109 protein-coding genes, 1 tRNA gene and 1 pseudogene (1 of these 111 running past the window's edge) are annotated in these 115,343 nt (G+C 46.0%); 71 read left to right on the top strand and 40 right to left on the bottom strand.

All coding sequences use genetic code 11. The features are described from left to right. The 6 genes and pseudogenes from FTU55_RS01130 to sohB all read left to right on the top strand — a co-directional run. Positions 1-211: pseudogene (locus FTU55_RS01130) on the top strand (IS4 family transposase); the annotation flags it as partial. Positions 212-806: 595 nt separating this feature from the next. Beyond that, on the top strand, positions 807-1,832 hold the full coding sequence (locus FTU55_RS01135) for a substrate-binding domain-containing protein (RefSeq protein WP_005176746.1): 1,026 nt from the start codon (positions 807-809) through the stop codon (positions 1,830-1,832). 101 nt (positions 1,833-1,933) lie between these two features. After that, complete coding sequence (pstC, locus tag FTU55_RS01140; protein ID WP_005176748.1) at positions 1,934-3,313, top strand: phosphate ABC transporter permease subunit PstC; 1,380 nt, start codon at positions 1,934-1,936, stop codon at positions 3,311-3,313. After that, positions 3,313-4,707: a phosphate ABC transporter permease PstA gene (gene pstA / locus FTU55_RS01145; protein WP_160241466.1), complete on the top strand. Its 1,395-nt coding sequence runs from the start codon at positions 3,313-3,315 to the stop codon at positions 4,705-4,707. Before pstC ends, pstA begins: the two co-directional genes overlap by 1 nt. A 13-nt stretch (positions 4,708-4,720) precedes the next feature. Then, entirely contained in the window at positions 4,721-5,650 is a 930-nt protein-coding gene (pstB, locus tag FTU55_RS01150) for a phosphate ABC transporter ATP-binding protein PstB (RefSeq protein WP_218949077.1), read from the top strand. A gap of 397 nt (positions 5,651-6,047) precedes the next feature. Next, positions 6,048-7,010: a protease SohB gene (sohB, locus tag FTU55_RS01155; protein ID WP_005176756.1), complete on the top strand. Its 963-nt coding sequence runs from the start codon at positions 6,048-6,050 to the stop codon at positions 7,008-7,010. 31 nt (positions 7,011-7,041) lie between these two features. Here sohB and FTU55_RS01160 read toward each other — a convergent pair whose 3' ends face one another. The 5 genes from FTU55_RS01160 to FTU55_RS01180 all read right to left on the bottom strand — a co-directional run bounded on the left by FTU55_RS01160 (position 7,042) and on the right by FTU55_RS01180 (position 11,639). Continuing rightward, entirely contained in the window at positions 7,042-7,680 is a 639-nt protein-coding gene (locus FTU55_RS01160; RefSeq protein WP_180045901.1) for a DUF2238 domain-containing protein, read from the bottom strand. 150 nt (positions 7,681-7,830) lie between these two features. Beyond that, positions 7,831-9,219, bottom strand: a complete 1,389-nt coding sequence (gene purB, locus FTU55_RS01165) for an adenylosuccinate lyase (RefSeq protein ID WP_005176761.1) — start codon at positions 9,217-9,219, stop codon at positions 7,831-7,833. Between the two features lie 50 nt (positions 9,220-9,269). Then, complete coding sequence (hflD, locus tag FTU55_RS01170; RefSeq protein WP_005176767.1) at positions 9,270-10,001, bottom strand: high frequency lysogenization protein HflD; 732 nt, start codon at positions 9,999-10,001, stop codon at positions 9,270-9,272. A 14-nt stretch (positions 10,002-10,015) separates the two neighbouring features. Next, positions 10,016-11,149 carry a tRNA 2-thiouridine(34) synthase MnmA gene (gene mnmA / locus FTU55_RS01175; RefSeq protein WP_180045903.1) on the bottom strand — a complete coding sequence of 378 codons (1,134 nt, stop codon included), beginning with the start codon at positions 11,147-11,149 and terminating at the stop codon, positions 10,016-10,018. A gap of 4 nt (positions 11,150-11,153) precedes the next feature. Next, complete coding sequence (locus tag FTU55_RS01180; protein WP_005176771.1) at positions 11,154-11,639, bottom strand: NUDIX hydrolase; 486 nt, start codon at positions 11,637-11,639, stop codon at positions 11,154-11,156. Between the two features lie 373 nt (positions 11,640-12,012). On the opposite strand from FTU55_RS01180, the gene FTU55_RS01185 reads away from it, so the two are divergent. Continuing rightward, positions 12,013-12,378: a hypothetical protein gene (locus FTU55_RS01185; RefSeq protein ID WP_180045905.1), complete on the top strand. Its 366-nt coding sequence runs from the start codon at positions 12,013-12,015 to the stop codon at positions 12,376-12,378. Between the two features lie 14 nt (positions 12,379-12,392). Here FTU55_RS01185 and FTU55_RS01190 read toward each other — a convergent pair whose 3' ends face one another. The 5 genes from FTU55_RS01190 to FTU55_RS01210 form a co-directional block, all read right to left on the bottom strand. Further along, a complete protein-coding gene (locus FTU55_RS01190; RefSeq protein ID WP_139229551.1) occupies positions 12,393-13,436 on the bottom strand; it encodes a hypothetical protein in 1,044 nt (347 codons plus the stop codon). A 147-nt stretch (positions 13,437-13,583) separates the two neighbouring features. Then, a complete protein-coding gene (locus FTU55_RS01195) occupies positions 13,584-14,114 on the bottom strand; it encodes a gamma carbonic anhydrase family protein (RefSeq protein WP_016658409.1) in 531 nt (176 codons plus the stop codon). 106 nt (positions 14,115-14,220) lie between these two features. Beyond that, the gene (dacC, locus tag FTU55_RS01200; RefSeq protein WP_005176801.1) at positions 14,221-15,369 is read right to left on the bottom strand and encodes a D-alanyl-D-alanine carboxypeptidase PBP5/6; all 1,149 of its coding nucleotides are present in this window, start codon (positions 15,367-15,369) and stop codon (positions 14,221-14,223) included. A 117-nt stretch (positions 15,370-15,486) separates the two neighbouring features. Then, positions 15,487-15,882, bottom strand: coding sequence for an MCR_0457 family protein (locus tag FTU55_RS01205; RefSeq protein WP_163145941.1), 396 nt, complete (start codon positions 15,880-15,882; stop codon positions 15,487-15,489). Between the two features lie 197 nt (positions 15,883-16,079). Continuing rightward, positions 16,080-16,451, bottom strand: coding sequence for an MCR_0457 family protein (locus tag FTU55_RS01210; protein ID WP_152342262.1), 372 nt, complete (start codon positions 16,449-16,451; stop codon positions 16,080-16,082). Between the two features lie 110 nt (positions 16,452-16,561). Here FTU55_RS01210 and surE point away from each other — a divergent pair, with 110 nt between their 5' ends. The 3 genes from surE (at position 16,562) to FTU55_RS01225 (ending at position 19,308) form a co-directional block, all read left to right on the top strand. Further along, complete coding sequence (gene surE / locus FTU55_RS01215) at positions 16,562-17,338, top strand: 5'/3'-nucleotidase SurE (protein ID WP_075174788.1); 777 nt, start codon at positions 16,562-16,564, stop codon at positions 17,336-17,338. Positions 17,339-17,448: 110 nt separating this feature from the next. Continuing rightward, the gene (locus tag FTU55_RS01220; RefSeq protein WP_016658404.1) at positions 17,449-18,285 is read left to right on the top strand and encodes a peptidoglycan DD-metalloendopeptidase family protein; all 837 of its coding nucleotides are present in this window, start codon (positions 17,449-17,451) and stop codon (positions 18,283-18,285) included. 93 nt (positions 18,286-18,378) lie between these two features. Beyond that, positions 18,379-19,308, top strand: a complete 930-nt coding sequence (locus FTU55_RS01225) for a LysR family transcriptional regulator (RefSeq protein WP_005176807.1) — start codon at positions 18,379-18,381, stop codon at positions 19,306-19,308. A gap of 82 nt (positions 19,309-19,390) precedes the next feature. Here the strand turns inward: FTU55_RS01225 and FTU55_RS01230 are convergent, their stop codons facing one another. Next, positions 19,391-20,602 carry an aspartate aminotransferase family protein gene (locus tag FTU55_RS01230; protein ID WP_168396445.1) on the bottom strand — a complete coding sequence of 404 codons (1,212 nt, stop codon included), beginning with the start codon at positions 20,600-20,602 and terminating at the stop codon, positions 19,391-19,393. A 160-nt stretch (positions 20,603-20,762) separates the two neighbouring features. Between FTU55_RS01230 and grxD the strand changes: the two genes are divergently transcribed. Beyond that, positions 20,763-21,104: a Grx4 family monothiol glutaredoxin gene (gene grxD / locus FTU55_RS01235; RefSeq protein WP_005176812.1), complete on the top strand. Its 342-nt coding sequence runs from the start codon at positions 20,763-20,765 to the stop codon at positions 21,102-21,104. A gap of 55 nt (positions 21,105-21,159) precedes the next feature. Here grxD and FTU55_RS01240 read toward each other — a convergent pair whose 3' ends face one another. Then, positions 21,160-23,772: a Lon protease family protein gene (locus FTU55_RS01240; RefSeq protein WP_171527097.1), complete on the bottom strand. Its 2,613-nt coding sequence runs from the start codon at positions 23,770-23,772 to the stop codon at positions 21,160-21,162. 202 nt (positions 23,773-23,974) lie between these two features. On the opposite strand from FTU55_RS01240, the gene FTU55_RS01245 reads away from it, so the two are divergent. From FTU55_RS01245 to rpmE, 4 genes are all read left to right on the top strand, one after another. After that, positions 23,975-26,131: an MFS transporter gene (locus tag FTU55_RS01245; RefSeq protein WP_180045907.1), complete on the top strand. Its 2,157-nt coding sequence runs from the start codon at positions 23,975-23,977 to the stop codon at positions 26,129-26,131. Position 26,132: 1 nt separating this feature from the next. Then, positions 26,133-26,534, top strand: a complete 402-nt coding sequence (gene gloA / locus FTU55_RS01250; protein WP_005176820.1) for a lactoylglutathione lyase — start codon at positions 26,133-26,135, stop codon at positions 26,532-26,534. A gap of 156 nt (positions 26,535-26,690) precedes the next feature. Further along, positions 26,691-27,671, top strand: coding sequence for a bile acid:sodium symporter family protein (locus FTU55_RS01255; RefSeq protein WP_168408385.1), 981 nt, complete (start codon positions 26,691-26,693; stop codon positions 27,669-27,671). 206 nt (positions 27,672-27,877) lie between these two features. Next, the gene (rpmE, locus tag FTU55_RS01260) at positions 27,878-28,105 is read left to right on the top strand and encodes a 50S ribosomal protein L31 (RefSeq protein WP_005176824.1); all 228 of its coding nucleotides are present in this window, start codon (positions 27,878-27,880) and stop codon (positions 28,103-28,105) included. Positions 28,106-28,176: 71 nt separating this feature from the next. Here the strand turns inward: rpmE and FTU55_RS01265 are convergent, their stop codons facing one another. The 3 genes from FTU55_RS01265 to epmB are packed head-to-tail and all read right to left on the bottom strand — an operon-like array spanning position 28,177 to position 33,058. Next, on the bottom strand, positions 28,177-30,294 hold the full coding sequence (locus FTU55_RS01265) for an EAL domain-containing protein (RefSeq protein ID WP_180045909.1): 2,118 nt from the start codon (positions 30,292-30,294) through the stop codon (positions 28,177-28,179). After that, complete coding sequence (locus FTU55_RS01270) at positions 30,276-32,021, bottom strand: GTPase (protein ID WP_075174779.1); 1,746 nt, start codon at positions 32,019-32,021, stop codon at positions 30,276-30,278. The genes FTU55_RS01265 and FTU55_RS01270 overlap by 19 nt, the downstream gene beginning before the upstream one ends. A gap of 20 nt (positions 32,022-32,041) precedes the next feature. Next, positions 32,042-33,058, bottom strand: coding sequence for an EF-P beta-lysylation protein EpmB (epmB, locus tag FTU55_RS01275; protein ID WP_180045911.1), 1,017 nt, complete (start codon positions 33,056-33,058; stop codon positions 32,042-32,044). Positions 33,059-33,435: 377 nt separating this feature from the next. Here epmB and efp point away from each other — a divergent pair, with 377 nt between their 5' ends. From efp to rnhB, 15 genes are all read left to right on the top strand, one after another. Next, a complete protein-coding gene (gene efp, locus FTU55_RS01280; protein WP_180045913.1) occupies positions 33,436-34,005 on the top strand; it encodes an elongation factor P in 570 nt (189 codons plus the stop codon). 180 nt (positions 34,006-34,185) lie between these two features. Beyond that, the gene (locus FTU55_RS01285) at positions 34,186-36,285 is read left to right on the top strand and encodes a carbon starvation CstA family protein (RefSeq protein ID WP_180045915.1); all 2,100 of its coding nucleotides are present in this window, start codon (positions 34,186-34,188) and stop codon (positions 36,283-36,285) included. 11 nt (positions 36,286-36,296) lie between these two features. After that, the gene (locus FTU55_RS01290; protein ID WP_005176838.1) at positions 36,297-36,596 is read left to right on the top strand and encodes a YbdD/YjiX family protein; all 300 of its coding nucleotides are present in this window, start codon (positions 36,297-36,299) and stop codon (positions 36,594-36,596) included. Positions 36,597-36,681: 85 nt separating this feature from the next. Beyond that, positions 36,682-37,644: an AAA family ATPase gene (locus FTU55_RS01295; protein ID WP_373685936.1), complete on the top strand. Its 963-nt coding sequence runs from the start codon at positions 36,682-36,684 to the stop codon at positions 37,642-37,644. A gap of 2 nt (positions 37,645-37,646) precedes the next feature. Continuing rightward, positions 37,647-38,558, top strand: coding sequence for a DUF58 domain-containing protein (locus FTU55_RS01300; RefSeq protein ID WP_005176842.1), 912 nt, complete (start codon positions 37,647-37,649; stop codon positions 38,556-38,558). A 2-nt stretch (positions 38,559-38,560) separates the two neighbouring features. Continuing rightward, positions 38,561-40,570: a DUF3488 and transglutaminase-like domain-containing protein gene (locus FTU55_RS01305; protein WP_180045919.1), complete on the top strand. Its 2,010-nt coding sequence runs from the start codon at positions 38,561-38,563 to the stop codon at positions 40,568-40,570. A 31-nt stretch (positions 40,571-40,601) separates the two neighbouring features. Continuing rightward, positions 40,602-40,678: transfer RNA gene (locus tag FTU55_RS01310), tRNA-Val, on the top strand. Positions 40,679-40,886: 208 nt separating this feature from the next. Continuing rightward, positions 40,887-41,315, top strand: coding sequence for an I78 family peptidase inhibitor (locus tag FTU55_RS01315; protein ID WP_005176977.1), 429 nt, complete (start codon positions 40,887-40,889; stop codon positions 41,313-41,315). A gap of 208 nt (positions 41,316-41,523) precedes the next feature. Beyond that, entirely contained in the window at positions 41,524-41,760 is a 237-nt protein-coding gene (locus tag FTU55_RS01320) for a hypothetical protein (protein ID WP_180045921.1), read from the top strand. A gap of 344 nt (positions 41,761-42,104) precedes the next feature. Beyond that, positions 42,105-43,427 carry an NCS2 family permease gene (locus FTU55_RS01325; protein ID WP_180045923.1) on the top strand — a complete coding sequence of 441 codons (1,323 nt, stop codon included), beginning with the start codon at positions 42,105-42,107 and terminating at the stop codon, positions 43,425-43,427. Positions 43,428-43,494: 67 nt separating this feature from the next. Further along, positions 43,495-44,493: an adenosine deaminase gene (locus FTU55_RS01330; protein ID WP_168395104.1), complete on the top strand. Its 999-nt coding sequence runs from the start codon at positions 43,495-43,497 to the stop codon at positions 44,491-44,493. Between the two features lie 145 nt (positions 44,494-44,638). Beyond that, positions 44,639-45,397 (top strand): mannosyl-3-phosphoglycerate phosphatase, encoded by a 759-nt coding sequence (locus FTU55_RS01335; RefSeq protein WP_180045925.1) that lies wholly within the window; start codon positions 44,639-44,641, stop codon positions 45,395-45,397. Positions 45,398-45,410: 13 nt separating this feature from the next. Further along, entirely contained in the window at positions 45,411-46,622 is a 1,212-nt protein-coding gene (locus FTU55_RS01340; protein WP_180045927.1) for a glycosyl transferase, read from the top strand. A gap of 102 nt (positions 46,623-46,724) precedes the next feature. Further along, a complete protein-coding gene (locus FTU55_RS01345; protein WP_180045929.1) occupies positions 46,725-47,102 on the top strand; it encodes a hypothetical protein in 378 nt (125 codons plus the stop codon). Between the two features lie 61 nt (positions 47,103-47,163). Then, complete coding sequence (gene rnhB, locus FTU55_RS01350) at positions 47,164-47,742, top strand: ribonuclease HII (RefSeq protein WP_168381858.1); 579 nt, start codon at positions 47,164-47,166, stop codon at positions 47,740-47,742. A 65-nt stretch (positions 47,743-47,807) separates the two neighbouring features. On the opposite strand, the gene csrA is transcribed toward rnhB, so the two are convergent. The 3 genes from csrA to alaS form a co-directional block, all read right to left on the bottom strand. Beyond that, positions 47,808-48,062 carry a carbon storage regulator CsrA gene (csrA, locus tag FTU55_RS01355; RefSeq protein ID WP_016658388.1) on the bottom strand — a complete coding sequence of 85 codons (255 nt, stop codon included), beginning with the start codon at positions 48,060-48,062 and terminating at the stop codon, positions 47,808-47,810. A 244-nt stretch (positions 48,063-48,306) separates the two neighbouring features. Further along, on the bottom strand, positions 48,307-49,587 hold the full coding sequence (locus FTU55_RS01360; RefSeq protein WP_163142276.1) for an aspartate kinase: 1,281 nt from the start codon (positions 49,585-49,587) through the stop codon (positions 48,307-48,309). Between the two features lie 60 nt (positions 49,588-49,647). After that, positions 49,648-52,341 (bottom strand): alanine--tRNA ligase, encoded by a 2,694-nt coding sequence (alaS, locus tag FTU55_RS01365; protein WP_180045931.1) that lies wholly within the window; start codon positions 52,339-52,341, stop codon positions 49,648-49,650. Positions 52,342-52,746: 405 nt separating this feature from the next. Here alaS and FTU55_RS01370 point away from each other — a divergent pair, with 405 nt between their 5' ends. The 7 genes from FTU55_RS01370 to FTU55_RS01400 all read left to right on the top strand — a co-directional run bounded on the left by FTU55_RS01370 (position 52,747) and on the right by FTU55_RS01400 (position 59,397). Then, positions 52,747-53,781, top strand: coding sequence for a type I glyceraldehyde-3-phosphate dehydrogenase (locus FTU55_RS01370; protein ID WP_075166664.1), 1,035 nt, complete (start codon positions 52,747-52,749; stop codon positions 53,779-53,781). Positions 53,782-53,943: 162 nt separating this feature from the next. Next, on the top strand, positions 53,944-54,258 hold the full coding sequence (locus tag FTU55_RS01375; RefSeq protein WP_005177014.1) for a hypothetical protein: 315 nt from the start codon (positions 53,944-53,946) through the stop codon (positions 54,256-54,258). A 317-nt stretch (positions 54,259-54,575) separates the two neighbouring features. Further along, positions 54,576-55,742 (top strand): ATP phosphoribosyltransferase regulatory subunit, encoded by a 1,167-nt coding sequence (locus FTU55_RS01380; protein WP_180045933.1) that lies wholly within the window; start codon positions 54,576-54,578, stop codon positions 55,740-55,742. Positions 55,743-55,813: 71 nt separating this feature from the next. Continuing rightward, complete coding sequence (locus tag FTU55_RS01385; protein ID WP_005177019.1) at positions 55,814-57,133, top strand: adenylosuccinate synthase; 1,320 nt, start codon at positions 55,814-55,816, stop codon at positions 57,131-57,133. 136 nt (positions 57,134-57,269) lie between these two features. Continuing rightward, entirely contained in the window at positions 57,270-58,055 is a 786-nt protein-coding gene (locus FTU55_RS01390; protein WP_180045935.1) for a M48 family metallopeptidase, read from the top strand. 88 nt (positions 58,056-58,143) lie between these two features. Then, positions 58,144-58,452: a hypothetical protein gene (locus FTU55_RS01395; RefSeq protein WP_005177024.1), complete on the top strand. Its 309-nt coding sequence runs from the start codon at positions 58,144-58,146 to the stop codon at positions 58,450-58,452. A 162-nt stretch (positions 58,453-58,614) separates the two neighbouring features. After that, a complete protein-coding gene (locus FTU55_RS01400) occupies positions 58,615-59,397 on the top strand; it encodes a M48 family metallopeptidase (RefSeq protein WP_005177027.1) in 783 nt (260 codons plus the stop codon). A gap of 88 nt (positions 59,398-59,485) precedes the next feature. On the opposite strand, the gene FTU55_RS01405 is transcribed toward FTU55_RS01400, so the two are convergent. Both FTU55_RS01405 and crp read right to left on the bottom strand, forming a co-directional pair. After that, on the bottom strand, positions 59,486-60,535 hold the full coding sequence (locus FTU55_RS01405) for an NADP(H)-dependent aldo-keto reductase (RefSeq protein ID WP_180045936.1): 1,050 nt from the start codon (positions 60,533-60,535) through the stop codon (positions 59,486-59,488). A 171-nt stretch (positions 60,536-60,706) separates the two neighbouring features. Then, the gene (gene crp, locus FTU55_RS01410) at positions 60,707-61,411 is read right to left on the bottom strand and encodes a cAMP-activated global transcriptional regulator CRP (protein ID WP_168398835.1); all 705 of its coding nucleotides are present in this window, start codon (positions 61,409-61,411) and stop codon (positions 60,707-60,709) included. 147 nt (positions 61,412-61,558) lie between these two features. Here crp and FTU55_RS01415 point away from each other — a divergent pair, with 147 nt between their 5' ends. Then, on the top strand, positions 61,559-61,981 hold the full coding sequence (locus FTU55_RS01415; RefSeq protein WP_180045938.1) for an OsmC family protein: 423 nt from the start codon (positions 61,559-61,561) through the stop codon (positions 61,979-61,981). Between the two features lie 324 nt (positions 61,982-62,305). After that, on the top strand, positions 62,306-64,885 hold the full coding sequence (gene clpB / locus FTU55_RS01420) for an ATP-dependent chaperone ClpB (protein WP_005177034.1): 2,580 nt from the start codon (positions 62,306-62,308) through the stop codon (positions 64,883-64,885). A 251-nt stretch (positions 64,886-65,136) separates the two neighbouring features. Here the strand turns inward: clpB and rlmKL are convergent, their stop codons facing one another. Further along, positions 65,137-67,341 (bottom strand): bifunctional 23S rRNA (guanine(2069)-N(7))-methyltransferase RlmK/23S rRNA (guanine(2445)-N(2))-methyltransferase RlmL, encoded by a 2,205-nt coding sequence (gene rlmKL, locus FTU55_RS01425; RefSeq protein WP_180045940.1) that lies wholly within the window; start codon positions 67,339-67,341, stop codon positions 65,137-65,139. 215 nt (positions 67,342-67,556) lie between these two features. Here rlmKL and FTU55_RS01430 point away from each other — a divergent pair, with 215 nt between their 5' ends. The 4 genes from FTU55_RS01430 (at position 67,557) to FTU55_RS01445 (ending at position 72,001) form a co-directional block, all read left to right on the top strand. Continuing rightward, positions 67,557-67,898 carry a hypothetical protein gene (locus FTU55_RS01430; protein ID WP_180045942.1) on the top strand — a complete coding sequence of 114 codons (342 nt, stop codon included), beginning with the start codon at positions 67,557-67,559 and terminating at the stop codon, positions 67,896-67,898. A gap of 237 nt (positions 67,899-68,135) precedes the next feature. Next, positions 68,136-69,152, top strand: a complete 1,017-nt coding sequence (locus tag FTU55_RS01435; RefSeq protein ID WP_152342319.1) for an aspartate carbamoyltransferase catalytic subunit — start codon at positions 68,136-68,138, stop codon at positions 69,150-69,152. 10 nt (positions 69,153-69,162) lie between these two features. Continuing rightward, the gene (locus tag FTU55_RS01440; protein WP_075174772.1) at positions 69,163-70,398 is read left to right on the top strand and encodes a dihydroorotase; all 1,236 of its coding nucleotides are present in this window, start codon (positions 69,163-69,165) and stop codon (positions 70,396-70,398) included. A 148-nt stretch (positions 70,399-70,546) separates the two neighbouring features. Beyond that, complete coding sequence (locus FTU55_RS01445; RefSeq protein ID WP_104471861.1) at positions 70,547-72,001, top strand: OmpA family protein; 1,455 nt, start codon at positions 70,547-70,549, stop codon at positions 71,999-72,001. A gap of 120 nt (positions 72,002-72,121) precedes the next feature. Here the strand turns inward: FTU55_RS01445 and FTU55_RS01450 are convergent, their stop codons facing one another. The 7 genes from FTU55_RS01450 to FTU55_RS01480 all read right to left on the bottom strand — a co-directional run bounded on the left by FTU55_RS01450 (position 72,122) and on the right by FTU55_RS01480 (position 80,094). Next, the gene (locus tag FTU55_RS01450) at positions 72,122-72,760 is read right to left on the bottom strand and encodes a CoA transferase subunit B (RefSeq protein ID WP_005177056.1); all 639 of its coding nucleotides are present in this window, start codon (positions 72,758-72,760) and stop codon (positions 72,122-72,124) included. Between the two features lie 3 nt (positions 72,761-72,763). Further along, a complete protein-coding gene (locus tag FTU55_RS01455; RefSeq protein ID WP_160241444.1) occupies positions 72,764-73,468 on the bottom strand; it encodes a CoA transferase subunit A in 705 nt (234 codons plus the stop codon). 96 nt (positions 73,469-73,564) lie between these two features. Beyond that, positions 73,565-74,467, bottom strand: coding sequence for a hydroxymethylglutaryl-CoA lyase (locus tag FTU55_RS01460; protein ID WP_016658374.1), 903 nt, complete (start codon positions 74,465-74,467; stop codon positions 73,565-73,567). Further along, the gene (locus FTU55_RS01465) at positions 74,464-76,458 is read right to left on the bottom strand and encodes an acetyl/propionyl/methylcrotonyl-CoA carboxylase subunit alpha (RefSeq protein ID WP_180045944.1); all 1,995 of its coding nucleotides are present in this window, start codon (positions 76,456-76,458) and stop codon (positions 74,464-74,466) included. The genes FTU55_RS01460 and FTU55_RS01465 overlap by 4 nt, the downstream gene beginning before the upstream one ends. 20 nt (positions 76,459-76,478) lie before the next feature. After that, complete coding sequence (locus tag FTU55_RS01470) at positions 76,479-77,273, bottom strand: enoyl-CoA hydratase/isomerase family protein (RefSeq protein WP_152342323.1); 795 nt, start codon at positions 77,271-77,273, stop codon at positions 76,479-76,481. A gap of 12 nt (positions 77,274-77,285) precedes the next feature. Then, positions 77,286-78,887: a carboxyl transferase domain-containing protein gene (locus tag FTU55_RS01475; RefSeq protein ID WP_180045946.1), complete on the bottom strand. Its 1,602-nt coding sequence runs from the start codon at positions 78,885-78,887 to the stop codon at positions 77,286-77,288. A 34-nt stretch (positions 78,888-78,921) separates the two neighbouring features. After that, entirely contained in the window at positions 78,922-80,094 is a 1,173-nt protein-coding gene (locus FTU55_RS01480) for an isovaleryl-CoA dehydrogenase (protein ID WP_005177068.1), read from the bottom strand. Between the two features lie 147 nt (positions 80,095-80,241). Here FTU55_RS01480 and FTU55_RS01485 point away from each other — a divergent pair, with 147 nt between their 5' ends. The 5 genes from FTU55_RS01485 to FTU55_RS01505 all read left to right on the top strand — a co-directional run bounded on the left by FTU55_RS01485 (position 80,242) and on the right by FTU55_RS01505 (position 85,234). Next, positions 80,242-80,871 carry a TetR/AcrR family transcriptional regulator gene (locus FTU55_RS01485; protein WP_005177074.1) on the top strand — a complete coding sequence of 210 codons (630 nt, stop codon included), beginning with the start codon at positions 80,242-80,244 and terminating at the stop codon, positions 80,869-80,871. A gap of 102 nt (positions 80,872-80,973) precedes the next feature. Continuing rightward, complete coding sequence (locus FTU55_RS01490; RefSeq protein WP_104488771.1) at positions 80,974-82,662, top strand: AMP-binding protein; 1,689 nt, start codon at positions 80,974-80,976, stop codon at positions 82,660-82,662. A gap of 178 nt (positions 82,663-82,840) precedes the next feature. Further along, on the top strand, positions 82,841-83,512 hold the full coding sequence (locus FTU55_RS01495) for a class I SAM-dependent methyltransferase (RefSeq protein WP_180045948.1): 672 nt from the start codon (positions 82,841-82,843) through the stop codon (positions 83,510-83,512). A 63-nt stretch (positions 83,513-83,575) separates the two neighbouring features. Then, entirely contained in the window at positions 83,576-84,373 is a 798-nt protein-coding gene (locus tag FTU55_RS01500) for a thioesterase family protein (RefSeq protein ID WP_180045950.1), read from the top strand. A gap of 84 nt (positions 84,374-84,457) precedes the next feature. Further along, positions 84,458-85,234: a Rossmann-like and DUF2520 domain-containing protein gene (locus FTU55_RS01505; protein ID WP_180046020.1), complete on the top strand. Its 777-nt coding sequence runs from the start codon at positions 84,458-84,460 to the stop codon at positions 85,232-85,234. 156 nt (positions 85,235-85,390) lie between these two features. Here the strand turns inward: FTU55_RS01505 and trmB are convergent, their stop codons facing one another. After that, positions 85,391-86,107, bottom strand: coding sequence for a tRNA (guanosine(46)-N7)-methyltransferase TrmB (gene trmB / locus FTU55_RS01510; protein ID WP_180045952.1), 717 nt, complete (start codon positions 86,105-86,107; stop codon positions 85,391-85,393). 220 nt (positions 86,108-86,327) lie between these two features. On the opposite strand from trmB, the gene FTU55_RS01515 reads away from it, so the two are divergent. Further along, complete coding sequence (locus tag FTU55_RS01515) at positions 86,328-88,736, top strand: ExeM/NucH family extracellular endonuclease (RefSeq protein WP_180046022.1); 2,409 nt, start codon at positions 86,328-86,330, stop codon at positions 88,734-88,736. A gap of 72 nt (positions 88,737-88,808) precedes the next feature. Here FTU55_RS01515 and FTU55_RS01520 read toward each other — a convergent pair whose 3' ends face one another. Continuing rightward, positions 88,809-90,254, bottom strand: coding sequence for a SulP family inorganic anion transporter (locus FTU55_RS01520; RefSeq protein ID WP_005177090.1), 1,446 nt, complete (start codon positions 90,252-90,254; stop codon positions 88,809-88,811). A gap of 218 nt (positions 90,255-90,472) precedes the next feature. Between FTU55_RS01520 and FTU55_RS01525 the strand changes: the two genes are divergently transcribed. Continuing rightward, the gene (locus FTU55_RS01525) at positions 90,473-91,084 is read left to right on the top strand and encodes a glutathione binding-like protein (protein ID WP_005177091.1); all 612 of its coding nucleotides are present in this window, start codon (positions 90,473-90,475) and stop codon (positions 91,082-91,084) included. 119 nt (positions 91,085-91,203) lie between these two features. Here FTU55_RS01525 and FTU55_RS01530 read toward each other — a convergent pair whose 3' ends face one another. The 5 genes from FTU55_RS01530 to FTU55_RS01550 form a co-directional block, all read right to left on the bottom strand. Beyond that, on the bottom strand, positions 91,204-91,989 hold the full coding sequence (locus FTU55_RS01530) for a thiazole synthase (protein ID WP_152342325.1): 786 nt from the start codon (positions 91,987-91,989) through the stop codon (positions 91,204-91,206). Between the two features lie 12 nt (positions 91,990-92,001). Further along, the gene (thiS, locus tag FTU55_RS01535; protein WP_005177095.1) at positions 92,002-92,199 is read right to left on the bottom strand and encodes a sulfur carrier protein ThiS; all 198 of its coding nucleotides are present in this window, start codon (positions 92,197-92,199) and stop codon (positions 92,002-92,004) included. A gap of 32 nt (positions 92,200-92,231) precedes the next feature. Continuing rightward, positions 92,232-92,597, bottom strand: coding sequence for a DUF423 domain-containing protein (locus tag FTU55_RS01540; protein WP_180045954.1), 366 nt, complete (start codon positions 92,595-92,597; stop codon positions 92,232-92,234). 221 nt (positions 92,598-92,818) lie between these two features. Beyond that, on the bottom strand, positions 92,819-93,688 hold the full coding sequence (rpoH, locus tag FTU55_RS01545; RefSeq protein WP_005177101.1) for an RNA polymerase sigma factor RpoH: 870 nt from the start codon (positions 93,686-93,688) through the stop codon (positions 92,819-92,821). 136 nt (positions 93,689-93,824) lie between these two features. Continuing rightward, a complete protein-coding gene (locus FTU55_RS01550; protein ID WP_016658363.1) occupies positions 93,825-94,061 on the bottom strand; it encodes a sulfurtransferase TusA family protein in 237 nt (78 codons plus the stop codon). Positions 94,062-94,446: 385 nt separating this feature from the next. Here FTU55_RS01550 and FTU55_RS01555 point away from each other — a divergent pair, with 385 nt between their 5' ends. Beyond that, positions 94,447-94,659: a cold-shock protein gene (locus FTU55_RS01555; RefSeq protein ID WP_005177104.1), complete on the top strand. Its 213-nt coding sequence runs from the start codon at positions 94,447-94,449 to the stop codon at positions 94,657-94,659. Positions 94,660-94,754: 95 nt separating this feature from the next. After that, positions 94,755-95,906, top strand: coding sequence for an ATP-dependent RNA helicase RhlB (gene rhlB, locus FTU55_RS01560; protein WP_005177106.1), 1,152 nt, complete (start codon positions 94,755-94,757; stop codon positions 95,904-95,906). A gap of 110 nt (positions 95,907-96,016) precedes the next feature. Here rhlB and FTU55_RS01565 read toward each other — a convergent pair whose 3' ends face one another. Then, a complete protein-coding gene (locus FTU55_RS01565) occupies positions 96,017-96,397 on the bottom strand; it encodes a hypothetical protein (RefSeq protein ID WP_104488774.1) in 381 nt (126 codons plus the stop codon). Positions 96,398-96,621: 224 nt separating this feature from the next. Here FTU55_RS01565 and FTU55_RS01570 point away from each other — a divergent pair, with 224 nt between their 5' ends. The 14 genes from FTU55_RS01570 (at position 96,622) to FTU55_RS01635 (ending at position 109,842) form a co-directional block, all read left to right on the top strand. Next, positions 96,622-97,197 (top strand): nitroreductase family protein, encoded by a 576-nt coding sequence (locus FTU55_RS01570; RefSeq protein ID WP_104471847.1) that lies wholly within the window; start codon positions 96,622-96,624, stop codon positions 97,195-97,197. 30 nt (positions 97,198-97,227) lie between these two features. After that, positions 97,228-98,301 carry an NAD(P)H-dependent glycerol-3-phosphate dehydrogenase gene (locus tag FTU55_RS01575; protein ID WP_016658361.1) on the top strand — a complete coding sequence of 358 codons (1,074 nt, stop codon included), beginning with the start codon at positions 97,228-97,230 and terminating at the stop codon, positions 98,299-98,301. 84 nt (positions 98,302-98,385) lie between these two features. Further along, positions 98,386-98,841 (top strand): phosphohistidine phosphatase SixA, encoded by a 456-nt coding sequence (sixA, locus tag FTU55_RS01580; RefSeq protein ID WP_180045956.1) that lies wholly within the window; start codon positions 98,386-98,388, stop codon positions 98,839-98,841. Between the two features lie 33 nt (positions 98,842-98,874). Further along, the gene (gene gspL / locus FTU55_RS01585) at positions 98,875-100,014 is read left to right on the top strand and encodes a type II secretion system protein GspL (protein WP_180045958.1); all 1,140 of its coding nucleotides are present in this window, start codon (positions 98,875-98,877) and stop codon (positions 100,012-100,014) included. After that, a complete protein-coding gene (gspM, locus tag FTU55_RS01590; RefSeq protein ID WP_075175184.1) occupies positions 100,014-100,493 on the top strand; it encodes a type II secretion system protein GspM in 480 nt (159 codons plus the stop codon). Before gspL ends, gspM begins: the two co-directional genes overlap by 1 nt. A gap of 90 nt (positions 100,494-100,583) precedes the next feature. After that, positions 100,584-101,585 (top strand): quinone-dependent dihydroorotate dehydrogenase, encoded by a 1,002-nt coding sequence (locus FTU55_RS01595; protein ID WP_016658357.1) that lies wholly within the window; start codon positions 100,584-100,586, stop codon positions 101,583-101,585. Positions 101,586-101,589: 4 nt separating this feature from the next. Continuing rightward, positions 101,590-102,165 carry a CvpA family protein gene (locus FTU55_RS01600; RefSeq protein ID WP_016658356.1) on the top strand — a complete coding sequence of 192 codons (576 nt, stop codon included), beginning with the start codon at positions 101,590-101,592 and terminating at the stop codon, positions 102,163-102,165. 24 nt (positions 102,166-102,189) lie between these two features. Continuing rightward, positions 102,190-103,728 carry an amidophosphoribosyltransferase gene (gene purF, locus FTU55_RS01605; RefSeq protein WP_180036627.1) on the top strand — a complete coding sequence of 513 codons (1,539 nt, stop codon included), beginning with the start codon at positions 102,190-102,192 and terminating at the stop codon, positions 103,726-103,728. Positions 103,729-103,818: 90 nt separating this feature from the next. Further along, positions 103,819-105,708, top strand: coding sequence for a M48 family metallopeptidase (locus tag FTU55_RS01610; protein WP_180045960.1), 1,890 nt, complete (start codon positions 103,819-103,821; stop codon positions 105,706-105,708). 136 nt (positions 105,709-105,844) lie between these two features. Further along, positions 105,845-106,516 carry a hypothetical protein gene (locus FTU55_RS01615; protein ID WP_160243376.1) on the top strand — a complete coding sequence of 224 codons (672 nt, stop codon included), beginning with the start codon at positions 105,845-105,847 and terminating at the stop codon, positions 106,514-106,516. Next, positions 106,513-107,481 (top strand): D-glycerate dehydrogenase, encoded by a 969-nt coding sequence (locus tag FTU55_RS01620; RefSeq protein ID WP_127801154.1) that lies wholly within the window; start codon positions 106,513-106,515, stop codon positions 107,479-107,481. The genes FTU55_RS01615 and FTU55_RS01620 overlap by 4 nt, the downstream gene beginning before the upstream one ends. Positions 107,482-107,563: 82 nt before the next feature. Then, positions 107,564-109,003 carry a M48 family metalloprotease gene (locus tag FTU55_RS01625; RefSeq protein ID WP_005177138.1) on the top strand — a complete coding sequence of 480 codons (1,440 nt, stop codon included), beginning with the start codon at positions 107,564-107,566 and terminating at the stop codon, positions 109,001-109,003. Positions 109,004-109,041: 38 nt separating this feature from the next. Further along, on the top strand, positions 109,042-109,437 hold the full coding sequence (locus FTU55_RS01630) for a GFA family protein (protein WP_180045962.1): 396 nt from the start codon (positions 109,042-109,044) through the stop codon (positions 109,435-109,437). 48 nt (positions 109,438-109,485) lie between these two features. After that, positions 109,486-109,842, top strand: coding sequence for a hypothetical protein (locus tag FTU55_RS01635; protein ID WP_171502426.1), 357 nt, complete (start codon positions 109,486-109,488; stop codon positions 109,840-109,842). 117 nt (positions 109,843-109,959) lie between these two features. On the opposite strand, the gene FTU55_RS01640 is transcribed toward FTU55_RS01635, so the two are convergent. Continuing rightward, positions 109,960-110,406 (bottom strand): GatB/YqeY domain-containing protein, encoded by a 447-nt coding sequence (locus FTU55_RS01640; RefSeq protein ID WP_005177146.1) that lies wholly within the window; start codon positions 110,404-110,406, stop codon positions 109,960-109,962. A gap of 33 nt (positions 110,407-110,439) precedes the next feature. Next, complete coding sequence (gene rpsU, locus FTU55_RS01645; protein ID WP_001136722.1) at positions 110,440-110,655, bottom strand: 30S ribosomal protein S21; 216 nt, start codon at positions 110,653-110,655, stop codon at positions 110,440-110,442. Between the two features lie 147 nt (positions 110,656-110,802). On the opposite strand from rpsU, the gene tsaD reads away from it, so the two are divergent. Next, entirely contained in the window at positions 110,803-111,819 is a 1,017-nt protein-coding gene (gene tsaD, locus FTU55_RS01650; RefSeq protein ID WP_160241428.1) for a tRNA (adenosine(37)-N6)-threonylcarbamoyltransferase complex transferase subunit TsaD, read from the top strand. 336 nt (positions 111,820-112,155) lie between these two features. After that, on the top strand, positions 112,156-112,470 hold the full coding sequence (locus FTU55_RS01655; RefSeq protein ID WP_141667071.1) for a hypothetical protein: 315 nt from the start codon (positions 112,156-112,158) through the stop codon (positions 112,468-112,470). A gap of 39 nt (positions 112,471-112,509) precedes the next feature. Here FTU55_RS01655 and FTU55_RS01660 read toward each other — a convergent pair whose 3' ends face one another. Then, the gene (locus FTU55_RS01660) at positions 112,510-113,049 is read right to left on the bottom strand and encodes a hypothetical protein (protein WP_074382963.1); all 540 of its coding nucleotides are present in this window, start codon (positions 113,047-113,049) and stop codon (positions 112,510-112,512) included. Positions 113,050-113,185: 136 nt separating this feature from the next. On the opposite strand from FTU55_RS01660, the gene FTU55_RS01665 reads away from it, so the two are divergent. From FTU55_RS01665 to FTU55_RS15075, 3 genes are all read left to right on the top strand, one after another. Beyond that, a complete protein-coding gene (locus FTU55_RS01665) occupies positions 113,186-113,884 on the top strand; it encodes a hypothetical protein (RefSeq protein ID WP_141667070.1) in 699 nt (232 codons plus the stop codon). A gap of 166 nt (positions 113,885-114,050) precedes the next feature. After that, a complete protein-coding gene (locus FTU55_RS01670) occupies positions 114,051-114,188 on the top strand; it encodes a hypothetical protein (RefSeq protein WP_157797501.1) in 138 nt (45 codons plus the stop codon). Between the two features lie 6 nt (positions 114,189-114,194). Beyond that, positions 114,195-114,329 carry a hypothetical protein gene (locus FTU55_RS15075; protein WP_257222781.1) on the top strand — a complete coding sequence of 45 codons (135 nt, stop codon included), beginning with the start codon at positions 114,195-114,197 and terminating at the stop codon, positions 114,327-114,329. Between the two features lie 389 nt (positions 114,330-114,718). Here FTU55_RS15075 and FTU55_RS01675 read toward each other — a convergent pair whose 3' ends face one another. Next, positions 114,719-115,343, bottom strand: partial view of an ATP-binding protein gene (locus tag FTU55_RS01675; RefSeq protein ID WP_168405100.1) — the 3' portion only. The gene runs 254 nt beyond the window's last position; the window shows 625 of its 879 coding nt (coding positions 255-879); the start codon falls outside the window, past its right edge; it ends in the stop codon at positions 114,719-114,721.

A 115,343-nucleotide genomic window follows, 5' to 3' on the forward strand; every position in this document is an offset into this window, starting at 1 on the left:
GAACGCAATTCAGACACAAATCTGGATTGCGATGATCGCCTATTTATTGGTGAGTTTCGCTCGACATTTAGGAAAAACAGGTTGGACAGTTCAACGTTTACTCAGAATAATTCAAGTGAATTTGTTTGAAAGAAGAACTTTAAAAGCTTTATTTTCACCCGATAAAATACCCATAAAACAAGAGGAAGCTCAAATGAGCTTCCTCTTGTGAAAAATTGTGGGACAGCAATGGCCTATAGGGCCTCTTTTTTTTATCTCGGGTCATTGAATTGAAAAAAATGAAGATGAATGTCATGTATCTGTTAACAAGCCAAACGGGCCAAAAGAAGGGGATAGAAGTGAATAAAGTGGCTGAGTACAGTGAAGTGATCAATTGGCTGATAACGTGTGTTTCAGGCAACAGATGAATATATTAAGTTTAAGAAAAACAATCAATTTCGCTTTTTATAGAATATTGGGTGGTGGTCATCAACCAGAGAGAATTATGACAATTGTAAGAAAGCGAACCGGTGCTGGATTGGCATTTTGTCATATTTTTACAGCGCTTTCATATTTTTTTAGACATCTTTCGAAATTTTAATAAGGTAGTTAAATGTTATTAAAATCATTATCTTAAGTTAATATTTTGGTATAAAGCAGGCTTTTAGAAATTATAAAAACAAGCTGCAAAATAAAACATCATTAAAGTGTCATAAAGGTGTAACTTTATTGTCATATTTTAAACTCACAATGCACATAACGAAATAAGTACAAAACTTAATAAAAAGTGGCGTACTCCGAATTTGCATAAATTGAGAGAGAACAGAATGCGCTTTACCAATATCGCACTTGCATTAGCACTATCTGGGGCAGCTGTAGCAACAACTGCGAACGCAGCTCGTGACACCATCCAAATCGCTGGTTCTTCTACAGTATTGCCATACGCAAGTATTGTAGCAGAAGAGTTCGGTAACACATTCCCACAATTCAAAGCGCCTGTTGTTGGTTCTGGCGGTTCTTCAGGTGGTTTGAAACAGTTCTGTAACGGTGTGGGCGATAACACAATTGATATCGCAAACTCATCTCGTCAAATTAAAGATTCAGAAATCGCTGCATGTAAAAAAGCAGGCGTGAACCAGATCTTAGAAGTTAAAATTGGTTATGACGGTATCGTATTCGCGTCAAACTCAAACAAAGCTGCTTATAAATTAAAACCTTACCATGTATTTGCTGCTTTGGCTGCTGAGCTTCCATCGAAAGGTAAAATGGTTGCTAACCCATATACACGTTGGAACCAGATTGACAAATCACTTCCAAATGAACCAATTACTCTGGTAATTCCAGCATCTAACCACGGTACACGTGAAGTGTTCCAGGAGAAAATGGTTGATGCAGGTTGTGAAGCTTATGCAGCAATCAAAGCATTAGACAAAGATGCGAAGAAAAAAGCATGTACAACTTTCCGTAAAGATGGCCGTGTGATTGAAATCGCTGGTGACTACACTGAAACACTGGCACGTTTAAGAACTTCTCCAAGTGCAGTGGGTGTATTCGGTCTAGGTTTCTATGACCAAAACCGTGACAAGCTACGTGTTGCAACTGTAAACAACGTTGCGCCATCTGAGCAAACAATCCTGAACGGTTCTTACCCTGTTTCACGTCCATTGTTCTTCTACGTGAAAGGTGAGCACCTGAAATCAATCAAAGGCTTACAACAGTACACAGAATTCTTCTTAAGCAAGAAAGTATCTGGTAAAGGTTCTAAGTTAGACAAAGCAGGTCTGATCTCTTTATCTGACAAAGAACGTGCGCAAATCCTGGCGAACTTCAAAGCAGGTAAAGCAGTTAAATAATTGTGGTTAAAACAGCTGATGGCAGGGTTTCCTGCCATCAGCTTTTTGCGAAGAGAAATGTTTTTTCAAATAATGAAAATTGAAAAAACGGTGGAGAATACATGAATCTGCTACTCATAGGTGTGTTACTGGCAATTATTGCCATAGCCTATCAAATCGGGTTAAGCAAAAGCCGTAACCTAGCAGGTAAGGGAAATAATTCTGCAATGTTGCACTCACGCCCTGGTTATTATGGTGCGTTGGTGGCGTTGTGGTGTGCGATCCCTGCTTTTTTAATTTTGATTGTTTGGAATCTGGTTGAACCAACCATTTTGGAACAGGTGGTACTGAGTCATGTACCGGCAGATGTTGCTGCCAACCTGAATGCAGCCAGCACCAGCGTTCTGGTAGACCGTGTGCAAGCACTGGCTTCTGGCTTTGGTGTAACCGATACACCAGCCGCCTATGAACTGGCAGCTGCTGAACAATTAGCAAAATTTGAAACCATTGGTTCTTATATCAAACTGGCCGTTGTGATTTGTGCAGCGTTAATTGGTTTGCTATGGGCGAAAAAACGTGTCTCTCAACAGTACCGTGCCCGTAACCAGGTTGAAAAGATCATTAACATTTCTTTAGCCCTCTGTTCTGGTGTGGCCATTCTGACCACCGTTGGTATCGTGATGTCGATGTTCGGGGAAGCCATGCGCTTCTTTAGCTTCGTCAGCCCAATGGACTTCTTCTTTGGTACCCAGTGGAACCCAGGTTTTAGTACCACCGGTAGTGCCGATGGTGAATATGGCCTGTTACCACTGTTATGGGGAACCTTGCTGGTCAGTGCGATTGCATTGCTGGTTGCAGTACCTATTGGTCTGATGATTGCCATTTACCTGGCAGAGTATGCATCTCCGAAATTCCGTTCTTGGGCAAAACCAACCATTGAAGTGTTGGCCGGTATTCCGACCATTGTATATGGTGTATTTGCCTTAATGATTATTGGTCCATTCCTGAAAAGTGCCGGTGCACTGCTGGGTATTGATATCAATGCCACCAGTGCTTTAACTGCCGGTCTGGTAATGGGCATCATGATCATTCCATTTGTATCGTCTTTATCTGATGACATCATTACCCAGGTACCACGTGCTCTACGTGATGGTTCGTTGGGTCTGGGTGCGACTAAGTCGGAAACCATTCGTAAAGTGGTGATGCCGGCTGCCTTGCCAGGGATTATCGGTGCCTTCTTGCTGGCTGCATCTCGTGCAATTGGTGAAACCATGATTGTGGTTCTGGCCGCAGGTAACAGTCCGTTGTTACATGCCAACCCGCTAGAAGCGGTTGCAACCGTGACCATGACGATTGTTAACCAGTTAACCGGTGATACCGACTTCGCAAGTCCGCAGGCATTGGTGGCGTTCGCATTAGGTTTAACCCTGTTTGTTATTACCCTGTGTTTGAACATTGTGGCACTTTACATCGTGCGTAAATATCGTGAGCAATACGACTAATGAGTACTTCAAATACTACTTCAATGGATCAACAACCGCTTGATCCACGGGCGGCCGCTGAATTACGCGCACAACGTAAACAGAAAATTGAAAGCTCGTTAGCAAAACGCCATCGTAAAGAAAGCACTTTCCGTATGTTTGGTCTGGCCTCGGTACTGGCAGGTTTATTCTTTGTCGTGTTACTGTTCGGCAGTATTCTGGCCAAAGGTTTACCGGCATTCTGGCAAAGCAGTATGGCAGTGCCAGTCTACTTTGACCCAAGCATTATTAATGTGGGCGCCCAGCCAAAACAGCAGGCAGGTGAATCTCCGGCACAATTTAATGACCGTATGATTGCCTGGCAGACTGAAATGGGGATGGTTGATTGGGATGCACTTATCGTTAACGGTATTGTGGCTAAAGATGCGGCGCTTGAAGCCAAGCGTGATGATTTAGGCTACATGTACACCAGTTCTGAAACCTATCGCTTACGTGATATGGTACTGGCAGATCCATCGCTGATTGGTCAAACCAAAGAAGTGAAAATTCTGGCCGATGCCAATGTAGATGTATGGCTTGCGGGCAATATTGACCGTGACCTGCCGGCAGAACAGCAGCAGCTAAGCCCGGAAATCCGTCAGCTGGCAGATGATCTGAAAGCCCAAGGTATTATAGAAAATACTTTCAATACCAACATCTTTGTCAGCCCGGACTCGCGTAGTTCGCCTGCAACTTCTGGTTTGGCTGGTGCCTTCATGGGTTCATTGTTCATGATGCTGATCGTGATCTTTATCTCGATTCCAATTGGTGTGGCATCTGCAATTTACCTGGAAGAATTTGCACCAAAAAATGTCATTACTGATATTATTGAAGTGAACATTAACAACCTGGCCGCAGTTCCATCGATTGTATTTGGTCTGTTGGGCGCTGCCATCTTCATTGGCTGGATGCATTTACCGTTATCTGCGCCACTGGTGGGTGGTCTAGTTCTAAGTTTAATGACTTTACCGACCGTAATTATTACCACACGTGCTTCACTAAAAGCGGTGCCGCCATCTATTCGTCAGGCTGCATTGGGCTTGGGTGCATCACGTCTACAAACCGTATTCCATCATGTATTGCCACTGGCATTACCAGGGATTTTAACCGGTGCGATTATTGGTGTTGCACAAGCATTGGGTGAAACCGCACCACTTCTATTAATTGGTATGAGTGCCTTCGTTGCGAGCGTACCGGCATCTCCATTTGATCAATCTACCGCATTACCGGTACAAATTTTCCTATGGCAGGGCAATGAATTGCGTAACTTCTTTGAAGGACGTACCGCTGCCGCCATTATCGTACTTCTTGCACTCATGATCGGCCTGAACAGTCTGGCGATCTGGTTACGTAAGAAATTTGAAGTACGTTGGTAATTGAGGGCAAAATATGACTACTGTATTAAGCACAGACAAACCGAATTCCTTAGAACAGGATAAAGCAGTGAATCCAGAGCAAACACAATTTACGTCAACCGAAGGCGAAGAACACAAACAGCCTGCAACTTCGTTTGTGTCTCAGTTTGATACCCAGGCGGCGAGCAAAAAAGAAGCCAAATCGAACAATGTCAAACTCAGCACCTCCGATGTTCATGTGTTCTATGGTGAATCTGAAGCAATTAAAGGCATTGACCTGAACATTTATGAAAATGAAGTCATTGCCTTCATTGGTCCATCAGGTTGTGGTAAATCGACTTTCCTTCGTACCTTAAACCGGATGAATGACACCATTGATTCATGCCGCGTTACCGGTAAAGTCATGCTGGATAATCAGGATATTTATGATCCGAACCTGGACGTGGTGTTGCTACGTGCTCAGGTGGGTATGGTGTTCCAGAAGCCAAACCCGTTCCCGAAATCAATTTTTGAAAACGTGGCTTACGGCCCGAAACTGCACGGTTTGGCGCGTGACAAATACGATCTTGAAGAAATTGTTGAAAACAGCCTGCGTAAAGCTGGTCTGTGGGATGAAGTCAAAGACCGTTTAAGCCAGCCAGGTACTGGTCTGTCAGGTGGTCAGCAGCAACGTTTATGTATCGCGCGTACCATTGCGGTTTCACCAGAAGTGATTCTGATGGATGAACCATGTTCTGCACTGGACCCGATTGCAACTGCAAAAGTTGAAGAACTGATTTCTGAGCTGTCTACCCAGTACACCATTGCGATTGTTACGCACTCGATGCAACAGGCAGCGCGTGTATCAGACCGTACCGCATATTTCCACCTGGGTGATCTGATTGAAGTGAACTCGACTGAAAAAGTCTTTACTCAACCAGACCATCAATTAACGGAAGCGTACATTACAGGTCGTTTTGGTTAATTGCCAACCGCTGTATATCAAAAAACCGCAAATCAATATTTGCGGTTTTTTTATGGCTCTGGTTGAGGGGTAGGGGGAGGGGCATAGCGGATCTGGTGGATTATCCATCTATCAACACGCTTAAAACAAAGCTCAAAATAGATTTCAGTTTGAAGGGCTGAATCCGGAGCAGATCATTCCATCTGCTATCCAGTTGGTGGTTTTAATGTTGAGCTTTCCCAGCTTTTAAAAATCCCGTCCTGTTCAACAGGGCTGTATTTTTTAGTTGTTGCAAAAATGACACTACGGTTAACACGGAAGTGGATTAAATTAAGCAAATAAATGCGCTAATATTGAATTCTCAATATCCGCCCTCATCTAAAGCTTAGCCAAAATAAAATTGAGAACAGATTTTTATATGTTATTTCATTCCCCAAAACTACCTGCCGAAATTCGTATCCGTCATTTAAATGCGCGTATTAACGAACAACGAAAAAAAATAGCGCAGACTACGGCCTCCAAACTGGAGCTGTTGCAATTTAGCCAGCAATTGTCCAAAGAGGCACGCCTGCGTAAAAAGAATAACCAGAAAATTTATGTACTCGATTTTAAAGGGGATATGGCCGCCTCTGCGGTAGAGAATCTGCGTGAAGAAATTACCTTAATTCTGGCCACAGCCAAAGCTGGACGTGACCGCGTGGTGGTACGTTTGGAAAGTCCGGGCGGGATGGTACATGGTTATGGTTTAGCCGCTGCACAACTGGTACGTCTGCGTGATGCTGGTTTTCATCTGACCATCTGTGTTGATAAGGTCGCAGCCAGCGGTGGCTATATGATGGCTTGTATCGCCAATGAAATTATCTCTGCACCGTTTGCCATTGTCGGTTCAATTGGCGTGGTGGCACAGGTGCCAAACTTTAACCGCCTGCTAAAACAGCATAATATAGATTTTGAACTGTATACGGCTGGTCAATACAAACGCACCGTGACCATGTTTGGTGAAAATACCGAAGAAGGCAAGGCCAAGTTTGAAGAAGAGTTGCAACAAACTCACAGCCTGTTCAAGCACTTTGTTGAAAAGTACCGTCCGCAGCTCAATGTAGAAAAAGTCGCTACAGGTGAACACTGGTATGGTCAGGATGCTTCCGATCTGAACCTGGTCGATAAACTGCAAACCTCAGATGAATACCTGTTAGGGTTATTGCCACAGCATGATGTTTATGTCATTGAAACCCGTCGCAAGCCAACCTTGGGTGAAAAACTCGGCCTACAAGCCGCACAGGTGGCCGATTCTCTGGTGCCTGCGGTCATTAACAAGGTGATGGATACTTTAAGCAAAGCCAGTGCCAATCTGGTGCAAATGCGCGATCCTAAGCTCTAATCCAATTTTGTCCTGAAACATGAAAAAGCACTCAATCGAGTGCTTTTTTTCTGTCTTTGTATAAGCTCCAGCTTCCTGCCAGAATCGCGCCGAGCGTAGCCAGGAGCATATCTTTATGTGCATCCCAGACGTCGCCTTGCTGACCGTTATAATTTTCAGCCGCTTCCGGGGAGAGGGTTACCGCGAGTAACCATTCCAGCCATTCGTAAATCAAACTGCTGCTCATGACCCATTGCACGACCAGCAGAAAGATCATCCAGTCTTTGGCGTTAGGAAAGCTCAGCCGATGTAAGCGGAAAAACAGCGGGTAGAGCAGCACCCCATAGGCAAAATGCACAAAGCGATCATACATATTGCGTTCCCAGCCCAGCCACTGGTTTAAATCAAAGCCGAAGTAATGCAGCAGCCAGTCGTTATAGGGCACATAAGAATAGAGGTAATGTGCGCCTAAAATATGAATCAACAGAAAGATAAGATAGAAAACAAAACTCGAAAAGCTTAGACCGACTTTTTTGAAGAGCAGTAGCAGCACAATTAGCATGATGACCGTTCCAACCTGATGCAGCACATAGGCTGAAAATTCCATCGGGTTGATACTGGCAAGCAGCATGGTCAGGCCTAACAGGACCAGCATCAGCCAATGTTTGGCTTGTAATTGGTAGTCGATCATTCTGGTTATAGGATTGGGATTTGTAATTATCATAATAAAAAAGCGAAACCGGAGCTTCGCTTTTTGATGCTGAGTTTTTCAAAATTACACCCTCTTTATGTTGCTTCCAGAGGAAGAAAGAAGATGTTGTGAAAAACTCAAATCATTTCATTAGATTTTAGCAATCAAATCTTTAATTTGTTTTGCCTGTTCAGCGGCATTACCGGTGTAAGACGCAGGGGTCATTTCAGCTAAACGTGCACGATCCGCAGCCGGAACAGCTTCGAGTTCGTTACCGTTGACGAAGCTCACCATCATGTCGCGAGTCATCGCTTGACCACGAGTCAGCGCTTTTAATTTTTCGTATGGTTTTTCAACGTTGTAACGACGCATAACCGTTTGAATCGGTTCAGCCAATACTTCTTGTGCATTGTCCAGGTCTTCCAGAATACGGTCAGCATTCAGTTCTAGTTTACCAATACCTTTTAAGCAGGCTTCAAATGCGATCAAGCTCTGTGCAAAACCAACACCCATGTTACGAAGTACAGTTGAGTCGGTTAAGTCACGCTGCCAGCGAGAAATTGGAAGTTTTTCGCCCAGGTGCGCAAGAACAGCATTGGCAATACCCAGGTTACCTTCAGAGTTTTCGAAGTCAATCGGGTTGACTTTGTGCGGCATGGTTGAAGAACCGACTTCGCCTTCTTTCAGTTTTTGTTTGAAGAAGCCCAGCGAGATATAACCCCAAACGTCACGGTTAAAGTCGATTAAGATGGTGTTGAAACGACGCAGCGCATCAAACAGTTCCGCCATATAGTCATGCGGTTCAATTTGCGTGGTGTACGGGTTGAAAGTTAAACCTAAAGATTCAACAAATGCTTGTGAATGTGCAGGCCAGTTGATGTCTGGATAGGCAGACAGGTGAGCGTTGTAGTTACCCACTGCACCGTTGATTTTACCCAGCAGTTCAACATTGTTGAATTGCTTGATTTGACGCGCTAAACGGTACGCCACGTTGGCCATTTCTTTACCCAAAGTGGTTGGGCTAGCTGTTTGACCGTGTGTACGAGACAGCATGGGTTGATCAGCATGTTTTTCAGCCAGCGCCACAATTGAGTCAATGATTTGCTGCATAGATGCAACCAGTACATCACGGCCGTTTTTCAGCATTAACGCGTGTGACAGGTTGTTGATGTCTTCAGAAGTACAAGCAAAGTGAATGAATTCACCGGCATTTTTCAGCTCGTCGATGTTGGCGATTTTTTCTTTCAGGAAATATTCAACCGCTTTAACGTCGTGGTTAGTGGTACGTTCAATCTCTTTAATGCGGTTCGCATCTTCTTCAGAGAAATTTGCCACAATCGCATCTAAGGCCGCATTGGTTTCTGCAGAAAAAGCTGGGACTTCAGTAATTTCCGGACGGTTCGCAAGCGCTTGTAACCAACGCACTTCAACAGTCACACGAGCATGGATTAAACCAAACTCAGAAAGGAAAGGACGAAGAGCATCACATTTGCTCGCATAACGTCCATCTAATGGAGAAAGTGCAGTTAAAGCGTTCATAACGATTCCTTAAACTTTGGAACTAAACCTAAAACAAATGTCCGTACAGATCAGACCACCTGATACTGTAAACGGGCAAGATCCTGAATATCTTGAAGCAGTTTGCGTTTGCTAAAAATCATCGCCCATGAGCTGCCACCGAGTTGACGCCACAAATGTGCCATTTGCAGGCCGGTAAATAGCGAGGCACGAATACGGTTGGTATGGGCAGAATCTTTAAAGGCCTCGGCATTGCCACGCACCATAATCCGCGGATTAATCTGTCCAGCAGTATCAACATAGGTTTGGGCAAGATTGGCGAGAATACTTGGATGTAAATAGTTATTATCAAAAAAGGACAGCTGTTTTAAGATTTTTTGCTGGGATTGCTCAATAATTTCAACAAATTGCGGATTACTATAGACTTTCTTTTCCAGTTGCAGCAGCGCCATGGCATAGGACATCGGCAACTTGGCATTGGACATTTTCGGTAATCTGGATTTGGGTGAGGTGGTAAACGGATGGGTAATGCTATTTTCGAGGGTTTTTAAACCAAGGGAGATATCGGCCAGCTGACTAAAAAAGTCTAAGGTTTGGCCACTCTGATTATTACTTGGACGGATATTCAGGCTGGCCTGAATCAGGCGCTCCAGATAAAAGTTACCGCTATCGCCAATACTTTGTCGGCCAGTCAGTGCGGTCATATGGGTCAGCTGCGTGGCCTGAAACACAGCAGCGAGGGCCAAAGCACGATTCTGGCGAACATTCAGAGTTCGAGGCTGTTGAAACGGTAACTCTGTCATGCCGAAACAATCCTTTAAACAAAATCCGGGTGAGGGGCATTGGTATGATGGATCACGCCACCCCCTAAGCACACTTCACCTGCGTAGAACACCACGCTTTGACCTGGTGTTACTGCACGTTGTGGCTGATCAAATTCAACACGTACACCATTTGGTGTTTCTGGATCTTTAAATAATACGCAGTCTTGGTCAGGTTGGCGATAGCGGGTTTTTGCCGTGCAGCGGAAACCGGTGTCAGGAATATCCTGTTCACCTGCGACCCAATCAATGGATTCGCTCCACAGAATCGTGCTTTGCATCAGTGGATGATCATGACCTTGACCAACCACCAGACGATTGCCGGCTACATCTTTATGCAGTACAAACCACGCACCTTCAGCTGCACCTTTCATGCCGCCAATACCAATACCACCGCGTTGACCGAGCGTATAGTACATTAAGCCGTGATGTTCACCAACCTCTTTGCCATCTTCCAGCACGATTTTTCCGGGTTGTGCGGGTAAATATTGTTTTAAGAAGTCATTAAAGCGGCGTTCACCAATAAAACAGATACCGGTGGAGTCTTTTTTCTTTGCAGTCGCCAAGCCCAATTCTTCTGCAATTTTACGTACTTGTGGCTTTTCAATTTCACCGACAGGGAACAGGGTCTTGTTAATTTCACGACCATGCACCGCGTGCAGGAAGTAAGTCTGATCTTTGTTGTTGTCGACACCACGCAATAAAGGTGCATATTGATCACCTTTAGAGTTGGTCATGGTTTCACCACGACGGCAGTAGTGACCCGTTGCAATAAAATCAGCACCCAGGTTAATGGCATGATCTAAAAACGCACGGAATTTGATTTCTTTATTGCACAGAATGTCCGGGTTAGGGGTACGGCCAGCGGCGTATTCTGCCAGGAAATGCTCGAAAACCCGATCCCAGTATTCCATGGCAAAGTTGGCAGTGTGCAGTTTGATGCCAATTTTATCGCATACGGCCTGGGCATCGGCCAGATCTTCCATGGCTGTACAGTATTCCGTGCCATCATCTTCTTCCCAGTTTTTCATGAACAATCCTTCAATCTGATAACCTTGTTGAAGGAGGAGTGCTGCAGAAACAGAAGAATCTACACCACCTGACATACCGACGATGACACGTTGTTGCATAGGATTAGGCATCCACACTATGAATTAAGGGAGAATTTTGGTGCTCGTAAATGAGCGATAAAGGATATTTTTGTCCGGTCTGAGCATCCTGTACGGCTTTAATCACCAAAGGACTGCGGGCGCGGGCCGATTCAAGCAGTTCATCCGGGCTCATCCAGACGGCACGGACAATACCAGTGTCTAGCTGTGCATCTGCATGATGGTGAATGGCTTCGGCCAGAAAGCAGAAACGGTAATAGGTACGATCTGGAAACATGGGCGGGGTATAGGTATAAATGCCCAGTAAAGCCTGAATACGTACATCGTATCCGGTTTCTTCCAGGGTTTCGCGAACCGCTGCTTCAATAATGGTTTCACCGGCTTCTACATGACCTGCAGGCTGGTTAAAGACAGTATGTGTAACGCCTTCAGTCTGTTCTTCTACGAACAGAAATTTACCGTCTTTTTCAACAACGGTGGCAACAGTCACATGCGCAGTCCAAGCGGTCATAAAAAAGCACCATGGGGTAAAACGCATATTCTACAAAATTTAGGGGGATGTGGCTATGAGGGAAGGGGATTTCTTTGGAGAAGATGATTTTTGAGTTTGAGTAAAAAATTGTGTGAAACAAGGACTTAATAATGAGCGTGGAACATGAGAAATCCATAAAGAAGTCCAAATCAGGTGATTTTGACTTCTTAGTATGAGCTAATATGCTGATTTAAAAAGAGAAGTAAAAATAATTTCGTATAAGGTGTATTATGTTAATTTTAGATTTTTTAAAAACTAATTACTAAGACAATAGCCAAAGTTTTCTCAAAATAGCTCAGGATATGATAATAGATAAAAATTTAATCATATTAGGTTTTATATGGATATAGTTTTGAGCATTCTTGTAGGAATAATTAGTGGAATTATTAGCGGAATCTATACAGGGATCATTTGCTCTAGATATGCGATCATAGAAGAAATCAAAAGAGAGTGTCTTAGAGTTCTTAGAAGTATTGAATATTATGATGAAACCTATATTAGGGGAATGACGTCTCAAGATATTCAACCTATTTTTTTAGCATCCTCTGAACTTTTGAGTATGGGACAAAAGGATGCGGGCATAACTATTAGAAATATTTTTATGCAGCTATCTGATGAGATCCATCAGAAAAAGTTGACACCTAATTTAGTTGATTCATTTCAATTGCAAATAAAATTATTGAAAATCAATAAGATTAGACTATTAAAACTTTGGTAAAAATTGTTAATATTTCAATATAAAATATCTGTCACATGAGAGGTCTTGTAAATTTCATGTAATCTTTTTATGGCCGAGGAATCCAATAGAGATTTTTTATAATGCCAGCCCAATTTATTATTTTTACCATAAGATACAGAATTATAAATTTTCAATTCTGAAGGTATATCTTCTGTTTTATATAAATCATGATTAACTGAATAAAAAATAAAAAATGAATTTTTACTTGGTTTTTGTCGATTCCAAAAGTTACTATTTATATCAAAACTTAATAAAATATCCTTTAATAACTTACCATTTAATAAATAACTTTTTTTGTTAAATTTATCTTCAGATTTAATATTATTAATATCCATATATGAATATCCACATAAAGGATTCTTATTATTTATTTCAGTTATATATATTTTTTTATTTTTGCTTTTAAAAATTAAACATGGTAATTGTTTAATATAAAAAACTGAACCCTGAACTCTCTTTCTTTCCACAAAATCCTTAGCTGATTGAAAATTTGTATGCATACACCCAACAGTGTATTTTTGTATCCATGTACTATGCCATGCATTTCTTCCATTAAAAACGAAATATAAAATGCCTGTCTCAACCATTTCAACAACGTCATTAGCCCCCAAATCGTTTAATTCAATTCGGTTAAGCTCTCCTCCTTGCTGAGTCATTGAAAAAAGTGTTTTGACACTTGAATTTAAATATCTTTCTAAATCACCTATTTTTAAATAGACCTCTATTGTTTTGGGATCTTGAGTAGCTCTCAGACTATTCTCAAGAATTTGAGAAACATCAGTATAAAAATTATAATTTCCAATTTCTAAAATATTGTTAATTACAACTAGTTGTTTCTCTGAATCACCTAATATATATAATGTCTTTTTTTGTTCTGTATCAAAAACTCTAACTATTTTATCTTCTTGCCACCAAACATAAATATAATTATTTAATTTATAGCGATTACGATTATTACTTCCTTGGTATACTTTATTATGTATATAGCCTACCAAATTATTTAATCTTTTATAAACAAATTCATGAAGTACTAACAAAATATCCCTCACATTAAATAATGTATTTTCTAATATAAAACAAAATTATTGAAAATGAATAACTACTTTCTATCTATATTTTAATAGAAATTCGCTTTTCAATCTTCTAATTTATTTAACATAAAACCTCTTATGCGAAATCCAATTTTACTTATAATTCCCCGACACCTTCACATAATTCTGCGCTGAATACGGCAAAAACGCTTTTTCTTTATCGGTTAGCGGGCGTACTTTTTGTACCGGACTGCCAACATATAAATAACCGCTTTCTAAACGCTTGCGTGGTGGTACTAAAGAACCCGCGCCAATCATCACATCATCTTCAACAATCACATCATCCAGAATAATGGTGTTAATTCCGACCAGAACACGGTTACCAATTGTGCAGCCATGCAAGGTCACATGATGGCCAATGGTAACATCTTCACCAATAATTAGCGGTGAGCCATCCGGTTTATCGGCATTTTTATGGCTGACATGCAGCATGGCATGATCCTGTACATTCGAGTTGTTGCCAATACGAATAGAATTAACATCCCCGCGAATTACGGCAAACGGCCAAACCGAGACATTTTCGCCTAATACCACATCACCAATGACCACACCCATCGGGTCGATATAACAGGAATCATCAATCTGTGGATGGGTATCTAAATAAGGACGAATGTTCTGGCTCATGGTGATCTGCTCGTAAAAGTGGAATGATCAAGACAATAGTATAAAAGAAAAAGCACCCATTCGCTGAATGAGTGCCTTCACTTAAGTCTAAAGTTGTGCCTTAAACTTAGAACAGGTTGCTAAAGAACTGCTTGATATGGTCAATGAGGCGTGAGAAGAAACCAGCTTCTTCAACCGCGTTTAAAGCCACCAGTGGTTTTTCAGCAATTACTTTACCATCTAAGCTTGCGACATATTTACCAATGACTTGGCCTTTTTGTAGCGGCGCAGTCAATTTCGGCTGAACCACCAATTGCGTTTTAATTTCATTGGCTTTGCCTTTAGGCATGGTCACATTAAAGTTTTCAGCCAGACCAATTTGTACTTCATCCGACTGACCAAACCAGACTTTAGATTTGGCCAGGACCTGATTTGCAGGCTGTACATTTTTGGTTTCAAAGTTGGCATAACCCCAAGCCAGCAATTCACGTGTTTGTGTCGCACGTTCCTGCATGGTTGGCGCACCAAAAATCACAGAAATCAGACGCGTTGGGCCACGTTTTGCAGAAGTCGTTAAACAGTAGCCGGCTTCATTGGTATGACCGGTTTTTAAACCATCAACACTTGGGTCTGTATAGAGCAGGGCATTACGGTTGCCTTGACGGATGCCATTAAAGGTAAATTCTTTTTCTGAATAAATTGGATAGTATTTAGAACTATCTTTAATGATGTGCTGGGCCAAGGTTGCCATATCTTTGGCAGTTGAATAATGGCCGTCTGCTGGCATACCAGTCGAGTTAATAAACTGGGTGTTGGTCATGCCAATTTTTTTAGCTTCTTCGTTCATCATGTGCGCGAAGGTGCCTTCATTACCGGCAATGTGTTCCGCCATGGCTTTAGAAGCATCATTACCCGACTGAACAATAATTCCACGCAGCATTTCAAGTACAGTTGCAGTGCCATTCAGCGGAACATACATACATGATTCTGTGCTACTACCACGACACCATGCAGATTCGTTCATACGAACTTTTTCATCTTCCGTGAGCTCGCCCTTCAATAGTTTTTGTTCAATGATGAAACTGGTCATCATTTTGGTCATTGAGGCCGGGGCAAGTTTTTCATTTTCATTTTTCGATGCAAGAATTTGCCCTGTTTCATAATCCATTAAAACATAAGATTTATTGTTGAGTTCTGGCGGATTGGATAAAACAGTTGCTGCATAAGAAAAGCTTGGTAGGAGGAGTAAGGCAGCAAGGGCGCTTTTTCGAGTCATTCTAGGTGTTCCAATACTTGATATATGCACAAAAGAGGCTAGCATTTTAGGATAAAGCAAAGCCGACTTCTATGGGAGAAATCGGCTTATTGGAAAAAGTATTGTAACCAAATAGTTTTATTTGCTGTACGCGGTCAATTCCTGGCAAATGGCTTTATTTTTCTGGCTTCCAGCTTTTTTGGCATCGGCCTGTGCTTCAACCAGCATCGGTTTAAAACTTTTTTGCTTGCTTAGGGCTTGTAAAGCGGCAACCGGATCTTTTTCTGCCGGCATATATTCTTTGGCCAGTTTGGCATAGCCCTGGTTAAATTTGGCCTGGTCTTTGTCCTGAATTAACGCTGGGCACACTTCAGATAATACATAAATGGCTGCCAGTTCCTGCTGGGTGACTTTTTGAAGTGGCGTGACTTCAATATTTTCATTCTGTGCCAGTGCGGTTTGCCCCAAACCCAAAGTAATGGCGATACCAGCCAGAAGTTGCAAAGATTTCGTTTTTAATTGGGAAATGTACATAAAAAAATAGACCTGAAACTTAAAAATACCACATGCCCATAAGCTTAATGATTTTTGACAGAATGAAAAGAAAAGAAGTGTATCTGAGCAGGCTGACACACACTCAAAATTAAAAATCCAAATCAGAAATGCAATAAAAAAGAGCAATCAACCTATGCTGATTACTCTTGATATAAAGATGGTGCGTCAGCGCAAACTTACAGTTCGATTGTAGCAGCATCCTGACAAACAGTTTTCTGTTCATCTGCCGTGGTTTCTTTGGCGGCATCACGTGCTTCAATCAGAATATTCTTATATTCAGCATCGGCCTGTAGTGCGCTGTAGCTTAAAGTCTGACCTTTTAAGTCTGCCAGGTAAGTTTCAATTAAGGCCTGAATATTGTTATCCAGTTTGGCGTTTTTGCCAATAATGGCCGGACAAACCTCAGCCATCACCTGAGCGGCAGCAATGTCTTCTTTTACAATGGTATTGGCTTCTTCTACCGTCAAGCCTTCAGCATTGACCGCTTGAGAGAGAATTACCGCAAAACCAAGCCCCAGTAAACGACGTACAGATAAGCGACGAATCATGTTATACACACTTTTTATTGATGGAAGTTCGACACTAAATATATATACTTCTCATTATATTTCAATGAAATGTGCTGACCGGTCATTTATTTAATTTGAAGAGTAAATTTGTGAATATCTTAATTGCCAATGATGATGGCGTTTTTGCGCCAGGGATCCAGGCGCTTGCACACGCATTAAAACCTTTGGGCCGTGTGGTAATTGTCGCGCCAGAAAGTGAGCGTAGCGGGTTTTCCAGTGCCTTGACCTTAGATCGTCCTTTACGTCCAATTCCGATTGCTGAAGATATCTGGGCGGTGAATGGCACTCCGGCAGACTGTGTCTATTTATCTATGAATGGCCTGTTTGATTTTGAATTTGATCTGGTGGTGAGCGGGATTAACAGCGGCGCCAATCTGGGTGATGATGTACTGTATTCAGGTACCGTTGGTGCTGCTTTTGAAGGGCGTTTAATGACGCAGCCGGCCATAGCTGTATCACTGGCTGGCCCTAATGTCCGAGCTTATCAGCATCCGGCCGATTATGCAGTTGCCGCGCAGTGGGTGCATGATTTTATTGCCAACGGCTTGCCAACCTTGCCGCCACGCCACATTTTGAATATTAATATTCCAGATGTGGCGGAATTAAAAGGCGCAAAAATTACCTATCAGGGCCGTCGTAGTCAATCTAAACCGATTACCAGCCATGTCGATCCGCGCGGTCGTCAGGTGTACTGGATTGGACTGGCCGGAGAAGCCGTTGCAGACCCGCGTAAAGATGTGGGTGAAATCCAGTCGGATTTCTTTGCTGTGGCCAATGGCTATGTCAGCATCACCCCAATTCAGATGGATGCGACCAATTACGATATTCTGGGGCATCTGCATGACAGCTTGAGTCCAGCCCTGTAAAGAATGTTATAACTTTGTGAAAAAGTACCGTCTGAAACTCTTTTTCGGTGCTTTTTTGTTAATCTTAGCGCAGTTCAATAATTACATTTAAGATGTAGAGAGGAAGATTAATGCCTTTGGTGTCACACGGTCGTTTATTTGCAGCACCGACAACATTGTTGAAAACTTTATTTGTATCTACAGCCGTTATTTCTACGCTCATCATCAGTGGCTGTGCGTCTAAACCTCAAGTACATAATTCTGCACGTTATGCGGCTGCGCCAAATTTCTATACCGTACGCTCAGGTGATACTTTAAGCGGCATTGCAGCACGTTATGGTTTAAGTTATCTCAGTATTGCGGAAATGAACGATATTGCCGCGCCGTACCGGATTTATGTGGGCCAGTCAATTCGTCTGAAAAGTGGCAGTGCGCCGCGTACCACCACAACGCGTCCGGTAACGCAGCCAGCACCAATCCAGCGTCAGACCATTGCTATTCCAAAAACTACGCCAGCACCGACCGCACCGGTGACCACGACGACCACAACCACACCACGAACCACTACTCCGGCGCCGACAGTGAGTTCTACCGTAGGTTCTTTACGCTGGGTGAAACCATCCAATGGTGCAGTAATTGAAAACTTCAATTTAGCGTCGAATGTGAAAGGGATTCGTTATGGCGGCAATGTGGGTGATCCGGTCTTTGCAGCTGCAGACGGGCAGGTGGTGTATGCCGCAGATGGCCTGAAAGAATACGGTAACCTGGTGTTAATTAAGCATATTAATGGCTATATCACCGCTTATGCACACAACAGTAAACTTAACGTGAATAGTGGACAAAATGTAGCAGCAGGGCAGAAAATTGCCGAAATGGGCTCATCGGGCACCACCCGCACCATGCTGGAATTCCAGGTCCGCCTTGATGGCAAGCCGATCAACCCGACTAATGTTTTACCAATAAATTAATTTTTTTAAGTGCAAAACGTAAATTTCACCGTATAATACAATGAGTTGCTTTTATCAAAGGTAGGAGCATCTCATAAGTTCAGAGGGAAATTTATGTTAGATCAACTTCGAGCAATGGGTGTATTTGCTTGTGTTGTTGAAAAAAGCTCGTTTAGTGGCGCTGCGCGTGAACTCGGTATCACCACAAGTGCTGTAAGTCAGCAAATTCGTTCTTTGGAAAATGAAATGGAAGTAACGCTGTTACACCGTTCCACCCGAAAACTGAGTTTGACTGAAGCTGGACAAGCTTTTTTCCACAGCTGTCAGGAAATGCTCGCCGCTGCGGAGCGTGGTAAAATACGCATTAATGAATTACGCGATGACCTGGTAGGTGATTTGCGTATCGCAACCACCCCGGAACTGGGTGCGAATCATGTCATTCCGGCATTGTCGCACTGGATGTCAGCCCATCGTGGCCTAGCCATACATGTCGAAGCGGACAATCAGTTTATTGACCTGATTGAAGGTCGGATAGATATTGCTTTGCGCATGAGTTCAAAAATTGAAGATAGTCAGCTGAATGTAGTGCCACTGGCGCGCGTTGAGCAGGTTCTGGTGGCATCACCAAGTTATCTGAACCAGACCACACCGGTGTCACGTCCTGAAGATTTAAAAAATCATGACCTGATTCCAGTAAATTTGATGAAAAATTATGCCAGTTTTTCATTTCATCACGCCAGTACGGGTGAAGTGGTCGGACTGGACATGAGCTCTCGCCTCACCACAAATAATGTTCTGATTGCCAAATCATTATGTTTACAAGGGCACGGAATCGCGAGACTTTTATATCTAGATGTACAAAAAGATTTAATTAACGGTTCTTTGGTCGAAGTATTACCTGAATGGAAATTGCCGACCTTTACATTGTATGCGATTACGCCAAAACGTGAGCAGCAGCCAATGAAAGTGCATCGTTGTCTGGATGCTTTAAAACAGTATTTTTGTCAGTTACCTGGCGGCAGAATTTACCAGGAAGCCTCATAAAATATAACAATTCAGAAATTAAAAAAGCCGCATCATGCGGCTTTTTTATGCAGATAGAGATCTGTTGAGATCAACACGCGGCTTAAGCCAGGAACGTTTTGATCATTTTCACCAGACGTTCAACCAGCTGATCGGCCTGTTCCTGGCTAATGTTCAAGGTTGGCAGTAAACGCACCACGGAGCCGGCGGTCACATTGACAATCAGTTTGTATTCATCACGGGCAATATCCACCAGTTCTGCGCAGGCTTTAGGTAATTCAATCCCGATCATCAGGCCAAAACCACGCACGCTAACATTCTGGTCAGCCAGCTGGTTGCGTAGCTGCTCAACAATATAGCTACCCATTTTTGCGGCATTCTCGACCAGATTTTCTTTCTGGATAATATCAATCACGGTGTAGACCACACGTGACCCCAGGGCAGTACCGCTATAAGTCGAACCGTGGTTACCCGCAGTCAAAACACCGACACCACGACCTTGAGTCATCACGGCACCAATCGGGAAGCCATTGCCCAGACCTTTAGCTGTGGTCAGTACATCCGGCACAATATTGGTGTGCTGATAAGCAAAATATTTACCGGTACGGCCATTACCTGTTTGTACTTCATCCAGCATCATTAACCAGTTGTGCTGATTACAGATCTGACGGATTTCTTCTAGGTAGCTAAAGCCTTGCGGTGCAGTGTTGACACCACCTTCACCCTGAATCGGTTCAACCAGAATAGCCACGATATCCGGATGGTTAATTGCAGCTTCTTCAATGGCTTCAATATCACCAAACGGTACACGAATAAAACCTTCAACCAATGGACCAAAGCCTTGTTGAACTTTTTTGTTACCCGTTGCAGATAGGGTTGCCAGCGTACGGCCATGGAAAGATTTGTCAGCTACAATAATTTTTGGTGACGCAATACCTTGCATATGACCGAATTTACGCGCAATTTTGATAGCGCCTTCGTTCGATTCTGCACCACTGTTGGAGAAGAAAACTTCTTCCATGCCAGCGACTTCAGCCAGTTTCTGTGCAGCAGCAGTTTGCCAAGGCACTTCAAAAAGGTTGCTGGTATGAATCAGGGTTGCAGCTTGTTCCGCAATTGCTTCAGCAATCACTGGATGAGCATGACCCAAACCGCAAACGGCGATCCCAGTTAAGGCATCTAAATACTCTGTACCATCTTCGGTATAAAGATATGCACCTCGTCCTCGGACAAAGCTGATCGGTTGACGACCAAAGACTGGCATCAAATGTGAAGGTTGATCAGTTTGTACCGGAGCGAGGGTAATATTGTTCATGACTAACTCTTTACTGTTAGGTGGAAAGAAAAACTTATATAAGCAAAAACTTGGTCAGATTTAAAGGGTAATTGTAAATAAAAATGGATTTATTACTTTAGACGTACTGTTTTTCTCTGTTTTGGGTATAATGCGAGACAGATTAGTTGAGGATTTATCAATGACTGAACAAGCACGCGATACCGAAGCGTTAATTCGTGACCAAATTGCTAAACATGCAGTTCTTCTTTACATGAAAGGCACACCGCAATTCCCACAATGTGGTTTCTCAGCTCGTGCAGTAGAAGCGCTCAGTCAAATTGGTCGTCCATTTGCCTATGTGAATATTCTTGAAAACCAGGATATTCGTGCAACTTTGCCGAAAATTGCCAACTGGCCAACTTTCCCGCAATTGTGGATCAATGGCGAGTTAATTGGCGGTAGCGATATTATGCTGGATATGTTCCAAAAAGGTGAGTTACAGCCTTTGGTTGAACAGTACAGCCCAGCGCCTGAAGCTTAATTCAGTCGTATAAAAAAGCGCCTTTCGGCGCTTTTTTGCTTTTTTAGACCGGCCATTATGAGCCAGTCTGGTTACGGGCATCTTCTACCGGAATAGCCTCAATTGCTGCTTCAGCAGGCTGATCTTTTTTCTTGGCCTTTTTTTCTTTCTTGGCTTTTTTCTTTTTCTTTGGCTCTTCCTCTTCAATTTCTGCGCCATCTTCAATGGCTTGCCAGTATTCAAGCTGTGCCATCACCATGTCATAAATCGAGCCTTTGCTATAACGGCCTTTTTTGTCCAGTTTACCGACCGGACGCGCCATCAGAATTTCTAGCGCCTGATCAATCACATCAATGGCATGAATATGGAATTCGCCTTTTTGCACCGCTTCAATCACATCTTTACGCAGCATGAGATGCTGCATGTTTTGACGCGGAATAATCACGCCTTGCTTGCCGGTTAAACCTTGTAATTTACAGGCATCATAGAAGCCTTCAATTTTGGCATTGACGCCACCAACAGGTTGCACCTGACCCAGCTGGTTCATGGAACCGGTAATGGCCCAGGACTGATCAATCGGTAACTGGCTGATTGCTGAAATCAGGGCAGACAGTTCCGCAACGGTGGCGCTATCACCATCGACCTGACCATAGCTCTGCTCAAAGGCCAGTGCGGCAGAGAAGTGTAGAATCTGTTCGCGGCCAAAATGGGCTTTCAGGAAGCTGGACATTAACAGCACGCCTTTGGCATGCAGCGAGCCACCCAATTCAACACTGCGTTCAATATCCAGAATATCGCCGCCGCCCTGATAGACCGATGCCGTCAGGCGTGAAGGCAGACCAAACTCGACATCGGCATAATGAATCACGGACAGGGCATTGATCTGACCCAGACGATGACCTTTGGTTTCAATCAGCTGGGTGCCGCGCGACAGGTCCTGCCAGTACAGTTCACGCAAATAGCCTAAGCGATATTTACGATGATCCAGCGCCATGTTGATATGTTCTTCTGACACCATCTTTTTGTCGGCTTGTACCGCATGATGATGTGATTCCCGAATCAGATCACCCAGCGTCAGGGCATGTAAGGACAGCGAGCTTTGGTCCTCGGCCAGACGACTCGAGTCGGTTAACAGCGCGGCCAGGGCAGAGCGGTCAAAGGGCAGTAGTTTATCAGCCTGAACATAATCAGCTATCAGCTGCATATAAGCCTGCTCATTGGTGTCATTACGTTGTAATGTATCGGTGAAGTCGGCACGGATTTTAAAGACGCTGCCCAGCTCCGGTTCGACTTCCAGAATTTCATAATAGATTTCCGGCTCGGCCAGTAGAATGACCTTTAAGGTCAGGGGAATTGATTCCGGTTCAATCGAAATACTGCCGGTTAAAGTCAGCATATGTTCCAGTGAGGACAGTTTTAGCTGGCCCGATTTCAAGGCACGTTTCAGCCCTTGCCAGGCATAAGGCTGTTCCAGTAACTGTTCGGCTTCCAGAATTAAAAAACCGCCATTGGCACGATGTAAGGCACCGGAACGGATTAAGGTGAAGTCAGTGGTGATGGTGCCGTTCTGGGTCATCTGTTCCACATGACCGAGCAGGTTGTAGTGGGTCGGGAAATCTTCAAAGATTACCGGCGCACCCGAATTCGGCTTATGCGTAACAACAATATTGGCCTGATAACGTGCTGGCACCCGGCTAAACACCGCCGGAGTGAAGTCATCTTCTTCCTGTTCCAGCACCATTTCAACATTGTTGATAATGTCTTCGGCATAGTATTTCAGATAGTCTTCAAGCCCTTCAACCTCTGAAAATTTATTCAGTAATAAATCAATCCGCGGCATCACCACCTGTTTGGCAATGTCACGATTCAGGACCTGAACCCGATCTCGTGCATCATCTTCTAGATCACCCAGATGCAGACCCAGACGTTCCAGTTTTTTATCCATATAGCGCATATTGGCGGCAATTTCGGCGCGCTCTTTGCTGCTTAAGGCATTGACATCTTCCTGGGTCATTTCCTGCAGCTGGTCATCTTTAAACTGCACCGGAATAAAGCAGTGCTCGTCATTGCGCGAGACCAGTTTTAAATCCAGGGTTTCACCTTCTTTGGTCAGTTCAATGAGGGCCTGTTGCTGTTCATCACCGGTTTGCTGGCGAATCTGTTCAATGCGGTTGTGATAGGTTTCGGCGCTAAAACGGCGTTCCAGCTGCTTTAAAATGGTCTGCCAGCTCTGATGCAGCTGGGTCTGGAATTTCGGTGCCTGACCGGCCGGCAGTCGCAGGGCAATGGGCTGGCGCGGGTTTTTAAAATTATTGACATACACCCAGTCATTTGGCGTGGCCATGGTTTTGGCATGTTGCTGCAGTAAACGCCGGATCATGGTGCGTTTGCCCAGTCCTGCCGTACCGACCGCAAAAATGTTATAGCCGGAATACGGCAAGGCAATGCCGGCTTCTACTGAAGCGCGGGCACGATCCTGACCCAGAAAATTATTTAAAGGCTTAATCCGTTTGGTGGAGGCCGGAATTTTTTCCAGATCCGGAATATGGGTCAGCTGTTCCGGGCTTAAGCGGGTGTTATTAAGTGTCGTTTGAATTTCGGCTTGTTCGAAGGCTGAGGTAAGAGTTTGTTCTGGTTGTAAAACTAATGTTTGTTGTTCGGTAATTGAAGCAGATAAAGAAGAGGTCATGTGCTCGTGTCTTTGCGTCACTGTGAAATCCAAAACGAAATTATTGCAATAGAGATTTAAGGTATACAGGTTTAATAGAAAATTTCAAGCCAGGCCGCTGCATTTCTCCAGAAAATCACAGGGCGTTTGCATAAATCAGGTTGAAACCAAATCCATTAAACGATTGAATAGCAACATTCAGTTTTTTGACAAAAATAATGTAATGACAACACAATCTACAGGATGGAAATCTGCCTTTACCGCATTTTTAGATCGGCGTGCGCTGATCATGCTGTTTCTTGGCTTCTCGGCCGGTATTCCCATTCTTCTTATTTTTTCCAGTTTATCGTTATGGTTAGGTGAAGCCGGCATTAGCCGTAATACCGTAACTTTCTTTAGCTGGGCGGCGCTGGGTTATTCATTTAAGTTTGTCTGGGCACCATTAATTGATGAGTTACCAGTGCCATATTTAACCCAAAAACTGGGCCGGCGCCGGGCCTGGCTTTTAATTGCCCAGGTCCTGATTATATGCGCCATCTGTATTATGGCCTTTTCAGATCCGGCCTTAGGGCAGACGCATCTCTACCAGATGGCGGTGGGTGCGGTGCTGCTCGGTTTTGCTGCGGCCACGCAAGATATTGTGATTGATGCCTATCGTATTGAGCTGGCTGAAACCCAGATGCAAACTGTATTGGCTTCGACCTATAACGCCGGTTATCGTATCGGGATGATTGTAGCTGGTGCGGGCGCTTTATTTCTGGCGGCGTATCTGGGCACGGCTAAAGGCAACTATATTTATGAGGCCTGGAAATACACCTATCTGGTGATGGCGGCGGTGATGCTGATCGGGATGTGTACCACGCTGGTGATTCGTGAGCCGGTGGTGGAGCGTGTCCGTAAAGAATATAAACGCAGCGATTATTATCGACTGGTGGTGGTGTTTTTTGTTGCCGTGATCAGTTTTGTGCTGAGTTATATCTATTCCGGTCAGGCGCTGGATGCGCTGAAAAACCAGCTCAGTATTCAGGATTCCTTCCTGCTGTTTACGCTGGAGGCGATTCGCTTTATTGGCTCGGGTGCGGTGGCTTTACTGGTCGGAACTGTGCTGGTCAAACTGGGTGCAGTCAATAAACAGATGGCTTTTGAAACCTGGGTGCATCCGGTCGCGGATTTCTTTAAGCGCTATGGTTTAAAGCTGGCTTTGGTGTTACTGCTGCTGATCGGGTTTTATCGGGTTTCGGATATTATTGCAGGGGTCATTTCCAATGTGTTTTATCAGGACCTGAACTTCAGCAAAGAACAGATTGCTGAAGCAGTCAAAGTCTACGGGGTGATTTTCTCATTGGTGGGTGGCTTCCTGGGTGGTTTGCTGGCCCAAAAAATGAATATCATGAAACTGATGTTTCTGGGCGCAGTGCTGGCCAGCTCGACCAACCTGATTTTTATTGGACTGGTCAAATCCGGGCAAAGCCTGAGTGATGTGCAGGTGAATGTCGGGGCGCAGCAATATAAGGTACAGGCCGATGAAGCCGGTTACTGGAGCGTACAGGTACCGAGCAACGTGCTGGCTCAGGCCAATCAGATTCAGGTACAGGCACAATACGCCAATCAGTCCGATCAGGCACAATTAAGCATGCCGTATTTGCAGCAGACCGGCACAGCCCAAATCCAGTTATTACCGATTACCTCGGATGACCGGATTTCTGTACAGGAAGCCGAGCAAAGTCTAGTGATTCGCGGGCAGTTGAGTGGTCTTGATGCTGCACAGCTACAACCTGAACAGCCGCTGAGTTTGGTTCTGGATGGCAAGGAATATCCGGCCAAGCTGGAAGAAGGTGGCCTGTTTAGTGGCGTGATTGAAGGCCAGCAGTTACAGACAGCGCAAAATAGCACGATTCAGGTGCAGGCCCGATTGCTGGATGGCAGTACGCTCAGTGCCAGCCGCGGTTATCAGCTGGCACAGCAACATCCGGCGCTGGATATTGATATTCAGGCCCTGACACCGGTAGATGTCAACGCTGATGCACCGATAGAAGTTCGCGGTAAGGTGATTAAACCGTATAGCAGCTTATGGCTCTATCTGGCAATTATTATTGATAATCTGGCCTCCGGTCTGGCCGGTGCGGCATTTATTGCCTTCCTGTCCAGCTTAACCAGTGTGTCGTTTACCGCTGTACAATATGCGATCTTTAGTTCGCTCATGACCCTCACCCCTAAAATTTTAGGTGGATATTCAGGTACCATAGTCAATAATATCGGTTATCCGAATTTCTTCCTCATGACCACGCTGCTTGGAATTCCAATTCTGATTCTGGTGGTGTGGGTGGCAAAATTATTGCGTGCTCATGAACACGCTCAAATTCAACAAAAGGACGAATAATATGCGCATGCTGCATACCATGTTACGTGTAGGCAATTTAGAACGGTCATTGCAGTTCTATACTGAAGTACTTGGCATGACTTTACTCCGTAAACGTGACTACGAAGAAGGCCGCTTTACCTTGGCATTTGTCGGCTATGGTGATGAAGACAACCATACCGTGCTGGAACTGACCCATAACTGGGATACAGACAGCTATGAGCTGGGCAATGGCTATGGTCATATTGCCATTGCAGTGGAAGATGCTTACAAAGCCTGTGAAGAAATCAAGGCGCGCGGCGGCAATGTGGTGCGTGAAGCGGGTCCAATGAAAGGCGGCGTGACCGTAATTGCCTTTGTGGAAGATCCGGACGGTTATAAAATCGAGCTGATCCAGCAGGATGACAATGCCCGCAATAACTAAGTTGGCGCAGTAGTATAGCGCCACAAAATAGTGAACATTAAGCCAGCAGACTAGCTTTATTGTTCCAGCCCAGTAAGATGGAACTTTACCGTGAGGTAAAACCCGCTGACTGGGCTTTTTTATGTCGATGCAAAAATAAAATCACAGGATGTAGACATGCTAAAACTACTTGCATTGGATCGCTTTACCATATTGTTAATTGTGATGGTGATACTGGCCAGTATCGTGCCGGTGTCTGGACAGGTCGCTGAAGTCTTTGGCGTTATTACCACGGCGGCCATTGCGGTGCTGTTTTTTTTACATGGCGCAAAGCTGTCCAGAGAGGCGGTGGTACAAGGTATCATGCACTGGCAACTGCATACGCTGGTGTTTGCATTTACCTTCTTGTTATTTCCAGTGTTGGGTCTCATGGCCAAACCCGTATTACTGCCGTTACTGGGGCAGGAGCTGTACTGGGGCTTTCTGTTTATGTGCTTCTTGCCTTCTACAGTGCAGTCTTCCATAGCCTTTACCTCGGTTGCACGCGGCAATGTCGCTAGTGCAGTCTGCAGTGCGTCTTTTTCCAATATTGCCGGCATGTTCATTACCCCGGTTCTGGTCAGCCTGTTTATTTTTGGCCAGTCGCAGCACGATTATGATCCGACCTCATCCATTATTCAGATTACCTTATTGTTATTGGTACCTTTTATTTTGGGGCAATTGCTGCGGCCATGGGTCTATCCATTTCTGGTCAAGTTCCCAAGTCTGGTTAAAGGCTTTGATCAGGGCACCATTTTAATGGTGGTCTATGGCGCCTTTAGTGGTGCTGTGGTGGCCGGACTGTGGAATGAAGTCAGTGGCACAACATTACTGATTTTGACTGTGGCCTGTTCGTTGCTACTGACCATCATCATGCTGCTGGCGCTGTACATCCCAAAATGGCTGGGCTTTAAGCGTGAAGACCAGATTGCGATTTTCTTCTGTGGCTCTAAAAAAACCCTGGCCAGTGGTGTACCGATGGCGCAGATTCTGTTTATTGGCCAGCCTTTGGGCATGATCGTGCTGCCAATCATGATTTTCCATCAAATCCAGCTGATGGTCTGCGGCATTATTGCCAATTACTGGTCGAAGCAGCCTGAAATTGAGAGCAAAGAATAATTCGCATATTGGCATAGATTCACGTATAATATGCCCCAACTTGTTGTGCTTAGCTCTGACGGTATCCGTCTCGGTGGGCCAAAAGAATGGTCTGTTGTGGTGTTGGTCTGCGGTTTATCTTGAATAAACAGCTTTTTTCCTCAGTCTTGAGAGTGATCAATTGCGACGACAGCAAAACCTTCTTTAATCTTATGGAGTAATCGACGATGCGCGCCGATATTCACCCAAAATATGAAAAATTAGTTGCTACTTGTTCATGTGGTAACGTGATCGAAACTCGTTCAGCTGTTGGTAAAGACACTCTTTACCTAGACGTATGTTCAGCTTGCCACCCATTCTACACTGGTAAGCAAAAGAACGTTGACACTGGCGGTCGTATCGACAAGTTCAAACAACGTTTTGCTGGTATGTCACGTTCTATCAAACGTGGTTAATACCCAGAATGAAAAAAACGGGCATTTGCCCGTTTTTTTGTGCCTGCACTTCAGGCGAAAAGTACAAGACCTTATTGGTCTTGTACATCAATGAGATGATCCAGTTTCTTCTGGAAGTAATCACCCTGAATATAACGGGCATCCACATTCCAGGCGTTGGCAAACAGGTTCATATCGTTTAGTTCATGCAGCACCACTTCCACCGGCTTGATTTCGCTAAACTGCTGAATCTGTTCCTGTAGCTCCTGAGTTGCGCTATCTTGCATCAGTTTGCTGGTCAGCGATGGATGCAGGGTCACATATTGCACATCCAGCTGTTTAAGAATGGATTCGCTATACATCGACTGGCCAAATTCACGGATAGAAATTTCCGCGCCATGCTGATGCAGCAAATGCATCTGCTTTTGGGCATCCATCAGGTTCTGGCTCACATCTTCTTCAGAGAATTGCAGAATTAACGGATAAGCCTGCTGACTGCCCACAATGGTAATCAGTTTGGACACAAATTCCGGGAACGCGCGGTCTTGTAACAGCACATGCTTGTTCAGGTTAACAATCAGCTTGGCTTCCGGATATTGGGTAATGAAGTTATGTAGCTGTTTGCAGGCTTCGACCAGAATCCAGCGATCCAGTTTAATGGCTAATTCAGGGTCTTCTGCTAAGTCAATTAAGCCAGTCAGTGGTTGCCATTCGTTATTGAAAATAAAGCCGCTGGTTACTTCGTAGGTATATAAGTTAGTATCATGCTTGTCGTAAAGTTGTTGATATTTCAGATGAATTTCATTACGATCCAGGCTGTGGCGTAAGGCGCCTAATAGCGATGAAGCAGCGGTTTCGACCACAGGTGCAACCTTTGGCTCGACAATTTCCAGCGACAGATCGGTCATGGATAAATCCAGTCCGAGGCTTTGCTCATCTTTTTGCTGATAAGGCAGTGCGGTTACAAAGGCACGTTCCATCAGCTGTTCAAACTGGGTGCTGTCGGCAATTTCACCTTCTAGTACCGCATAGCCCATACGGAAATTCAGCGGATAACTTTGCCCATTGACGCTCAATAACTGCGGTTTACTCAGTGAGCTGAGACCAATCAGTTTGGAATGCAAAATGGTGGTTGATTCTGCCTGAAACAAGCCAATATAGATCGATGAATTGACCTTGAATAAAGGCACATTGGTCTGTTCTTTCAGGAAGGTTTTAATATTACCGAAATAGTTTTTCAGCGTAACCCAGTCCGATTGCAAGACTTTTTCAGGGCAGGAGGCCAGGGCAAATACCACCAGCGCATTAATTTTGGATGGCTGATTGTTCAGGGTGCGGTTAATCAGCTGATGGGTCGGCTGCTGACCAGCTGTGCTTTCATTGCTGGCCTTGGCTGGTGCTGTAGCAGCTTGCTGAATATCAATGGTCAGCTGCAAGGCATCTTCATCAGTGGCCGGTAAAAATTCCAGCTGTAGCGGATTTTGCGCGGCGACATGACTATTTAAAGAGCTGTAGCTGAAACGGCCTAAATCAAACTGACCTTGCGATACTTTTTTAAAGCGCAGTTTAAAATCGGCTAGATCTTCCGGTTGCAACAGGTCAAGCAAAGGCAGACCAATAATCTCATCTTCATTCTGAAAGCCAAACAGCTGTAAATATTCCTGATTGGCCTGTACATGAATGCCTTCCTGAATAATCGCCACCGCCTTGTTGCTGTCTTCCACCAGAGACTGCGCCTGCGTCTGGGCATTTTCCAGCTCTTCTTTGAGCTGGGCATGGGTTTGCTGCAAACGGCTGAAAGAGAGGGCACGAAGCAGACCCAGATAGAAACTGTCACTATCGTTCAGGTTGACCAGATCATAAATGCCTTTGCGGATGAGGGCGCTATATTGGGTGGCATCATAGTCTTCAGGTTGCAATAACACCATCGGTAAATTCGGCTGTTTTGAGGCGCGAATCAGGGTCAGGGCCTGATCAATTTTCAAGTCGTAGGCGCGGCCAAAAATCACCACATCCCAGGTTAAATTCAGCTGTTTTTCAAAATTTTGCAGGTCATCGAGCAGGGTGGCCTGCACGGTATGTTCCTGTGCATTCAGCTGTTCGCAAATCTGATTAAAACGGATTTGGTTATCATCGATAATGAGTAAACGTGTTTCGGTACGTTTAAATTTTTTAGATAGTAAAGGATTTCTCACTTCAACGCTTCCCATAAATCTTGATTCTTAACGTCATTCATCTGCTTGTGAATAAAGGCATCGACTGTGGCTTGCTGCTGGTCATTTAACAGTTCAAAGTCAAAACGCATAAAGCTTTGAGTAATGAGTAACGGTTTAATTAAAAAGACTTTAATGTCTTCATCCCCTAAACGCAGCTGTACGGTCTGCTTGTCTCTTAATAATTGAATCCCCGGTAAAATAAGATGAGTGCTGACTTCATTTAGCTGTGAGCTCTGCATGAGCAGGGCAGGATGATAATGCCCGCTATGCCGGTCAGATTTCACATAGACGGCACATGGAATAATGTCCTGCGCCAGTACTTCAAGGCCCAGTTCCAGGGTTTTGTCAGTCGACTGTTTAATCCAGCGAATCACGCCGCCACGCCACGGACTTTGCGGATTTTCCTGCACCAGAATAAATTCACCGGTTTTAAGGTTTTTTGGCGTTTCACCTTCCCATTTAATCCGGTAACCATTCACACTGATATCCAGCACTTCCGCGCCGTAAATCTGTTTGGCTTCACGGTCCAGACTCTGGATTTTGCTGATGTCGGCAGTGGCATGACTGTGCATCTGGTTGATGAACTGGCTTTCACTCTGGAACTGGTAATTTTCACCCAGTTGCAGGGTTTCCTGAAAATTCTTGCCTTTAGACAGATAGAAGTGTGCCACGCTTAAGCCAAAGCAGATTTTGACCCGGGCCGAATATTCATAACGTTCATGGCGACGCTCAGGATTATGGGTGAGCAGGGTATGAATATGAAAATGCAGGGCTGGAGTTAAAAACAGCTTTTCATTGCGGGAGAAATGTTCTGCCTTGCGGCCCTGATTTTCACTAATATGATCCAGCAGCGCTTGTGTCGAAATAAAAATACCCGGCTCAAAATCACCCGATTGATGCGAGTTATAAATTGGCGGATAGTCTTTATTGGTATCGACAATATAGCGTGACAGGGTGGTTTCTTTGGGCAAAATCTGAATCAGCTTGACCCAGTCAAAACTGCAGAGATACAGCCCCTGAATTTCGGCTGGACGAATCTGATGGGTATTGAAAATATCCAGCAGGATTAATTGCACATAGGCCTGACTGATATTTTGCAGCTGATGCTGGGTGCCTTGCAGATGGTTAATATTGTTCTGATGAAAATTGTGCTGCAGCGCGCAGTTAAACAGTTGATGCGCAGTGAGCCATTGCCCGGAAAATGGCGAGCTATATAGCATCTGTTGCTGATACAGCAATAAGGTCAGTTGTTGCAGCGCATAATAGGTGGCGACGGTACGCGCAGTCTGCAGGTTCTTTTTCAGGTTAAAGGCAAAAATGGAAAACTTCTGCTGGGCCAGCTGGCGGTGACTGCGGCGCGCGATTTCAATATAGACTTTGGCAAAATGACTACGTAACAACAGCGCCAGCTCGATAATATGCTCATTGCGGTCGCTGCTAATCAGACCCTGGTTAAAAAAGTGTTTTTCCAGGCTGGTCAGGACATTTTCCAGCGTCGGGTGAATGGCCTGAATCAGGTCAAAGCGCAAGGTTTCCTGACATTTGAGTTCAGAAATTTCCAGTAAGGCTTTGAACAAGGCTTTTGACGAGTCCCCAAGCTGTAAAATGGATAAGTCAGCTGCCCACTCCTGAATACTTTTGACAGAATTCTGGCAAAAACTGAGCTGTTCCAATTTCAGCTCAGTGGCAACCTGAAAAATATCTGAATGATTCATAGTCATCGTTGTTATTTAACTCAAATTCAAGCAGTTGAAACCCCAAAAAGCGGTGTTTTATTCTTTTCGCCCGCAATTTCCCTAACGAGTTTAGGAACCAGATAACCCGGCAAGTTCGCTAAAACCTCTTTATAAATAAGATCGATGTCCTGTGGCATCAGATCGAAATGATGTGCACCTTTCACTTTATCTAATACATGCAAGTAATACGGCATCACCCCAGCATCGAACAGGCGATAACTTAAATCGACCATAACCTGAGCAGAATCATTCACCCCACGAAGTAAAACTGCCTGATTCAGGACGGTAATTTGATGTTTCACCAGTGTATTTAATGTACGGCAAGTGAAGTCATCCAATTCTGATGCATGATTTGAGTGTACCACCAGAATAATCCGTAGCCTACTGTTTTTTAATATGGAAATCAGCGCTTCATCGACACGGTTGGGGATTACAATCGGAACGCGTGAATGAATTCTCAAAAATTTAATCTGTGGCAGCGATTCCAGACGTTCGATCCAGCTCTGTAAACGTCGATTGGTTAACGTTAATGGATCACCGCCACTTAAAATCACTTCATTAATGTCGGGCTGAGACTCAATATATTGCTTGATGTTTAGCCAATCTTCATTTTTGGGCAGGTTGTCCTGATAGGGAAAATGGCGGCGGAAACAGTAGCGGCAATGTACCGCACAAGCCCCGGTCAGGGTCAGTAAAAAACGCGACTTATATTTGTGCAGGACACCCGGTTGCTGATTGGCCTGTTCTTCACCTAAGGGATCGGTGACAAATTCAGGATGATCTTCCAGTTCCAGATGATGTGGCAAGACCTGTAACAGCAGCGGATCAAAGGGATCGGCGACTTTCATTTTTCCGACGAATGCACGCGGCACACGTAATTTAAACTGTTCAGATGCCAGAATTGCGCCGGAGAGTAACTGTGCAGGCGACAGTTGCAGAAGATTCAGCAACTCCTGAGGATCGGTAATTAAATCACTGAGCTGTGATTGCCAGTTTTGCTGTTGATACAAATAGTTTGTCATGCCGGAAAAGAATCATGGAAGTGGGAGGGCAAGGCCTAATCGTGCTAGTTTAACAGTTTGCAGGCGCTGGGAATGTGCTTTGTGTGCGAAAAATCAGGACATCCGGGCCAGGCGGAGTCCAGAGCGAGCTGCGCTGATTTTAAGCATCTGCCAGTTGGGAATAAAGCCGGTAGATGGATATCTGCTTGTAACTTAGGCAGCAGCGGCCGGTTAAACAAGAATTTTTCATTGCGGCAAGGCATATTGGTCATTTAGAATACGTCACATAAAATGAATGTGCATGTGGCAACTAATGTTCGTGTCAGACTTGCTAAATGACATCGCAACAGCCCGTAGCATCGATAGCTTAAAGTTAGTAAGTTTGGAGTGTGCCAGTCATGGCCAATTATTCTACGAATGAATTCAAGTCAGGCCTTAAGGTTATGCTTGATGGTAACCCATGTTCAATCATGGAAAACGAATACGTAAAACCAGGTAAAGGTCAGGCCTTCAACCGTGTGAAATTACGTAACCTTAAAACAGGTAAAGTATTAGAAAAAACTTTCAAATCTGGTGACACATTAGAAGCAGCTGACATCGTAGAAGTAGAAATGAACTACTTGTACAATGACGGCGAAATGTGGAACTTCATGGATCCTGTATCATTTGAACAGATCGCTGCAGACAAAGTAGCCATGGGCGATGCTGCAAAATGGTTAAAAGATGATTCAAATGAACTTTGTACAATTATGCTTTGGAACGGTGTTCCACTGTCAGTAAGTGCTCCAAACTTCGTTGTACTGAAAATCGTTGAAACTGATCCAGGCGTTCGTGGTGATACTTCTGGCGGTGGCGGTAAACCAGCAAAACTGGAAACAGGTGCTGTGGTACGTGTTCCATTGTTCGTTCAACAAGACGAAAGCGTTCGTGTAGATACCCGTACTGGTGAATATTTAGAGCGTGCATAATGGTCTAAAAATAGACTATGATCGAAAGGGATGATGAATAATCATCCCTTTTTTAATGCCTATACATCCAAAGTCTTAGAGGCAGTCAAGAAGAACAAGCGTAAAGTCGCAAGGGAAAACAGCAGTACCTCGAACAACAAGAATCGCGCTGATTTAATGCAACAAAATATGAGGGATTGAATGGAAACTCTACAAGCGAAGCCAACCATGACTTCGAAAATCATATGGCTCATCATAGCCATTGTCGGAGCAGTATCCTTTGGGATTCTTGCGCTCAATCGTGGTGAGCATGTCAATGCAGTATGGCTAGTCTTGGCCGCTGCCTGTGTCTATAGCATTGCTTACCGCTTCTACAGTTTATTTATTGCCAATAAAGTCTTTGAACTCAATGCTAGGCGTTTAACTCCCGCGCATCGCCTGGCCGACGGTTTAGATTATGTTCCGACCAATAAAAGTGTCTTGTTCGGCCATCACTTTGCTGCAATTGCCGGTGCCGGACCGCTGGTTGGTCCTATTCTGGCAGCACAAATGGGTTATTTACCGGGCACCATCTGGCTACTGGTCGGGGTGGTGCTGGCCGGTGCGGTACAGGATTTCCTGGTGTTGTTTATTTCGACCCGTCGTGACGGCCGCTCACTGGGTGAAATGGCCAAGCAGGAACTGGGCAGCTTTGCCGGTATTATCGTGATGCTGGGTGCACTTGGGGTGATGATTATTATCCTGGCGGTACTGGCGCTGGTGGTGGTGAAAGCCCTGACCAACAGTCCGTGGGGTGTATTCAGTATTGCCGCCACCATTCCGATTGCCATTTTTATGGGCATTTACATGCGTTTTATCCGTCCGGGTAAAATTGCAGAAGTGTCGATTATTGGTTTTGTGCTGATGATGCTCGGTATTATCTGTGGTGAAAACATCGCGCAACACCCATACTGGGGGCCATTCTTTACCCTGACAGGTACCGAACTGACCTGGGCGCTGATCATTTATGGTTTTATCGCTTCTGTACTCCCAGTCTGGTTGCTGCTTGCACCGCGTGATTATCTGTCAACTTTCTTGAAAATTGGTGTCATTGCAGGTCTGGCGATTGGTATTTTATTTGCCATGCCGGAAATGAAACTGCCAGCGGTCACCAAGTTTGTTGATGGGACTGGTCCGGTATTTGCCGGTTCGCTGTTCCCATTCCTGTTTATTACCATTGCCTGTGGTGCGATTTCCGGTTTCCACGCCCTGGTGTCTTCAGGCACCACGCCAAAACTGGTCAACAACGAACGCGATATCCGTATGATTGGTTATGGCGGTATGTTGATGGAATCTTTCGTGGCGATTATGGCGCTGATCTGTGCCGCGGTGCTTGATCCGGGTGTGTATTTCGCGATTAACTCGCCAGCGGCTTTACTGGGTACGTCGGTAGATACGGCAGTAGAAGCTGTGCGTAACCTTGGTTTTGTGGTCACGCCTGAAGCCTTGACCTTGCTGGCCCAGGAAGTCGGTGAAAACTCGATTCTGTCCCGTACTGGTGGTGCGCCAACCTTCGCAATTGGTATGGCCCATATCATCACCGAGATTTTCAATAGCCGTGAAATGATGGCGTTCTGGTATCACTTTGCCATTCTGTTTGAGGCGCTGTTCATTCTGACAGCGGTGGATGCCGGTACCCGTGCCTGCCGTTTTATGGTTCAGGATACCGTAGGTATTGTGATTCCTGCAGTGAAAAAATCACACAACTTCTTTGGTAACTTGCTGGGCACGGCAGTTGCAGTGGCTGGTTGGGGCTTCTTCGTTTATCAGGGCGTGGTCGATCCACTTGGCGGGATTAACAGCTTGTGGCCACTGTTTGGTATTGGTAACCAGATTCTGGCTGCCATGGCGCTCATCCTTGGTACTGTCATCCTGTTCAAGATGAAGAAACAGAAATATGTCTGGGTGACCATCATCCCGACCGTGTTCCTGTTTATCACCTCGATGACTGCTGGCTGGCAGAAGATTTTCCACGAAAATCCGAAGATCGGCTTCCTGGCACAGGCAGAGCGTTTCAATACCGCGATTGCCAATAATGAAATTCTGGCACCAGCCAAAAGTATTGCGGAAATGCAGACTGTGGCAATGTCGAACCAGATTAATGCGGCATTGTGTGGCTTCTTTATGATTGTGGCGTTTGTGATGCTGTTTGCTGCGATTGGGGTGATTCGCCGTGCCTTGGCCAATCCGGAACCAACCGTGCATGAAGCAGAAGCAATTTACCGCGATCCTGAAGATATTCAGCCGGCCAAAGGCCATTAAGGAGCGAGAAGATGAATCTGAAATTTGCTCGAGCGGGTAAAACGGTGATTTATAAAATCATCAAAATGACCGTGATGTCGCAGAAGGATTTAATCCTGAATCCTAAAAACTGGTCGCGGATTGCCACATTGTGGCAGCGTTTGCAGCAAAGTTTCCGGCTGATGGTGGGGGTGCCTGATTATCAGACCTATCTGGAGCACATGCGGCAGCATCATCCGGATCTGGAAGCGATGGATGCCAAAACCTTTTACCGGCACTGTGTCGATTCACGTTATCCATCTTCCGGAAACCTGAAGAAGTGTCCGTGTTAAAAGTCTAGAAATCGTCTGATTTCTTTAGAAAAAAAACAAAACGGTGTATGTTAGGGCATACACCGTTTTTATTTGGGGAATGAAGGTGATTTGGGGCATGAAACAGGATAAGAAATCGGAACCAGTACACGATCAGGCGAAGCTCCAGAGCGAGCTGCAGCGCTATGCACCCAGAATCCAGCAGTTCCTTGAACAGGTCAACCAGATTGTTCTCGATAAACAGCAGCAAACCAAACTGGCACTGGTCTGTTTACTGGCTGGCGGCCATGTGCTGTTTGAAGATTTACCCGGTCTGGGCAAAACCACCTTATCCAGCAGTCTGGCGCATTTGGCCGGACTAAAATTTCAGCGGATTCAGTTTACCAATGACATGCTGGCCAGTGATGTAATTGGGGTGAACATGTTTAATCAGAAAGAACATCAGTTTGAGTTTAAGCAAGGCCCGATTTTTACCCAGATTTTACTGGCCGATGAAATTAACCGCTGTAGCCCGAAAACCCAGAGTGCCTTGCTGGAAGCGATGGAAGAGGGTAACGTCACGGTCGATGGTGTACGTTACGAACTGCCGCAACCATTTTGGGTCATTGCTACCCAGAATCCGCTGTTTCAAAGCGGAACCTATACATTGCCTGAATCACAACTGGATCGCTTTTTAATGCGTTTATCACTGGGCTATCCATCGCGTTATGCAGAAAAACTATTGCTGCAGCAATCTTCCCGGCAGAGCCTGATTGCCAGTTTGCAGCATGTGTTTAGTGAAGATGAAATCCTGGAATTACAACAGCAGGTGCATCGGCTATATGTCAGTGACGCCGTGCAGGATTATATTCTGGATCTGGCCGAAGCCAGCCGTAAAAACCGGCATGGACTATCGACGCGCGGAGTACTGGCCCTGAAAAAAGCCGCCCAGGCACATGCGTTAATTGAACAGCGCAGTTTTGTCACTCCGGATGATGTACAAGCGGTTTTTGTGGCGGTGGTGGCACATCGTATTGGTTTAAGTGAGGGTGAAACCCAGCAGCTGCTGCAACAGGTGCAGGTCAGCTAAGTATGCTCGGGCAGAATTTTTGGCAGCACTGGCTGGAAAAGCGTTTTCAATTTCAGCAGAAAAAACGCCTCACGCAAAAAGATGTGCTGGTATTTATTTATCAGCAGGGTTATTTATATCTGGTGCTTATCCTGATTACCTTTGTGGCCGGTATTAACTATGCCAATAACCTGATTCTGGGCTTCTGCTTTTTAATTAGCGCGATTTTATGTATTAGTTTTTATTTGACCTTTAAGCAGCTGCATGGCTTGCAGCTTGAGGTGGTGGCACAGCAGGTCGGGCAGGCCGGGGAAAATGTCCAGCTGCACCTGTTTTTTCAGCAGGATACGCCACAGCTGCGTTATCTGTGGATTCAGGTTGATCAGCAATTACATAAACTGGCGCTGAGTGAAGCCAAACAGCAGTATAGCTTAGCTTTTTATACTGCCCAGCGCGGCAAGTTTCATTATCCGGCCATCCAGTTATATTCGGTTTATCCCTTTGGTCTGGTACGTGCCTGGACCTATCTGTATTTCAATGACTTTGCCTGGATTGCACCGAAAGCGGCGCAGCACACCACTGAAAATAAACACAACCGGCACAATGAAGAACCTGATTTAGATGAATTCCGGGAGCTGCGCAGTTATCAGCTCGGAGATTCCTTGCAGGCAGTGTCCTGGAAACAGGTGGCGCGTGGCCAGGGCTTATACGTCAAGGTCTTTGAGCAATATCAGAATCAGCAGCAGCTTGAAATTGACTATGCGCAGATGCCCAGCACATCGCATGAAGAAAAACTCAGCCTAATGATGGGCCTAGTCGAGCAGTGTGAACAGCAGCAATGTGCCTATGCCCTGTATTTGCCGCAGGTAGAATTACCGGCCGCCTGTGGCGAGCAGCAATTGCTGCTCGCCAAACAACTGTTGGCGCAGGCATAAAGATGAATTCCAGTATCCGTATTTCGATTCTCTCAAGCCTGGGCCTGCTGTTACTGGCACAGCTGATCTATCTGCCTGTGCTGCTCAGTATAATTTTTATCATCATCCTGATTAGTCTGTATTTCAGTCTGCAGCCCGGGCGTCAGCCGATTGCCAAATACTGGACCTTTAGCCTGATTGCGCTGGCGCTGCTGAGTATTTATTTACAGTACCGCGCCTTTATTGGGGTAGAGGCCGGCGTGGCGGTGTTATCAACCTTTTTATTTGCCAAGGCCCTCGAAACCCGAACCCGGCGCGATGTGATTATCCTGTTCAATTTCGCGTTATTTGTCAGTGCCAGTTCCTTCCTGTTTAGCCAGTCAATCTGGATGGCCTTTATGGTCATTTTAAGCCTGCTCAGTTGTCTGATCGGGCTGTATCGCCTGCAAACCAGCGAATTTGAATATCAGGCTTCGGCTGTACAGGCCTTAAAACGCGATGCCCGCCATGTGGGGCGTTTTGTGCTGTATGCACTGCCATTTTTTGTCTTGCTGTTTATGTTTTTCCCGCGGCTACCGCCACTGTGGCATATTCCGATTCCGGAAAATAAAGGTATTACCGGAATTAGTGACAGCATGTCGCCGGGCGATATTGCCGAGCTGTCACAATCTAGCGCGCTGGCCTTTCGGATTATTGGCGATGTGCAGCAACTGCCACCACGGCATGAGCTGTATTGGCGGGCGATGGTGCTGGATGAATATGATGGCCAGCGCTGGCGTAGCAGCTTTGTTAACCAGCAGCCGTTAATGCGTAGCGATGTATTGCAGCCGGCGCATGCGCGTAGTTTTGATTATCAATATCTGGCGGCTGACCCGGGCGTGCGTTGGGTGATGGGGCTGGAGAAATCGGTACCGCTGGAGCGCCGTTATTATAGCCAGCAGGATTGGGGCATTGTACCGCGGCGTTTAACCCAGCGGGTTGAGCCGATTCCGTTGCGCTGGATCGGCGATATCCAGGCTCAGACCGTGAGTAATGCTCATCTGAATTTACGCATCAATACTCAATTTCCGGTACAGCAGGATCTGCAAGCACAACAATTGGCCCAGCGTTTATTTTTGCACAGCGGACAATATCCTGAGCGTTATGTACAGCAGGTGCTGCGCTGGTATCGGGAAAATGGCTTTGTATATACCTTAACCCCGGGGCGATTAGGGCAACATCGTGTTGATGAGTTCCTGTTTCAGTCACGTCAGGGCTTTTGTGAACATTATGCTTCCAGTTTTGTGATGCTGATGCGTTATGTCGGAATTCCGGCGCGGGTGGTCACCGGTTATCAGGGTGGAGAGCTGGCCCCAGATGGTAAAAGTTGGGAAGTACGCCAGTTAGATGCGCATGCCTGGACCGAAGTGCTGTTAAACGGCAAATGGCAGCGTTTTGACCCCACAGCAATGATTAGTCCGCAGCGGGTTGAGCAGGGCATGCAAAACCTGATTGCGGAAGATCAGGCGGTATTGGGCGAGCGCGGCAGTGGCTGGACTTATCGGCATTATCATTTAATGAATAAACTGCGTATCTGGAGCGACTATGCCAGCTATCAATGGCAAAGCAAGGTGGTGGGCTATAATGCCGAGTCGCAGCGGGGCTGGCTGGCCAAACTGGGGCTACATTCCAGCTATGCCAATATCCTGATGCTGATACTGACCATTTTAGGTCTGCTGGGGCTATATATGGCCTGGTTGTATTATCAGCATCTTCGCCGGCAGCCAAAACTTGCCCAGCTGTTGCAGACGTTTTCGAAGCCGTTACCGCCTGAATTACAGAAAAAGCCTGCTGAAACCTTTAACATGTGGATGTCTCGTTTGGCGGCTCAGGCTGAGTCACAGCAGCATCATGTGTTTAAGCAGACCGTGCAGTTATATGAGCAGATGCAGTATGCATCTGAGCAGGTTTCTGAGGCAGATTTGAAAAAATTCAAAGCATTGCTGAATTCTTGTGCATCTGCATTGAAAAATCATAGAAAAGGCTTGTCATAAAATTTAAAAGTGAATATGATGCGTCACATATAGGCGTATAGCTCAGTTGGTTAGAGCGCTACGTTGACATCGTAGAGGTCTCCAGTTCGAGTCTGGATATGCCTACCAAATTTTAAAGGCTTATAAGTGAAACACTTATAAGCCTTTTTTAATGTCTGTAATTTCTCCATCCACCAATTTATCAGTAATAGCTCTATATAAGTCAAAGCTGTCCCTCATCAAGACTAACAAGAAGCTTTCTCCCTCTTTTGCAAAAAGACACAGCAGGTCCAGTAAAATTTGCTAGGCTAATATTTTTTATACAAGAATACTGCCCATGAAAAATATTGTTCTTTTTGCTGCGCTTGCAGCCTCGCTTATGGCCTGTAGCACCGTACAGCAACCCCCAGCACAGGTAGGACTTGCCAATCCGGCCAGTCAATATTGTATTGAACAGGGCGGCCGACTGGAAATTAAAGACGAACACAGTGGTCAGGTGGGCTATTGCCATTTGCCAGATGGCAGTATCGTTGAAGAATGGGCGCTGTTCCGTCAGCAGCCAGGCCAGTGTGTGGCAGAAGAAGCCAAAAAACTGATTGGGCAATCGGGCAGTTTGCCACAGAGCGAAATCAAGCAGCGGACCCAGGCCAAAATTGTTCGCAGCGTCCATCCTGGCCAGCCGGTCACCATGGATTATCGCGCTGACCGAGTCACAGTAACCATTGATCCGAACAGTAATAAAATTGTGCAAGCATCCTGCGGTTAAGGCTAAACAGTCCGCCCAGTGCGGACTTTTTTATGGGTGTCAGGAAATTGAAATTTCAATAGGTGAGGGTAGGAGTGAGTTAAAGGCCAATTGAATGCTTGAATTGTTAAAATTTGATTAATACACAAACTGAAAGTTGTGACATGGTTCACATATTGTTTATTTTTCTGTTAGTATAAATTAAATTTGTTTAATAATAGTAAAGAGCATGAGGCAAATCCTGATCGTGACCTTTATTGTCATGGTTGTCCTGTTAATGGTCTGGGTGTTTCAGCAGGAACAACACCGCAGACAACAAGAAATGCAGAATATTGTGCAGGAGACACGCGACTCTCTGGATCTGATTGAACAAGATCGGGCTTCACATCGTTCATCGCTGGATGATCACGTGCGACAGATCGAACCCTCTATTGAGCGGGCTGGAAGTTTAGGCCAAAAATTCTAATTCAGCATGAAATGCTCTGAATGCAAATTAAAGATAAATTTTAGAAACAATGAAAAATCAGTGTGATATAATTTACCCATTAGACAATTAAATTAGCGTATTTATTTTTTAAATAGTTGATTTAATTATGGTAAGTAAAGCTGCATAAAGTTATGCGGCTTTTTTGTTTAGAATTTATCTGATTTGAGCTGTTAAGGGCTCAAAGCATAATGGCTAAATAGACTTATCCTGTGCGTGTAACTTTTGGCATATCCGTTGCTTGGCAATGCTAGGGGTAGGGATGAATTTTCTCCGTACTTTCGCATCACTGTTGGGTATTTAAGTTTATTTACAAGGGCGAGGTCATGACGACTCCTAATCCATCTTCAGAAAATGTGCTTGAGCGCTTATTTAAGTTAAGCGAAAACAAGACCAGTTTTCGTACTGAGGTTCTTGCCGGTGTAACCACATTCTTAACTATGTGTTACATCATTATTGTCAATCCAATGATTTTATCCGAAACCGGGATGGATCACGGGGCTGTCTTTGTTGCAACCTGTCTGGCAGCCGCAATTGGCTGTCTGGTGATGGGACTGATTGCCAACTATCCGATTGCGCTGGCACCGGGTATGGGCCTGAATGCCTATTTCACCTATTCGGTCTGTCTGGGCATGGGTGTGCCTTGGCAAACTGCGCTGGCTGCGGTGTTTGTATCCGGTCTGGTGTTTATTGCCATCAGCATGTTCAAAATTCGTGAAGCCATTGTCAATGCCATTCCAATGTCCCTGAAACTGGCCATTGGCGGCGGGATTGGTTTATTCCTGGCCTTAATTGCACTAAAAAACGCAGGCATTATTGTCCATAACCCGGCGACTTTGGTGGGTCTGGGTGACTTGAAACAGCCTTCAGTGCTGTTGGCCTTATTTGGCTTCCTGATGATTGTGGTGATGCACCAATTCAAGGTGCGTGGTGCAATTATCATCAGTATTCTGGTATTAACGGCTATTTCTACGGCTTTGGGCTTAAGCGAATTTAAAGGTGTGGTCGGTGAAATCCCGTCTATCGCGCCAACGTTCATGCAAATGGACTTTAAAGGTCTGTTTACTGCCAGCCTGATCGGGGTGATTTTCGTCTTCTTCCTGGTCGATCTGTTTGACTCAACCGGTACCCTGGTCGGCGTTTCACATCGTGCGGGCCTGCTCAAAGATGGTAAATTGCCACGTTTGAAAAAAGCCTTATTTGCCGATTCATCTGCCATTGTAGCGGGTGCAGCACTGGGTACCTCTTCAACCACACCGTATATTGAATCGTCTGCCGGTGTTGCTGCTGGCGGCCGTACCGGTCTGACTGCGGTAGTGGTCGCGGTGCTGTTTGTACTGTGTTTATTCCTGGCACCACTGGCCCAATCGGTACCAGGCTTTGCTACTGCACCTGCCTTGTTATTTGTGGGTGTGCTGATGATTCAGGGCATTGTACATATTGACTGGGAAGATATTACTGAAGCGGTTCCAGCCTTCCTGACCATCGTATTTATGCCATTTACCTACTCAATTGCGGACGGTATTGCCATGGGCTTTATTAGCTATGCGCTGATCAAGCTGTTGACCGGTAAAGCCTCATCTGTGCCATATATGGTGTGGATTATTGCAGTATTGTGGGCATTAAAATTCGCGTTATTTGGCGGTTAATCCCCAGCAACCATTTTGAGGGTGTAAACTCGGTTTGCACCCTTTTTTATTTTCATGAGGATGAGAGATGAATCAACTTGAGCTGATTCGCGCCTTACCCAAGGCAGAGTTGCATGTCCATATTGAAGGGACGTTTGAGCCAGAACTGATGTTTGCCATCGCGCAGCGTAACAACATTGCCATTCCATATCAGTCAGTCGAGGAAGTCAAAGAGGCCTATAACTTTCATAACCTGCAGTCGTTTTTAGACATCTATTATGCCGGTGCCAATGTACTGGTACATGAGCAGGACTTTTATGATCTGGCCTGGGCCTATTTTGAAAAGTGTGCAGAAGATCAGGTGGTACATACCGAAATGTTCTTCGATCCGCAAACTCATACTGACCGCGGGATTGCCTTTGCGACAGTAATTAACGGTTTGCAACGTGCCTGTGATGATGCACAAAGCAAACTGGGCATCAGTTCCCGTTTAATCATGTGTTTCTTGCGTCATCTTAGCGAAGAAGCAGCATTTGTAACGCTGGAGCAGGCACTGCCGTATAAAGAACAGATTATTGCAGTCGGTCTGGATTCCAGCGAAGTGGGGCATCCGCCTGCTAAATTTGCCCGCGTTTTTGCCAAAGCCCGTGAATACGGTTTCTTGGTGGTGGCGCATGCCGGTGAAGAAGGTCCACCAGAATATATCTGGGAAGCACTGGACTTGCTGAAAGTGAATCGTATTGACCACGGCGTGCGTTCTGAAGAAGATCCGGCACTGATGCAGCGTCTGATTCAGGATGAAATGCCGCTTACGGTGTGCCCGCTCAGTAATTTAAAACTGTGCGTGGTGCAGGATATGCGGCAGCACAATATCCGCCGTTTGTTACAGCAGGGCGTGAAGGTGACGGTTAACTCGGATGATCCGTCTTATTTCGGCGGCTATATGAATGACAACTTTATTGCCATTACCGAAGCGTTAGATTTAATGGCAGATGAGTTAAAGCAACTGGCGATTAACTCTTTTGAAGCCTCGTTCCTGCCAGCAGCGCAGAAACAGGCCTGGATTGAAAAAATCCAGGCGTTATAAGCGCATCTAGCTTCATAAAATGATGAAAAAAATAGGCCTACTTCATGTAGGCCTGTTACTTTATTGTTATAAAAAAGTAAGTTAAACCAATATTAAGCTGAGAATCTTATAGGATTCTAAACAGATAAAGCCAATATAAGTACAGATGCCAAAATTTATAATTTTTACAGATTTAGATGGGACTTTATTAAATCATGATAATTACAGCTATGGGCAGAACACAGAGCTGATCCAGCGTTTAATTCCGGACTCTCCGGTTATTTTATGTAGCAGTAAAACTGCAGCGGAAATCCGCCATTTGCAGCAACAGCTCGGTTTAAGCGGCATGCCTTTTGTGGCTGAAAATGGGGCATATATCTATTTTAATGCGCAGCATGACTATCAAAGTCCCTTATCCAGTACCGACATTGCGGTGCAACTACAGCAGTTAAAAGCAGACTATGGCTTAAATTTTCAATGCTTTAGTGACTGTGATGCTGCGCAGATTGCAGCGCTGACCGGTTTGGTGTTGGACGATGCAGCCCGGGCTTTAGAACGTCTGTATAGCGAAGTCATTATCTGGAATCCGGACAGCCGAACCGAAGACGAAGCGATATTGTCGCAACATCTGGCCAGTAATTTGCATATGGTTCATGGTGGACGCTTTAGCCATATTTTAAGCCGTGACTGTGATAAATCGCTGGCGGTGAACTGGCTGAAACAGTTTTATCCGGCACAAACGGTGTGTATTGGGCTGGGGGATAGTGAAAATGATCTCGATATGCTGAAAGCCTGTCAGCATGCTGTGGTGGTCAAACGGCCGTATAAAGCAGCATTGGCATTAGAACACGATTCTGTGTACTTCACCCGGCAGCAGGCACCAGCGGGTTGGGCAGAAGGATTACAGTACTTTTTACAACAATAAACTGGAGAGGATGATGGTCGATTTTGCACAAGAAGGCATGATTACAACAATACATGATTTAAAACAGCGCCATCTACATGAATACGAACAGGAACTTCGTGAATTTACCAAGTCCAAACCGGTCACTCTAATTTTACCCTCCTTATATTCCGAGCTTGAACATCCGGCCTTAACCCAGATTGTCGAAGAATTAAAAGGCGCCGATTATATCCAGCAGATTATTATCGGTCTGGATCAGGCCAATGCGGAGCAGTTTGCCCATGCGCGGGAATTCTTCTCGGTGTTGCCGCAAAACCATGTAATTTTATGGAATGATGGGCCACGTTTGCAGCAGTTGCATCAACAGTTAAATCAGTTAAATGTGGCACCTTTGCAGCGTGGTAAGGGCCGTAATGTCTGGTATTGTGCCGGTTATGCCATGGCCGAAGGCAAGAGTCAGGTGGTGGCGATGCACGATTGCGATATTCGTACCTATAAGCGTGACATGCTGGCCCGGCTGATTTATCCGATGGTGCATCCACAATTCAGCTTCCAGTTTTCCAAAGGTTATTATGCGCGGGTGGCTGACCGGAAAATGAATGGTCGGGTATCACGTCTGCTGGTGTCACCTTTATTGCAGGCGCTGAAAAAAGTCTTCGGACCGCTGGATTATCTGCTTTATCTTTCAGCCTTTCGTTATCCCTTGTCTGGAGAGATGGCAATTCATGTCGAAGCACTGCGTGACCTGAAGGTGTCAGGCGATTGGGGCCTGGAAATTGGTGTGCTGTCGGAAATTTACCGCAACTATTCCACCAAGCGGATTTGTCAGGTCGATATTGCCGATGATTATGAACATAAACATCAGGAAGTCACCACCGCCAATGGGGATGGCGGCCTAAAACGGATGAGCCGGGATATCGCACTGGCATTTTTCCGTAAGCTGGCGGCGCTGGGGGTGCAGGTCAGTCTGGACAATATCCGGATTATCCGTGCGGCCTATTATCGCAATGCGCTGGATCTGATTGATCACTACTATTATGATGCCACCACCAATGGCCTGAATTATGACCGGCACAGCGAAGAAAATGTGGTGGAATTATTTGCCCAGAGTATTGTCGAGGCAGGGGAGCAGTTTATGAATTATCCGAACCAGCAGTCCTTTATTCCAAGCTGGAACCGGGTGCAATCGGCCTGTTCAACAGTATTTGCGGATATGAAGCAGGCAGTTGCCCTGGATAATGCTTAAATTTGCCATTTATTTGTGCATTGCGGTCAAAAAGATAAACCCGATTCGCGCCAAAGCCCTTAAAATAGGCCGGTAAAATGACGTAAAACTGAAGGAAAATACATGAAAAAGTTGGCTTATGTTTTAGCACCGCTGGCGTTACTGTTAAGCGCATGTGCATCTACAGGCACCACTCAGCCTACAGCGGCAACGACGACTCAGCAATTGGGCGGCGCAGCACTGAAAATTGCCATTAATGCTAAATGTGTGACCGAGCTGAACAACATTCCGGCATGGCAAACGGCCACCAAAGTCATGACCAGCACGCAAAAGCAAAATATCCAGACTGAAATCTGTGGTTGTGTCAGCGAAAAAGGGCCACAAAATGTGACTGCGGTAGATTTAGCGACAGCAGCGATTGACCCGGCAGCGCGTGCCACCATTGTGAGCAATGTCGTATCAAAAACCATTCATGCTTGTGTGCAAGAAGCAGTACAATAAGCGCAAGATGAAAGAAATAGGCTGACAGGTTCAGCCTATTTTATTGAAGGTAATAATGTTGATGAAAATTGCTGGTGTAGATGAAGCAGGGCGCGGGCCTCTGGTGGGAACTGTGGTGGCTGCGGCGGTCATTCTGGATCCGAACAATCCGATTGCGGGCTTGAATGATTCCAAGAAACTGAGTGAAAAGAAACGTGAAAAGTTATTCATTGAGATTCAGGAAAAAGCCCTTGCTTGGGCCATTGCTGAAGCCAGTCCGGCTGAAATTGATGAGCTGAATATTTTACAGGCCTCGCTGCTGGCTATGCGCCGTGCGGTTGAAGCCTTACAGCTCCAGCCCGATCAGGTCCTGGTCGATGGCAATAAAATCCCACAAGGACTAAACATGCCGTGTGAAGCGGTGGTGGGTGGAGATGCCTTGCACGCCGAAATTTCCGCAGCCAGTATTCTGGCCAAAGTCACCCGTGACCGGCAGATGCTGGAACTGGACCAGAAGTTTCCACAGTTTGGTTTTGCCAAACATAAGGGCTATCCGACCAAAGCGCATTTTGAAGCAATAGCTTTGCATGGCGTGACTACAGAGCATCGCCGTAGTTTCGGACCAGTACGTAAAGCGCTGGCTTTGCTGGAACAGCAATAATTTTGAAGCGCTAAAAAAACTTAAAGCGGCCGTAGAGCCGCTTTATAACAAGATAACTTTAAGTCTTAACGGTTAAAGTTATTTTGTGGGTAATTATCATCTTCATAAGAAGGCTGATAATCCTGATCGAGATGTTGCAAATGCTCATGCATGGCACGTTCATGTTGAATACGTTGATAAATTTCTTCACGATGAACAGACACTTCTTTTGGCGCATTCACACCAATACGCACCTGGTTGCCTTTGACACCAAGTACAGTAACACTGACTTGATCCCCAATCATTAATGTTTCTCCGACACGTCGGGTCAGAATCAGCATGTTTATCTCCTTGCAAAATGCTAAACCTGCATTGATTTGAAAGTTTTGAAAAGCACAAAATATTTCAAGCGAAATTTTATCAGAACTCTCCCTGACAAAACCTTGTCGGATACAATTCTGTTAAGATTTCTAATTCTCATTATTTCAATATAACAGAGCCACTATAAAAAATACTATAGTGGCTCTGATTTTTTGTAGTTTTTCGCAATATTGTCTGACAATTGCAATAATTGCTGACTACAGATTAAGCACGCGCGCTTGATTCACCTGACTCGCGGTCTAAACCGAACGCCGTGTGCAGTGAACGAACTGCAAGCTCTAAATAGTTTTCTTCAATAATCACTGAAATTTTGATTTCAGAGGTCGAGATCATCAGAATGTTGATGCCTTCATCTGCAAGTGCGGTGAACATTTTGCTCGCTACGCCAGCATGTGAACGCATACCCACGCCAACAATTGACACTTTTACGATGTCATCACGGGTTGCAACTTCACGTGCACCAATTTCCTGTGCAGTCGCTTCAAGAATCGCTTTGGCTTTGGCCAGTTCACCACGGTTTACGGTAAAGGTGAAATCAGTGGTGCCATCTTCTTCAACGTTCTGGATAATCATATCCACTTCAATGTTGGCAGCGCCAATTGGGGCCAAGATTTTAGAGGCAATACCTGGCTCATCTGGCACACCGAGAATAGTCAGTTTAGCTTCGTCACGGTTAAACGCGATACCTGAGATAATTGGCTGTTCCATGTTGTCTTCCAATTCAGTAGTAATAAGAGTTCCGACGTTGTTTTTAAACTCTTCGTCAAATGCACCATCGTTGTCGTTATCGAAGCTAGATAGTACGCGTAAAGGCACCTGATATTTGCCAGCAAATTCTACAGAACGGATTTGCAGGACTTTTGAGCCTAAAGATGCCATTTCTAGCATTTCTTCAAAGGAAATACGATCCACTTTTTTTGCTTTTGGCGCAACACGCGGGTCAGTGGTGTATACACCATCAACATCGGTGTAGATCTGGCATTCATCTGCTTTTAATGCTGCGGCTAACGCAACACCGGTTGTATCTGAACCACCGCGGCCTAAAGTTGTGGTATTGCCTTGCTCGTCTACACCCTGGAAGCCTGCAACCACAATCACACGGCCGGCATCTAAATGACTAGTCATGACATCGGTGTCAATCGCTTCAATACGGGCTTTGGTGAACGCGCTGTCAGTTTTAATTCCGACTTGGCGACCGGTTAGAGATTTAGCTTCTACGCCAATAGAATTGAGCGCCATAGCTAACATGGAAATCGTTACCTGCTCACCCGTAGAAACCATCTGGTCAAGTTCACGTGGGTCAGGGGTGTCGGTAATGGCTTTCGCGAGAGCGAGCAGGCGATTGGTTTCGCCACTCATTGCTGATACAACAACGACCACCTTGTGGCCATGGTCATGCCAGCGCTTTACGCGACGAGCAACATTTAAAATGCGCTCGGGCGTACCCATAGAAGTACCGCCATATTTTTGAACGATTAATGCCATAGTTGTTCCATATAAGCCATGACCCTGATTGCCGCCAGGGTCAGTTACACAAAAGTGAAGTTATTTTGCTTCCAGCCAGGCAGTTAACTCTGCCATCACGGTTGCAAACTTCTCGTTTAGTGGCGCGCCACCTTGTGCTAAGTCAGGTTTACCACCACCTTTACCACCAAGCTCAGTAGCCAAGTGTTTGATGATGTCACCTGCTTTAATAGACGTAGTGAAGTCTTTTGCAACGGATGCAATCAGGCTCACTTTGTCACCCTCTACACCGGCAAGTACAATCACTGCGTTGTCTAATTTTGATTTCACACCGTCATGCAGGTTGCGCAGTGCTTTGGCATCCATACCCTGAACAGTGGTAATAAGTGTTGCACGGCCAGCAATGGTCTGAACTTGGCTTAAAAGTTCACCCGCTTGCAGGCTGGCCAGTTTCTGATTCAGCTGTTCAATCTGTTTTTGCAGGCTAGATGCTGTTTCAACAATTGCTTCAACTTTCTCAATGGTTTGCTCTTTCTGTGCTTTTAACAGCGCATTAATGGTGTTGATGTCACGATCAGCTTTTTGCGCAGCTTCAATCGCTTTGGTGCCTGTCACCGCTTCAATACGACGCACGCCTGCAGCCACACCACCTTCAGAGGTTATTTTGAACAGACCGATGTCACCGGTGCGTTTCACGTGAATACCGCCACACAGTTCAATCGAGAAGTTTTTCTCTTCAATTACTGAACCCATAGACAGTACGCGAACTTCATCACCGTATTTCTCACCGAACAGCATCATCGCGCCTTTGGCTTTGGCCGATTCGATATCGAGTAACTCAGTTGTTACTGGTGTGTTGGCAATCACTTCAGCATTCACCAGACGTTCAATTTCTTGCAGCTGTTCAAATGAAACCGGCTGATCGTTGGCAAAGTCGAAACGTAATACGTCTGATGCAACCAGTGAACCTTTTTGCTGTACGTGTGAGCCCAGAATTTGACGCAGCGCAGCGTGCAGCAGGTGAGTGGCAGAGTGGTTACGCGCAGTCGCAGCACGAATGTCCGCTTTGACAATTGCTTCCACGTTTTGTGCTGCTTTCAGGCTACCCATGGTTACAATACCTTGGTGTACAAAAGCGCCGCCCGATTTTTTGGTGTCTTGCACTTCAAAAATACCGGTGTCGTTTTTGAAAATACCGGTATCACCGATCTGACCACCGCTTTCTGCATAGAATGGCGTTTGGTTCAGTACGATCAGTGCTTCATCACCTTCAGCGACTTCGTCAACCTGTTCACCATCTTTATAGATGGCAATGATTTGACCTTGACCTGCAGTGGCATCGTAACCATCAAACTGGGTTTCACCATCCACTTTGACTACGCTGTTATAGTCGATGGCAAATTTACCGGCATCACGTGCACGTTGACGCTGTGCTGCCATTTCAACTTCAAAGCCAGCTTCATCAATGGTTAGGTCGCGTTCACGGGCAATATCTGCGGTTAGGTCGGTCGGGAAACCGTAAGTGTCATACAGTTTGAACACGACTTCACCTGGAATCACAGAACCTTTCAGGTTCGCCAGTTCACCTTCAAGCAGTTTCAGACCTTGCTCAAGTGTTTTGGCAAACTGTTCTTCTTCTTTCAGCAATTGCGCTTCAATACGTGCTTTTTGAGCTTCCAGTTCAGGATACGCCGCACCCATTACTTCAATCAGCGGTTGCAGCATTTTGTGGAAGAATGAACCGGTTGCACCGAGTTTGTTACCGTGACGTACAGCACGGCGGATAATACGGCGCAGTACATAACCACGTCCTTCGTTAGACGGATTGACACCATCTGCAATCAGGAAGCAGCAAGAACGGGCATGGTCAGCCACCACTTTAAGTGAAGCTGGATATTGTACCGGTGTGCCTTTTTCTTTGGCTTCAGCTTCAAGTGCAGAGGTATCTAGACCAATAATTTCAGCTGCTGCTTTTAAAAGATGCTGGAACAGGTCAATTTCGTAGTTGGAGTTGACGTGCTGTAATACGGCAGAAATACGTTCCAAGCCCATACCGGTATCGACCGAAGGAGCAGGAAGCGGGTGCAATACGCCATCAGCAGTACGGTTGAACTGCATAAAGACGTTGTTCCAGATTTCAATGAAACGGTCGCCATCTTCTTCAGGTGTGCCTGGTAGGCCACCCCAGATATGATCGCCATGGTCAAAGAAAATTTCAGAACATGGACCGCATGGACCGGTATCACCCATAGCCCAGAAGTTGTCAGATGCGTATTTCTCGCCTTTGTTGTCGCCAATACGGATAATACGTTCTGGCGCTAAACCGATTTCCTTGTTCCAGATGTCGAATGCTTCGTCATCGGTGTGGTAAACCGTGGCATACAGTTTGTCTTTTGGCAGGGCTAACCATTCATCACCGGTCAGGAATTCCCAGGCAAACTTGATCGCATCACGCTTGAAGTAATCCCCAAAAGAGAAGTTACCTAACATTTCAAAGAAGGTGTGGTGACGCGCGGTATAGCCGACGTTGTCTAGGTCGTTGTGTTTACCACCGGCACGTACACATTTTTGTGAAGATACGGCACGGACATAATCGCGCTTTTCCAGACCTAAGAAACAATCTTTAAACTGGTTCATACCAGCATTGGTGAACAGCAACGTTGGGTCGTTGGCGGGAACCAGAGAACTCGACGTGACACGTGTATGCCCTTGCGATTCAAAGTAACGCAAAAATGCTTCACGAATTTCAGCTGATGTCATAAAACGAGTACTCACAACCAAGTCACTCCATAATTCTCGATTTGGCTAAAAGCATAACAGTCTGACAAGATTTTCTCTGCTGTTATACGGGCTTAAAATTTAAAAACGCCAAATTATAACGGAAAAAGCCACACTCACCAATGATTTTAAAGTGTTTTGATGACAAATCTGCGGCGAAAACCCAAACCTTAAAGTCATCTAAACTGCTGTGAAATCACAAGCTGTTGTCATTGCTGCGGTTTAGCCAGTTACCGTGCATCCTGCTTCTTTTTATCAAGCAGAAAATAGTGCTGCTAACTGCTTAAATATTGGACAGGTTTAAATTAATTGCTGAGTTTGGCAGGAATTATTCGCCGTGTCTGGCGGAAATCCTTTAACATAAGCACAGACAAGATTGATGTGCAGTTTGAAGGAATACGGATGCAACGAGTGGCGATTAATGGCTTTGGGCGAATTGGGCGAAATGTACTGCGTGCCTGGTTTGAAAATCCTAAAGAATTTCATTTTGATATTGTCGCGATTAATGACGTTGCCGATGTTGCCACGCTACTACATCTGTTTAAATACGATTCAACCCATGGCCGTTTTCCGGGGCAGGTAGAAATCCAGCTGGAACAGGAACAGATTTATCTGTGCATACAATCGGGTGAGGCCAAGCTGAAAGTTCAGGTGCTGAGCCAGCCACAGCCGGCACAGTTGCCATGGCAGCAGTTAAATATTGATGTGGTGCTGGAATGTACCGGCCTGTTCCGTTCGCGTGAAGCCGCAACCCAGCATATTCATGCCGGTGCCAAACGGGTGATTATTGGCGCAGCACCGTTTGACACGGTTGATGCCGCCATTGTTTACGGGGTCAATCATCATGAGGTCAAAGCCTCAGACCAGATTATTTCCAGTGTTTCCTGTACCACTCAGGCCTTGGTGCCGTTGGTTAAAATTGTGGATGATGCCTTTGGCATTGAAACCGCGCTGATGACCGAAATTCATGCCGTGACGGCCGACCAGTCGGTGCTGGATCATGCGCACCGTGATTTACGCCGTGCACGTGCATCGGGTCAGAATATTATTCCGACCACCTCAAGTGCTTTAGGCGCCTTAAAACAGGTGATGCCCAAAATGGAAAACCGTATTGATGGCTATTCAATTCGGGTGCCCACCATTAATGTCGCTGCCATTGATGTCAGCTTTATTTCCCAGTCACCCATTACCGTACATAAGCTGAATGAAGTGCTGGTGAAAGCCGCGCAGCAGGATTATGCCGAAATTATGCAGGTCACCGATGAGCCGCTGGTATCGAGTGACTTTAACCATTCGCCGTATTCTTTAATTGTCGATCTTACCCAGACCATGGTGGTCGGGCATCAGGCCAAAGTCTTTGCCTGGTATGACAATGAATGGGGCTATGCCAACCGTTTACTGGATTTATGTGAATCTTTTGCCCATCAGGCGCATTAATTTCTATCTATCAAATCTTTGCCTAAGCTTGGACTGCAGGGCGGTGGTCTAACCGGGTGAAACACGCTCACAGCCGGGCATTGACAGGTCGGAGGCGATTTTTCGCCTTTTTGCTATATTTTTCGTTAAGATAAAACAAAACAAATAAGTCGAGCACTACACATGATGTTTATTCTACTTTGGGGATTTATTTTACTGTTGGCCGTAGCGGTGATTTTTCTGATCTGGCTGCAGTTTAAAAACCAGCATGATCATTTGAATCGCCAAAGCGATAATCATCAGCTCGAAAACAAAGTCATCAGTCTGGAAGAAAATCTGAAAAAGACTTTAGAGATCATGCAGGATCTGGCCAAGAAAATGCACGTGCAGCAGGAAGCACTGGATAAATCGGCGCAGCGTATTCACCAGTTGGAAACCCAGAACGTCGAGCTGGTCAATTTAATTACTCAAGTGCTGGATCCGAATAAAGTCAAATAAGTCTTTTTTAAGCAGATGGACGCAGGTTTAAGCAGATGGACGCAGGGCAGAGGGAAGATGATTTTCATCTGCCCTGAAAAAAAGATGATGAGTTTGGGATGTGTCCAGCTCCTTTATCTTCTTCCGCAAAAACAGCTTTTACTCTCGAAACGACAGCTCCAGTCGGGCAGGATTGCAATGGAATTGATCAGACAGAGAAAATTATCAAATTTGCGATGCACAGCCCATTTGATCGTGCTAAACTAGGAGAAATCGGGTGTGCTCCCGATTTTTTTATGCGGATTTGTTCCGCGCAGACAAGAATTTAGGTTTACAACATGCCCATTTCAGAGACATGGTTATTACCTGATGGTGTAGCTGATGTATTACCAGAACAAGCGCAAGTCATCGAAACATTGCGCCGTAATTCACTGGATTTCCTCGCATCTCGAGGTTATCAGTTGGTGTACACGCCATTTATTGAATATATCGAATCTCTCTCTTCTCTTTCAGAATCGAATCAAGATTTAGACCTGGCCACGTTCAAGGTGATTGACCAGCTGTCTGGTCGTCTGCTTGGCGTGCGTGCCGATATGACACCACAGGTGGCGCGTATTGATGCGCATGTGCATCCGGTAGATGGTGTGGCGCGTTATTGCTACGCTGGTACGGTTTTGCATACCAAGCCACAGGGCTTTAATACCACCCGTGCACCTCTGCAACTGGGTGCCGAACTGTTCGGTTCCGACAGTATTGATGCCGATGTGGAAATGGTTGACCTGATGATCAGCCTGATTCAGGAAGCTGGTCTGGCCGATGGTATCCACCTGGATTTAGGCCATGTGGGGCTGTTCCGCAGTCTGGTGCAAAAAGCCGGTCTGAACAAAGCCACTGAGCGTCAACTGTCCGATTTATATCAGCGTAAAGCCTTGCCAGAACTGGCGGACTTTACCCAGGATTTAGCCTTTGGTTCAGATTTCTATGCGCTGGGCCGTTTTGCCAGTGATCTGGATGCACTGGAAGCCCATTTAAGCGCCGATGTGCTGGCCAATGTGGAATTCAAACATGCCTTTGATGCGGTAAAAACCACCCAGGCAGAAATTCAGGCACGCTGGCCAAATCTGCATATCGGGATTGATGTGGTAGAGCTGCGTTCGTATCACTACCATACCGGTTTAATGTATGCCGTTTATGCACCAAACCGTGCGGCACCACTGGCTCAAGGCGGCCGTTATGATGGTATTGGCCAGCATTTTGGTCGTGCCCGTCCGGCAACCGGTTTCTCTTGCGACTTATATGCGCTCAGCGCCGGTCGTTTCGAAGCAAAATCGGTGGTGGTTGCACCAAAGGGCAATCAGGCAGATTTATTGGCTGCAATTCAGGCCATCCGTACCCAAGGCTTAAGTGTAATTCAGTTATTGGGTCAGGATGATTTAAGCTCTGTACCGTATGCAACTCACCAGCTGGTGAATCGTAACGGTGAGTGGACGGTCGAAAAAATTTAATCGCCAGCGCATGTGTTCATGTCACATGCGCCTGGTTTTCAATTTTAACAGCATGATGTAATGAGGCTATTATGGGCAAGAATGTTGTGGTACTTGGTACCCAATGGGGCGACGAAGGTAAAGGTAAAATCGTCGACCTGCTCACAGATCAAGCGGCTGCGGTAGTACGTTATCAAGGCGGACACAACGCAGGTCATACTCTCGTGGTTGGTGGTAAGAAAACTGTATTACACCTCATTCCATCTGGTATTTTACGTGAAAACGTACTGTGCTTAATTGGTAACGGTGTGGTGCTTTCACCTGAAGCGCTGATCAAGGAAATGACCATTCTTGAACAGGAAGGCGTGCCAGTTAAAGAACGTTTACGTATTTCTCCAAACTGTCCATTAATTCTTCCGAACCACATTGCGCTGGATCAGGCACGTGAGAAAAAACGTGGTAATGCCAAAATTGGTACTACTGGTCGTGGTATTGGTCCTGCCTACGAAGATAAAGTGGCGCGCCGTGCAGTACGTGTGGCTGACCTGGTACGTGGCGGTGACGCATTACGTGCGCAACTGGCTGAATTGCTGGATTACCACAACTTCCAGTTAACTCAATACTACGGTGTTGAAGAAGTTAAACTGGATGACGTGATTGCGCTGTGTGACCAATGGCGCGAAGTGATTGCACCATTAGTGGTTGATGTAACCACTGAAATTCATAATTACCGTAAAAACGGTGACAACATTATGTTTGAAGGTGCGCAAGGTTCATTGCTGGATGTTGACCACGGTACTTATCCGTATGTGACTTCTTCAAACACTACTGCGGGCGGCGTAAGCTCAGGTTCAGGTTTGGGTCCATTGCATCTTGACTATGTGCTGGGTATTACTAAAGCCTACACCACACGTGTGGGTGCTGGTCCGTTCCCAACTGAACTGGTCTACGATGCGGCAAATGACGTGGGTGATGCAATTGGTAAACACCTGGGTACCGTGGGTCACGAGTTTGGTGCATCTACTGGCCGTCAACGTCGTTGTGGCTGGTTCGATGCAGAAATCCTGCGCCGTTCAGTCGATGTCAACTCACTGTCTGGAATCTGCCTGACCAAGTTAGACGTATTGGATGGTTTAGAAGAAATTAAAATCTGTGTTGGCTATGAAAACACCGATTCAGGTTGTGTCGGTTCTTCTGACGCGCTGGCTTATGAAAACTTGAAGCCAATTTACGAAACCATGCCAGGCTGGTCTGAGTCAACTGTGGGGGCGACCAGTGTTGAACAATTGCCTGAAAATGCAATCAACTACATCAAGCGTCTTGAGCAGTTAATTGAATGTCCAATCGACATCATTTCAACCGGTCCAGACCGTGCAGAAACCATTATTCTGCGCCATCCGTTTGAAGCTTAATCGTTTAAGCTGAAATGAGAAAACCCTGTGCCTGCACAGGGTTTTTTATTTTTGGCCGAGAAAAATACTGCGCCATCTTGAGAATTTCCTGATTTTGTTTATAGTGCTAAGCACTTTCGAACAATTAGAGAATGTTATGAAATATAAGAACTTAGCCATTGGAATTGTACTGGCAGCGCATTTGACGGGCTGCGCCACTGTGGCAGAACTGGCCGGGGCAGATTCAGCGACTTTAAACTTAAACGCCAGCCAGAGCTATCAGCAAATGTTGCAGGAAGCCGAGCAGAAAAAGGTGCTAGATACCCGTTCTGCCACCTATAAGAAGGTTAATCGCGTGTTTTTAAAGATGAAGCCCTATGCCGATCAGATGAACCAGACCGGGCAGACCTTTGAGTGGCAGGTGGCGGTGATTAAGTCACCTGAAATTAATGCCTATGTGGCTCCGGGTGGCAAAGTGGTGTTCTATACCGGCATTGTTGAAAATCTGAAACTGACCGACAATGAAGTCGCGGCGATCATGGGCCATGAAATGGTGCATGCGCTAGAAGAACATGCCAAAAGTAAAATTGGTGCCCAGACCCTGACCAATCTGGCGGTTAGTATTGGCTCGCAATATGTGGGCCAGTCGGTAGGCGGTTATGGTGGTTTACTGCTGGATTTGGGCAGTCAGTTTGGGGTAGGGTTGCCTTATTCGCGTAATCTGGAAAGCCGCGCCGACAAAGGCGGTTTACTGTTAATGGCCAAAGCCGGTTATGATCCGAATGCAGCCATTACGCTCTGGCAGAAAATGAATGCCAACGATGCCCGTGGAAATAGCGCTATTGCCAAGTTTATGTCGACCCATCCCAGCAATAATGATCGTATTGCCGCGTTACAGCAGATGATGCCGGAAGCAATGCAGTATTACCGCGCTGAGAAGTAATTCAAGACTAAAGTTGCACACATCAGCACTGTTTATGCAGATGGTGCTTGCTAGAATAAAACACAGCAAAAACATTGGGTCAGGCAGGATGCATAAAAATATTTCAAGCACCATTTTCTATTCGTTATTATTTGCCATGGGCGGTGCACCGACCATTGCGATGTTGCTGATTCTGTTACAAAAGCATGATCCGAATATTATGTATCAGGCCTTTATTGGTCTGAGTGTGATTTTTGCCTGTATTTTGGTGCCGCTGGTACTGATCCAAAACGCCTATTTATTCTATAAACGTAAAAATCCGGCACTGGAAGAGAAAATGGAAGTGGTTTCGCAGATGTATCTGGGCCTGAATATTTTCTGTCTGGTATTCTGGATTTTCTATCAGTTTGCCTATTAAGGCCGTATTCCGCTCGTTGCCGCTGATGTAGCTACAGTTTACACAGCACTGCCATTATTTACATAAATGATATGATTATGAAGCCATTTCAGATTTAAAGCATTGAAATGATTTCATATAATTTATGAGTATGTGTATAGCCGAATGGCGGAGATTATTATAATGAACAAAAAATTGGTATTGAGTTTTTGTGCCGCAAGTGCAATCACTTTTTCAGGCTGTACCACCGTGGCCGATATGGCCGGTGCAGATACCGCAACCCTAAATGCAACCGCGGCGCAAAGTTATAGCCAGATGGTGCAAGATGCGCGTAACAAGGGGCAGCTGGACACCAGTTCAAGTACCTATAAACGTATTAACACGGTGTTCCAGCGTTTAACACCGGTTGCCAACCAGATGAACCAGACTGGTCAGCCATTTAGCTGGCAGCTGGCAGTATTAAAATCTGACCAGATTAATGCCTTTGTCGCGCCCGGCGGTAAAGTGGTGTTCTATACTGGTATCGTCAACAAACTGAACCTGACTGATGCCGAAATTGCTGCGATTATGGGCCATGAAATGGTGCATGCTTTAGAAGAACATGCCAAGAGTAAGATTGGCGCGCAGGCACTGACCAATCTGGCTTTAAATATCGGTTTAAGCGCTGCAGGCAGTAACGTTGGCCAGTTAGGCGCTGCAGCGGCACAATTGGGTGCACAGGTGGGTGTGGGCTTGCCATATTCACGTAATCTGGAAAGCCGTGCCGATGAAGGCGGTTTAATGCTGATGGCGCGTGGTGGCTATAACCCGCAAGCGGCAATTACCTTATGGGAAAAAATGAACCGCTTAGAAGGTGGTGGCGGGGCATCGTTCCTTTCAACTCACCCATCGAACAGCCAGCGTATTGCAGCGATGCGTGAGAACTTGCCGGCTGCTCAGGCCATTTATAACCAGAACCGTCGTTAAGCTTCTGGGTTTAAAATGGATTTAAAAATGCCTCATATGATGAGGCATTTTTTTATGCATGAGGTTGATGGAATTTGATTGAAAGCCATCAAGGCGCTGGGTTAGGCTGCTGACGTTGAATCGCTTCAATACCTTGTAAAATGTCATCGGACAGATTGACGTCAAAGGCATCGATATTTTCTTTTAGCTGCTCCAGTGAAGTCGCGCCAATAATGGTACTGGTGACAAAGAACTGTTGCTTAATAAACGCCAAAGCCAATTGGGTTAAGCTGAGGCCATGTTGCTCGGCCAGTTGCGCATATTGTTCAGTGGCCCATTCACTTTCTGGATTGCTATAGCGGCTAAAGCGTGAATACAGGGTAACACGCGCATTGGCCGGACGGGCACCATGCCGGAATTTCCCGGTTAAATAACCAAAGGCCAGAGGAGAGTAAGCCAGTAAGCCGACGCCTTCATATTTGGCAATTTCCGACATGCCAATTTCATAAGTACGATTCAGCAGGTTATAGGGGGTTTGTACGCTGACAAATTTGCTTAAACCGAGTTTTTCCGCCAGATGCAAAAACTTCATGGTGCCCCATGGGGTTTCATTGGAGAGGCCAATATAGCGAATCCGGCCGTTCTGGATTTCCTGCTGCAAGGCAGTCAGGGTTTCCTCAAGGTCGGTGACATGCTGCTGTGCATGGGCTTCGGCATTGCCATAACCCAGTTTGCCAAAGAAGTTGGTCGGGCGCTGTGGCCAGTGCAGTTGGTATAAGTCAATATAGTCGGTTTGCAGGCGTTTCAGGTTGCCATCCAGGGCAGTGCGAATATCGGTAGCGTTGTAACGGGTTTGACCATCACGAATATGGCTGCCGCCTTGAGCCGGTCCGGCAATTTTTGAGGCCAAAAACAGCTTGTCCCGTCCACCGCGCGTCTTGAGCCAGTTGCCAATCATGACTTCGGTGGCACCTTGAGTTTCTGGTTTCGGTGGCACCGGATACATTTCGGCGGTATCCCAGAAATACAGGCCACGTTCCAGCGCATAATCCAGCTGGGCAAAGGCTTCATCCTGGGTATTCTGTTCACCAAAGGTCATGGTGCCTAGACAGATTTCAGGCAATAAAATACCGGTATCAGCAAGGGGATTGAACTGCATAAGATGTCCTTATTCAAAATATCATCAAGCGAATAGGGACTAGGCTAAACCATCGCAGGCAGACTGTTAAATCAATATTTTAGGTTAGTTTGTAAATATTTTTCACATAGCGGACAGGCACAAAAAAAGGCAAATCCGAAGATTTGCCTTAAGCATGCTGCAGTTTAAAACTTATTCATCATCAAACTGTTCATCTGCTGCATCGTTCTGTTCTAAAGAGGCATCAAAAATCAGAATAGCTTTACCATCAGTTTCGATCATGCCTTGTTCTTCCAGGGTTTTCAGAACACGGCCGACCATTTCACGTGAACAGCCCACAATACGGCCAATTTCCTGACGGGTAATACGGATTTGACGGCCATTTGGCAAAATCATGGCTTCAGGCTGCGCAGACAGGTCAATCAGACAACGCGCAATACGGCCTGAAACATCAATGAAGGCCAGATCAGTCACTTTACGTGTGGTATTTTTTAAACGGCGCACCAGCTGGGCAAATACCGCATAGCTTAAATCTGGATATTGCTTGCTGAGCTCGTGGAAGTTTTCATAAGTCACTTCTGCAATTTCACAAACGTCACGTGTGCGTACTTCTGCAGTACGTTGTGGATTTGCTTCGAATAGACCCATTTCCCCAAAGAAGTCACCCGGATTCAAATACGCCACAACAATTTCGCGATCATTATCTTCACGAAGAATGATGGAAACAGATCCTTTCAGAATCAAATAAAGTGATTTTGATTCAGACCCCGCATCAACAATTGTGGTCCGTTTCGGATAACGGTTGATATATGCACGTTTTAATAATGCCTTGACTGAATCTGGTAATTGACCAGGAGACAGGGCATCGGTGCTTAATTGTGAAAAGTTTGAAGTCATGCTAACGGTTCCGAAAATGGATAAATAATAGATCGCACAAGACCTAGTATGAACTTGTCACACAGTAGAGATGAAATTCCTTATCAACTCAAATTATGTTAGTGTACAGGCACCTTGTAAATTTATAGTTTTTTTGAAGGACTTGCAATGCAAACGAGTGTTCATTGGCTAGAGAATGTTGCTTTTGAAGCAAAATCGGAAAGTGGCCATAGCGTGGTGATGGATGGTTCTGCCGAGTATGGTGGAGAAAACCGTGGACCACGTCCCATGGAGCTCATTTTAATGGGACTTGGTGGTTGTGCATCGTTTGATATTGTGACCATTTTAAAGAAATCACGTCAGGAGGTGACTGGTGTGGTTTGTCAGCTGAAAGCAGAACGTGCCGATTCGATTCCGGCGGTGTTCACCAAAATTCATCTGCACTTTGTGGTGACAGGCAAGGCAGTCAAGGAAAAGCAGGTCGCCAAGGCAGTTGAATTATCCGCAGAAAAATACTGTTCAGCCAGCAAAATGCTGTCAGATGGTGGTGTTGAAATTAGCCACGATTTCGAGATTATCGAAGCAGAATAATCATGACTGTAAAGTCATGTAGAAAGTCGGTTAATTACCGGCTTTTTTATTTTTCCATTGTTTTAGACCTCGCAAAAAATTGGCCGCAATGGGCAGAGCTCTCAAAATATGTGTTTCCTGTTACATAGGTCGCAGCTGCATTACTGTATAAAAATAATCCTGATGCTAACTTGAAATTGACCGGTCACAGACCAATATTATAATTGAGTTATATCTGTTGCATTAAAATAATACTTTGAAAAATATATGAAAAATCATTTGAAATCGCCAAAAGTACTCCCATATATGTTTCAAGTGAAAAAATTGTTGTGAGGAATAACAAGAATGCGTTTTGAAAAATTTACAAATCGCTTACAGCAAGCTCTCTCCGATGCGCAATCGCTGGCGATGGGCAAAGACCATACCGCTATTGACGGCATTCATGTCTTGGCCACCCTGTTAGAAGAAGCATCCAATGTCAGCTTGTTACAGCAGGCCGGCGCTCAGTTGCGTGATTTGCAGAGCAAATTGCAACAGGCACTGAATGATGCGCCAACGCTAGCCAATCCGACTGGCGACATTAATTTAAGTCCGGAAGCGGTTAAAGCCTTAAACCTGGCCGATAGCTATGCCCAGAAAGCGGGCGATGAATTCCTGTCTACCGACTGGGTATTACTGGGCCTGAGCGAAGTTGGGGCCACTAAAAGCTTATTGAACAGTATCGGTGTCAGCGCAGACAGTCTGCGTCAGGTGATTTTAAAAATTCGAGGTGATGAAAAAGTGATGAGTAATAATCATGAAGATCAACGTGATTCACTCAATAAATACACTGTAGATTTAACCGAACGTGCGCTGGCTGGCAAGCTCGATCCGGTGATTGGCCGTGATGATGAAATCCGCCGTACCGTACAGGTCTTGTCACGTCGGACCAAAAATAACCCGGTACTGATTGGTGAGCCTGGGGTCGGTAAAACCGCAATTGTAGAAGGTCTGGCACAGCGTATTGTGAATGGTGAAGTGCCAGAAAGCTTAAAAGGCAAACGCGTGTTATCGCTGGACTTGGGTTCATTGCTGGCCGGTGCCAAATATCGCGGCGAGTTTGAGGAGCGTTTAAAAGCGGTCCTGAAAGATCTGGCCAAGCATGAAGGCGAAATCATCCTGTTTATTGATGAGTTGCATACCCTGGTTGGCGCAGGTAAAGGTGATGGCGCGATGGATGCCGGCAACATGCTGAAACCGGCGCTGGCACGCGGTGAATTACGCTGCGTGGGGGCAACCACGCTCGATGAATATCGTCAGTACATTGAAAAAGATGCCGCCCTTGAGCGCCGTTTCCAGAAAGTGCTGGTCGATGAGCCAAGTGTCGAAGACACCATTGCCATTTTACGTGGTCTGAAAGAGCGTTATGAAGTCCACCACGGGGTGAAAATTCTCGACTCGGCGATTATTGCTGCAGCGAAAATGTCACATCGTTATATCACTGACCGTCAGTTGCCCGATAAAGCCATTGACCTGATTGATGAAGCAGCATCGCGCATCAAGATGGAGCTGGACTCTAAACCGGAAGCGCTGGATAAGCTGGAACGCCGTCTGATTCAGTTAAAGCTGCAACTTGAAGCTGTGAAAAAAGATGAAGATGCCGGCAGCCGTGCAGAAGTCAGTCATCTGGAAAAACAGATCGAAGACGTCCAAAAAGACTATAACGATCTGGAAGAAGTGTGGAAGTCTGAAAAAACTCTGGTCGAAGGCACTAAGCAGATTCAGGCGCAGCTGGATCAGGCGCGTATTGCCTTGCAAAAAGCACAGCGTGAAAATGATCTGGGCGAGATGTCGCGTCTGCAATATGGCGTGATTCCGGAACTGGAAAAACAGCTGGCCCAAGATGAGCTGGTGGAAGAGAAAGAAGAACCGAAGTTATTGCGCAATAAAGTCACCGATAACGAAATTGCGGAAGTGGTCAGCGCAGCCACCGGTATTCCGGTTGCGAAAATGCTGCAAGGCGAGCGTGAAAAACTGCTGCAAATGGAAAGCTTCCTGCATCAGCGTGTGGTAGGGCAGGATGAAGCGGTGATTGCGGTATCCAATGCGGTGCGCCGTTCACGTGCCGGGTTGTCGGATCCGAACCGTCCAAGTGGTTCTTTCCTGTTCCTGGGTCCAACCGGTGTCGGTAAGACCGAGTTAACCAAAGCCTTGGCCAACTTCCTGTTTGACAGCGATGACGCCATGATCCGGATTGATATGTCCGAATTTATGGAAAAACATTCAGTCAGTCGTCTGGTCGGTGCGCCTCCGGGCTATGTCGGCTATGAAGAAGGCGGGGTATTAACCGAAGCCGTACGCCGTAAACCATATAGCGTGGTGCTGTTTGATGAGGTGGAGAAAGCCCATCCGGATGTATTTAACATCTTGCTGCAGGTGCTGGATGATGGTCGCTTGACCGACTCGCAGGGCCGTGTGGTGGACTTTAAAAACACCGTGATTGTAATGACCTCGAACCTGGGTTCAAGCGATGTGCGTGAACTGGGCGATAATCCAAGCCGTGACGATGTACGCAATGTAGTGATGGCGGCCGTGTCTGAGCATTTCCGTCCGGAGTTTATCAACCGTATTGATGAGCTGGTAGTATTCCATGCCCTGGAAAAAGCGCAGATTCGTGGTATTGCCGATATCCAGCTGGACCGTTTACGTGCCCGTCTGGCCGACCGCGATATCAAGTTAACGGTAGATGATTCTGCCTTTGACCAGCTGATTGAAGCCGGTTTTGACCCAGTTTACGGTGCGCGTCCATTAAAACGTGCCATCCAGCAACAGGTAGAAAATAATCTGGCGCAGAAAATTCTGGCCGGTGACTTCCAGCCGGGAGATACCATTGTGATTACGGCAGATGCAGGCCAACTGGATTTCCAGAAGCTGAAACTGAACTAATCCGCACACGGTTCATCTAAACTGTTTAATCAAAGACCTGGCTTCGGCCGGGTTTTTTTATGGAGGTATCTGCAGCAAAAAGCCGGGCAGATGTAGCGATTCACTCTGCAAAGTAAGTCCACGCTGGATGATGAGTGACAGCGTAAAGTTTCCGATGTAAAAAAAGCCTGCTATGGGGTAGCAGGCTTTTTATTGCTAATCGAATGAACTGTGAATAGAAAAGGATTAAATCATCCTTTACCATTCACATTTTAGATTTGTGGATGCTGGATTTTCCAGGCGCGGTGAATCTTCTGGTTACGCTTGAAATCTGGACCAATGGTTTCATGGCTGATTTCCTGGATATCAAACAGCGCTGGCAAGGTTTCATCCATTTCAAAACCGCGATAGTTATTCGAGAAGTACAGGGTGCCTTCTGTGGTTAAACGGTTCATGGCGCGTTTAATTAGCGAAACATGGTCACGTTGTACATCAAAAGTGCCGTAGAATTTTTTCGAGTTGGAGAAGGTGGGCGGATCAATAAAGATCAGGTCATATTGCTCATGACCTTCTTTTAGCCACTCAAAACAGTCGCTGGCAAAGAACTGGTGTTGTTCATCGGTATGGTCGACGGTTAAGCCGTTTAAGACAAAGTTTTCTTTGGACCAGTTCAAATAGGTGTTGGACAAGTCCACACTGGTGGTGCTGGCTGCGCCGCCTAAAGCAGCATGCAAACTCGCCGTTGATGTATAGCTGTACAGATTGAGGAAATGCTTGCCTTTAGCTTCTTTGGCAATACGTAAACGAATCTGGCGATGGTCCAGGAATAGGCCGGTATCCAGATAGTCGGTGAGGTTAACCAGAATCTTGGCCTGACCCTCCTGCACAATAAAGCGTTTCGATGCGGTACTTTGTTTGGTGTACTGGTTTTTACCTTCCTGACGGGCACGGGTTTTAATAAACACGGCATCACGGCCTAAACCGGTCACGGCACGAATCGCTTGCAGCGCCAGGTTAAAGCGTTTTTTGGCTTTTTCAGGATCAATTTTCTTCGGTGGTGCATATTCCTGCACATGCAGACGATCACCATATAAATCGACCGCGACATTAAAGTCCGGTAAATCGGCATCGTATAAACGCAGACAATAGACGTTTTCTTTAACCGCCCATTTCTTTAAGGCCTGCATGTTTTTTTGCAGACGGTTGGTAAAGTCTTCGGCACCTTCAATCGGTTCAAACTGCTGTGGCTGCCAGTCGGCCAGGAATGGTTTTACTACTGCCGATGGTTTGACCGTACCAAAACGAATGTAAATTGGCAGCTTACCATTCATTAAACGTAAGGTTTGCGGCTCATTAAATGCCAGCACATCGGCCTGTTCCACCTGGGCTGCAATGACAGCAGCAGACTGGTTCGGGAAATGTTTTTGTAGCAGGGCAGACAGACCTAAATACAAGGCACGGTTTGAGGCTTTATCCCCCAGACGTTCACCATACGGCGGGTTGGTCACCACAAAGGCAGTTTTGCCTTCGGCCTGAAAATCTGGCCAGTCTGACAAGGTGCGTTCTTCAATCTGGATATGATCGAGCAGACGTTCAAAACCGGCAGCAATAATATTCTGCTTGGTGGCTTTGACTGCTTCCCAGTCGGCATCAAAAGCATAGAATTTTGGCAGTGGCTGTTCCAGCGCCTGTTGATGACGCTCAGCCGCTTCTGCCTTTAATGACATCCACAGTTCATGGTCATGGCCATTCCAGCCATTAAAGCCAAAACGGCGTACCAGACCTGGCGCACGGTCGGTTAAAATCAGCAGGGATTCAATAATAAAGGTGCCTGAACCACACATTGGGTCCAGAATAATGTCCGGATTTTTTTCTTTGAGTTTGGCTTTTTGCAAAATTGCCGCGGCCAGGTTTTCTTTAATTGGCGCATCGGTCATAAAACGGCGGTAGCCACGTTTATGTAGCGAATCCCCGGACAAGTCTAGGCAATAGGTATGCTCGGTTTTACCGGCCAGAATATAGAGGGTAATTTCCGGTTGCTTGGTGTCAATACTTGGACGGCGGCCTACCGCTTCCATAAAGGAATCGACCACACCATCTTTGGTGCGTAAGGTGGCAAACTGGGTATTGACCTTGATTTCACGTTCCACATGCAGGCGAATGGCAAAGGTGCTTTGTGGTGCAAAAATCAGTGACCAGTCGAAGCTGATTGCACCTTCATAAAGCTCTTCAGCTACATCACGTGCGTCGTGATGGCGTTCCAGCTCATAAGTGTGAATTGGCATTAAGACACGGGAAGCCAAACGTGACCACATACAAATGCGATACGCCTGTTCCAAGCTGCCTTTGAAAATTAAACGACCCGGTAAACGTTCAATATTTTGAACCCCTAAACCTTCTAATTCCTCTTGAAGCAAGGTTTCAAGTCCATCTGCACAGGTGACCCAGTATGTAGAAAGACGCGGTTTCGAATGCATGTAAATTTCCAAAAGCAACAAAGCAATCTGATATTTTAACGTATTTTCACGGCTTTGGGCGGATGTTGTGCCGAAGATATACAAGATTTATTTGTACTAAAACCCACTTAAATTTGATCCATTTTCTGTGCTTCCTAACGGTTGGTATACATTTTGCACAATGGATAACGATAACGAAAAATGACCTTAATTTTAAAATTGGAGAACGGGGAAATATGCGAGTCGAAAGCAGTGATCAGTTAATTGTCCACAATGAAGCCTTTTCAGTGGCCACCTTATTGTATACACGTTTACGCCGGGTCAGCGGCAGGGTAATTGATGCCTTGTATCTGGTCGATCATCCGGGCTATGCCAAAGATGTGATTGAGTTGGCCTTAGCCACCAGAGATGCCGAATTAAGCCGTTATGCTGAACGGCTGACCAAACTACTGGATTTAAATGTACCGTTGCTAAACCCGTTAGATGAGGTCATCGACGAGCAGGTTGAACCAGAAATTACCGAGGAGGAAATTTACCGGGCACAGGTGTCGCATCATTATATTGGTGCCTTGCGTTAAAACCACCATCATCCAGATCAACAAGCTCTCGATTCTGAGGGCTTTTTTTATCTATCACTCAAAAATAGCCTAAGCAATATTGATCAAAACTGGTTGAATTATTCTGTTGAATTTATGGTAATGATTGAAGAAAACTTGATTCCTTGACAGGAAAAGGGCTTTAAATGTTGAAATCTTCAGCGCCATCTTTTGGGAATCTCTGTATAATACGTTGACTTAACGTATAAGGAATCTCTCATGCACTTGGCGGCATTGCATACTCCGAGCCAGATTCAACTCAATAAAGATGGAAATCTAAAACATTTCATCACCATCGAAGGGCTTTCCAAACAAACCCTCACCAAAATTTTGGACACCGCGCAGTCCTTTTTTAATGACCAAAATCAGCTGATCACTAACAACCTGCTGGAAGGTCGTACGGTTATGAACCTGTTTTTTGAGAATTCAACCCGTACCCGTACCACCTTTGAAGCTGCAGCCAAACGTCTTTCGGCCAACGTGCTTAACATTGACATTGCCCGTTCCAGTACCTCTAAAGGCGAAACCCTGCGCGATACGCTGTGGAACTTGGAAGCCATGGCCGCCGATATTTTTGTGGTGCGTCACTCCTCTTCAGGTGCAGCGCATTTTATTGCCAAAGATGTCTGTCCAAATATCGCAATTATTAATGCCGGAGATGGCCGTCATGCCCATCCGACTCAAGCGATGCTGGATATGCTAACCATTCGCCGTGAAACCAAAAAAGACTTTGCTGACATGAGCATTGCCATTATTGGTGATATTAAACATTCACGCGTGGCACGTTCTGATGTGGCGGCGTTGCAAACTTTAGGCTGTAAAGATATCCGCGTGATTGCACCGAATACCTTGCTGCCATTTGGTTTTGGAGAATACGGAGCCGATGTACGCCTGTTTAATAAAATGGAAGATGGCATCCGTGACTGTGATGTGATTATTACCTTGCGTATCCAGAATGAACGGATTGATTCACCGGCGCTGTCCTCACCGGCAGAATTCTACAAAATGTATGGCCTGAACAAAGAGCGTCTGGCGCTGGCCAAACCGGATTGTATCGTGATGCACCCGGGACCGATGAACCGTGGTGTGGAAATTGATTCCAGCATTGCCGATGGCCCGCAATCGGTGATTTTAAATCAGGTGACCAATGGTATTGCGGTGCGTATGGCGGTGCTGGCACTGGCGATGCAGGGTCAGTTGCAGGAACAAGGTTTAATTGAAGCGATTGCGGTATAAGGAATCAGTCATGCGTATTGTAAAAATTGAAAATGTCCGCGTTCTTGATCCAATGCAAAAGACTGATCGCGTGCAAACGGTATATCTGGAAAATGGCAAGCTGGTTGCAGAAACAGCAGATGTGACTGAAACCATTGATGGGCAAGGCAAATGGCTGATGCCAACCATGGTCGATCTGTGCGCGCGGATGCGTGAACCGGGTCAGCAGCAGCACGGCACCTTAAAATCTGAAGGCAAGGCAGCACGTGAAAACGGTATTCTGCACGTATTTACTCCACCAGATTCCAAGCCGATTGTGCAGGACAATGGTGCCTTAATTCATGGTCTGGTCGAAAAAGCCATGCTGGATGGTGGTATTTATTTACAGGTGATTGGCGCACAAACCCAAGGCTTGCAAGGCAAACAGCCTGCCAATATGGCCGGTCTGAAAAAGGGCGGCTGTACCGCAGTTTCCAATGCCAATGCATCCTTTGCCGATGATGATGTCGTGATTCGCACGCTGGAATATGCAGCCGGTCTGGACCTGACCGTGGTGTTCTATGCCGAAGAACCGCAAATTGCCAAAGATGGCTGTGTGCATGAAGGCTTTATTGCTTCACGTCAGGGCTTGCCTATGATTCCGGCGCTGGCCGAAACCGTAGCCATTGCCAAATACCTGTTGATGATTGAAGCGACCAAAGTCCGTGCGCATTTCGGTTTACTGTCCTGTGGCGCTTCGGTCGAGCTGATTAAAATTGCCAAAGAAAAAGGCCTGCCAGTAACCTGTGATGTGGCAATGCATCAGCTGCATTTAACCGATCAGGTGATTGATGGCTTTAACTCGCTGGCGCATGTACGTCCACCGCTACGTGCTGAAAAAGACAAAGAATTGCTGCGTCAGGGCTTAAAAGATGGCGTAATTGATGCGATCTGTACCCATCATGAACCCTTAAGCAGTTCGGCCAAAATGGCACCGTTTGCTGAAACCTTACCGGGCTTTACCGCTTTTGATACCTTTGTGCCCTTGGGTGTGCAACTGGTTGAGGAAGGTCTGTTCAGTCCATTGGAATGGGTGCATACCGTGACACTGGCACCGGCGACGGTTGCGCAAATGGCAGATCGCTGGATGCAGGAAGCTGGCTGGATTCTGGTCGATCCTGAACTGGAGTGGACGCTGGACAAAGACAGCATTCTGTCCCAAGGCAAGAATACACCGCTGATTCAGCAAACCGTGAAAGGCAAGGTAATTCAGACTTTCCTGGCCTAAATTCACCTGTTCAAGAGCCAGCATTTGCTGGCTTTTTTATGTTTTAATTTAAGTACATAAAGAAAAACACAATTATTTACAACGTCTAAAAAATGACCAGATACACTAAAAAATGCGAGTAGAACAATGACAAAAATGAGGCCATATCATGCAAACCAGATTGATAGAATTATTGAAAAATAGCGTGTCATCCATTGTGCTAGACGGGGAAACGGATTACCTCATTGAGAAAAACCGTGCCTTAAATGATTTTTATCCGGTATTTTTATCGGTGTTAAGACACCGGCCATCCCTCATTGACAGCCTGAGAAATCAGCTTAATCCGCGGCTGGCTGAAATTTTTGGTACCAACCTGAACCTGAAACAGCAGTTTCTGGAATTTAGCCGCGGTCAGGCGCCGGCAGATGAAATTGAATCTACCCTGAACCGGGCCATCGTACCAACCTTAGGTTTTTTAGAAAGCGAGGCCGGCTCGACCGATCCTGAGGCGATTGTGCATTTGCTTGATCAGCATATGCCGGACATTCAGGCTGCTTTGCCGGAATGGGCCGCTGCGCTGCTGGCCGGTTTGGGCGTCAATGCCACTGCCGGGCAGACCATTCATCAGGCGCCTGAGTTATATGAAGAGGTGCCAGAGCAGAAGCGCTCGCCGTGGGTACCGATTCTGATTTTTATTATTCTGGCATTGTTACTGGCCTTTTTATTTAAAGCCTGTTCTGACCGTAATGAAGAAGAGGTGCCTGTTACCCAGGCAGCAGCGACGGAACCGGCCTATTTGCAGGTCAATACCGGTTCCAATGGCGATCTGGTCACCTGTCAGTTGTATCTGAACAATCCGGCTTATACCGACATTCTGCAAACAGAAGTTAAACGGATTTTTAACCATCCGACAGGTTGTGGGGTGAATAGCGCCAGTAATTATCATAGTGAATTTATTGATCAGGATGTGATTCCAACGGCATTGAAAATCCTGAAAGATGTGCCGAATACCAATATGACCTGGATGGGTGAGCAGATTGCGATTCAGTCCACCAATCCGGCAGATGCGCAGCGTGTGGCCAATCAGCTGCGTCCTTTGGCCAAGAATATGACCATTACGGTGCAGCAGGATCTCGATGTACAGACCGTCACACCAGCGACCACGACCGCAGCCCAAGCCTTGGCCGTGATTAACCCGGATAATATTCAGGCGCTGGATGTCGCCACCGCCTTAAATCTGGAAGCGATTCATTTTGAGTCAGCATCTTCGACTGTACCGGAAGCCAATCAGCCAATTCTGGATCAGGCTGCGGCCTTAATCCAGCGTGCGCCGCATGTACATTTGACCATTAAAGGCCATACCGATGCAGTAGGCAGCAATGAAGCCAATAATCTGTTGTCCTTACGCCGTGCTGAAGCGGTACGTGATTATCTGGTACAACGCGGGGTTGATCCTTCCCAGTTACAGGCCGTGGGGTATGGCCAGCAACAGCCGATGGAACCAAATGCAACCCCAGAAGGGCAGTTCCAGAACCGTCGTATTGAGTTTGAAGTATTAAATACAGAAACCGGGGTGGTACGTGCGGTTGATGATCAGGGCATTGTCGAGAAGAAAGCAGAGTAAGTTCGGTTAAGGGAATAGAAAAGGACGACTTGAAGTCGTCCTTTTTGGTTTAGTTGAAAAGCGGAGGTAGCGGTGGGGATGTATTCACGACCATCCGATGCCCGCTTTTAAAACCAGCCATTAAGCTGCATTACGTATTAAAGGCACCCCGGTGACTTTCTGGATTTCATCAAAACTGACCTCCGGTGCCAGTTCCACCAGCTGCACGCCGGTTGGGGTAATATCCAGAACGCCCAAATCGGTAATTACGCGATGAACCACGGCTTTACCGGTCAGCGGCAGGCTACACTGTGAAACGATTTTAGGTGTCCCATCTTTGGCGCAGTGTTCCATCAACACCACCACTTTTTGCACACCTGCGACCAGGTCCATGGCACCGCCCATACCTTTGACTTTTTTGCCCGGAATCATCCAGTTGGCCAGATCGCCCTGTTCAGAGACTTCCATTGCCCCCAGAATGGCAATATTGACATGGCCGCCACGGATCATGGCAAAAGAGTCTGCGCTAGAGAAAAACGAAGCACCTTGACGAGCTGTGACCGTCTGTTTGCCGGCATTAATCAGGTCAGCATCGACCGTGGCTTCAGTTGGGAATTCCCCAATCCCGAGCAGGCCGTTTTCTGACTGTAGCCAGACGTTGATATTTTCTGGAATATAGTTAGCGACTAAAGTTGGTAAACCAATCCCTAAATTGACATAGAAACCATCTTCCAGTTCTTGTGCGGCGCGCTGCGCCATTTGATTACGCGTCCAAGCCATGGTTTAAGCCTCCGCCTTTAAAGTCATTTGTTCAATACGTTTTTCAGGATGCACATTTAACACAATGCGGTTGACATAAATCCCCGGCAGATGGATTTCATCTGGATCGAGCGCGCCAATCTCTACAATTTCTTCGACTTCGGCAATGGTGATTTTGCCCGCCATGGCACAGACCGGATTAAAGTTTTGTGCAGTTTTACGGAAAATCAGGTTGCCGGCCTTGTCGGCTTTATAGGCTTTGACCAGGGCAACATCGGCAGTTAAAGATTCTTCTAAGATATAATCCTGACCTTTAAACTGGCGCACTTCTTTGCCTTCCGCGATGACGGTACCGACACCGGTGGCGGTAAAGAAGGCTGGAATACCTGCACCGCCGGCACGTAATTTTTCTGCCAGCGTACCTTGCGGGGTCAGTTCAACTTCCAGTTCACCACTCAGGAACTGGCGTTCAAACTCCTTGTTTTCACCGACATAGGATGAAATCATTTTTTTAATCTGTTTGGTTTCAAGCAGCAGCCCCAGACCAAAACCATCAACACCGGCATTGTTGGAAATACAGGTCAGCTGTTTGGCACCGGTGTCTTTTAGCGCGGCAATTAATGCTTCAGGAATCCCGCACAGGCCAAAACCACCTACGGCCAGGGTTTGGCCATCCTGAACCACGCCATTTAAGGCGGCTTGTGCGCTGTCATAGACTTTATTTGCCATGTGTCACCTCTATTTTTATCCTTTTTTCAGCAGATTGCTGCTGTTACATCCTTGAGTGGCTTGAGGGCATTGCTCAAGCCGGGTTTTATTCGGTTATTAAGCGCAGGCTTTTTGCCAGTAGGCATTGGCATAATTGGATGGATTATTGCGCTGTAAAACATTGCTGATGTTACGGCTGGCCTGCATCAAGGCATCCAGCTGAATGCCGGTTTCATAGCCCATGTTGGACAGCAGGTAATACAGATCTTCGGTTGAGACATTGCCGGATGCGCCTTTGGCATAAGGACAGCCGCCTAAACCGGCAATTGACGAGTCAAAAACGCGAATACCTTGCAGCAGTGACTGGTAAATATTGGCGATGGCCATGCCATAGGTATTATGGAAATGACCGGCCAGCACCGTCGTATCCAGTTCGGCCAGACAGGCGTCCCAGACTTTTTTCACCCGGTCGGGTGTGGCGGTGCCAATGGTTTCACCCAAAGACACTTCATAGCAGCCCATATCCAGCAGGCGCTGCGAAACTTTTGCCACCTGCTGCGGATCAATTGCGCCTTCATACGGACAATCGACCATACAGGACACATAACCACGCACACGAATGTTGTGCGCTTTGGCTTCACGCATTACATCGCTGAATTTTTCAAAGCTTTCATCAATCGAACAATTGATGTTTTTGCGGGTAAAACTTTCAGACGCGGCGGTAAAGACCGCCACTTCTTTGCAACCCACTGCCAGCGCAGATTCAAAACCTTTCAGATTTGGCGTGAGCAGGCTGAACTGAATGTTTGGATCTTTGGGCAAGCCGGCAAACAGCACATCGCTGTCTGCCATTTGCGGTACCCATTTGGCCGATACACAGGAACCAACTTCAATGGCCTGTAAACCGGTTTGCATTAAATCCAGAATCAGCTGTCTGCGGTCATCCAGGGTTAAGGGCGTTTTTTCATTTTGCAGGCCATCGCGTGGCCCGACTTCAACAATTTTGACAAATTCGCTCATGCGACTTCCTCCGCCAGCGGCTGGAATTCCACCAGCTCATCGCCAGCTTTAACCTGATCACCGGCCTGGAAGTAAGAGCTGGCCACGATGCCATCATGCGGTGCACGAATCGAGTATTCGATTTTCATGGCTTCGAGGGTCATCAGGACATCGTCTTTTTTGACTTTGTCATTGGCCGCCACCAGTACCTGAGTGATGACACCTGGCATTGGCGCAGTCAGGTTGTTTTCAGCACCTTGTTCATCATCCTGGTTAAATACCGGTTTCAGATAGGTAAATTTATAGCTCTGGCCATTCTGGAACAGGGTAATGCCATGTTCAGTCTGGCTAAAGGCCAGTTTTTGCTGTTTGCCGGCCAGCTTGAATTGCAGGGTATGCGCATCCAGTAACTGACCCTCAAGCTCAAAAGTCTGACCATCATACTGTGCGACAAAACCATGTTCTTGTGCTGCAAACTGGATATTTAAGGTTTTGTCATTACATTGAAATTTGATTGTCTGACCCGATTGCAGATTTAAACGCCAGAAAGCATTGGTCTGCCACACCGGATTGCTGGCACTCGGGTTTTGTGCCAAACGTGACAGTAATTCGATGAAGGCCGCGCTGACCACTAGCGTACTGTTCAGCTCTGTGGCCGGTTTTAGCAGGAATTCTTCTTCGCGCTGAATCAGGCCAGTATCCAAATTGGCATTCTTGAAAGAATCGCACAGCACCAGACGATCCAGGAAGGCAATGTTGTTGCCCAGACCATCAACATGGAACTGACCTAAAGCATGGTGCATTTGCGTTAATGCTGCTTCACGGTTTTTGCCCCAGACAATCAGTTTGGCAATCATCGGGTCGTAGTAGGTGCTAATTTCATCGCCTTCAACAATACCGCTGTCGACACGTACCGCTTCATTTTGTGCTGGATAATGCAGATAGCTGATTTGACCAATCGCCGGAATAAAGCCTTTTTCAGGTTCTTCGGCATAAACACGTGCTTCTAAAGCATGGCCGTGAATCTGCAATTCGTGCTGCTGTTTTGGTAAAGGCTCACCAAAGGCGACGCGTAATTGCCACTCGACCAGATCCTGACCGGTAATCATTTCAGTCACCGGGTGCTCAACCTGCAGACGGGTGTTCATTTCCATGAAGTAGGCGGTCCCGTCTTGCTCGACAATAAACTCGACGGTGCCGGCACCGACATAATTTACGGCACGCGCGGCATCAATTGCGGCCTGGCGCATGGCTTCCAGTTTATCTTCCGGCATTTTCGGTGCTGGTGCTTCTTCCAGTACTTTCTGATGGCGGCGCTGTACCGAGCAATCACGCTCAAACAGATGCACATAGTTGCCATGGGTATCGCCAAACACTTGCACTTCAATATGACGCGGCTGCACTACATAGCGTTCAATCAGTACATCTTCATTGCCAAAGCTGGAACGGGCTTCACTCTTACATGAGGCTAGGGCGCTAAGGAAATCTTCACTGCGCTCAACCAGACGCATCCCTTTACCGCCACCGCCGGCGCTGGCTTTAATCAGCACCGGATAGCCAATGTCATCGGCTTGCTGTTTTAAGAACGCAGCATCCTGATTGGTGCCATGATAACCCGGTGTCAGTGGTACGCCGGCTTTTTCCATCAAGGCTTTAGAGGTGGCTTTTAAACCCATCGCCAGAATGGCGTCAACTGGCGGGCCAATAAAGACAATGTTGTTGTCCCGACAGGCAAAAGCAAACTGGTCATTTTCAGACAGGAAGCCATAACCCGGGTGAATGGCTTGTGCGCCGGTGCTTTTTGCGGCTTCGATAATCCGTTCAATCTGTAAATAGCTTTGTGCTGCTGGTGATTCACCAATATAGACTGCTTCATCGGCCAGTTTGACATGCTGGGCCTGAGCATCTGCATCTGAATAGACTGCAACAGTTGCAATTCCCAGTTTTTTGGCAGTACGAATGACACGGCAGGCAATTTCACCACGGTTGGCAATTAAAATCTTTTCAAACATCGTTAGGATCCTTCTAGTTGTTATGCCGTGGTCTTGATCCAGGCCGGGCTTTGTTTGTTAAGGAAAGCATTTAAGCCGTTTTTCGCCTCATCTCCCTGGCGAACGTGGGCAATATGCTGTGCGGTTTGCAGCAAGAGGTCCTCGGTCAGGACTTGCTGGTTCACCATCTGAATGAGCTGTTTCGATGCGTGCTGTGCTTCAGGGCCACCGAGTAATAAGGCCTGCACAATTTCATCAATTTTGCTGTCCAGCTGTTCCGGTGCGGTCACTTCATGTGCCAGACCAATAGCGTGTGCCTGTGCTGCAGAAATCCGTTCAGCAGTTAAAAAGTAACGTGATGCCTGACGCGCACCAATGGCACGAATGACATAAGGGCTGATGGTGGATGGCGCCAGACCTAAACGCACCTCAGAGGTCGCAAATTTGGCATCGGTGCTGGCCACACAAATATCACAGGCCGAGGCCAGACCCATACCGCCGCCAAAGGCAATGCCATGTACGCGGGCGATGGTTGGCTGTTTCAAGGTGGCCAGACTTTGCAGCATTTTGGCTAGCTTGAGTGCATCGGCTTCATTGTCGGCTTGTGAGGCCTGACCGGCCTGTTTCATCCAGTTCAGGTCGGCACCGGCAGAAAAGCTTTTGCCACGACCGGCCAGAATCACCACACGTACATCAGCGCGGGTATTTAGCTGCTGAAAGCAGGCATGTAATTCTTCAATGACCTGGGTATTAAAGGCATTATGCAGTTCGGCACGGTTAATCCACACCGTAGCCACCTGATCTTGCTGTTCGAGTTGTAAAAATTGATAATCCATTTTTGTCACCTCTTACATGCGGAACACGCCGAATTTGGTTGGCTGGATTGGGGCATTTAATGCTGCCGCCAGACTGAGCGCCAATACTTCACGTGATTGCGCAGGATCAATGACGCCATCATCCCATAAACGCGCAGAAGCATAATAAGGATGGCCTTGGCGTTCATATTGGTCACGAATTGGCTGTTTAAACTGGTCTTCTTCTTCAGCTGACCAGGTTCCACCTTTTTGCTCAATCTGATCGCGTTTCAAAGTCGACAATACGCTAGAGGCCTGTTCACCGCCCATCACTGAAATACGCGAGTTTGGCCAGGTCCACATAAAGCGTGGCGAGTAAGCACGGCCACACATGCCATAGTTACCGGCACCAAAAGAACCGCCAATCACCAGAGTCAGTTTAGGCACATTGGCTGTCGCGACGGCCATCACCAGCTTGGCACCATTTTTAGCAATACCTTCATTTTCATACTGACGACCCACCATAAAGCCGGTGATGTTTTGCAGGAAGATCAGCGGAATATTGCGCTGGGTACATAGTTCAATAAAATGCGCGCCTTTTTGTGCAGACTCAGAGAATAAAATTCCATTGTTGGCAATAATTCCAACTGGCATTCCATAGAGCTTGGCAAAGCCAGTGACCAGGGTAGTCCCAAAGCGTGCCTTGAATTCGTCAAAGCGTGAACCGTCGACAATACGCGCAATCACTTCACGCACATCAAACGGTTTACGTGCATCAGTCGGGACAATGCCGTACAGCTCGGACGCATCGAATAATGGTGCTTCGACATTTTCCGGCTGCGGATTTGGTTTTTTATTTAAATTGGCGACGATGTTGCGGGCAATGGCCAAAGCATGTTCGTCATTTTCTGCCAGATGATCGGCCACACCTGAAAGGCGAGTGTGCACATCGCCACCGCCCAGATCTTCACTGCTGACCACTTCACCGGTGGCAGCTTTCACCAGTGGCGGGCCCCCCAGGAAAATCGTACCCTGATTCCGCACAATAATGGTTTCATCGGACATGGCAGGGACATAAGCACCGCCAGCAGTACAGCTGCCCATCACCACGGCAATCTGGGCAATGCCCATGCTCGACATGCGCGCCTGATTGTAGAAAATACGGCCGAAGTGGTCACGGTCTGGGAACACTTCATCTTGCAGCGGTAAATAGGCACCGCCAGAATCGACCAGATAGATACAGGTCAGATGGTTCTGCTCGGCAATTTCCTGAGCGCGTAAATGCTTTTTCACAGTCAGCGGATAATACGTTCCGCCTTTGACAGTCGCATCATTGGCAATGATCATACAGGTCACGCCATTGACCTGACCGACACCGGCCACCACACCGGCAGCAGGCACATCATCCTGATACACCTGATAGGCAGCCAGCTGACCAATTTCAATAAAAGCCGTACCCGGATCAATCAGGTGGTCAATCCGTTCACGTGGTAATAATTTACCGCGATCCAGATGTTTCTGACGTGCAGTTTCACCGCCGCCCAGGGCAATTTTCTGGACTTTCTGTTTCAGGTCATCGACCAGGGTTTGCATCGCTGCGTGGTTGTTTTTGAACTCTTCGCTGCGAATATTGATTTTGCTCTGTAATTGATTCATGCCAACATCCTTGTCTATTCTTGTGATTTATTTTTTAGGCAGTTTCGTTAAACAGTTCGCGGCCAATCAGCATACGGCGAATTTCCGAGGTGCCTGCACCAATTTCATAGAGTTTGGCATCACGCCATAAACGTCCAGCAGAAAATTCATTGATATAACCGTTCCCACCTAGCGTCTGAATGGTTTCACCGGCCATCCAGGTGGCTTTTTCGGCTGCATATAAAATTGCGCTGGCAGCATCTTTACGCAGGCTGCGGCTATGCTCGGCTTTGTCACATTCTGCACCTACGGCATAGACCAGTGCTTTACAGGCCAGCCAGGTCGAATACATATCAGCAATTTTGCCTTGCATCAGCTGGAATTCGCCCAGTGCCTGACCAAACTGTTTACGCTCGTGGATATACGGAATCACGGTGTCTAGGCAGGCATCCATAATGCCCAGTGGGCCTGCGCTTAATACAGCACGTTCATAGTCCAGACCACTCATCAGCACTTTTACACCATTGCCGACACCGCCGAGGACGTTTTCTTTCGGTACGCGCACGTTGTCAAAGAACAGTGGATAGGTATTCGAGCCGCGCATGCCCAGTTTGTCCAGGTGCGTACCGTGGCTAAAGCCCGGCATGGTTTTTTCAATCAGGAAAGCGGTCATGCCTTTGGCGCCGGCTTGGGTATCAGTTTTGGCATAGACCACCAGCACATCTGCATCGCCACCGTTGGTGATCCACATTTTTGAACCGTTTAGCAGATAATGATCGCCCTGATCTTCAGCTTTGAGTTTCATGCTCACCACATCGGAGCCGGCATTCGGTTCTGACATGGCCAATGCGCCGACATATTCACCTGAAATCAGTTTCGGTAAATAGCGCTGTTTCTGTTCTTCGTTACCATTACGCTTAATTTGGTTCACACATAGGTTAGAATGTGCCCCGTAGGAAAGGCCAATAGATGCTGAGGCACGTGAAATTTCCTGCATGGCAATAATATGTGCCAGATAACCGAGGTTGGTGCCACCATATTCCTCACTTACGGTTAGACCGAGTAAACCCATGTCCCCAAACTTTTTCCAAAGATGAGCAGGGAATTCGTTGTCACGGTCGACCTGTTGAGCAATGGGTGCGATCTCTTTTGCACAAAATGCAGCAACTGAATCACGAAGGGCGATCAGTGTTTCATCCAAACCGAAATCCAAGCTTTGTAAATTCATTTCTTCATCCATCCTGCGGTTATATTTGTTGTTTCCAAAAAAGCATTTTTGTTGTGCTTGGTTTTTAACATACATCGAAAATTTAAAAAAGTGAACTAAAATTCACAAAATGATTTACAATTCATTTTATCTGGTTGAGAATAAGATATGAGTTATAAAAGATCATCATTGATGCAGGAACGAATGGAACAGAATCGCCTGTCGATTTTGCAGTCCGCTCGTGAACTAATTGCTCAAGGGGGCTTTAAAGAGGCGTCGATTCAGGCCATTGCGGAACGTGCCGGTGTATCTACCGGTCTGGTCTATCGATATTTCGAAAACAAAAGCCAGATTTTAATTGAAGTGTTGTCGAATGCGATTCAGCATGAGGTTGAAATTTTGAACCACATTGCCGGCTCGGATTTATCGCCAAAACAGAAATTGCAAAAATCTGTTACAACTTTTGTGAAGCGTGCCATGAACAGTCCCCAACTGGCGTATGCGCTCATGTTTGAACCGGTTGATCCGGAAATGGAACATGAACGTTTTCGCAGTAAACAGCTGATCAAGCAGAGCATTAAGGAAATTTTGGCTGAAGGAAAAGTCAATGGTGAGTTTGAGTTTGAAGATTTGAACACCGCCGCACTGGGCGTGGTTGGCTCTATGACTTTTGTGGTGATTGAACCTTTAAACCCATCTCGCAATGTGATGTTTGATCAAAACTATAAGGATTACTTTGTCAAACAGATTGCCGATTTTTGTGTGAATGCAGTACGTCGACAGGAGGGAAGTGAGTAAAAAACGATAAAAACGGCAGGGAAGACAGACAGGTAGTCGTGGTTCAAAAACAATTAGTAGAGTTGAAAATCAGAATTACAAAGAATCAAGGAGAACGATTCAATGACACAAGTACGGTTAAGCTACGCCTACGGAACGAGCAGCCAGCCTTTACTGGGCACAACGATTGGTGAAAAATTTGATCAGGCTTGCGCGCAATACGCCGAACAGGATGCGGTGGTCAGCCTGCATCAGAATGTGCGTTTGAGCTACCGGCAGTTGCAAGAGCAGGTGAATGCCTTTGCCTGCAGTTTGCTGAAACTGGGCTTTCAAAAAGGTGACCGTCTTGCAATCTGGTCGCCGAACTGCGTGGAATGGACCATTACCCAGTTTGCGGCCTTTAAAGCCGGCATTATTCTGGTGAACCTGAACCCGGCCTATAAAAGCAATGAGCTGGAATATGTACTGAATAAAGTGTCGTGTAAGGGACTGGTGATTGCCTCGCAGTTCAAGACCACCAATTATCAGGAGATTCTGACCAAAATTGCCCCGGAGCTGAACCAGGCAGCAAGCAAAGTGCTGAAAGCCGAGCGCCTGCCGCATCTGAAACATATTATTAAAATTGATGATCAGGAACATGCCGGATTACACCGCTTTCAGGATTTACTGACCCCGCCAAGCAAAAAAATGCTGCAAAAACTGCAGCAGATTTCTAGTGAATTGCAGTTTGATGAAACTATTAATATTCAGTTTACATCGGGCACCACCGGGAATCCGAAAGGCACCATGCTGACCCATAACAACATTTTAAATAATGGCTATTTTGTCGGTGAAGCAATTCATCTCAGCCCGGCAGATCGGGTCTGTATTTCAGTGCCGTTATTCCACTGTTTCGGGATGGTGATGGGGAACTTGGCCTGTATCACTCATGGTTCCACCATGGTTTATCCATCAGCCGTATTTAACCCGCTGGATACTTTAAAAGCCATTCAGCAGGAAAAATGTACCGCCGCTTATGGCGTACCGACCATGTTCATTGCCATTTTAGAGCATGAACAGTTTGATGAGTTTGACCTGTCAAGCTTGCGCACCGGTATTATGGCCGGTAGTCCATGTCCGCAGGAAATCATGCAGCGCGTGATTGACCGCATGCATATGTCGGAAATTACCATCTGCTATGGCATGACTGAAACAGCACCGGTAAGTGCGCAAAGTTCAACGGAAGATTCGGTGGAACGTCGCGTCAGTACCGTAGGCCGAGTCCATCCACATCTGGAAGTCAAAATTGTCGATGAAGAGGGCAAGGTGGTACCACGTGGACAGCTCGGTGAACTCTGTGTTCGCGGTTATTCGGTAATGCTCGGCTATTGGGAAGATCAGGAAAAAACCGCAGAAGTGATTGATGCTGCACGCTGGATGCATACCGGTGATATCGCTGAAATGGACGATGAAGGCTTTGTTAAAATTAAAGGCCGGATTAAAGATGTGGTGATTCGTGGCGGTGAAAACCTGTTCCCGAAAGAAATTGAAGATTTCCTCTATACCCATCCGGCGGTTTGCGATGTACAGGTGATTGGCGTACCCGACCATAAATATGGTGAAGAACTCTGCGCCTGCATTATTCTGCATGAAAATGATCCTTGCACAGAAGAAACCATTCGCCAGTACTGCGCCGAGCATATTTCACACAATAAAGTGCCACGTTATGTGCGTTTCTTTAGCGAGTTTCCAATGACGGCATCGGGTAAGGCGCAGAAGTTTAAGCTGCGTGAATTTATGCGTGAAGAGTTAAACCTAAAAGAAATTGCTTGATTCATGCAGGCATCTAATCACATGACAGGGCGACAGGGATATCGCCGGTCATGTGATTGAATCTCGGGGAAAATCAAATCAGAGCAAAATTGCTTTGCTTTCCGCGAGCTGTCATGACTTTCCAACAAGAATGATCTTCGCAAGTCTATTCAAGAGTCAGAGGTAGAGTGAGTTAAAGATGGCCAAAAACTTTCACAGTGAAGTCATTGTCGCTGGCTATGATGATCACATCCGTAAACTGATTCCCGGCTATGAGCTGGTACATCAACAGATTGATGCCATTCTAACGGCAGAATTACCGGAAACTGCGCATATTCTGGTGGTCGGGTGCGGGACAGGCTATGAGCTGACCTATTTATTGGCGCATCATCCACAGTGGCAGATTACCGCCATTGATCCCTCCCGTGCCATGCTGGAACAGGCACAAAATACGATCCGGTCACTGGCTGGTGCAGAGCGGGTGCAGTTTATTCAGGCCGATACCCAGAGTTTAGAATCCAGCCAGGCTTTTGATGCGGCACTGGCCATTCTGGTGGCGCATTTTATTCCCATGGCGGCCAAAGCCGATTTTTTTCAGGACATCTGCCAGCGCTTAAAACCGGGTGGCGTATTCCTCAGCTATGACCTGATGCAGCCTGAAACATTGGCTGAACAGCAAGTGCTGCAGTATGTGGCGGTGCAACAGGGCTTAACAGTGAGCCAGAGTGAAAAGATGATTGCACGTCTGGATGATGATTTTGAACTGGTTTCGGCTGAACAGACCAAAGACGTATTAACAAAAGTCGGATTTAAAAGTTGCAGGGTTTATTGTCAAATCATGAATTATTATGGTTTTTTTGCACGAAAATAAACGAAACAGAGGCTACACAGGCAGGTAGCACACAGACCAAAGAGTAAGGAAGTAGGGAAAATAATGTCGGCATATTACAGTTTTATCAGACGTGAACAGCATGCAGATGGTAGCAGCACAGCTTATTATGAATCGAATATTCATGCTCAGGGTGCGTGGAATCCGCATGAGCAGCATATGGCACCTGCCACAGGTATTCTCTGTGCCGAGCTGGAACAGTTCCAGCCACGTGCAGAAATGCGCATTGGCCGGGTCGGGCTGGATATTTTTGGGTTGATTGCCTTTGGTGAATTTTCGATTACTACCCGCATGATTCGCCCGGGTAAAACCATTGAACTGATTGAAGCGGAAATGTGTGCCAATGGTAAAACCTGTATTGTGGCACGTGCCTGGAAAATGCTGACTTCCGACACCCGCGCTATTGCCGGTCTGGAAGATTTGCCGACAGAAAGTCCGGACTATTTACCCGAGTGGGATGGCATGCGCTGCTGGCCAGGCGGCTATATTCAAAGCATTCAGACCCGTGCCCATCTGGACCATCGTCCGGGCAAAGGCATTGTCTGGCTCAGTAATCAGCTTGAAATGATTGACGGTCAGCCGACGTCCGATTTTACCCGCCTGATGGGCATGGTAGATACTGCCAATGGTGTGGTGCCACGTCAGGACCCGAATGCCGGTTGGGGCTTTCCAAATCTGGATCTGCAAATTCATCTGCACCGCTTGCCGCAAGGCCAGTGGCTGGGACTGGAAGTGGTACAACAATATGGTGAAGATGGTATTGGTCTGACCAGCGGCATTCTGCATGATGTTCATGGGCCATTTGGACGCAGTGAACAGATTCTGACCTTAAGAAAGTTCTAAAACTGGCTCAAGTCTATCAGGACGAATTGATTCGTCCTTTTTTTATTGGCATGCTGTGGGCAGTTCAAAATATAGATGAAACAGATGCGAATCGGGATTATTGGCGCGGGACGGGTAGCACATCATCTGGCACAGGCATTGAGTGCACGGTACCAGATAGTACAAATTTATAGCCGCAGTTTGGATAAGGCAGCGCAGCTGGCACAGCAGGTACAGGCCAGTGCAATTCATAGCCCTGAACAGTTTGATGCGACACTAGACTTGGTGATCATTGCGGTGAGTGATCAATCCATTGCCGCGGTAATTGAGCAGGTGCATCCTCATTTGCCTGAAGTGCTGATGGTCCATACCTCCGGCAGTACCTCGATGCAGCTGTTACAGCAGGTACATGCACGTGCCGGAGTATTTTATCCGCTGCAAACCTTTAGTCTGGAACGTGAGATTGACTGGTCCAATACCCCTTTATTTATTGAAGCGGCAGATGAAGACGATCAGGCTGTATTGTTGCAGCTGGCCAATGAACTCAGTCAGCGGGTTTATGCCTATAGCTCCGAGCAGCGCTTGAGCCTGCATCTGGCTGCGGTGTTTGCCTGTAATTTCAGTAATTATTGCTATGACATGGCCCGGCAAATTGTTGATGTCCAGCAGGTCGATTTTAGTCTGCTGTATCCGTTAATGCTGGAAACTGCGCAGAAGGCCACCCAGGCCGATCCTAAAACTATGCAGACTGGCCCGGCCATGCGTGGTGATCAGAATATTTTACAAATGCATCAACAGTTGCTGGCCGATGCGCAGCGACCTGATTTACAGGCGGTCTATCAACTATTCAGCCAGCAGATTTTAGAACGTCATCAGTCATAAATCATCTTTGTTATCTTCGGTTTTATACTGGTTGATCGAGTCGTCGATTCGATCTTTTGAATCACTTTTGGCTGGTAGATCATCTATTTTGTCTAATCTCAAGATAGGGACGTATAAAAAAAGCGCTGAGATTTCAGCGCTTTTTCAACTTTGCGATTAAGAAATTTTCTTAAAGATAAAGTCGTTAATCTTGTGACCAGCTTCAATACCGCGGCGTTCAAATTTGGTTTGCGGGCGCCATTCCGGACGTGGATAGCTGTTGCCTTTGCCTGCCAGGTTTTCTAAACGGGAACGGTTGTCCAGCACGTCCAGCATCCATTCTGCATACGGTTCCCAGTCAGTTGCTGCATGGAAAGTACCGCCCATTTCCAGTTTTTGCTCAACCAGTTCCATACGCTCATCCACCACAAAGCGGCGTTTGAAGTGGCGTTTCTTTTGCCATGGGTCCGGGAAGTACAATTGTACCGTGTTAATGCTGTTGTCTGGCATTTCACGCAGCACCTGAATTGCATCGGCATCCAGGACGCGCAGGTTTCTTAAACCAGCTGTGCCTGCTTCATATACGCACTGGGCAATTCCCGGCACATGCACTTCAATACCCACAAAGTTACGCTCCGGATTGGCCTGCGCCATTAAGACCAGTGAACGGCCCATTCCAAAACCGATTTCTACCGTTAAAGGACGTTCTGGATGTTCAAAATGCTGACGTAAATCGCCAACCGGATATTCCAAAATTAGGTGACCATATTGTTCAAGCGCAGTACGTTGAGAGGTGTTGAGTGGTGAGGAACGACGCATAAACGTCACAATTTCACGGTGCTCGTTTAAGTTGTCCAGCTCGACGACTTGCTGGTCTAATTGATCATTCGACATAACTTTGGCAATCGTAAAAAATTCAAATGCGGTATTTTAAGTCCTGAGCAGTTGAAGTCAAATTTTTTCATGCATTGTGCTATTTTTTTCACGGCAGCTGTCATGAAAATGCAGAAATAGTTTCATCAAATGTTCATACATCTGTCATGTCTAAAAAATAGCCTGAATAAGCTTTAACAACTGATAAAAAACAATGAAATTACATACTTTATGCTGGGCCATGGCACTCATGGGTTGTGGATTTTCTGCACATGCAGAGCTGATGTTCAGTCAATATGTCGATGGTACATCGAACCGTAAGGGACTGGAGATTTATAACCCTGATGCGACAGCGGTCGATTTATCTCAGTATCAAATCAAGATTTTTTCCAATGGGTCAACCACAGCCGGACTGACGGTATCTTTAGAGGGAGTGTTGCTGGCCAAAGCTGAATATCTGGTCGGGCGAAGTGAATTGCAGCTGGTGCTGGGCGATCTGGTCAAAAAAATCGCAAGTTTGAACTTTAATGGTAATGATGCGGTTGTGCTGTATAAGAATAATACGCCGGTCGATCGTTTTGGTGTGCTTGGACAGACTACGAGTTGGGCAGAGGGCACCAGTTTAAGCCGCAATAAAACCACGCATAGTGTTAGCTCAGTTGACCCAACAGCACCTTTTGATGTGAACAGTGAATGGACGGCCTGGTCTGACCGGAATGCTTTTAGTCAGTATTTGCTGCCAGAAGGAGAGCAGCCACCGCCTGTGACGGAAACGATTAGCTGTAGCAGTAGTGATACCGCCATTGCCGATTTGCACAGTGCCAGCAAGAACCAGATCTATACCGTGCGTGGGGTGATGACCGCAGATTATCGTTATAGCAATGGTTTTTCCGGTTTTTATCTGCAAACGCCAGATAGCAAAGCCAAACCAAACCTGAATAATGCGATTTTTGTTTATATTCCGGCCAGCAGCCAGATTAAAGGCGGGCAGGTTGGAGAAGAGGTGATTTTACGTGGCCGCCTCACTAGCTATCAAAACCAGCTGCAGCTGGACCAGCTGACTCAGGAGATTCAAACCTGTAATCCGCAAGCGGCAAGCTGGGTGGCACCAAAAACAGTAAATTTACCCTTTGAAAGCCTGACGGATATTCAGCAACATGCACCGCAGCGTTATCAGGGTGCACTGGTTAAACTGCCGCAAACTCTGACCGTCAGTGAAAACTATAATTATGGCCGTTATGGCGAGCTGGCCTTAAGCCTTGGGCGCTTATATATGCCGACCAATCTGTATCCTGCCAAATCCGACGAAGCACTCAGCCTGGCCAAGCAAAACCTGCTATCCAAAATTATTCTGGATGATGGCTATAACAACCAGAACCGGACGCCGTGGTTGCCGCTGAACTTTAATGCGCAAAATACCTTAAGAGCCGGCTATGAGCTGCAAAATGTAGAAGGGATTTTGGAATATCGTTTTAACCAGTGGCGTATTCAGCCTGTTCAGGGCAGAACCTTGCCGAATATCGTGGCAGACAAAAATGAGCGCAGCAGCGTCAGTGCCAAAAATACTGCCCAGATTCGTGCTGCGGCCTTTAATGTCCTGAACTATGACAATGGGGCGGCACAAGGCTTCCCGACCGAGCGCGGTGCAAAAACCAAAGCAGAGTTCGACAAGCAGCATCAGAAAATTGTCAGTGCCTTAAAAGCCATTGATGCCGATGTCTATGGCCTGAATGAAATTGCCAACAATGGTTATGGCCCAGACAGCGCCATTGCCTATTTAACCCAAAGTCTGGGGCCAGACTGGAAGTATGTGACACCGCCAAATGCAGATCGCTTGGGCACCGATACCATTGCCGTAGCCATGATTTATAACAGCAAACGCCTGACGCCGGTGAATGCCGCTGCCGTATTTGATGATGGTACACAATTGAATCGTGTCACCATGGCGCAAAGTTTTAAACCTGTGGCGGGTGGCGAAAGCTTTACCGTGGTGCCACAGCATCTGAAATCCAAAGGTAGCTGTCCTGATACCGGCCTAGATGCAGATCAGGACGATGGTCAAGGCTGCTGGAATAGCACCCGTGTGACCGCAGTACAAAAATTAATGCAATGGCTGGCGACCAATCCAACCAAAGTAACGCAGCCCAATGTCCTGATTCTGGGCGACTTAAACAGTTATGCCAAAGAAGATCCGATTTTGGCGCTGGAAAAGGCCAACTATAAAAATCTGTTTAATGATGAAAAAATCGGACAGGGTAAACAGGCTTATAGTTATGTGTTTGGCGTGGCCAGTAATACCCAAGGCTATGGCGGCGCCGGTAATTTAGACCATGCCATTGCCGATGCACAATTGTATCCACGGGTTAAACGTGCTTTTGCATGGGCCATTAATGCCGATGAACCGACGGCGCTGGCCTATAATGAAGACTATAAAACCGCCGAGCAGATTCAGGCCTTTTATAGCCCGGATGCTTTCCGTTCATCTGACCACGACCCGATTATTATTGATCTGGACCTGTCAGATGCACCGGCAGAGCCAAAGCCATCGGAAGACTCCAAAGCGGATACCCATGGGGGGAGTACCGGCCTATGGTCATTATTGGGATTATTCGGGCTGAGTGCTGCGGCTTGGTTACGTCGCCGTAAATAAGGCGGGTATTGATCTGCCATAAAAAACGCCTGATTATCAGGCATTTTTTCTTTAGGCAGTTTTTATTCAAGCTTAATTCGGACTTAATTTATCAATCAGGGTGTCACTGGCTTCATTCAAGCCAATCAGCTCGACCTGAATCCCGCGAGCTTCAAATTTCTGCACCACAGTATTTAGCATATTCACTGAGGTTAAATCCCAAATATGCGCGTGAGTCAGATCAATCTTTACCTGTTGCAGATTTTCCTTAAAGTCAAAGAACTGGAAAAACTTGTCCGAGCTGCTAAAGAAAATCTGTCCGGTAATCTGATAACGGCGTGTATCCTGTACGCGTTCAGACTGAACTTTGACTTCACTTTCCAGCTTATTCACCAGGAATAAGGCCGACAGCAATACCCCAACGAAAACACCCAAGGCCAGGTTGTGTGTGGCCAGTACAATCGCCACCACGGTCAGCATCACAATATTACTTTGCTTTGGATGCTTGCTAAAGTTACGCACCGAATCCCAGTTAAAGGTGGTAAAGGCCACCATAATCATAATCGCCACCAGCGCCGCCATTGGAATATAAGCCAGCCAGTCTTTAAAGAACACCACCAGACACAGCAGGAAAACGCCGGCGACCAAAGTAGAAAGACGGGTACGCGCACCAGAGCTGACGTTAATAATCGACTGGCCAATCATGGCACAGCCGGCCATCCCGCCCATAAAACCGCTGACAATATTGGCATAGCCCTGACCACGACATTCCTGATGACGGTCACCTTCAGTTTCCGTCACTTCATTCACAATGGTGGTGGTCATCATGGTTTCCAGTAAACCCACTGTCGCAAGGGTGATGGAATAGGGGAAAATAATCGCCAGTGTTTCAAAATTCAGCGGAATTTCAGGAATTAAAAATACCGGTAAGGTGTCTGGAAATTGTCCCAGATCACTCACCGTACGCATATCGGCACCCAAAAACAGCGCCAGCAGACTCAGCACAATAATGCAGATTAAGGGTGAGGGCACCGCCTTGCCAATTTTAGGCAGATAGGGAAACAGATAAACTACCGCCAGCCCCAGGCCGACAAAGACATAGCCCCACAGATCCATTTGCATCAGCTCTGGAAGTTGCGCGACAAAAATTAAAATCGCCAGCGCATTCACAAAACCATAGACCACCGATTGCGACACAAAACGCATCAGCTTGGCCACTTTAAAATAGCCGGCCACCACTTGAATGATTCCGGTCAGTACCGTTGCCGCCAGCAAATATTGCAGCCCGTGCTCTTTGACCAGGGTAATCATCAGCAGCGCCATGGCACCCGTCGCGGCCGAAATCATCGCCGTGCGGCCACCAAAAAAGGCAATAGTCACAGCAATGCAGAAGGAGGCATATAGGCCAACTTGTGGATCGACACCGGCAATTGCAGAAAAGGCAATGGATTCAGGAATCAGGGCCAGCCCCACCACCAGACCGGCCAGCACATCGGTCCGGATATTGGAAAACCACTCTTCTTTTTTCAGACTAATCACAATCGGCTTTTCATGAAACTTTAAAGGCGACTATGGTAAAACAAATGAAGTGAAAAAAGCAGCCGCAATCCACTTGAAAAAGCGCCGCGCTTGCTCAATATTGAAAAGGTAAATGTTTTTTACGCATTTACGCTTTTTTGCAATTTACAGGTTCGATCACTTGAAAGTTTGTTAGAAGCCATTTAAAACAGTTAGTAGTTATATAACAAGGATCAGATATGAAGCTTTATTATTCACCGGGTGCATGTTCTTTAGCGGCCCATATTATTTTAAATGAAATTAATGTAGATTTTGATTTAGAACGTGTCGACCTGAAAACCCATAAAACCGAAAAAGGTCATGATTATTACGAAATTAATCCAAAAGGCTATGTTCCGGCGCTTGAGATTAATCCAGGTCTAATTCTGACCGAGAACGTGGCAATTTTACCGTTTCTGGCCCAGCACGATCCAAAACAAGATTTAATTCCGCCATCTGGCATGGGCCGTGCCAAAGTGCTGGAATGGTTAGGTTATCTCAACTCGGAACTGCATGATGCCTACGCGGTATTCTTCGGTGGCCAGTTAACCGATGATGAAAAAAATAAAGCCTATGCTGAAATTGACCGTCTGTTAAGTTATATTGATAAAACTATTGGTGAATCAGACAATGAGTATCTGGTCGATGATAACTTTGGCCCAGCCGATGCCTATTTATTCGTACTGACCAACTGGTCGAACCATATTCATCATGATTTAACCCCATATACCCATATTATTGCGCTGCGCAATAAAGTGGCCGAGCGTCAATCGGTGCAGATTGCTATGCGTGATGAAGGCTTGATTCCTTGATTCAGGTCTAAAAAACGCAATAAAAAAGGACTCAAGCAGAGTCCTTTTTTCATGTTTAGCTTTTAAATCAAGTGAAACCTGAAGGAGTAACTTATCTCTCAGCACAGATAATGTCCGGATTATTTAAAGAAATAACCGGTTTCTGGCGAGCTGGCATTGGCCATACGTTTACGCGGCATCCGGCCTGCCAGATAGGCTTCACGACCTGCTTCCACTGCTTTGCGCATTGCCGAAGCCATCAGGACCGGACTTTGCGCTGCTGCAATTGCAGTATTCATTAACACGCCATCACAGCCCAGTTCCATGGCAATTGCTGCATCACTGGCGGTGCCGACACCCGCATCGACCAGTACCGGTACTTTGGCATTTTCTTTAATAATAGAAATGGTATGCGGGTTTAAAATCCCCAGTCCTGAACCAATTAAGCTGCCTAAAGGCATAATTGCCACACAGCCCATGCTTTCCAGTTCTTGTGCCACAATCGGATCATCCGAGGTGTAGACCATAATCTCGAAACCATCATCAATAAGCGTACGCGCTGCCTTTAAGGTTTCGGTGATGTTTGGATACAGGGTTTTTTCATCGCCCAGTACTTCCAGTTTTACCAGATTGTGACCATCGAGCAGTTCACGTGCCAGCATACAGGTACGCACTGCACTGTTGGCATCAAAACAGCCGGCTGTATTTGGCAAAATGGTATATTTTTCTGGTGGAATCACAGACAGCAAATTTGGCTGATCGGGATGCTGACCAATATTCACGCGACGAATAGCAACAGTTACAATTTCCGCACCGCTGGCCTGAATGGCCAGATCTGTTTCCTGCAGATCTTTATATTTTCCCGTGCCCACCAGCAAGCGCGAGTTAAAAGTGCGTGAACCGATTTTAAGTAGGGTGTCTTCCATACGTGCTCCGTCTTAGCCGCCGCCAACGGCATGAATAATTTCAATGCGGTCTTGATCATGAATAGGGGTGCTTTCCAGTCGGCTTTTCGGCACAATCATCTCGTTTTGTTCTACCGCAAAACGTTTGCCTTCCAACGCCAGTTGTTGCACCAGTTCTAGTAAATTATGGCACTGTGTCTGTTGTAATTCGCCGTTTAAATAAATGTGCATACCTGCAGTTTCCTAGCTGTTCCGTTCCCGAATTATCGGGCATATTTCATGGCATTCCAGGCCAGTACCAGCCAGCCGGCAATCATTAGCGCACCGCCAATTGGGGTAATGGCCTCCAGACCGCGCGGCAAACCTAGCGCCATCACATACAATGAGCCACAGAAAAACACAATCCCGACCTGAATCAGCAGGAAGCTGGCTTTAATGGGAAATTGAGTCATGACTTTGGCCAGAATCGCCAGTGCCAATAATCCGAGGGCATGATAGAAAAAATAATCAGTCGCTGTTTGCCACCACGCCAGTTGAGCTTCTGTTGCGCGTGCTTTTAAGCCATGTGCCCCAAATGCACCTAACATCACCGCAAGTGCTAAATTAAGGGCAGAAATTGCAATCCACATAGCAAGAATGACCTGAGTAAATTTGCGCTCAACCTTAACATTTTTCCGGGCAACGAGAAAGTGAAAAACTTTCACCCTGAAATGTCGTATTGAATCCAGCTTTTTGATTTTAGGGGGGGAGAAAATGGATTTCTTTAAGATCATCGCCCGGTTTCAGCAAGCACAGACAGCAAAAAAGGGCAGATCGCCCTTTTTTAACTTTAGCACTCTGGAATCATCACTTAGTTAGATGACATTGCCACTTTAATTTTTTCCATGGCATTTTTTTCAAGCTGGCGAATACGCTCCGCAGACACATTATATTCAGCAGCTAGTTCATGCAGGGTCGATTTATCATCATCTAACCAGCGACGCTGCAAGATATTACGCGAACGGTCATCCAGCTGCTCCATGGCTTCATGCAGGGCAGAGGTACTTTGTGCCTCATAATCTTCATCTTCGACCAGACGGGCCGGATCGTAACGGTTATCTTCTAAATAAAGCGCCGGCGCAACATGGGTAGTGTTTTCACTTTCATCATCATTTTGCGCTTCGAAAGCCGCGTCATAAGCGGTCAGACGGCCTTCCATTTCCAGGACCTGTTCCGGAGTGACATTTAGGTCGTTGGCAATCGATTTGGCTTCTTCCAGCGTCAGTTTTTTGCTGGATTTTTTCAGGCTGCGTAAATTAAAGAACAGTTTACGCTGTGCCTTGGTGGTGGCAATTTTAACAATACGCCAGTTACGGATCACGTATTCGTGAATCTCGGCTTTAATCCAGTGCACGGCAAATGACACCAGACGCACGCCCATATTCGGGTCGAAGCGTTTCACGGCCTTCATTAGACCGAGGTTGCCTTCCTGAATCAGGTCGCCTTGTGGCAAACCATAACCTGCATAACTACGCGCAATATGGACTACAAATCGCAAATGCGACATGACCAGCATTTTTGCTGCATCTAAATCTTGATCGTAATAATAACGTTCAGCTAACTCTTTTTCTTGTTCAGCCGTTAAAATAGGAATTTGATTGACGGTACTAATATAAGCACCGAGATTTACGCCTGGCGCAGATAATGACAGGGGCATCAACTGATTGCGGCTGTCACTCATGAGTTCTCCTTATAGGATCGGTGGGTCGTATTACCTGTAAATTTCATCTTAATACCAATATCCTTGCAAATTAAGGAAAAAAGGTAGAGAAATGTAAAGTTTTATGCCAATGCATGCTGTTTACTTTAATTGAAAATTATTTAATTTCAATAAAGTAATGAAACTCGTTGGCAGAAATTTGTGTCAATTCACAGCCGTACTGGTGAATCTGACAATAGCGGCTGACATCTTGCTGACTATGCGGGTCAGAGGACTTGAGCAGAAAGTGTCCGGCGCCGGTTTTTTTTAAAGCGCGTTTTAGCATCAGTAAGGGCATGGGGCAGGGTTGTCCCATCGCATCAATGATGATCATTTCATCGACAGAGTTGTCCATAATCTGCTTTAATCGGGTCTTTAAAAAAGGACTCAAAATATTAGCAAATTTGGTGCCAAATCTAAAGTTTATTTGCGGTTTTTATCAAAATATAACATTGAAAAATCTTGAATTAACTTTGTCAAAAAAAGCATGAATTCTGAATAAGATAAATCAAAAAAAATCTATTATTTGTCATAAACCCGTGTTAAGCTCGATGCGTATTTAGGATTTGAGATAGGCAGTTGTTGTTTGTCGCCCTATTACAAATTGGATGTAACCGGGATTTTGTTAATAGTTATACAGAATGATTACAAGCTTAGAAATAAAAATATTTTTAAACTTTGTTTACTCTGCTGTTTGCAACACCGGGTGGTCCTTCTTTTTAATCAATGAGGATTAACTTATGACAGCTCGTGAACAAGGCGTAGTTAAATGGTTCAACGACACTAAAGGTTTTGGCTTTATTCAACGTAACGGCGGCGACGATGTATTCGTTCACTTCCGTGCGATTCAAGGCGAAGGCCACCGTTCACTTCGTGACGGTCAACGTGTTGAGTTCAGCGTAGTTAAAGGTCAAAAAGGCTTCCAAGCGGAAGAAGTACAACCTTTAGACTAATCGTTGGATTAATCTGAAAAACGCTCCATCTATTGGGGCGTTTTTTGTTTATAATATGATACGTTTTTGTGATTAATAAGTTAGAGCACATTTTTATGTCATCTGGTTTTGAAACCTTAAATTTACATCCGAAACTGAGACAAGCTATTGCGGCCTTAGGTTTTAAGGAAATGACGCCCATTCAGCAAAAGGTTTTAAAATTTACTTTGGCTGGACATGATGCCATTGGTCGCGCCCAGACCGGTACCGGCAAAACCGCTGCCTTCCTCATTAGCGTCATCAATGACTTATTGAATAATCCGGTGAAAGAGCAGCGTTTCCGTGGTGAGCCGCGTGCCCTGATTCTGGCACCGACCCGTGAACTGGCCTTACAGATTGAAAGCGATGCCAAAGAGCTGGTGAAGTTTACCGACCTACATGTAGTGACCTTGTTGGGCGGTGTCGATTTTGACAAGCAAAAAGCGCAGCTGGATAAAAACTTTGTCGACATTATGGTCGCGACCCCGGGTCGTCTGATTGACTTTGTCGAGCAAAAAGAAGTCTGGCTGGATCAGCTGGAATTTCTGGTGATTGATGAAGCCGACCGTTTACTGGATATGGGCTTTATTCCATCGGTAAAACGGATTGTGCGTTTTTCACCGCGTAAAGAGCAGCGCCAGACTTTAATGTTCTCAGCCACTTTTAGCTATGATGTGCTGAATCTGGCCCAGCAATGGTTATTTGAACCGGTGACTGTCGAAATTGAACCGGAAAAGAAAACCAATGCCGATGTCGAGCAGCGCGTATATATGGTGTCGAATTCAGACAAATATAAACTGCTGCAAGATATTTTGCGCGACGAGCCGATTGAAAAAGTCATGATCTTTGCCAACCGCCGCGATCAGGTGCGCCGTCTGTATGACCATCTGAAACGTGATGGCTATAAAGTGGTGATGCTATCTGGTGAAATTGCCCAGGATAAACGCCTGAAAATGCTGGACCAGTTTAAAAATGGCAAACACAACATCATGATTGCCACCGATGTCGCCGGACGCGGCATTCACGTCGATGGCGTGTCGCATGTGGTGAACTTTACCTTGCCAGAACAGTCAGATGACTATGTACACCGTATTGGTCGTACCGGTCGTGCTGGTACGCGTGGGGTGAGTATCAGTTTCCTGGCCGAAGATGATGCCTTCTATTTGCCAGAAATTGAAAAAGCCATCGGGCAAAAACTGCCATTAACCCGTTTAGATGGTTATTGCTAGGTTTTGATTTGCTGGGTGGGTGCTGAGGCAGCTACCCACATGAAATAAAAAATGGATCAGCCCAAAAGGAACTGATCCATTTTTTATTTCATCTTTTGATTACGTTCAGATTAGTTGGCCTGACAGCGGAAGGTGAGTACGGTCTGATAATCATCATCCTGCGCCAGCTGGGCATTACGACCCGAGATGGTGCCGAGTACAGTCGCGGCAGCCTGAATCATCTGTCCGGTCTGTTCATCGACCACACCTTTTAAAGCGCCGTTATAAGTGGTCTGTTCATCGACCACCACCGGTGTAGCGCGGCTACCACAGGTTTTGTTGGCCGCACTAATTGCGTTGTTTTTGGAGATGATATTGCTTTTCCCTAAACCGGTGACTTCGTACTGATTATTTTCTTTCTGAATTGCCAGCGAAGAGGTCGGGTTTGAGGCACAGGCGGTAAAAAACAGCGCAGCGGTGGCTGCAGCACTTAAACCAATCAGCTTGTTCATATGTAGTCCCCATATTTTATTTGTTGAATCAGTCATCTATCTAAACATATCTACACTTTTAGAGTTTGTAGAAGCTGTAAAGAAATGCAGTTTTATATAGTGGCTCTGTGACAGACAAGCCGGCCATTAAAACTCAGGATTTATACAAATAACCCAACGCAAATAGAGTAAATTCTGTGGTTTATGCTAATCTTGAGGCAGATTTTATAGATAGATATAAGCCAATGACGGATACAGTGGAAGCTACGGTTCATCAGAATATTCATCAACGTCAGTCGATTGGGCATCTGGTCGAGCCGGCACCGAATGCAGCGCAGCTGGAGCGTGCCTTTCAGGCAGCCTTGACCGCGCCTGATCATCATCGTTTAAAACCGACCCGTTTTGTGGTAATTCCGGCAGAGCGCCGCGAAGCTTTTGGCGAGTTGCTGGTACAGGCTCTGGCCGATTTAGGCCAGACCGATGCGGTGCAGCTGGAACGTGTGAAACATCATCCTTTCCGGGCGCCATTACTGGTGCTGGCACTGACCAAATTCCAGCCGCATCCTAAAGTTCCGGATTTTGAGCAGACCTTAAGTACCGGGGCGGCGGTACAGAATTTCCTGCTGTCTTTACAGGCACAAGGCTTTGCCAGCATGTGGCGCAGTGGTGCTGTAGTGGAATCAAAATTATTGAAAAAAGCTTTGAAATTAAATGAAGATGATTTAATTTCAGGCATCATCTATATTGGAACTGCCGCAAAAGCGATTGCGCCGCGTGCGGACATTCAGACTGACGCCTATGTCAGTTACTGGACGGAATAAGCATCGCATACGGCTGAGGATATAAAAATAATGTCAGAATTGAATTTTGCCAGTCTGGTAGAACCGGTCAATATTGATCAGAAAACCGCATTAAGAATTACCGTCTTGGGTGGGGGCAGTTTTGGTACCGCCATGGCCAATACCGCGGTGCGTAACGGCTGCGATACCATGATCTGGATTCGGGATGAAGCCACCGCTGAAGAAATTAACCGCACTCATATCAATAAACGCTATTTGCCAGATTTTCCTTTAGAGCCGGGCTTAAAAGCAGTGTCGGATCTGGAACTGGCGGTGCGCGACCGCGATATTATTTTGGTCGCCATTCCAAGTCATTCTTTTCGTGATGTGCTGAAGCAGATTAAGCCGTTTATCACCTCGCAAGCGGTGGTGTCCCTGACCAAGGGCATTGAGGCCAAAACCTTCTGCTTTATGAGCGATATTATTCGTGCCGAATTGCCAGAAGTGCCGTATGGCGTGCTGTCTGGCCCGAACCTGGCCAAAGAAATTGTAGCCGGGCAGCCCGCCGGAACCGTGATTGCCAGCCAGTCAGAACTGGTGCGTTATGCGGTGCAGCAGGCACTGCACAGTGCTTTATTCCGTGTATTCGGTAGTGATGATGTACACGGGGTTGAACTTGGCGGGGCGTTAAAAAATATTTATGCCGTGGCGATGGGCATGGCTGCCGCGTATAACGTCGGTGAAAATACCAAAAGTATGATTCTAACCCGAGCCTTAGCTGAAATGAGCCGTTTTGCGGTCAAGCTGGGCGCCAACCCGCTGACGTTCCTTGGTTTGTCAGGTGTCGGTGATTTATTTGCCACCTGTAGCAGTCCATTGAGTCGTAATTATCAGGTGGGGTATGCACTGGGCAAAGGCAAAACCCTGGAACAGGCCACACAGGAACTGGGCCAGACCGCAGAAGGGATTAATACCATTGTGCAGGTCAAAGCGCGTTCTGAAGAGCTGGATGTGTATATGCCAATTACCAGCGCCCTGTATGATGTGATTTATGAAGGGCAGCCGCCGCTGACGATTGCACTGGCACTCATGAAAAATGGCCATCGTAGTGATGTAGAGTTTGTATTGCCGCATCATGAGGTATAAATTGGTTAAAATATGACAGTTTGATGAACCGAACTGTCATATTTACTGCTTATAATGCGGACAAAATGAAATAAGGAAATGTATATGCAATTGACCCTAGTGCGTCATGGTGAAGCTTCACCACCCGTGCATGGTAATGATATTAAACGTCCCCTGACCGAACGTGGGCATACCCAGGCACAGCAAACGGCAGAGTATTTAAAAGATCTGATCCGTCCGGATGTGTTTGTGGTTAGTCCGCTGTTACGTGCCCAGGAAACGCTGGCGCATATCCAGACCTATTTTAAAGATGTGCCTGTGGTGATCTGCAATACCATTAAACCGGAGGATGATGCGACTCAGGCTATTGAGTGGTTATCGCATTTACCTTATGAATCAATTGCCGTGGTGTGTCATATGAATGTGGTGGCACATATTGCAGAGCAGTTAACCGGGGAATCTTTCCATCCTTATGCGCTGGCAGAAGCGCGTATTTATGAGCAGGCGGTCATTGCTGCAGGTTTATCGACACAAATAAAAAGTTTTATTCCAGACGCATAACAACACACTTTATTTCATGGCAGTACAATAACAATGTTGCAAATATGGATGCCGGAAGCCAATGGGGTTTGGCAATGGTCGAGCGGGGAGTACTGGGTTCAGGCCAATACCCTTGAAGACCTGATTCAGGCGATACAGCTTCATCAGGGTGAAGAAGCAGTGGTGTATTTCCCGAGCCGGGATATACAGATGCTGCAACAGCAGATGAACAAGGCCCAATACAAGCAGCTGGGGCCAGAGGGGATTAAATTCCTGCTAGAAGAGTTTGTGGTATTGCCAATTGATGCCATGAAAGTGCTGCATCATTTTCAGCAGCCGGACCGCCTGACTTTACTTGGTGTGGCGCAAAGTCATGTCGAAACCTTGCAACATGCTTTGGCTTTATTACCGGTCAAAGTCACGGCCTTATTGCCGGACTTTTTATTGCTGCCGGTGCCGGAGCCTGAGCATATTGTGCTGGCCAATGTCTGTGGCCGGTTGCTGGTACGTGAAAATGAATATCTGGGCAGCTCGGTCGATGATCTGGCTTTATTTCTGGATTATCAGGCGCCTGAACAGCGTTATCAGATCAGTAATTTTACCGCCGAACAGATGCACAGTATTGAGGCCATCAGCACGCATGAGCAGTTAAGCTCCTTCCATTATGAAGTGCCGGTGCTGAAAAAAGCCAAACAGCATCCTTTTAATATTTTACCCAAAGCCAAAAGTGAATCGGGCATTTCGGGTTGCTGGAAAGCCTGTGCTGCGGTATTTTTGGGGATTCTGGTGGTGCAGTTCAGTTATGATGCCACGCGCTGGTATCAGTATAAAAAAGTTGCGAATCAGACCGCGGTGCAGGCGATTGACCAGTTTAAATACTGGTTTGGGCAAAACTATCCGGTCACCGAGCAAAATATTAAAAGCCAGTTTGAATATCAGTTAAAACAAAGCCAGACCGCCGATACCCAAGCCTTACAGTTGCTCAGTCGGGTCGGGCCGGTATTGATGCAGAATCAGATTGTGGCCAGACGGGTCAATTATGATCTGTCCAGTCTGAATATGGAATTGCAGGCCAGTTCCGCAGCCAGCTTGCAGGCATTGACCCAGCAATTAAACCAGCAAGGCTTTAAGGTCGAGCTAGGTAATATTCAACCGGCCGCCAACGGCGCAATCGGACTGGTGAAAATACAATAATGAAAGCAGTAGAAAAAATTCAGCAGCGTTGGGATCAGTCGCTGGAAAAATTAAATGACTATTTAGATACGCTGAGCTTGCGTGAACGGATCATGGTGATTTTTACCGGAATTTTTGTGCTGGTGGCCGCCGTCGGATCGGCGCTGTGGTATATGCACGGCGCAGCAGATCAGCAGCAAAAACGGCTCAATACCTTAAAAGATCTGGTGGTGTGGATGCAAAGCAACGCCGTGACCATGAAGCCGGCCGGGGATGTACAGCTCAGCAGTCTGGAAAAAGTACAGCGCGTGGCACAGCAGCAGGGTTTGTCGGTGGCATCGCAGCAGTCGGGTGAAAAAATTCAAATTGTAAGCAGTCATGCACAATATTCTGTGCTGGCCAATTTCCTGACCCAGCTGGCACAAATGGGATTAAGCATTGAAAAAATGGAATTAATTTCCGATGCCGGGCAGATTAAATTAACGGCGACAGTGCAATAACCGGTAAAAATAAACAATGGTCAAGCATGGTGTTTTCAACAATCTGGGCCTATAATAGGCCGACTTAAAAAGCCGTAGACTTTTGCCGATATGTTGTATTCTCTTGCCCGCCCTTTGTTGTTTTCTTTGGCACCGGAGCGTGCACATGAGCTCACATTATCTTTATTAAAATCAGGTCATAAAATGGGCCTGATGCGTCAGCAGGTGGCAGCAAAACCGGTCACCTGTATGGGTATTGAATTCCCGAATCCGGTAGGTCTGGCTGCAGGCCTGGACAAAAATGGTGCCTATATTGATGCACTGGCCGCTCTAGGTTTTGGTTTTATTGAAATTGGTACCATCACCCCGCGTCCACAAGCCGGTAATCCACATCCGCGTCTGTTCCGTTTACCGCAGGCCAAAGCCATTATTAACCGCATGGGTTTTAATAATGATGGCGTCGATAAGCTGATTGAAAACGTCAAGGCCGCCAAATTTAAAGGCGTACTGGGGATTAATATTGGTAAAAATGCCGATACTCCGGTAGAAAAAGCGGTTGATGACTATCTGATCTGTTTAGAAAAAGTTTATAATTACGCCTCTTATATTACGGTCAATATCTCATCACCCAACACCAAGAATTTGCGTAGTCTGCAAAGCGGCGATGCCCTGACCGAGCTGTTGCAAACCTTGAAACAGCGTCAGTTGGCGTTGGCCGAAGAGCATCAGCATTATGTACCGTTGGTGCTGAAAGTCGCGCCAGATCTAGAACCGTCCGATATTGAATTTATTGCCCAGCAATTACTGCAATTTAAAATTGATGGTTTAATTGTGACCAATACCACCTTGTCTCGTGAAGGGGTAGAGAATTTGCCACATGGCGATGAAGCCGGTGGTTTATCGGGTGCGCCAGTATTTGAAAAGAGTACCGCGTGTCTGGCAGCCTTTGCCAAAACCTTAGAGGGCAAAATTCCTTTAATTGGTGTTGGTGGTATTCTTTCAGGTGAGCAGGCAGTTGCGAAACGCAATGCCGGTGCAACTTTGGTACAAGTGTATAGCGGTTTGGTCTATACTGGCCCGGAACTTGTGAAAGATTGTGTAGACGCACTTTAAAGTCATGAACGCCATCGATATCTTTATACTGATTATTCTGCTCATTGGAGGGCTTAACGGTTTGCGTCAAGGATTTATTAAAGCCTTTGCGAACTTGGTCGGTTGGATTTTTGCCCTGATTGTGGCGGCAAAATATGCTTCCGTTCTAGCGCCTTCAATGACCGCTCTCAGTGCTGATCCGGTGGTTCAGAAAATTGCGGCCTTTGCTTTTATTGTGTTGGTGATTGTGGTGCTGACCTGGATGGTGAGCGCATTATTAAACCGCATCTTGAAATCGCTGAAACTGGGCCCATTAAATCGTTTAGCCGGTGGTGCGTTTGGTACCCTCAAAGGTCTGCTGATTGTGCTAATTGCCATTCAGGGCATTGGGCCGTGGGTCGAAAGTTCGCCGCACTGGAAACAGTCCAAATTTATTCAAACCCTTTTACCTTATGCGCCTTGGGCCACACAAATGTCCAAAGATGCCGCCAATGAGGCTTTACAGCACATCAAATCAGAAGATGCTCCGAAATCTTCTGGTTCTTCATCTGAACCTGAACGAAAGGGCGCAGATGAGTCAACGAATAATCCTTTTTATTAATCCTAGCTGGTCTGCGAGGTTGCTATGTGTGGAGTAGTTGGTATAGCTGGTAAATCACCTGTTAACCAAATGTTGTTTGATGCATTAACGATGTTACAACATCGGGGACAAGATGCAGCTGGGATTGTCACTTGCCATGAAGGTCGCTTGTTCTTGCGTAAAGACAACGGCATGGTGCGTGATGTATTCCATACCCGTCACATGCGTGCCTTGCTGGGCAACTACGGGATTGGTCATGTGCGTTATCCGACGGCAGGTTCATCTAGCAGTGCAGAAGCGCAGCCGTTTTATGTGAACTCACCATACGGTATTACCTTGGCGCATAACGGTAACCTGACCAATGCCGAAGAAATTCATGAAGACCTGTTCAAGACCGATTTACGTCACATGAATACCGATTCAGATTCAGAAGTACTGTTAAACGTTTTTGCCCATGAATTACAAAAACGCGGCAAGCTGGAGCCGGCAGCAGAAGATATCTTCCATGCGGTAACGCGTGTGCATGAGCGTTGTAAAGGGGCTTATGGCGTGGTGGCCATGGTGACCGGTCAAGGGATTGTGGGCTTCCGTGACCCGCATGGGATTCGTCCGTTAATTTACGGTTCGCGTGAAACCGATGAAGGCATGGAATACATCATTGCCTCTGAATCGGTGGCAATTACGGCCCTGGGCTTTAAAGTCGAGCGTGACCTGGCACCGGGTGAAGCCATCTTCATTGACTCTAACGGCCAGATGTTTACCCAGCAGTGTGCGGCACAATCTGAATATCATCCATGTATTTTTGAATATGTGTATTTTGCGCGTCCAGATGCGACCATTGACGGTATTTCGGTTTATAAAGCCCGTTTAAAAATGGGTGAGAAGCTGGCGCAAAAAATTCTGCGTGAATGGGGTGAGGAACACGATATTGATGTCGTGATTCCAATTCCAGATACTTCGCGTACTTCGGCCTTGGAACTGGCCAACACCTTAGGTGTTAAATTCCGTGAAGGCTTTATGAAAAACCGTTATATCGGTCGTACCTTCATTATGCCAGGTCAGCAGCAGCGTAAAAAATCGGTACGTCAAAAGCTGAACCCGGTTGAGCTGGAATTTAAAGGCAAGAACGTGTTACTGGTAGATGACTCGATTGTGCGTGGTACCACCTGTAACGAAATTATCCAGATGGCACGTGATGCTGGTGCCAAACGCGTATTTTTCGCTTCAGCGGCGCCAATGGTGAAATATCCAAACGTGTATGGTATTGATATGCCGGCTAAATCTGAGCTAATTGCCTCTAGCCGTAGCGTCGAAGAAATTCGTGAAATTATTGGTGCTGACCGTCTGATTTTCCAGGATCTGGAAGATTTAAAAGCTGCAGTACGCACCCATAAAGTGCCAGAAGTCAATAATTTCGATTGCTCGGTGTTTGATGGAGTCTATGTTGCTGGCGGTATTGATGAAGCCTATCTGGATAATCTTCAGCAAAAACGCAGCGATACAGCCAAAAAGAAAAAAGACAATTATATCGATGTGAATATTGATGCTGCATCGGTAGATTTGACCGGTTTGAAAGAAGAATAATTCTTGTAAAACTGGCAGGAAAAGCGGGAAATTCCCGCTTTTTTCATTTATGATGTCGCCTAAAGACAATGTAATTTAAGGAAATTTACATTGAAAGATGTAGGTTACTACTTTATTAAAAACAAGAATATGATGTGGTCTGCAAGCCTGTGTCTGCTTGCGGTCATCCTGACAATTTTTATTTTAAATACTGTACTGGGGTTGCTGGTGCATTATATTGATGCTTCGCAGTCCATTTACTGGCATAGCTTAAGTCCTTATCTGGTCGCGGTACTGCTGTCTTTAATGGGCATTTCCATTGCCATTGAATTATATATTTTCCGTTCTGGCGGCCACTCACTGGCCAAGCAGCTGTGTGCACGTCGTTTAAGCCTGATTGAAAGCACGCCGGAAGAAAGTGTTGCCTTAAAAATTACCGAACAGCTGGCCGATACCTTCGCGATTGATACACCGGCGCTGTATGTCCTGCCGGATGAGGTCGGGGTAAATGCACTGACCGCCGGTTTTTTTCCACGCGATATTGCGATTATTCTGACCTGGGGCGCCTTGCAAAACCTGGATGAGCAGGAACTGTATGGCTTGCTCAGTCATGAGTTTCATCAAATTTTAAGTGGTGAAACTGCGGAAAATACCAAGCTGAAAATTCTCTACAGCAGCCTGACCACGTTTAGCCAGTGGGGCAGTAAAGTGGCCAAACTCGGCTTTGGCAAGCAGTATTACAACACCGCTTATGCACCTGCCACGCCTTTTGTTGCACTGGGCGGCATGATCTGGCTGATTGGCAGCTTAGGCGTGCTGATTACCCGTTTTATCAAATATTTAAACCTGAGCGGGCGTACCTTTAAAAACGACCTGAAAACTAAACGTTTAATCCAGAACAATGCCAATATTCAAACCCTGCTCAGGATTTATGTGCATCATGCCGGTTCGCAAATTCACAGTGAATATTCGGAATCGATTGCGCATATGTGTTTTGCCAACTCGCTGAGTCCGCAAAGCTGGTTGAATATTCATCCGAGTATTGATGCGCGGATTTATGAGTTAAATCCGGCACTGGTACAGGACCTGCAACTGGAAAACCTGAAAAAGCTGCGCAGCCAGCCCTGGTTTGGTCTGTTTCGTTCACTGGAAGAGGTCAATGGTGAATATTATGCGCCGTGGAGTTCGCCGCAACCTTTGCCTTTATTGCGATTATCCCCGATTAGCTTTGCCATTAAAGATGCAATCAAGCCGCTGAAACCGGAAATCCGCCGTAATATGCCGCGTCCGGAACTGATCCAGCGTGCCTTGCAGACGGCCACTGGTTCGCGTGAGGTGATGATGGCAATTTTAATGATTCGCCAATACCGCGAATTTATTCCGCCTGAAGTAGAAGTCAGCCGTGCCATTGTCGATGCCTTGTTGAATCTGGATGGTCGGGTGCATATCTCCATTTTTCTGGAAGCCTGCCAGAATATTGGCGGTATGCCGGCCAGTATCGCGCGGCAGTTTTTGACCAAGCTGGCCAAAATTATTCAGGAAGATGGGGAAATTGGACTGCTGGATGCCTTGCTGCTGGAGCGGGTCAAATCCGAGTTGAACCTGCTGCCGCTACATACCCCGACGGCGCTGGATGAAGTTAAACCGCAAATTGTACGTTTAATTGATGCCTTGCTGCATGTGCAGCAAATCAATAGCGGCAACCAGCTGGAAGTGCGGGAAAAAATTTTACAGCGCGTACTGACACCGTATGAAATGTCGCTGTATGAAGAAATTTCCGATGAGCCAATTGATCTGGCAGAAATTCTGAATGATATGGCCGGGCTGTTGTTGCGTGACCGTTTAAGTATTCTGGGTATTGCTGAAGCCTGTTTGTGGAATGACCGGATTATCACTCAGGATGAGCTGGATGTACTGGAGCTGCTGTACTGGCGTTTAGGCTTTGCCACCGAAGAAATGGTCGAGCGTATGCAGAAGAAAAACAGTTTAATGATTATCTAAGCACTCTATTTCTGAGTGCGGTAGGTGGATTGTGTCATCATCATTGAGCAGCTTTGATATGACTGGATGCAGAAAGCACAGCAAAACCGGACTAATCCGGCTAGAATAGCCCTATGGACATAAGTGACGATAGCAGATGATTGGGCATCAACGTGAGATTTTGGCAAGTTTGGGAATTGATATATGGATTCCCCGGGACGTTGCATCTCAAAATTTGCCAGCATCTTCCTTGTGGCGCGATCAGGCCCCGGCAGAACTGCTGACTGAAATTGTCATGCCGGCAGCTGTCGCGGCGACAGTACCTCAAGATATTGCCTTACAACTCAGACAGCCTGTTGCGGAACCACAAGTCTCTCCGCAAGAGAATCCAGTCGAAAGCCCGGCAGAACCTGTCACGCCTGCGGCTCTGGTTGAAGTGCAGCCTGCCTTACAGATTGATGCATTCCATTTACAAGCCATTGCTACAAAACAATATACGATTGTGCTGGATGCCACCCACATCAATGAGTCGCAGCAACAGTTATGGCGCAATATCCAGCGTGCGGCACAGGCAGAATTTTTTGAGCTGAATTGGCCCTTTGCTTTGCCTGAGCTGCAAGATGGCCGGGCGGTCTCGGTGTATGTGCAAGGTTTTCTGGATGCGATTGCACTGGAGAAAAAGATCATTGTGCTGGGTCAATTGCCTCATGTACAGTTAGCGCAAGCTACAGCGTTGCCCGCTTTGGCCGAAATGCTGGAACAGCCATTATTGAAAAAACAGCTATGGCAGGCTATGCAAGATAAAAAACACATGACGGATCAGGAATGAAACAAAAAGTTATCGCATTTAGTCAGGTTGATCAGGACGTTTTAAGCCAGCTGAAACAGCAGTATGACGTGGTAGAAATTAGCCCGAAACTGGGTGATGTTAATGAGCAGATTCGTACTCATGTCCAAGATGCTGATGGCATGATTGGTGCGGGGCGTTTGCTCAATGCCTCTAACCTGACGGGTGCGCGCCGTCTTAAAGTGGTTTCCAGTATCAGTGTCGGCTATGACAATTATGATGTGGACTATCTGACTGAGCAAAAGATTTATCTGTGTCATACACCGCATGTATTAACCGAAACCACTGCCGATTTGGCTTTTAGTCTGTTAATGGGAGCTTCGCGTCAGCTGGCCTATCTGGATCGCTGGACCAAACAGGGTGAATGGAAACGTACCGTTGGCCCGGCCCAGTTCGGTCAGGATATTCATGGTAAAACTTTAGGGATTATTGGTTTGGGTAATATTGGTGCCGCCATTGCCCGTCGTGGGCGTTATGGCTTTAACATGAATATTCTGTACCATAACCGCCGTGAAAATCTGGCCCAGGCGCAGCCCTTAAATGCGCAATATCACAGTCTGGATGAGCTGCTACAACAGTCGGACTTTGTGGTGGTCGCGGTGGATTTAAACGCCGACTCGACCGCTTTAATTGGTGCGCGTGAATTTGAGCTGATGCAAAAACATGCGGTATTTGTGAATATTGCCCGTGGTTCCGTGGTCAATGAACAGGCTTTAATTGACGCGCTGAAACAACAGAAAATTTTTGCGGCCGGTCTGGATGTCTATGAAAAAGAACCGCTGCAAAGTTCGGAGCTCTTTGGTCTGGACAATGTGCTGACCTTGCCGCATATTGGCTCAGCGACCGCAGAAACCCGTAAAAAAATGGCCTGGCTGGCCTATAAAAATCTGGTGGATGTGCTGGAAGGCCGGCAGCCGGGCTACGCGGTCAATGGCGGATTTGCGTAAAACTTCCTAACACTTCGTTGCATATTTCTTCGATATTGAATGCTATATTCAAGACACGAGCAGATAATTTGAGAACGGCAATTTGAAACGGTTGTTTTTAGCAGGTAGTTTAGGCCTGCTTACAGCATTCACTTCGACACATGGGGCAAACTTCACCACTTCACCACAATTTAATGTGCCAGAAATTGGCGCAGGGGTGGGGCTGATCGATCAGCAAAAAGAACGCATGATTGGTGAAAAAGTCTATCGTGAAGTGCAGCGTCAAATGCCGGTGGCGCAAAATCCGTGGCTGGAAGACCAGCTGTTCTCGGTCTTCTCGCATCTGCTCAGCCAGACCCAAATGGGCCAGCCCATTGGTCTGCTCATTATTAATGATCCGCAAATTAATGCCTTTGCCGTGCCAGGCGGTCTGTTTGCCTTAAATACCGGTCTGGTGACTTCTGCGCGTAATATGGATGAAGTGGCCGGGGTGATGGCGCATGAAATTGCCCACGTGACCCAGCGTCATTATAGCCGTTCACAGGAAGCTTTTAAGGGACAGGGTCTGCTGGCACTAGCAGGTGTGCTGGTGGGTGCATTGGTGGCATCCCAGGCCGATGGTGATGCCGGTGCTGCCGTAATGATGGGTTCACAGGCTGCATTAATGGATAAGCAGCTGACCTATAGCCGTAATCAGGAACGTGAAGCCGACCGGATTGGCATGCAATATATGTATACCGCCGGTTATAACCCGCAAAGCATGGCTGATTTTTTTGAGGTAATGCACCGTGCCACCAGCCGGGTCAGTTTCCTGCCAGATTTCTGGTTTACCCATCCACTAACCACAGAACGGATGAGTGAAGCGCGTTTGCGTGCCAACCAGTTGCCACGGGTGAAATCATCATTACGTGATGAAGAATTTGATATTTTAAAACAGTACACCTTGGTGGTATCCAATCAGGCGACAGAGCAGCAATTGCAGGTGCTGGCCAGCCGTAACAACTTTGCTGCACAGCTGGCTTTAGCGGCTTTTTATACCCGGCAGGGAGATTATGCTCTGGCGCAGCAAACTTTGGATCAGGCCAAAAATCATCGCCGTTTACATCATCTTATTAGCTTAATTCAAACTGACATCTATTTAGGGCAGAATAAGCTGAGTGAGGCTTATAAAGTGATCAGTTCGCCTGCGCGGATTATGCCGGAGAACCGGGCCTTGAATTACAAGCTGGCTGAAGTGCTGATCCGGCAGAATCAGCCGGCTGAAGCACAGGCACTGGTGCAAAAGTTCCTGAACCGGAATGAGCGTGATTTAAGTGCCTGGCGTTTGATGCAGCAGGCCGCCAATATTGATCGTAGTTCGCCATTACGCACGGTGAATGTATTGCGTTATCGTGCAGAACTGCAATACTGGTCTGGATGGGAGGAAGAAGCGATTAAATCCTTGCTGCATGCCCAGCGTCTGGCCAAAGACAATCAGGCCATGACTGCCAAACTGAAAACACGTACCACAGAAATGCAGCGGGAACGACAGCTCAAAATTTAACAGCATGAAAAATCATAACAACAATAAGGAGAATAATGATGTTACAGGGACAATGTTTATGCGGGCTGGTGTATTACCATTATCAGGCCGAGCTGGAAAAGACCATTTTATGTTTTTGCCAGCATTGCCAGCGTGCGCAGGGGACCATGCTGGGCTGGAATAGCCCGATTGATCAATCCAAATTTCAAATTGTACGCGGACAGCAATATTTAAAAGAATATTTTCACAGTCCGAATAAGGCGCGGGTGTTTTGTCAGGAATGTGGTAGCCCGATTTATTCTTACCGTTTAGATTTACCGGGGGTTCTGCGTTTGCGTTTGGGAACGGTGACTGAAGGCTATGTGCCGGCACCCATCGAGCAGGCTTTTGCACATCGAAAACCGCAGTTTTTGCAAGTCAGTCTGCTGGAAACCTCTATAAGGCATGGGGTTTAAAATGCTAGAATTCCGGCTCCTGGCTAAATAATGATTTTAAATAACGCGATGAAAAAATTATGGATGGGCGTATTGCTCTGGGGGAGTCTGTCTGTGGTCCAGGCAGCAAGTGTGGAGCAGTATGTACTGGCGGTTGAGCAGATTAACCAGAGTTATAAGCAGCAGACCCGGCAGTTTTTAAAGGGCTTGAATCCGCAGCAATCGGGTTTTAGTCCGGCGCAGCAACAGCAGTTTTGTGGCATTGTGCAGAATTATATTGATCAGCTGTATAGCGCTGCAGATGAAAACCGTGCCTATCTGGATCCGCAATATCGCAACATGACCAAGCAGGATGTGGCCCAGCAGGTGTATTCATCTAAAGAAATGCAGATGCTGAAAAAATATCAGGTCAATTGTGCACACTGATAGAAGTGACTCAAGAACTGCTTAAAACTTTAGGCAGTTTTTTTATTTTCGGGAAAATAAACTGATACAGCTGTTGATGCTGTTCGGGGAGGAAGTGAGGCGTATGCCTGACTTGAATTAGCTTAATTTGGCTTTAATTTTGGCAGATACTTGTGCAGGATCGGCGCGCCCGGCTATGAGCGGACGCAGAGAATTCATCACCTTACCCATATCTTTCATGCTAGTAGCTTCTTGCGCTGCAATCGTTTGCGCAATGATGGAATCAAGTTCTTCCTCAGTCATAGCTTCTGGTAGAAACTGAGATAACACCTCAATTTCGGCTTGTTCCTTACTAGCTAAATCTTCTCGGCCAGCACCTTCAAAGGCTTTAACCGATTCTTTACGTTGTTTAATTTGCTTTTCAATGACCGCAAGAACCTGAGCATCGTCAAGCTCTTTGCGCTCATCGACTTCGATTTGCTTAATTGCCGCCTGTAGACTACGAATGACCGTTAACTTGTCCATTTCTTTAGCGCGCATTGTCGCTTTCAAAACGTCAGTAATCTGGCTTTTTAAAGTAGTCATGTTTTAATCCAGGCAGTCAATCACAAATTAATCTTAGTAAAGGCGAGTAGTACGTACTGATTCACGCGCCAATTTCTTTTGGTAGCGTTTAACAGCAGCAGCTTTTTTGCGCTTACGTTCTTGAGTTGGTTTTTCGTAGAATTCACGCTTACGTACGTCAGCTAAAACACCTGCTTTTTCGCAAGAACGTTTGAAACGACGGATAGCTACGTCTACTGGTTCGCCTTCTTTCAATTTAACTTGTGGCATGAAGAATCCTCATTAAGTTATGGATAAGATCTGGGGCCGAATTGCCCTCGATCACAAGTGAAGGTCAGTATTTTACTCATTTACATCTCATATCACAAGTCTATAATAGTTCCCGCAATAAATTTGATACAGGTTATAGGCAGTTTAATGATCGTTTTAGGCTTAGAAACATCGTGTGATGAAACAGGACTCGCGCTGTACGACAGTGAGTTGGGTTTACGCGGACAGGTGCTGTATAGCCAGATCAAACTGCATGCCGAATATGGCGGCGTGGTGCCAGAACTGGCCTCACGGGACCATGTGCGTAAACTGATTCCATTAATGAACGAACTGCTTGAGCAAAGCGGTGTGAAAAAATCGGATATTGATGCCGTGGCCTATACCCGCGGTCCGGGCCTGATGGGCGCCTTGATGACCGGGGCTCTATTTGGCCGTACCTTGGCATTTGCCTTAAATAAACCTGCGATTGGCGTGCATCATATGGAAGGGCATATGCTGGCACCGTTATTGTCTGCAACGCCGCCTGAATTTCCATTTGTTGCACTTCTGGTTTCAGGGGGGCATTCACAGCTGATGGCCGCGTATGGCATTGGTCAGTATGAACTGCTGGGTGAGTCAATTGACGATGCGGCCGGTGAAGCTTTTGATAAAGTGGCCAAGATGATGGGCTTGCCGTATCCGGGTGGGCCGAATATTGCCAAACTGGCCGAGCAGGGTGATCCGAATGCTTTTGCTTTCCCGCGTCCGATGCTGCATCAGGATTTAACCTTTTCCTTTAGTGGTTTAAAAACTGCCGTTTCGGTGCAGATGAAGAAACTCGGTGATGAAAACCGTGATGCCGATATTGCCGCCAGTTTCCAGGAAGCGATTGTAGATACTTTGGTAAAAAAATCGGTGAAAGCATTAAAACAGACCGGTTTAAAACGTCTGGTGATTGCTGGTGGCGTGAGTGCCAACAAGCGTTTGCGTGAACGTCTGGAAGCCGATTTAGCCAAGATTAAAGCCACGGTTTATTATGCAGAGCCTGCGCTGTGTACCGATAATGGTGCCATGATTGCCTTTGCCGGTTATCAGCGTTTGAAAGCAGGGCAGCAGGATGGCTTGGCGGTAACCACAACGCCACGTTGGCCGATGACGGAGTTAAAAAATCCTGAAGCGGTTTAAAGATAGATAGGAAAGGGGCGGAAAGCCTCTTTTTTATTGTCTTGGTTTTATTGAGTAGAAATTTTCAACAAATAATAAATTATTTTGACTCTGCCATAGTAAGTGTTTTCTTACAGATACCGTAAAATGGTTTAATCATATAGGAATCCCGCTCTATGATAGGCGGAATTAAGAATAAATTTAATTTTTTATAAAAGTGTACAAATAAAAAATATTTTTTATTTGTCTTATTTTTGATCATTTATGGTTTTAAATAAATAGAATAAAATTAAAATAGGGAGAGTGAGTGTTTTTATTGGTTATCTTCGCTTTTAAGCAAAGATTAGAGTAGTTTAAATGAATATATCTAAATATTTTTTTATTTTAGGTCTTGGTTTGTCTGCTATTGTTAGCTTTGAAACCCAAGCATACAATTATACATCAAAAGGGGTGGGTGCAGACAGAAGTAAAGCATGTAATCAAGCTGATGAGAAAATTCAACGTGGTTCGACTACTTCAGGTTGTATATGTTCAAATATTCAACAAACCTATTGGGTTTGTAAAATAAACTATGATAAGCCTAAGCCAGTTGTATATACTGCACCTCCGATTTATCAAGCACCTGCTCCTACACGACGCTCATATAATTTCAGTGCACCAGGTGTGTTATAAGTAAAAAAGGCACTATGTTTAACATAGTGCCTTTTAAACTTAAAAACCTGTTCCATTCGCTGGATCACATTTTTGCTTAAGAAATGTCATGGCATAGTTTACACGTGTCGCTATATCTTCACTTCCTAATGAAAAAATAGTGTATGGTTCATTATTTTTTAAGCGTATAGAAACAAGTTCTTTAGATTGTTTAACTTCTAAAACCTTTCCCCAATCAATTCCATTTTCGGTACTCCCTAGTCGTAAGTCAGGTCTTAGGGATACTACCGGTTCAACCATTGAACCACCATGATAAACTCTCAAAGATAAGCTATTATTATCATAATTTATTTTGCTAATACAACGATCAATAGTAGTTACGTTGGTAATTTTACTATAGCCTTCGAGTCGTGCTGATCCATCATGCTCATCAGCCATATCTGAAAAATATTTTTTTAAATCTCCAGATTGGATACCTTTGTCTGGTAATATAATCGTTAAAAATTTTTGTGCATTTGCTACAGTTTGCTCTGCTGCTATAAGTGGTGTTGTAAATAAAAAACAGCTGGACATAATAGTCAGAGACTTTAGGTAATTCATGTATAAAAAGCCAAATAAATAAATCGTTTTATTTTAAAATAAAACTCCTCTACTTTAAAGATTAGTATTTTTCTTTTTTTAGCAGTATTAGGTAATATATAAATACAACTTAAAAGCTTGATTTTTTGATTTTCAAATGAAGAAATATTTAATTTATATATCGTTCTTTACCACCACAGGTCTTTCTGCAGAATATGTAATGATTGGACCTCCTTCTGGAGAGTGGGGGCGAACCTATGGTGAAACTTATCAAAACTCGGTAAAACAAAAAGAAATTCAAAAACAGGTCGATTTGTTGGGTAAACACCGGACAGCAGAAGCTCAAAAAATGGTGGATCTTGCAGACGCAGCGCGTAAGGCAAGAGGTGAGAATACTGATTCAGTAATTAAAAATAATGATCAAAAAAAATCAGAAATTAAAAAAGAACAGTTAAGTTTAAGTGAAAAAGAAAAGGAGCTTAAACGTAAACTGGCTCAAGTCGAGAAAGAAGAGCAAGAAGCAAGAAAGAAAATTGAGTTATTACAATATCGTAATGCAGTACGTAATGGAACCAGTGTAGGTGCACTTCGTTGTGGGAGTTCAGGGCGTCCACGTGTGCATTTGGTGGGTGTAGTTGGACGTGCAACACGACCAGATCACGTGTATTCGGATTGCCGTTTGAAGCAGGTACAGTATCGTTGTCGTGGTGAAGGAAATTGGCAATTTTATACAAATAATTTATGGGTCTTAAGTAATGCATGTATTGGTATTGGTGATGACGTAATAGTAAATGTTCACTGTGATGCTGAACAAGTTGAAGTGCGACCAACACAATTTAGCTGTGATATTCACTAAGTTATATCCAGTAGCACAGTATTCAGCTTTTATCTGTCAACTCATTTTATGAGGAATGGCAAATCTATGTATCATGTTTAGTTTCAAGGTTTTGATTAATAAGATAGTGTTTTTCAAAGAAGTATTGGAGAATTTAAAAATAAAATGAATGATAAAGGGATCAAGAATGATTCGTCCTGCGACAATTGAAGATGTGGCAGTTATTGCACAAGCGCATGTGCAGAGCGGGCAAGAAACCTGTCAGCAGATGCTCTATCTACCTATTTTGGCGGAATATAAGCTAGATACACGGCTTGCTTTATGATTGCAGGTGCTCAAGCTCAATAACCATATTCTATTGGTTACAGAAGGAGCAGGGCATATTCAGGGCTTTATTGATGTTTCGCTAAGTGAAGCAAAAGGCATTGCCAAAATTATAGCGTTATATGTATTGAAAGCTGCATAAAAGCGTAGGATTGGTCGAGTCTTGTTTAAAGAGGCATTAAAAGATATTCACCCAATGCAATATCCATAGATTTTACTCAATGTTTATGATCAGAACCCAGTCTGTCAGTTTGATGAACATATGAGAGCAAAATGCATTACTGCTGAAGATGTTAGCAATGAAGGTAAAAATCTCAAGGTTCTACATATCTATGGGACCGCGATGCATTTGCTGATTTAGATGGTTTGATTTAGTAGATTCAGAGTAAAAATTGCATGATACACAAGATAAAAGACTCGGCTTTAAAAGTCCGAGTCAGGTATTATGGCAACAACATGGTGTTGCACTTCAAATGCGAATCTAAGAAGGCCCAAAGCGATATTTACGTTGAGCCTGATCTTTTGAATTTTCTATTGTTCCAGATTATTCAACTGAGTTGCCCCAATCCAGTGCTTCGAGAACTGATAAGCGGCACGACCAGAACGCTGCCCACGCGCCTGACACCAGCGTAAAGCTTCGGCACGCGCTTCAGCGGTGAGCTCCATCTCCGCCTTTTGCAGATAATGCTCGACAATTTCTAAATACAGATTCTGATCCATTGGATAAAACGACAGCCACATCCCGAAACGATCGGACAGCGAAATTTTTTCCTCAATCGCTTCCTGTGGATGCAGCTCGGTATATTGCGGCACATCTACCCGTGTTACCGGTGTATTTTCATGCATAAACTCAGGTAATAAATGCCGGCGGTTACTGGTGGCATAAATCACAAAATTACTTGAACCGGACTGTAATGAACCATCTAGCACGCTTTTTAAAGAACGATAATTTTCATCTTCGGCGTTAAAGGCCAGATCATCACAATAGACAATAAATTTTTCCGGCCGATCTGCAATCAGCTTCTGAATTTCAGGCAAATCCGATAAATCATCACGTTCAATTTCAATTAACCGTAACCCTTGTGCTTCATACTCGGTTAGCAGGGCACGCACAATGGAAGATTTTCCGGTACCACGTGAACCGGTAAGCAGTACA

It is taken from the genome of Acinetobacter sp. YH12117 (assembly GCF_013418865.1).
Classification (GTDB): Bacteria; Pseudomonadota; Gammaproteobacteria; order Pseudomonadales; family Moraxellaceae; genus Acinetobacter; species Acinetobacter indicus.

Coding starts and splice junctions, on each gene's coding strand:
- FTU55_RS01135 (WP_005176746.1), top strand. CDS start 807: ATGCGCTTTACCAATATCGCACTTGCATTAGCACTATCTGGGGCAGCT.
- pstC (WP_005176748.1), top strand. CDS start 1,934: ATGAATCTGCTACTCATAGGTGTGTTACTGGCAATTATTGCCATAGCC.
- pstA (WP_160241466.1), top strand. CDS start 3,313: ATGAGTACTTCAAATACTACTTCAATGGATCAACAACCGCTTGATCCA.
- pstB (WP_218949077.1), top strand. CDS start 4,721: ATGACTACTGTATTAAGCACAGACAAACCGAATTCCTTAGAACAGGAT.
- sohB (WP_005176756.1), top strand. CDS start 6,048: ATGTTATTTCATTCCCCAAAACTACCTGCCGAAATTCGTATCCGTCAT.
- FTU55_RS01160 (WP_180045901.1), bottom strand. CDS start 7,680: ATGATCGACTACCAATTACAAGCCAAACATTGGCTGATGCTGGTCCTG.
- purB (WP_005176761.1), bottom strand. CDS start 9,219: ATGAACGCTTTAACTGCACTTTCTCCATTAGATGGACGTTATGCGAGC.
- hflD (WP_005176767.1), bottom strand. CDS start 10,001: ATGACAGAGTTACCGTTTCAACAGCCTCGAACTCTGAATGTTCGCCAG.
- mnmA (WP_180045903.1), bottom strand. CDS start 11,149: ATGCAACAACGTGTCATCGTCGGTATGTCAGGTGGTGTAGATTCTTCT.
- FTU55_RS01180 (WP_005176771.1), bottom strand. CDS start 11,639: ATGACCGCTTGGACTGCGCATGTGACTGTTGCCACCGTTGTTGAAAAA.
- FTU55_RS01195 (WP_016658409.1), bottom strand. CDS start 14,114: ATGAGCCAGAACATTCGTCCTTATTTAGATACCCATCCACAGATTGAT.
- dacC (WP_005176801.1), bottom strand. CDS start 15,369: ATGACTCGAAAAAGCGCCCTTGCTGCCTTACTCCTCCTACCAAGCTTT.
- FTU55_RS01205 (WP_163145941.1), bottom strand. CDS start 15,882: ATGTACATTTCCCAATTAAAAACGAAATCTTTGCAACTTCTGGCTGGT.
- FTU55_RS01210 (WP_152342262.1), bottom strand. CDS start 16,451: ATGATTCGTCGCTTATCTGTACGTCGTTTACTGGGGCTTGGTTTTGCG.
- FTU55_RS01220 (WP_016658404.1), top strand. CDS start 17,449: ATGCCTTTGGTGTCACACGGTCGTTTATTTGCAGCACCGACAACATTG.
- FTU55_RS01225 (WP_005176807.1), top strand. CDS start 18,379: ATGTTAGATCAACTTCGAGCAATGGGTGTATTTGCTTGTGTTGTTGAA.
- FTU55_RS01230 (WP_168396445.1), bottom strand. CDS start 20,602: ATGAACAATATTACCCTCGCTCCGGTACAAACTGATCAACCTTCACAT.
- grxD (WP_005176812.1), top strand. CDS start 20,763: ATGACTGAACAAGCACGCGATACCGAAGCGTTAATTCGTGACCAAATT.
- FTU55_RS01240 (WP_171527097.1), bottom strand. CDS start 23,772: ATGACCTCTTCTTTATCTGCTTCAATTACCGAACAACAAACATTAGTT.
- FTU55_RS01245 (WP_180045907.1), top strand. CDS start 23,975: ATGACAACACAATCTACAGGATGGAAATCTGCCTTTACCGCATTTTTA.
- gloA (WP_005176820.1), top strand. CDS start 26,133: ATGCGCATGCTGCATACCATGTTACGTGTAGGCAATTTAGAACGGTCA.
- FTU55_RS01255 (WP_168408385.1), top strand. CDS start 26,691: ATGCTAAAACTACTTGCATTGGATCGCTTTACCATATTGTTAATTGTG.
- rpmE (WP_005176824.1), top strand. CDS start 27,878: ATGCGCGCCGATATTCACCCAAAATATGAAAAATTAGTTGCTACTTGT.
- FTU55_RS01265 (WP_180045909.1), bottom strand. CDS start 30,294: ATGGGAAGCGTTGAAGTGAGAAATCCTTTACTATCTAAAAAATTTAAA.
- FTU55_RS01270 (WP_075174779.1), bottom strand. CDS start 32,021: ATGACTATGAATCATTCAGATATTTTTCAGGTTGCCACTGAGCTGAAA.
- epmB (WP_180045911.1), bottom strand. CDS start 33,058: ATGACAAACTATTTGTATCAACAGCAAAACTGGCAATCACAGCTCAGT.
- efp (WP_180045913.1), top strand. CDS start 33,436: ATGGCCAATTATTCTACGAATGAATTCAAGTCAGGCCTTAAGGTTATG.
- FTU55_RS01285 (WP_180045915.1), top strand. CDS start 34,186: ATGGAAACTCTACAAGCGAAGCCAACCATGACTTCGAAAATCATATGG.
- FTU55_RS01290 (WP_005176838.1), top strand. CDS start 36,297: ATGAATCTGAAATTTGCTCGAGCGGGTAAAACGGTGATTTATAAAATC.
- FTU55_RS01300 (WP_005176842.1), top strand. CDS start 37,647: ATGCTCGGGCAGAATTTTTGGCAGCACTGGCTGGAAAAGCGTTTTCAA.
- FTU55_RS01305 (WP_180045919.1), top strand. CDS start 38,561: ATGAATTCCAGTATCCGTATTTCGATTCTCTCAAGCCTGGGCCTGCTG.
- FTU55_RS01315 (WP_005176977.1), top strand. CDS start 40,887: ATGAAAAATATTGTTCTTTTTGCTGCGCTTGCAGCCTCGCTTATGGCC.
- FTU55_RS01320 (WP_180045921.1), top strand. CDS start 41,524: ATGAGGCAAATCCTGATCGTGACCTTTATTGTCATGGTTGTCCTGTTA.
- FTU55_RS01325 (WP_180045923.1), top strand. CDS start 42,105: ATGACGACTCCTAATCCATCTTCAGAAAATGTGCTTGAGCGCTTATTT.
- FTU55_RS01330 (WP_168395104.1), top strand. CDS start 43,495: ATGAATCAACTTGAGCTGATTCGCGCCTTACCCAAGGCAGAGTTGCAT.
- FTU55_RS01335 (WP_180045925.1), top strand. CDS start 44,639: ATGCCAAAATTTATAATTTTTACAGATTTAGATGGGACTTTATTAAAT.
- FTU55_RS01340 (WP_180045927.1), top strand. CDS start 45,411: ATGGTCGATTTTGCACAAGAAGGCATGATTACAACAATACATGATTTA.
- FTU55_RS01345 (WP_180045929.1), top strand. CDS start 46,725: ATGAAAAAGTTGGCTTATGTTTTAGCACCGCTGGCGTTACTGTTAAGC.
- rnhB (WP_168381858.1), top strand. CDS start 47,164: ATGAAAATTGCTGGTGTAGATGAAGCAGGGCGCGGGCCTCTGGTGGGA.
- csrA (WP_016658388.1), bottom strand. CDS start 48,062: ATGCTGATTCTGACCCGACGTGTCGGAGAAACATTAATGATTGGGGAT.
- FTU55_RS01360 (WP_163142276.1), bottom strand. CDS start 49,587: ATGGCATTAATCGTTCAAAAATATGGCGGTACTTCTATGGGTACGCCC.
- FTU55_RS01370 (WP_075166664.1), top strand. CDS start 52,747: ATGCAACGAGTGGCGATTAATGGCTTTGGGCGAATTGGGCGAAATGTA.
- FTU55_RS01375 (WP_005177014.1), top strand. CDS start 53,944: ATGATGTTTATTCTACTTTGGGGATTTATTTTACTGTTGGCCGTAGCG.
- FTU55_RS01380 (WP_180045933.1), top strand. CDS start 54,576: ATGCCCATTTCAGAGACATGGTTATTACCTGATGGTGTAGCTGATGTA.
- FTU55_RS01385 (WP_005177019.1), top strand. CDS start 55,814: ATGGGCAAGAATGTTGTGGTACTTGGTACCCAATGGGGCGACGAAGGT.
- FTU55_RS01390 (WP_180045935.1), top strand. CDS start 57,270: ATGAAATATAAGAACTTAGCCATTGGAATTGTACTGGCAGCGCATTTG.
- FTU55_RS01395 (WP_005177024.1), top strand. CDS start 58,144: ATGCATAAAAATATTTCAAGCACCATTTTCTATTCGTTATTATTTGCC.
- FTU55_RS01400 (WP_005177027.1), top strand. CDS start 58,615: ATGAACAAAAAATTGGTATTGAGTTTTTGTGCCGCAAGTGCAATCACT.
- FTU55_RS01405 (WP_180045936.1), bottom strand. CDS start 60,535: ATGCAGTTCAATCCCCTTGCTGATACCGGTATTTTATTGCCTGAAATC.
- crp (WP_168398835.1), bottom strand. CDS start 61,411: ATGACTTCAAACTTTTCACAATTAAGCACCGATGCCCTGTCTCCTGGT.
- FTU55_RS01415 (WP_180045938.1), top strand. CDS start 61,559: ATGCAAACGAGTGTTCATTGGCTAGAGAATGTTGCTTTTGAAGCAAAA.
- clpB (WP_005177034.1), top strand. CDS start 62,306: ATGCGTTTTGAAAAATTTACAAATCGCTTACAGCAAGCTCTCTCCGAT.
- rlmKL (WP_180045940.1), bottom strand. CDS start 67,341: ATGCATTCGAAACCGCGTCTTTCTACATACTGGGTCACCTGTGCAGAT.
- FTU55_RS01430 (WP_180045942.1), top strand. CDS start 67,557: ATGCGAGTCGAAAGCAGTGATCAGTTAATTGTCCACAATGAAGCCTTT.
- FTU55_RS01435 (WP_152342319.1), top strand. CDS start 68,136: ATGCACTTGGCGGCATTGCATACTCCGAGCCAGATTCAACTCAATAAA.
- FTU55_RS01440 (WP_075174772.1), top strand. CDS start 69,163: ATGCGTATTGTAAAAATTGAAAATGTCCGCGTTCTTGATCCAATGCAA.
- FTU55_RS01445 (WP_104471861.1), top strand. CDS start 70,547: ATGCAAACCAGATTGATAGAATTATTGAAAAATAGCGTGTCATCCATT.
- FTU55_RS01450 (WP_005177056.1), bottom strand. CDS start 72,760: ATGGCTTGGACGCGTAATCAAATGGCGCAGCGCGCCGCACAAGAACTG.
- FTU55_RS01455 (WP_160241444.1), bottom strand. CDS start 73,468: ATGGCAAATAAAGTCTATGACAGCGCACAAGCCGCCTTAAATGGCGTG.
- FTU55_RS01460 (WP_016658374.1), bottom strand. CDS start 74,467: ATGAGCGAATTTGTCAAAATTGTTGAAGTCGGGCCACGCGATGGCCTG.
- FTU55_RS01465 (WP_180045944.1), bottom strand. CDS start 76,458: ATGTTTGAAAAGATTTTAATTGCCAACCGTGGTGAAATTGCCTGCCGT.
- FTU55_RS01470 (WP_152342323.1), bottom strand. CDS start 77,273: ATGGATTATCAATTTTTACAACTCGAACAGCAAGATCAGGTGGCTACG.
- FTU55_RS01475 (WP_180045946.1), bottom strand. CDS start 78,887: ATGAATCAATTACAGAGCAAAATCAATATTCGCAGCGAAGAGTTCAAA.
- FTU55_RS01480 (WP_005177068.1), bottom strand. CDS start 80,094: ATGAATTTACAAAGCTTGGATTTCGGTTTGGATGAAACACTGATCGCC.
- FTU55_RS01485 (WP_005177074.1), top strand. CDS start 80,242: ATGAGTTATAAAAGATCATCATTGATGCAGGAACGAATGGAACAGAAT.
- FTU55_RS01490 (WP_104488771.1), top strand. CDS start 80,974: ATGACACAAGTACGGTTAAGCTACGCCTACGGAACGAGCAGCCAGCCT.
- FTU55_RS01495 (WP_180045948.1), top strand. CDS start 82,841: ATGGCCAAAAACTTTCACAGTGAAGTCATTGTCGCTGGCTATGATGAT.
- FTU55_RS01500 (WP_180045950.1), top strand. CDS start 83,576: ATGTCGGCATATTACAGTTTTATCAGACGTGAACAGCATGCAGATGGT.
- FTU55_RS01505 (WP_180046020.1), top strand. CDS start 84,458: ATGCGAATCGGGATTATTGGCGCGGGACGGGTAGCACATCATCTGGCA.
- trmB (WP_180045952.1), bottom strand. CDS start 86,107: ATGTCGAATGATCAATTAGACCAGCAAGTCGTCGAGCTGGACAACTTA.
- FTU55_RS01515 (WP_180046022.1), top strand. CDS start 86,328: ATGGCACTCATGGGTTGTGGATTTTCTGCACATGCAGAGCTGATGTTC.
- FTU55_RS01525 (WP_005177091.1), top strand. CDS start 90,473: ATGAAGCTTTATTATTCACCGGGTGCATGTTCTTTAGCGGCCCATATT.
- FTU55_RS01530 (WP_152342325.1), bottom strand. CDS start 91,989: ATGGAAGACACCCTACTTAAAATCGGTTCACGCACTTTTAACTCGCGC.
- thiS (WP_005177095.1), bottom strand. CDS start 92,199: ATGCACATTTATTTAAACGGCGAATTACAACAGACACAGTGCCATAAT.
- FTU55_RS01540 (WP_180045954.1), bottom strand. CDS start 92,597: ATGTGGATTGCAATTTCTGCCCTTAATTTAGCACTTGCGGTGATGTTA.
- rpoH (WP_005177101.1), bottom strand. CDS start 93,688: ATGAGTGACAGCCGCAATCAGTTGATGCCCCTGTCATTATCTGCGCCA.
- FTU55_RS01550 (WP_016658363.1), bottom strand. CDS start 94,061: ATGGACAACTCTGTCGATGAAATGATCATCATTGATGCGATGGGACAA.
- FTU55_RS01555 (WP_005177104.1), top strand. CDS start 94,447: ATGACAGCTCGTGAACAAGGCGTAGTTAAATGGTTCAACGACACTAAA.
- rhlB (WP_005177106.1), top strand. CDS start 94,755: ATGTCATCTGGTTTTGAAACCTTAAATTTACATCCGAAACTGAGACAA.
- FTU55_RS01565 (WP_104488774.1), bottom strand. CDS start 96,397: ATGAACAAGCTGATTGGTTTAAGTGCTGCAGCCACCGCTGCGCTGTTT.
- FTU55_RS01570 (WP_104471847.1), top strand. CDS start 96,622: ATGACGGATACAGTGGAAGCTACGGTTCATCAGAATATTCATCAACGT.
- FTU55_RS01575 (WP_016658361.1), top strand. CDS start 97,228: ATGTCAGAATTGAATTTTGCCAGTCTGGTAGAACCGGTCAATATTGAT.
- sixA (WP_180045956.1), top strand. CDS start 98,386: ATGCAATTGACCCTAGTGCGTCATGGTGAAGCTTCACCACCCGTGCAT.
- gspL (WP_180045958.1), top strand. CDS start 98,875: ATGTTGCAAATATGGATGCCGGAAGCCAATGGGGTTTGGCAATGGTCG.
- gspM (WP_075175184.1), top strand. CDS start 100,014: ATGAAAGCAGTAGAAAAAATTCAGCAGCGTTGGGATCAGTCGCTGGAA.
- FTU55_RS01595 (WP_016658357.1), top strand. CDS start 100,584: ATGTTGTATTCTCTTGCCCGCCCTTTGTTGTTTTCTTTGGCACCGGAG.
- FTU55_RS01600 (WP_016658356.1), top strand. CDS start 101,590: ATGAACGCCATCGATATCTTTATACTGATTATTCTGCTCATTGGAGGG.
- purF (WP_180036627.1), top strand. CDS start 102,190: ATGTGTGGAGTAGTTGGTATAGCTGGTAAATCACCTGTTAACCAAATG.
- FTU55_RS01615 (WP_160243376.1), top strand. CDS start 105,845: ATGATTGGGCATCAACGTGAGATTTTGGCAAGTTTGGGAATTGATATA.
- FTU55_RS01620 (WP_127801154.1), top strand. CDS start 106,513: ATGAAACAAAAAGTTATCGCATTTAGTCAGGTTGATCAGGACGTTTTA.
- FTU55_RS01630 (WP_180045962.1), top strand. CDS start 109,042: ATGTTACAGGGACAATGTTTATGCGGGCTGGTGTATTACCATTATCAG.
- FTU55_RS01635 (WP_171502426.1), top strand. CDS start 109,486: ATGAAAAAATTATGGATGGGCGTATTGCTCTGGGGGAGTCTGTCTGTG.
- FTU55_RS01640 (WP_005177146.1), bottom strand. CDS start 110,406: ATGACTACTTTAAAAAGCCAGATTACTGACGTTTTGAAAGCGACAATG.
- rpsU (WP_001136722.1), bottom strand. CDS start 110,655: ATGCCACAAGTTAAATTGAAAGAAGGCGAACCAGTAGACGTAGCTATC.
- tsaD (WP_160241428.1), top strand. CDS start 110,803: ATGATCGTTTTAGGCTTAGAAACATCGTGTGATGAAACAGGACTCGCG.
- FTU55_RS01655 (WP_141667071.1), top strand. CDS start 112,156: ATGAATATATCTAAATATTTTTTTATTTTAGGTCTTGGTTTGTCTGCT.
- FTU55_RS01660 (WP_074382963.1), bottom strand. CDS start 113,049: ATGAATTACCTAAAGTCTCTGACTATTATGTCCAGCTGTTTTTTATTT.
- FTU55_RS01665 (WP_141667070.1), top strand. CDS start 113,186: ATGAAGAAATATTTAATTTATATATCGTTCTTTACCACCACAGGTCTT.
- FTU55_RS01670 (WP_157797501.1), top strand. CDS start 114,051: ATGATTCGTCCTGCGACAATTGAAGATGTGGCAGTTATTGCACAAGCG.